99 protein-coding genes, 2 tRNA genes and 1 other RNA gene (1 of these 102 running past the window's edge) are annotated in these 115,343 nt (G+C 32.6%); 85 read left to right on the forward strand and 17 right to left on the reverse strand.

Annotation, left to right across the window (positions count from 1 at the left end; genetic code table 11):
• Positions 1 to 416: 416 nt before the first annotated feature.
• Positions 417 to 500 (reverse strand) — tRNA-Leu (locus OCV48_RS05720).
• A 178-nt stretch (positions 501 to 678) separates the two neighbouring features.
• Here OCV48_RS05720 and OCV48_RS05725 point away from each other — a divergent pair.
• From OCV48_RS05725 to OCV48_RS05775, 11 genes are all read left to right on the forward strand, one after another.
• The gene (locus OCV48_RS05725) at positions 679 to 813 is read left to right on the forward strand and encodes a hypothetical protein (protein WP_262559198.1); all 135 of its coding nucleotides are present in this window, start codon (positions 679 to 681) and stop codon (positions 811 to 813) included.
• Positions 773 to 2,587: a methyl-accepting chemotaxis protein gene (locus OCV48_RS05730; protein ID WP_147591391.1), complete on the forward strand. Its 1,815-nt coding sequence runs from the start codon at positions 773 to 775 to the stop codon at positions 2,585 to 2,587. Before OCV48_RS05725 ends, OCV48_RS05730 begins: the two co-directional genes overlap by 41 nt.
• Before the next feature lie 321 nt (positions 2,588 to 2,908).
• Positions 2,909 to 2,992 (forward strand) — tRNA-Leu (locus tag OCV48_RS05735).
• 92 nt (positions 2,993 to 3,084) lie between these two features.
• Positions 3,085 to 3,798: a purine-nucleoside phosphorylase gene (gene deoD, locus OCV48_RS05740; protein WP_147591392.1), complete on the forward strand. Its 714-nt coding sequence runs from the start codon at positions 3,085 to 3,087 to the stop codon at positions 3,796 to 3,798.
• A gap of 212 nt (positions 3,799 to 4,010) precedes the next feature.
• Positions 4,011 to 5,018: a deoxyguanosinetriphosphate triphosphohydrolase gene (locus OCV48_RS05745; protein WP_021983760.1), complete on the forward strand. Its 1,008-nt coding sequence runs from the start codon at positions 4,011 to 4,013 to the stop codon at positions 5,016 to 5,018.
• Between the two features lie 107 nt (positions 5,019 to 5,125).
• Positions 5,126 to 6,910: a DNA primase gene (gene dnaG, locus OCV48_RS05750; protein WP_021983759.1), complete on the forward strand. Its 1,785-nt coding sequence runs from the start codon at positions 5,126 to 5,128 to the stop codon at positions 6,908 to 6,910.
• 29 nt (positions 6,911 to 6,939) lie between these two features.
• A complete protein-coding gene (rpoD, locus tag OCV48_RS05755; protein ID WP_021983758.1) occupies positions 6,940 to 8,070 on the forward strand; it encodes an RNA polymerase sigma factor RpoD in 1,131 nt (376 codons plus the stop codon).
• 35 nt (positions 8,071 to 8,105) lie between these two features.
• Positions 8,106 to 8,807 (forward strand): tRNA (adenine(22)-N(1))-methyltransferase, encoded by a 702-nt coding sequence (locus OCV48_RS05760; RefSeq protein ID WP_021983757.1) that lies wholly within the window; start codon positions 8,106 to 8,108, stop codon positions 8,805 to 8,807.
• A gap of 3 nt (positions 8,808 to 8,810) precedes the next feature.
• Positions 8,811 to 10,475, forward strand: a complete 1,665-nt coding sequence (locus tag OCV48_RS05765; RefSeq protein ID WP_021983756.1) for a nucleoside kinase — start codon at positions 8,811 to 8,813, stop codon at positions 10,473 to 10,475.
• A gap of 85 nt (positions 10,476 to 10,560) precedes the next feature.
• Positions 10,561 to 10,910, forward strand: an RNA gene (rnpB, locus tag OCV48_RS05770) — RNase P RNA component class A.
• A 53-nt stretch (positions 10,911 to 10,963) separates the two neighbouring features.
• Positions 10,964 to 11,875, forward strand: coding sequence for a polysaccharide deacetylase family protein (locus OCV48_RS05775; protein WP_021983755.1), 912 nt, complete (start codon positions 10,964 to 10,966; stop codon positions 11,873 to 11,875).
• A gap of 142 nt (positions 11,876 to 12,017) precedes the next feature.
• Here the strand turns inward: OCV48_RS05775 and OCV48_RS05780 are convergent, their stop codons facing one another.
• The gene (locus OCV48_RS05780) at positions 12,018 to 12,449 is read right to left on the reverse strand and encodes an aspartate carbamoyltransferase regulatory subunit (protein WP_021983754.1); all 432 of its coding nucleotides are present in this window, start codon (positions 12,447 to 12,449) and stop codon (positions 12,018 to 12,020) included.
• A 97-nt stretch (positions 12,450 to 12,546) separates the two neighbouring features.
• Complete coding sequence (pyrB, locus tag OCV48_RS05785) at positions 12,547 to 13,467, reverse strand: aspartate carbamoyltransferase (protein ID WP_021983753.1); 921 nt, start codon at positions 13,465 to 13,467, stop codon at positions 12,547 to 12,549.
• 244 nt (positions 13,468 to 13,711) lie between these two features.
• On the opposite strand from pyrB, the gene OCV48_RS05790 reads away from it, so the two are divergent.
• From OCV48_RS05790 to OCV48_RS05825, 8 genes are all read left to right on the forward strand, one after another.
• Positions 13,712 to 14,326 carry a hypothetical protein gene (locus OCV48_RS05790; protein WP_021983752.1) on the forward strand — a complete coding sequence of 205 codons (615 nt, stop codon included), beginning with the start codon at positions 13,712 to 13,714 and terminating at the stop codon, positions 14,324 to 14,326.
• Positions 14,304 to 15,107, forward strand: a complete 804-nt coding sequence (locus tag OCV48_RS05795; protein WP_021983751.1) for a hypothetical protein — start codon at positions 14,304 to 14,306, stop codon at positions 15,105 to 15,107. Before OCV48_RS05790 ends, OCV48_RS05795 begins: the two co-directional genes overlap by 23 nt.
• Positions 15,097 to 16,680, forward strand: a complete 1,584-nt coding sequence (locus OCV48_RS05800; protein ID WP_021983750.1) for an ATPase, T2SS/T4P/T4SS family — start codon at positions 15,097 to 15,099, stop codon at positions 16,678 to 16,680. The genes OCV48_RS05795 and OCV48_RS05800 overlap by 11 nt, the downstream gene beginning before the upstream one ends.
• Positions 16,661 to 18,283 carry a hypothetical protein gene (locus OCV48_RS05805; protein ID WP_147591393.1) on the forward strand — a complete coding sequence of 541 codons (1,623 nt, stop codon included), beginning with the start codon at positions 16,661 to 16,663 and terminating at the stop codon, positions 18,281 to 18,283. The genes OCV48_RS05800 and OCV48_RS05805 overlap by 20 nt, the downstream gene beginning before the upstream one ends.
• 261 nt (positions 18,284 to 18,544) lie before the next feature.
• Positions 18,545 to 18,994 (forward strand): hypothetical protein, encoded by a 450-nt coding sequence (locus tag OCV48_RS05810; protein WP_021983748.1) that lies wholly within the window; start codon positions 18,545 to 18,547, stop codon positions 18,992 to 18,994.
• A 2-nt stretch (positions 18,995 to 18,996) separates the two neighbouring features.
• The gene (locus OCV48_RS05815; protein WP_021983747.1) at positions 18,997 to 19,149 is read left to right on the forward strand and encodes a hypothetical protein; all 153 of its coding nucleotides are present in this window, start codon (positions 18,997 to 18,999) and stop codon (positions 19,147 to 19,149) included.
• A 133-nt stretch (positions 19,150 to 19,282) separates the two neighbouring features.
• Entirely contained in the window at positions 19,283 to 19,804 is a 522-nt protein-coding gene (locus OCV48_RS05820; RefSeq protein ID WP_021983746.1) for a hypothetical protein, read from the forward strand.
• Positions 19,791 to 20,378 carry a hypothetical protein gene (locus tag OCV48_RS05825; RefSeq protein ID WP_021983745.1) on the forward strand — a complete coding sequence of 196 codons (588 nt, stop codon included), beginning with the start codon at positions 19,791 to 19,793 and terminating at the stop codon, positions 20,376 to 20,378. Before OCV48_RS05820 ends, OCV48_RS05825 begins: the two co-directional genes overlap by 14 nt.
• Positions 20,379 to 20,531: 153 nt before the next feature.
• On the opposite strand, the gene OCV48_RS05830 is transcribed toward OCV48_RS05825, so the two are convergent.
• Positions 20,532 to 21,809, reverse strand: a complete 1,278-nt coding sequence (locus tag OCV48_RS05830; protein WP_021983744.1) for an HlyC/CorC family transporter — start codon at positions 21,807 to 21,809, stop codon at positions 20,532 to 20,534.
• 243 nt (positions 21,810 to 22,052) lie between these two features.
• Between OCV48_RS05830 and OCV48_RS05835 the strand changes: the two genes are divergently transcribed.
• From OCV48_RS05835 to OCV48_RS05865, 7 genes are all read left to right on the forward strand, one after another.
• Positions 22,053 to 22,412, forward strand: coding sequence for a TIGR04086 family membrane protein (locus OCV48_RS05835; RefSeq protein WP_021983743.1), 360 nt, complete (start codon positions 22,053 to 22,055; stop codon positions 22,410 to 22,412).
• A 69-nt stretch (positions 22,413 to 22,481) separates the two neighbouring features.
• Positions 22,482 to 22,622, forward strand: a complete 141-nt coding sequence (scfA, locus tag OCV48_RS05840; protein WP_021983742.1) for a six-cysteine ranthipeptide SCIFF — start codon at positions 22,482 to 22,484, stop codon at positions 22,620 to 22,622.
• Positions 22,623 to 22,720: 98 nt separating this feature from the next.
• The gene (scfB, locus tag OCV48_RS05845) at positions 22,721 to 24,082 is read left to right on the forward strand and encodes a thioether cross-link-forming SCIFF peptide maturase (RefSeq protein WP_021983741.1); all 1,362 of its coding nucleotides are present in this window, start codon (positions 22,721 to 22,723) and stop codon (positions 24,080 to 24,082) included.
• Positions 24,083 to 24,191: 109 nt separating this feature from the next.
• Positions 24,192 to 26,459: a protein translocase subunit SecDF gene (locus tag OCV48_RS05850; protein ID WP_021983740.1), complete on the forward strand. Its 2,268-nt coding sequence runs from the start codon at positions 24,192 to 24,194 to the stop codon at positions 26,457 to 26,459.
• A gap of 92 nt (positions 26,460 to 26,551) precedes the next feature.
• Positions 26,552 to 28,402 (forward strand): single-stranded-DNA-specific exonuclease RecJ, encoded by a 1,851-nt coding sequence (recJ, locus tag OCV48_RS05855; protein WP_147591394.1) that lies wholly within the window; start codon positions 26,552 to 26,554, stop codon positions 28,400 to 28,402.
• Positions 28,403 to 28,486: 84 nt separating this feature from the next.
• Positions 28,487 to 29,011 carry an adenine phosphoribosyltransferase gene (locus OCV48_RS05860; protein ID WP_021983738.1) on the forward strand — a complete coding sequence of 175 codons (525 nt, stop codon included), beginning with the start codon at positions 28,487 to 28,489 and terminating at the stop codon, positions 29,009 to 29,011.
• Positions 29,012 to 29,028: 17 nt separating this feature from the next.
• The gene (locus OCV48_RS05865) at positions 29,029 to 30,219 is read left to right on the forward strand and encodes a D-alanyl-D-alanine carboxypeptidase family protein (protein WP_021983737.1); all 1,191 of its coding nucleotides are present in this window, start codon (positions 29,029 to 29,031) and stop codon (positions 30,217 to 30,219) included.
• A 98-nt stretch (positions 30,220 to 30,317) separates the two neighbouring features.
• On the opposite strand, the gene OCV48_RS05870 is transcribed toward OCV48_RS05865, so the two are convergent.
• Positions 30,318 to 31,166, reverse strand: coding sequence for a PHP domain-containing protein (locus tag OCV48_RS05870; RefSeq protein ID WP_021983736.1), 849 nt, complete (start codon positions 31,164 to 31,166; stop codon positions 30,318 to 30,320).
• Entirely contained in the window at positions 31,166 to 32,800 is a 1,635-nt protein-coding gene (locus tag OCV48_RS05875) for an ABC-F family ATP-binding cassette domain-containing protein (RefSeq protein ID WP_147591395.1), read from the reverse strand. The genes OCV48_RS05870 and OCV48_RS05875 overlap by 1 nt, the downstream gene beginning before the upstream one ends.
• Positions 32,801 to 33,068: 268 nt before the next feature.
• On the opposite strand from OCV48_RS05875, the gene OCV48_RS05880 reads away from it, so the two are divergent.
• Complete coding sequence (locus OCV48_RS05880) at positions 33,069 to 34,943, forward strand: alpha-amylase family glycosyl hydrolase (protein ID WP_147591396.1); 1,875 nt, start codon at positions 33,069 to 33,071, stop codon at positions 34,941 to 34,943.
• Positions 34,924 to 35,625 (forward strand): TraX family protein, encoded by a 702-nt coding sequence (locus tag OCV48_RS05885; RefSeq protein WP_021983733.1) that lies wholly within the window; start codon positions 34,924 to 34,926, stop codon positions 35,623 to 35,625. Before OCV48_RS05880 ends, OCV48_RS05885 begins: the two co-directional genes overlap by 20 nt.
• A 2-nt stretch (positions 35,626 to 35,627) precedes the next feature.
• Here OCV48_RS05885 and OCV48_RS05890 read toward each other — a convergent pair whose 3' ends face one another.
• Positions 35,628 to 36,863, reverse strand: a complete 1,236-nt coding sequence (locus tag OCV48_RS05890) for a CapA family protein (protein WP_262559212.1) — start codon at positions 36,861 to 36,863, stop codon at positions 35,628 to 35,630.
• 185 nt (positions 36,864 to 37,048) lie between these two features.
• Between OCV48_RS05890 and OCV48_RS05895 the strand changes: the two genes are divergently transcribed.
• From OCV48_RS05895 to OCV48_RS05920, 5 genes are all read left to right on the forward strand, one after another.
• Complete coding sequence (locus tag OCV48_RS05895; protein ID WP_021983731.1) at positions 37,049 to 37,879, forward strand: pyridoxamine kinase; 831 nt, start codon at positions 37,049 to 37,051, stop codon at positions 37,877 to 37,879.
• A gap of 50 nt (positions 37,880 to 37,929) precedes the next feature.
• The gene (locus OCV48_RS14045; RefSeq protein ID WP_147591398.1) at positions 37,930 to 39,204 is read left to right on the forward strand and encodes a Maf family nucleotide pyrophosphatase; all 1,275 of its coding nucleotides are present in this window, start codon (positions 37,930 to 37,932) and stop codon (positions 39,202 to 39,204) included.
• A gap of 149 nt (positions 39,205 to 39,353) precedes the next feature.
• Positions 39,354 to 40,400 carry a peptidylprolyl isomerase gene (locus OCV48_RS05910; RefSeq protein ID WP_021983729.1) on the forward strand — a complete coding sequence of 349 codons (1,047 nt, stop codon included), beginning with the start codon at positions 39,354 to 39,356 and terminating at the stop codon, positions 40,398 to 40,400.
• A 144-nt stretch (positions 40,401 to 40,544) separates the two neighbouring features.
• The gene (locus tag OCV48_RS05915; protein WP_021983728.1) at positions 40,545 to 41,312 is read left to right on the forward strand and encodes a carbon-nitrogen hydrolase family protein; all 768 of its coding nucleotides are present in this window, start codon (positions 40,545 to 40,547) and stop codon (positions 41,310 to 41,312) included.
• 91 nt (positions 41,313 to 41,403) lie between these two features.
• The gene (locus OCV48_RS05920; protein WP_147591399.1) at positions 41,404 to 41,598 is read left to right on the forward strand and encodes a hypothetical protein; all 195 of its coding nucleotides are present in this window, start codon (positions 41,404 to 41,406) and stop codon (positions 41,596 to 41,598) included.
• A 94-nt stretch (positions 41,599 to 41,692) separates the two neighbouring features.
• On the opposite strand, the gene OCV48_RS05925 is transcribed toward OCV48_RS05920, so the two are convergent.
• From OCV48_RS05925 to OCV48_RS05945, 5 genes are all read right to left on the reverse strand, one after another.
• Positions 41,693 to 42,025: a type II toxin-antitoxin system RelE/ParE family toxin gene (locus OCV48_RS05925; protein ID WP_147591400.1), complete on the reverse strand. Its 333-nt coding sequence runs from the start codon at positions 42,023 to 42,025 to the stop codon at positions 41,693 to 41,695.
• The gene (locus tag OCV48_RS05930; RefSeq protein WP_021983725.1) at positions 42,022 to 42,285 is read right to left on the reverse strand and encodes a type II toxin-antitoxin system prevent-host-death family antitoxin; all 264 of its coding nucleotides are present in this window, start codon (positions 42,283 to 42,285) and stop codon (positions 42,022 to 42,024) included. Before OCV48_RS05930 ends, OCV48_RS05925 begins: the two co-directional genes overlap by 4 nt.
• A 244-nt stretch (positions 42,286 to 42,529) precedes the next feature.
• The gene (locus tag OCV48_RS05935; protein ID WP_262559217.1) at positions 42,530 to 45,514 is read right to left on the reverse strand and encodes a GtrA family protein; all 2,985 of its coding nucleotides are present in this window, start codon (positions 45,512 to 45,514) and stop codon (positions 42,530 to 42,532) included.
• The gene (locus tag OCV48_RS05940; RefSeq protein WP_021983723.1) at positions 45,507 to 46,463 is read right to left on the reverse strand and encodes a glycosyltransferase family 2 protein; all 957 of its coding nucleotides are present in this window, start codon (positions 46,461 to 46,463) and stop codon (positions 45,507 to 45,509) included. Before OCV48_RS05940 ends, OCV48_RS05935 begins: the two co-directional genes overlap by 8 nt.
• 222 nt (positions 46,464 to 46,685) lie before the next feature.
• Entirely contained in the window at positions 46,686 to 47,921 is a 1,236-nt protein-coding gene (locus OCV48_RS05945) for an argininosuccinate synthase (RefSeq protein WP_021983722.1), read from the reverse strand.
• 535 nt (positions 47,922 to 48,456) lie between these two features.
• On the opposite strand from OCV48_RS05945, the gene argC reads away from it, so the two are divergent.
• The 12 genes from argC (at position 48,457) to holA (ending at position 62,498) form a co-directional block, all read left to right on the forward strand.
• The gene (gene argC / locus OCV48_RS05950; RefSeq protein WP_147591402.1) at positions 48,457 to 49,497 is read left to right on the forward strand and encodes an N-acetyl-gamma-glutamyl-phosphate reductase; all 1,041 of its coding nucleotides are present in this window, start codon (positions 48,457 to 48,459) and stop codon (positions 49,495 to 49,497) included.
• A gap of 31 nt (positions 49,498 to 49,528) precedes the next feature.
• Entirely contained in the window at positions 49,529 to 50,770 is a 1,242-nt protein-coding gene (gene argJ, locus OCV48_RS05955; protein ID WP_021983720.1) for a bifunctional ornithine acetyltransferase/N-acetylglutamate synthase, read from the forward strand.
• Between the two features lie 80 nt (positions 50,771 to 50,850).
• Entirely contained in the window at positions 50,851 to 51,756 is a 906-nt protein-coding gene (argB, locus tag OCV48_RS05960; protein ID WP_021983719.1) for an acetylglutamate kinase, read from the forward strand.
• Between the two features lie 21 nt (positions 51,757 to 51,777).
• Positions 51,778 to 52,965, forward strand: coding sequence for an aspartate aminotransferase family protein (locus tag OCV48_RS05965; protein ID WP_147591403.1), 1,188 nt, complete (start codon positions 51,778 to 51,780; stop codon positions 52,963 to 52,965).
• A gap of 48 nt (positions 52,966 to 53,013) precedes the next feature.
• Positions 53,014 to 54,282 carry a sugar ABC transporter substrate-binding protein gene (locus OCV48_RS05970; RefSeq protein ID WP_021983717.1) on the forward strand — a complete coding sequence of 423 codons (1,269 nt, stop codon included), beginning with the start codon at positions 53,014 to 53,016 and terminating at the stop codon, positions 54,280 to 54,282.
• Between the two features lie 218 nt (positions 54,283 to 54,500).
• Positions 54,501 to 54,929, forward strand: coding sequence for a DMT family transporter (locus tag OCV48_RS05975; RefSeq protein WP_021983716.1), 429 nt, complete (start codon positions 54,501 to 54,503; stop codon positions 54,927 to 54,929).
• Between the two features lie 164 nt (positions 54,930 to 55,093).
• A complete protein-coding gene (locus OCV48_RS05980; RefSeq protein ID WP_021983715.1) occupies positions 55,094 to 55,795 on the forward strand; it encodes a helix-hairpin-helix domain-containing protein in 702 nt (233 codons plus the stop codon).
• Positions 55,796 to 55,879: 84 nt separating this feature from the next.
• Complete coding sequence (locus OCV48_RS05985) at positions 55,880 to 56,569, forward strand: response regulator transcription factor (RefSeq protein WP_147591404.1); 690 nt, start codon at positions 55,880 to 55,882, stop codon at positions 56,567 to 56,569.
• A 15-nt stretch (positions 56,570 to 56,584) separates the two neighbouring features.
• The gene (locus tag OCV48_RS05990) at positions 56,585 to 58,066 is read left to right on the forward strand and encodes a sensor histidine kinase (protein ID WP_021983713.1); all 1,482 of its coding nucleotides are present in this window, start codon (positions 56,585 to 56,587) and stop codon (positions 58,064 to 58,066) included.
• Positions 58,067 to 58,080: 14 nt separating this feature from the next.
• Complete coding sequence (locus OCV48_RS05995) at positions 58,081 to 59,016, forward strand: GerMN domain-containing protein (protein WP_147591405.1); 936 nt, start codon at positions 58,081 to 58,083, stop codon at positions 59,014 to 59,016.
• 63 nt (positions 59,017 to 59,079) lie between these two features.
• A complete protein-coding gene (locus tag OCV48_RS06000; protein WP_262559226.1) occupies positions 59,080 to 61,470 on the forward strand; it encodes a DNA internalization-related competence protein ComEC/Rec2 in 2,391 nt (796 codons plus the stop codon).
• Between the two features lie 50 nt (positions 61,471 to 61,520).
• Positions 61,521 to 62,498 carry a DNA polymerase III subunit delta gene (holA, locus tag OCV48_RS06005; RefSeq protein ID WP_147591407.1) on the forward strand — a complete coding sequence of 326 codons (978 nt, stop codon included), beginning with the start codon at positions 61,521 to 61,523 and terminating at the stop codon, positions 62,496 to 62,498.
• 182 nt (positions 62,499 to 62,680) lie between these two features.
• Here holA and rpsT read toward each other — a convergent pair whose 3' ends face one another.
• Positions 62,681 to 62,944 (reverse strand): 30S ribosomal protein S20, encoded by a 264-nt coding sequence (gene rpsT / locus OCV48_RS06010; RefSeq protein WP_021983709.1) that lies wholly within the window; start codon positions 62,942 to 62,944, stop codon positions 62,681 to 62,683.
• Between the two features lie 317 nt (positions 62,945 to 63,261).
• On the opposite strand from rpsT, the gene gpr reads away from it, so the two are divergent.
• Together gpr and OCV48_RS06020 are read left to right on the forward strand one after the other, a co-directional pair.
• Positions 63,262 to 64,218: a GPR endopeptidase gene (gene gpr, locus OCV48_RS06015; protein WP_021983708.1), complete on the forward strand. Its 957-nt coding sequence runs from the start codon at positions 63,262 to 63,264 to the stop codon at positions 64,216 to 64,218.
• 121 nt (positions 64,219 to 64,339) lie between these two features.
• Positions 64,340 to 65,719, forward strand: coding sequence for a stage II sporulation protein P (locus tag OCV48_RS06020; protein ID WP_021983707.1), 1,380 nt, complete (start codon positions 64,340 to 64,342; stop codon positions 65,717 to 65,719).
• 138 nt (positions 65,720 to 65,857) lie between these two features.
• Here the strand turns inward: OCV48_RS06020 and OCV48_RS06025 are convergent, their stop codons facing one another.
• Genes OCV48_RS06025 through nrdD form a run of 3 tightly spaced genes read right to left on the reverse strand, consistent with a single transcriptional unit; the run spans position 65,858 to position 69,060 of the window.
• Positions 65,858 to 66,292: a dUTP diphosphatase gene (locus OCV48_RS06025; protein ID WP_021983706.1), complete on the reverse strand. Its 435-nt coding sequence runs from the start codon at positions 66,290 to 66,292 to the stop codon at positions 65,858 to 65,860.
• A 49-nt stretch (positions 66,293 to 66,341) separates the two neighbouring features.
• Complete coding sequence (nrdG, locus tag OCV48_RS06030; protein WP_147591409.1) at positions 66,342 to 66,878, reverse strand: anaerobic ribonucleoside-triphosphate reductase activating protein; 537 nt, start codon at positions 66,876 to 66,878, stop codon at positions 66,342 to 66,344.
• 55 nt (positions 66,879 to 66,933) lie between these two features.
• Positions 66,934 to 69,060 (reverse strand): anaerobic ribonucleoside-triphosphate reductase, encoded by a 2,127-nt coding sequence (nrdD, locus tag OCV48_RS06035; protein ID WP_147591410.1) that lies wholly within the window; start codon positions 69,058 to 69,060, stop codon positions 66,934 to 66,936.
• Between the two features lie 428 nt (positions 69,061 to 69,488).
• On the opposite strand from nrdD, the gene OCV48_RS06040 reads away from it, so the two are divergent.
• The 12 genes from OCV48_RS06040 to thiI all read left to right on the forward strand — a co-directional run bounded on the left by OCV48_RS06040 (position 69,489) and on the right by thiI (position 84,874).
• Positions 69,489 to 70,043: an ECF transporter S component gene (locus OCV48_RS06040; RefSeq protein ID WP_021983703.1), complete on the forward strand. Its 555-nt coding sequence runs from the start codon at positions 69,489 to 69,491 to the stop codon at positions 70,041 to 70,043.
• A gap of 126 nt (positions 70,044 to 70,169) precedes the next feature.
• Complete coding sequence (locus OCV48_RS06045) at positions 70,170 to 71,249, forward strand: pyridoxal-phosphate-dependent aminotransferase family protein (RefSeq protein WP_021983702.1); 1,080 nt, start codon at positions 70,170 to 70,172, stop codon at positions 71,247 to 71,249.
• Positions 71,250 to 71,546: 297 nt separating this feature from the next.
• Positions 71,547 to 72,527, forward strand: a complete 981-nt coding sequence (locus tag OCV48_RS06050) for a DHH family phosphoesterase (protein ID WP_021983701.1) — start codon at positions 71,547 to 71,549, stop codon at positions 72,525 to 72,527.
• Positions 72,528 to 72,695: 168 nt separating this feature from the next.
• Positions 72,696 to 73,754, forward strand: a complete 1,059-nt coding sequence (hrcA, locus tag OCV48_RS06055) for a heat-inducible transcriptional repressor HrcA (protein WP_021983700.1) — start codon at positions 72,696 to 72,698, stop codon at positions 73,752 to 73,754.
• A gap of 19 nt (positions 73,755 to 73,773) precedes the next feature.
• Positions 73,774 to 74,445, forward strand: a complete 672-nt coding sequence (gene grpE, locus OCV48_RS06060) for a nucleotide exchange factor GrpE (protein ID WP_021983699.1) — start codon at positions 73,774 to 73,776, stop codon at positions 74,443 to 74,445.
• Positions 74,446 to 74,593: 148 nt separating this feature from the next.
• Positions 74,594 to 76,456 (forward strand): molecular chaperone DnaK, encoded by a 1,863-nt coding sequence (gene dnaK, locus OCV48_RS06065; protein WP_021983698.1) that lies wholly within the window; start codon positions 74,594 to 74,596, stop codon positions 76,454 to 76,456.
• A gap of 75 nt (positions 76,457 to 76,531) precedes the next feature.
• The gene (gene dnaJ, locus OCV48_RS06070) at positions 76,532 to 77,704 is read left to right on the forward strand and encodes a molecular chaperone DnaJ (protein ID WP_021983697.1); all 1,173 of its coding nucleotides are present in this window, start codon (positions 76,532 to 76,534) and stop codon (positions 77,702 to 77,704) included.
• Positions 77,705 to 78,057: 353 nt separating this feature from the next.
• The gene (gene glgX, locus OCV48_RS06075) at positions 78,058 to 80,136 is read left to right on the forward strand and encodes a glycogen debranching protein GlgX (protein ID WP_394803250.1); all 2,079 of its coding nucleotides are present in this window, start codon (positions 78,058 to 78,060) and stop codon (positions 80,134 to 80,136) included.
• Positions 80,137 to 80,441: 305 nt separating this feature from the next.
• The gene (prmA, locus tag OCV48_RS06080) at positions 80,442 to 81,401 is read left to right on the forward strand and encodes a 50S ribosomal protein L11 methyltransferase (protein ID WP_021983695.1); all 960 of its coding nucleotides are present in this window, start codon (positions 80,442 to 80,444) and stop codon (positions 81,399 to 81,401) included.
• 159 nt (positions 81,402 to 81,560) lie between these two features.
• Positions 81,561 to 82,307 carry a 16S rRNA (uracil(1498)-N(3))-methyltransferase gene (locus tag OCV48_RS06085; protein WP_021983694.1) on the forward strand — a complete coding sequence of 249 codons (747 nt, stop codon included), beginning with the start codon at positions 81,561 to 81,563 and terminating at the stop codon, positions 82,305 to 82,307.
• 143 nt (positions 82,308 to 82,450) lie between these two features.
• Positions 82,451 to 83,605 carry a cysteine desulfurase family protein gene (locus OCV48_RS06090; protein ID WP_147591412.1) on the forward strand — a complete coding sequence of 385 codons (1,155 nt, stop codon included), beginning with the start codon at positions 82,451 to 82,453 and terminating at the stop codon, positions 83,603 to 83,605.
• A gap of 90 nt (positions 83,606 to 83,695) precedes the next feature.
• On the forward strand, positions 83,696 to 84,874 hold the full coding sequence (gene thiI, locus OCV48_RS06095; protein WP_021983692.1) for a tRNA uracil 4-sulfurtransferase ThiI: 1,179 nt from the start codon (positions 83,696 to 83,698) through the stop codon (positions 84,872 to 84,874).
• Between the two features lie 358 nt (positions 84,875 to 85,232).
• Here thiI and OCV48_RS06100 read toward each other — a convergent pair whose 3' ends face one another.
• Entirely contained in the window at positions 85,233 to 85,466 is a 234-nt protein-coding gene (locus OCV48_RS06100) for an HPr family phosphocarrier protein (RefSeq protein WP_021983691.1), read from the reverse strand.
• A 171-nt stretch (positions 85,467 to 85,637) separates the two neighbouring features.
• Here OCV48_RS06100 and mtaB point away from each other — a divergent pair, with 171 nt between their 5' ends.
• The 26 genes from mtaB to OCV48_RS06230 all read left to right on the forward strand — a co-directional run.
• Positions 85,638 to 86,951, forward strand: a complete 1,314-nt coding sequence (gene mtaB, locus OCV48_RS06105; protein WP_021983690.1) for a tRNA (N(6)-L-threonylcarbamoyladenosine(37)-C(2))-methylthiotransferase MtaB — start codon at positions 85,638 to 85,640, stop codon at positions 86,949 to 86,951.
• A gap of 176 nt (positions 86,952 to 87,127) precedes the next feature.
• Positions 87,128 to 87,391: an IreB family regulatory phosphoprotein gene (locus OCV48_RS06110; RefSeq protein ID WP_021983689.1), complete on the forward strand. Its 264-nt coding sequence runs from the start codon at positions 87,128 to 87,130 to the stop codon at positions 87,389 to 87,391.
• Positions 87,392 to 87,408: 17 nt separating this feature from the next.
• Positions 87,409 to 87,834, forward strand: a complete 426-nt coding sequence (ruvX, locus tag OCV48_RS06115; protein WP_147591413.1) for a Holliday junction resolvase RuvX — start codon at positions 87,409 to 87,411, stop codon at positions 87,832 to 87,834.
• Positions 87,835 to 87,918: 84 nt separating this feature from the next.
• The gene (locus tag OCV48_RS06120; RefSeq protein WP_021983687.1) at positions 87,919 to 88,194 is read left to right on the forward strand and encodes a DUF1292 domain-containing protein; all 276 of its coding nucleotides are present in this window, start codon (positions 87,919 to 87,921) and stop codon (positions 88,192 to 88,194) included.
• Between the two features lie 19 nt (positions 88,195 to 88,213).
• Complete coding sequence (locus tag OCV48_RS06125; protein ID WP_021983686.1) at positions 88,214 to 89,881, forward strand: ribonuclease J; 1,668 nt, start codon at positions 88,214 to 88,216, stop codon at positions 89,879 to 89,881.
• 21 nt (positions 89,882 to 89,902) lie between these two features.
• Entirely contained in the window at positions 89,903 to 90,226 is a 324-nt protein-coding gene (locus OCV48_RS06130) for a YlbF family regulator (RefSeq protein ID WP_021983685.1), read from the forward strand.
• Between the two features lie 70 nt (positions 90,227 to 90,296).
• Positions 90,297 to 90,743 carry an MltG/YceG/YrrL family protein gene (locus OCV48_RS06135; RefSeq protein ID WP_021983684.1) on the forward strand — a complete coding sequence of 149 codons (447 nt, stop codon included), beginning with the start codon at positions 90,297 to 90,299 and terminating at the stop codon, positions 90,741 to 90,743.
• A 93-nt stretch (positions 90,744 to 90,836) separates the two neighbouring features.
• Positions 90,837 to 91,481, forward strand: coding sequence for an O-methyltransferase (locus OCV48_RS06140; RefSeq protein WP_021983683.1), 645 nt, complete (start codon positions 90,837 to 90,839; stop codon positions 91,479 to 91,481).
• Between the two features lie 4 nt (positions 91,482 to 91,485).
• Positions 91,486 to 92,772 carry a peptidase U32 family protein gene (locus tag OCV48_RS06145; RefSeq protein ID WP_021983682.1) on the forward strand — a complete coding sequence of 429 codons (1,287 nt, stop codon included), beginning with the start codon at positions 91,486 to 91,488 and terminating at the stop codon, positions 92,770 to 92,772.
• Between the two features lie 70 nt (positions 92,773 to 92,842).
• The gene (gene sigK, locus OCV48_RS06150; RefSeq protein WP_021983681.1) at positions 92,843 to 93,466 is read left to right on the forward strand and encodes an RNA polymerase sporulation sigma factor SigK; all 624 of its coding nucleotides are present in this window, start codon (positions 92,843 to 92,845) and stop codon (positions 93,464 to 93,466) included.
• A gap of 208 nt (positions 93,467 to 93,674) precedes the next feature.
• Positions 93,675 to 94,844: a cation:proton antiporter gene (locus tag OCV48_RS06155; RefSeq protein WP_021983680.1), complete on the forward strand. Its 1,170-nt coding sequence runs from the start codon at positions 93,675 to 93,677 to the stop codon at positions 94,842 to 94,844.
• A gap of 3 nt (positions 94,845 to 94,847) precedes the next feature.
• The gene (locus tag OCV48_RS06160; protein ID WP_021983679.1) at positions 94,848 to 95,285 is read left to right on the forward strand and encodes a hypothetical protein; all 438 of its coding nucleotides are present in this window, start codon (positions 94,848 to 94,850) and stop codon (positions 95,283 to 95,285) included.
• On the forward strand, positions 95,286 to 96,626 hold the full coding sequence (locus OCV48_RS06165) for an O-antigen ligase family protein (protein WP_021983678.1): 1,341 nt from the start codon (positions 95,286 to 95,288) through the stop codon (positions 96,624 to 96,626).
• Positions 96,627 to 96,728: 102 nt separating this feature from the next.
• Positions 96,729 to 98,438, forward strand: coding sequence for a GspE/PulE family protein (locus OCV48_RS06170; protein WP_021983677.1), 1,710 nt, complete (start codon positions 96,729 to 96,731; stop codon positions 98,436 to 98,438).
• Between the two features lie 15 nt (positions 98,439 to 98,453).
• On the forward strand, positions 98,454 to 99,518 hold the full coding sequence (locus OCV48_RS06175) for a type IV pilus twitching motility protein PilT (protein ID WP_262559244.1): 1,065 nt from the start codon (positions 98,454 to 98,456) through the stop codon (positions 99,516 to 99,518).
• Between the two features lie 181 nt (positions 99,519 to 99,699).
• Positions 99,700 to 100,923 carry a type II secretion system F family protein gene (locus OCV48_RS06180; protein WP_147591415.1) on the forward strand — a complete coding sequence of 408 codons (1,224 nt, stop codon included), beginning with the start codon at positions 99,700 to 99,702 and terminating at the stop codon, positions 100,921 to 100,923.
• Between the two features lie 28 nt (positions 100,924 to 100,951).
• Positions 100,952 to 101,371 (forward strand): type II secretion system protein, encoded by a 420-nt coding sequence (locus OCV48_RS06185; protein ID WP_262559247.1) that lies wholly within the window; start codon positions 100,952 to 100,954, stop codon positions 101,369 to 101,371.
• 71 nt (positions 101,372 to 101,442) lie between these two features.
• Positions 101,443 to 101,853 carry a type II secretion system protein gene (locus OCV48_RS06190; protein ID WP_021983673.1) on the forward strand — a complete coding sequence of 137 codons (411 nt, stop codon included), beginning with the start codon at positions 101,443 to 101,445 and terminating at the stop codon, positions 101,851 to 101,853.
• A gap of 43 nt (positions 101,854 to 101,896) precedes the next feature.
• The gene (locus OCV48_RS06195; RefSeq protein WP_147591417.1) at positions 101,897 to 102,649 is read left to right on the forward strand and encodes a prepilin peptidase; all 753 of its coding nucleotides are present in this window, start codon (positions 101,897 to 101,899) and stop codon (positions 102,647 to 102,649) included.
• 26 nt (positions 102,650 to 102,675) lie between these two features.
• Positions 102,676 to 104,262 (forward strand): pilus assembly protein PilM, encoded by a 1,587-nt coding sequence (gene pilM, locus OCV48_RS06200; protein WP_021983671.1) that lies wholly within the window; start codon positions 102,676 to 102,678, stop codon positions 104,260 to 104,262.
• 1 nt (position 104,263) lies between these two features.
• On the forward strand, positions 104,264 to 104,959 hold the full coding sequence (locus OCV48_RS06205) for a hypothetical protein (RefSeq protein WP_021983670.1): 696 nt from the start codon (positions 104,264 to 104,266) through the stop codon (positions 104,957 to 104,959).
• 85 nt (positions 104,960 to 105,044) lie between these two features.
• Entirely contained in the window at positions 105,045 to 106,139 is a 1,095-nt protein-coding gene (locus tag OCV48_RS06210; protein WP_021983669.1) for a type IV pilus modification PilV family protein, read from the forward strand.
• Positions 106,140 to 106,154: 15 nt separating this feature from the next.
• Positions 106,155 to 108,704, forward strand: a complete 2,550-nt coding sequence (locus OCV48_RS06215) for a pilus assembly PilX N-terminal domain-containing protein (RefSeq protein WP_147591418.1) — start codon at positions 106,155 to 106,157, stop codon at positions 108,702 to 108,704.
• Between the two features lie 70 nt (positions 108,705 to 108,774).
• On the forward strand, positions 108,775 to 109,305 hold the full coding sequence (locus OCV48_RS06220) for a pilus assembly FimT family protein (RefSeq protein WP_021983667.1): 531 nt from the start codon (positions 108,775 to 108,777) through the stop codon (positions 109,303 to 109,305).
• A gap of 40 nt (positions 109,306 to 109,345) precedes the next feature.
• On the forward strand, positions 109,346 to 109,909 hold the full coding sequence (locus OCV48_RS06225; protein ID WP_147591420.1) for a PilW family protein: 564 nt from the start codon (positions 109,346 to 109,348) through the stop codon (positions 109,907 to 109,909).
• A gap of 28 nt (positions 109,910 to 109,937) precedes the next feature.
• Positions 109,938 to 115,343: the 5' portion of a DUF5057 domain-containing protein gene (locus OCV48_RS06230; RefSeq protein ID WP_147591421.1), read on the forward strand. 1,098 nt of this gene lie beyond the right edge of the window; 5,406 of the gene's 6,504 nt are visible here — the first part of the coding sequence; the start codon lies at positions 109,938 to 109,940; its stop codon lies beyond the right edge, outside the window.

The following is a 115,343-nucleotide window of genomic DNA, read 5'->3' on the forward strand; positions in this document are numbered from 1 at the left end:
ACTAATACTAATAGGTCGAAAGCTTAACCAAAACGGTTTAGGAAAGAGGACGGAAGTTAAGAATTGGAAGATAAGTTAATGTGTAGTTTTGAAGGTACAGAAGGATATATAAAGAAGAAAAAGAGAACAGATGATGTTCTCTTTTTTGCTTGCCAGGAAAATTCGTTGAAATTGTCCTGGTAAGTAAAAAACGCTCCGCGAGGATCGCACTGAGGTGGAGCAGAAAATGTTGCTATATCAACCAGCCGCAGACGGGGAATGTCGCAAGCGACATTCTTTATTCTTGTGTAGAAATATATTAAGTGAAGACCTAAAGAAAGCTAATTGAGAAAAATAAAAATAGAACAACATATGCATTGTTCTATTTTCTTTTATACTGAATCAATATATTCTTATACTATTATCAAAATTAAAAATGCACTCGATGGGACTTGAACCCACACCCAGAAAACTGGACATGAACCTGAATCATGCGCGTATGCCAATTCCGCCACGAGTGCATAATCTGTTTATAATACAGACATAGCCAATATTATAACAGTAAAAATAGTAAAAATCAATATCTTAAACATAATAAAAAAATATTTATTGTTTTATTAATATGAAATATATGATAAAATTAGATTATAATATTACGTGATGTAAAATTACATAAAAACTATATTCTAGAGATGAAAATTGAGTGTATTATGGGATAATGGTAATCTGTCAGATGTGGTTTATACACATATATATGATAAAGACTCAATAATGATTCGGAAATGGAGATACTATGGAAGAAAAAATAGCGGAAGATATGGCAGGAAAGATTGAAGAGTTGTCAGAAAACATTAAGAAAAAGAAGAAAAAAATTAAAGAAGAGAAAAAGGAATTACATAATCAGTTTCAGAAGAAAGGGTTAATGAAGAAGATATTACTTGTTTCATTAATACCTATTATAATAATGGCAGTGATGTTAACAGTTATAAGTTCATATAAACTGATAGAAGTAATGAGAGAAGATGCCTATTCAGAACTTGAAGCAGTTGCTAATATGGTAGATAAGGTTTATGATGAAATTGATGACAGTAATTATGTATACGAAGATGGCGAATTAAAAAAAGGAAGTTACAGAATAACTAATAACAATACCATGATTGATGCAATTAAGAAGAAAACTGGAGATGACATAACAGTATTTTATAAAAATGAATCTATTTTGACTACTATATTCGATAAAAAAATGAATAGAGTAAATCATTTATTTGTAAAAGAGGATATAGAGAATACAGTTATAAAAAATGGTAAAGTATACAAATGCAGAGAAACAATTGCAGGAACAGAATATTGCTCAGTATACATTCCGTTGAAAGATAATTCGGAAAATGTTATTGGTATGTTATCTGCTTCTAAAGAGATAAAAATAGTAATTGATAAAATGACAGAAGTAGTATTAATTATTGGTTGTTCAATTTTGGCTTTACTTGTAATAACCATTTTTGCAATAACTTATATGGTTAATGGTATTATTAAAAGGATTAAGAACGTATCAGGCTATCTTGGAAATATGAGAGGTGGCGATTTGACAACTTCAATTGATAAGAAAGTAATCGATGATAAGACAGAAATTGGTGACATAGCCGAATCAGCAATAAAGCTTAATTTTTCATTGAGTGAAATGATAGAGAATATAAAAAATATTGTTAATAATCTTTCAGAGTCATCAGTTAAGATAAAAGAAACAGTTGATATTACTAATAGTACAACAGAAGAAGTCGATAAAGCAATAGAGGAGATTGCGACGGGAACAGTATCACAGGCAGAAGAGACACAGAATGCCACAAATGATATTATAGCTATGGGACAGGAGATTGAGAGAATATCAAAGTCTGTCGAGAATCTTACTAATAACTCTAAGATAATGAAGAAAAATGGCGAAGAAGCACATAAAATGGTTGTTGAACTATCAGTAGCAAATGCAAAAACTATGTCAGCAGTAGACAGAATATATAAACATACTGAACTTACTAATGATGCGGTATTAAGAATAAGCAATGCAGCAAATGCTATAACAGCTATTGCTGATGAAACTAATCTGTTAGCCTTGAATGCAAGTATAGAAGCAGCGAGAGCAGGAGAAAATGGTAAAGGCTTTGCAGTGGTAGCAAGTGAGATACAGTCATTAGCTGAACAGACTAATGTTTCAGCAGATGAGATAATGAATGAAATTAATGGTTTAATGTCTGAATCAGAAAAATCAGTAGAAGTTATGAGAGAAGTTAAAATCAATGTTGATATGCAGTCAAGTAAGCTTGCTAATACAAAAGAAAATTTCAATGTAGTAATAGATGGAGTTATGAAATCTGTTGAAAGTGTAAGTGAAATCGAATTACTTATGAATGAATTAAATGAAAACAGAAAACTAATAATTGACATAATACAGTCGTTGTCAGCAATTTCAGAAGAAAATGCGGCAGCTTCAGAAGAAACGTCTGCATCTACAATACAATTAAGTGAAGTAATTAACGACTTAGCTAAAGATGCAGATAGTTTAAATAATTTAGCGCAGACACTTAACAAGGAAATAAGTGTATTTAAAACAGTATAATTATTTATCATATAATATATTAATATCTAAAGTAAATAACTTCTAGCCAATAAAAAAGGTTGGAAGTTATTTTTTTAAATAATATTATATAGATATAAAGTGTCATTCAAAAATAATAAGGTAATATTTGAAGATAATGTTTAAGTGAGAGTATACTTTTAATTTTAGACGGGAATTCTGTAAGTAAAATTTTGACGAATAATGAGATTGAAATATAAAAATAAATAATTTAACAAAATAATAGAAAAATAATTAAAAAGTTGTTGACAAATGTCTATATTAATGTTAATATAATTAACGCATTTGAGTTAACAAATGAATGCGGAAATGCTGGAATTGGCAGACAGGCTAGACTAAGGATCTAGTGTTGGCAACGACGTGAGGGTTCAAGTCCCTTTTTCCGCATTGCAAGCCCTTAGAGATAACTAAGGGCTTTTTACGTTATATAAAATTTATTTAAGTATCTGTTAGAAGAATATGGAATGGAGGTATGCTTTATGTCAACACCACATAATAGTGCAAATAAGGGGGATATAGCAAAAACTGTATTGATGCCCGGAGATCCTTTAAGAGCAAAATTTATAGCTGAAACATTTTTAACTGATGTTAAACAGTTTAATGAAGTCAGAAATATGTTTGGATATACAGGAAAGTATAATGGAAAAGAAGTTTCCGTAATGGGCTCAGGTATGGGTATGCCATCAATTGGTATCTATTCATATGAGTTATATTCAATGTATGGTGTAGAAAATATAATAAGAATTGGTTCAGCAGGTTCATATTGTGAAGAAGCAGGAGTGTTTGATGTAGTACTTGCCAATGCTGCTTATTCAGAATCAAGCTATGCAAAGATACAGAGTGGATATGATAAGGATATTACATATCCATCAGAAGTTTTAAATTATAAAATCAGAAAATCAGCCCAAAATCTTGGTAAAAAGATAATAGAGGGTTGTGTACATTCATCAGATGTATTTTATAGAGAAGATAAAACTCCTTATTATAAGAATTTATATGAAGAAAAAGGCTGTGTATGTGTTGAGATGGAGAGCTTTGCGTTATTCCATAATGCATCAGTCTTAGGTAAAAATGCAGCATGTATTCTTACAATATCTGATTCGTTTGTATCTTCCCAGGTTACAACCGCAAATGAGAGACAGAAATCATTTACAGATATGATGGAAATTGCATTAGATGCAGCAATTATGTAGATATGTAGAATAAAAGTATAAAAATATTTACATAAAAAAAGGAAATAAAAGATTTATGTAGAATAATATATATGGAGGATTGTGATAATCACAGAATTATAAATTATATTAGTTATAATTATCGATTTACAATGCCTGAATCAATTTTGAATTAGTTCCAAAGCAGATTTATAATAATTTTATAGTAGAATATAATAGCAGGGAGGAATTTGATGACTATTAGAGAAGAATTAGAGGAAATTGAATTAAAAACTCTTAGTAAATATGCGTCATTTAGCAGATATTCCAAAGGTCGCGACAGAGAAGAAACTCCATGTGATATACGAACCTGTTATCAGAGAGACAGAGACAGGATAATTCATTGTAAGGCATTTAGACGATTGAAACATAAAACACAGGTATTTTTAGCACCGGCAGGTGACCATTATAGAACCAGACTCACGCATACTCTTGAGGTTTCGCAGATTGCTAGAACAATAGCAAAAGCTCTTAGGATGAATGAGGATTTGACGGAAGCAATTGCTCTTGGACATGATTTGGGACATACTCCATTTGGACATGCCGGAGAATCGGCACTTAATAATATTTGCAAGGATGGTTTCGCACATTTTGAGCAGAGTATAAGGGTAGTCGAGATTCTAGAGAAGAAGGGTCAGGGATTAAATCTTACTAAGGAAGTAAGGGATGGTATAGTCAACCACAGAACTTCAGGCAATCCATCTACTATGGAAGGTAAGATTGTCAGACTTTCGGATAAAATAGCATACATTAATCATGATATAGATGATGCGATTAGAGGAAAAATACTTAGTGAAAGTGATTTGCCTGTCGAATTTACAAATATATTAGGTCATTCTAAAAAAGAAAGACTTAATACGATGATTTATGATATTGTTAATAACAGTCTAGATGAACCAGATATTATAATGTCGGTAAGAATAGAAAGTGCAATGAAGGGGCTGCGTGAGTTTATGTTTAAAAACGTGTACTCTAATCCTGTAGCAAAGGGAGAAGAGATAAAGGCAAAACGTATGCTTACACAATTATATAATTATTATTTATACCATATAGAAGAGATGCCGGAAGAATATATATGGCTTATCAATGTTAGAAAAGAGAGGCCTGAAAGAGTAGTATGTGATTATATTGCTGGAATGACTGATCAGTATTCAGTTAGAAAATTTGAAGAATTATTTGTTCCATCTTTCTGGAAGTCATAATATAGAATGCAGGTAATTAAATAAATACTTAGTTAGTAGTTACATATTATACGAATTATAGGGTAAATTGTAATTACCTGTATAGATAGCATAAAAGTGAGGAAGATATGTATTATTCAGATGATTTGATTGAGGAAATAAGGTCTAGAAATGATATTGTAGATGTAATTTCTTCATATGTGAAATTGAAAAAACAGGGAGCAACATATTTTGGATTATGCCCATTTCATAATGAGAAGTCACCATCATTTTCCGTAACACCGGGTAAACAGATGTATTATTGCTTTGGTTGTGGTGAAGGTGGAAATGTATATTCATTTATTATGAAATATGAGAATTATTCATTTGTAGAAGCTGTTAAGATGTTAGCAGACAGAGCAGGAATAACTCTTCCAGAGGCAGAATATTCAGAAGAAGAAAGAAAAAGAGCAGATTTGCGTGCCAACCTGTTAGAAATTAATAAAAAGGCGGCAATGTATTTTCATCATCAGTTGAAAAGTGAAAAAGGAAAGATAGGTCTTAAGTATTTTAACGAAAGAGGACTTGATAATGAAACTATTGTAAGATTTGGTCTTGGATATTCAACAAAGACAAGTAATGATTTATATCAATATATGAAAACATTTGGATATTCAGATGATATATTAAAGGAATCAGGGCTTTTTTCATTCTCTGAGAAAGGAACTTATGATAAATTCTGGAACAGAGTTATGTTTCCTATTCTTGATATTAACAGTCGTGTAATTGGTTTCGGCGGTCGTGTTATGGGCGAGGGTGAACCGAAATACCTCAATTCACCGGAGACTAAGATATTTGAGAAGAGCCGTAATCTGTATGGTATGAATTTCGCAAGGATAAGCAGGAAACCATATTTACTTATATGCGAAGGATATATGGATGTTATAGCTTTACACAGGGCAGGTTTTACTAATGCAGTGGCGGCACTTGGTACAGCATTTACAGACCAGCATGCGATGCTTATTAAGAGGTATGTAAAGGAAGTCGTACTTACCTTTGATAGTGATGGAGCAGGTCGAAAAGCGGCTCTAAGGGCTATTCCGATATTAAAGCGTGCAGGCATTGCAATGAAAGTGTTAGATATGACACCATATAAGGATCCTGATGAATTTATAAAGAATTTAGGAGCCGACGAATATCAAAAGAGAATAGACAATGCAATGAACAGCTTTATATTTGAAATAAAAATGATGAGAGAGCAGTATGATTTAGATGATCCTCATGCAAAAGCGGAATTCTATAATAATGTTGCTAATAAATTATTAGAATTTCCGGACGAGCTAGAAAGAAACGTGTATATTGAAGCTGTAAGTAAAGAATTTATGATACCATTTGAGAGTCTTGATAAAATGGTTAAAAAGTTAGCTCTATCGTATAGTGGAGAAGGATATACTGATAGATATAATGAAAATGAAGTAAATGAAGAAATAGAAAGAGACTTAAAGAAATCTAAAAAACATTTAGAAGATGGTGTTAAGCAGGCTCAGAAGATTTTATTGACATGGTTGATAGAAGATGAGAATATTTATGGAAAAATTAAAGATATTATTTCAGAAAAGGATTTTGTCGAGCCATTGTATTATATGGTAGCAAAAATGCTATTTGAACAGTTAGAAAGTGGAGCAATTAATCCGGCGAAGATTCTGAATCAATTTACTGAAGAGGACGAACATAGAGAAGCAGCAGAATTGTTTAATACTTCATTACGTGAAGAGATGAGCAGTCAGGAAAAGGAAAAAGCACTTAATGATACAGTGTATAAGGTTAAGAAAAATAGTCTTGATTATGCAAGCAGAAATGCTAAAGAAGTAAGTGAATTACAGGAAATTATCAATGAACAGAAAAAATTGCAGAAAATACGCATAATACTGTAAAACTTAGATGTATTGGAGGACGGCACAATATGAATGAAAATGATTTAAAATTTAATGAGAGAATAGCAAAACTGTTAGAATTGTCTAAAAAGAATAATAATTCGTTAAAATATGAAGATATTATGGCAGAATTTCCAGATACTTCAGAAGACGGAGAATTATTTGACAGGGTTTTTGAGCAACTTGAAAAGGCAAAGGTTGAAATTATTCCAATGTCGGATAAAGAGATGGATTCATCAGCTCTTTTAGATGAAATTGATGGTGATGAAAAGTATGAAGGCATACCTGATGTAGATTTATCGAAGGTAGATTTGTCTGTTCCGGAGGGTGTTGGAATGGATGATCCCGTAAGAATGTATCTTAAGGAAATAGGTAAAGTGCCACTTTTGACAGCAGAAGAGGAAATTGAACTTGCCAAGAAAATAGAATTAGGTGATGAAGAAGCTAAACAGAAGCTTGCTGAGGCTAATTTACGTCTTGTTGTAAGTATTGCAAAAAGATATGTTGGAAGAGGAATGTTATTCTTGGATCTGATTCAGGAGGGTAATTTAGGTCTGATTAAGGCTGTTGATAAGTTCGATTACAGAAAAGGATATAAATTCAGCACATATGCTACATGGTGGATAAGACAGGCAATTACAAGGGCAATTGCGGATCAGGCAAGAACAATCAGAATACCGGTCCATATGGTAGAGACCATTAATAAGATTATGAGAGTGTCAAGACAGTTAGTTCAGGAACTTGGAAGAGAACCAAGTGCTGAGGAGATAGCTAAAAAACTTGATATGCCTGTTGAGAAAGTAAGAGAAATTATTAAGATAGCCCAGGAACCTGTATCATTAGAGACACCTATCGGAGAAGAGGAGGATAGTCATTTAGGTGACTTCATACAGGATGATAATGTTCCTGTTCCTTCTGAAGCAGCAGCCTATACAATGTTAAAAGAGCAGATAGGAGAAGTTCTAACATCGCTTACTCCAAGAGAACAGTTAGTTTTAAGACTTAGATTTGGACTTGATGATGGACGTTCAAGAACGCTTGAAGAGGTTGGAAAAGAATTTAATGTTACAAGAGAGAGAATAAGACAGATAGAGGCAAAATCTTTGAGAAAATTAAGACATCCAAGCAGAAGTAAAAAGTTAAAGGATTATCTTGATTAAAGTTATGGATTAAATGCCCTGAAGTGGAGGACAATGTGAAACTATCAGACAGATTACAGGCAGTTGCATCATTTGTGACACCCGGCTTAAGGGTAGCTGATATAGGAACTGACCATGGATATATACCTATTTATTTAACAGAGCAGGGAATAGTACCCTATGCCATTGCGATGGATATAAATAAAGGTCCTATATTACGTGCACAGGAAAATATAAAAGAAAATGGTTTAGAGAAGCTTATAGAGACAAGATTATCTAATGGTTTTGATAAATTAGAACCGGGAGAAGCTGATTGTGCGGTAATTGCCGGAATGGGTGGAGAGCTGATTACAAAGATTTTAGATAATGGAAGAAATGTGACAGATGAACTTAAAGAGTTAGTATTATCGCCACATTCGGAAGTATGGCTCGTAAGAAAATATCTTCATAATAATGATTTTAAGATTATTGATGAGAAAATGATTATTGATGAGGATAAATTCTATACGATAATGAAAGTCGTAAAGGGCATAGATGACATTTATTCAGAAGAAGATTATATGTATGGTAAAATACTTATAGAAAAGAAAGATGAAGTATTAATGAAATACATTTACAAGGAATATAATAAAGTTGAGAAGATATTTGAAAATATAAGCAAAAACGGCACTGATAATGCAAAATCAAGAATAGCAGAGTTAGAAAAAGAAAAGAAAATGCTTACTAATGTAATGAATAAATTAGAAAATGGAGACTAAGGTATGGCAGAAATATGTAATGTAACGGTGGGTGGAGAATTAAAACAGTACAATGAGGGAATAAGTTATACAGAGATTGCTAAAGATTTTCAGGATCAATATGACAGTCCTATAGTCTTAGTATTGAAGAATGGAAAACTTACAGAGTTATTTAAGAAAGTAACAAGTGATTGCAGAATTGAGTTTTTAACAACTAAGACATCGCCCGGAATTGAAGCATACAGAAGAAGTGCAACATTAATAATGTTAAAAGCCTTCTATGATGTGGTAGGTAATAAGAATATTAATAAAATTTCGGTACAATATTCGTTAAGCAAAGGTTATTATTGTACATTAAATAGCAAAGTCAAACTTAATCAGGAACTGCTTGATAAAGTTAAGATAAGAATGAATGAAATAGTTGCTGAAAATGCTCAGATTAATAAGAGAACTATTGGTACAACAAGTGCTATAGATTTATTTAATCGTCACAGAATGTACGATAAAGAGAAGTTATTTAAGTATAGAAGAGCATCTAAGGTAAACATTTATAGCCTAAAAGGTTTCGAGGATTATTTCTATGGATATATGGTTCCTAATACAGGTTATGTAAAATATTTTGATTTATTTCTGTATGATGAAGGTTTTGTTCTACAATTACCAACTAAGGAGAATCCGAATGTTGTTCCTGAATTCAAGCCACAGAAGAATCTATTTAATGTTCTTAAGGAATCGGAAAAATGGAGTGAAACGTTGAAGATAGATACCGTTGGTGCATTAAATGAGCAGATTTCACAAGGAAATATAAAGGATATTATTCTTGTGGCAGAGGCATTACAAGAGAAGAAGATTGCTGAAATTGCTACCATGATTGCAGAGAGCAAAGATAAGAAATTCATAATGATAGCAGGTCCGTCATCTTCAGGAAAAACAAGTTTTTCACATAGATTAAGTATACAACTTAAAGCTAATGGGCTTAATCCACATCCAATTGGTGTTGATGATTATTTTATTAACCGTGATATTACACCTAGAGATGAAAATGGAAATTATAATTTTGAAGTGTTAGAAGCACTAGATGTAGAGCAATTTAATAAAGACATGTTAGACCTGTTAGATGGTAAGACAATTAAAATGCCGACATATAATTTCATTACAGGAAAACGTGAATATAAGGGGAATACACTTACACTCGGCAAAGATGACATTTTAGTAATTGAGGGAATTCATGGACTTAATGATAAATTATCATATGCATTGCCAAAGAACAGCAAATTTAAGATATATATAAGTGCTTTAACACAATTAAATATTGATGAACATAATAGAATTTCGACAACGGATGGCAGACTTATAAGAAGAATGGTAAGAGATGCAAGAACCAGAGGAATATCTGCAGAAGAGACTATTGCCAGATGGCAGTCAGTAAGAAATGGTGAAGAAAGCTATATTTTCCCATTTCAGGAGGAAGCAGATGTAATGTTTAATTCTGCACTCATATATGAATTATCCGTTTTAAAACAATTTGCAGAACCACTATTATTCGGTATACCATCAACATCTCCAGAATATGTTGAAGCTAAGAGATTATTAAAATTCCTGGATTATTTCTTAGGTGTTAATACAGAGGATATACCTAATAATTCACTTGTAAGGGAGTTTGTAGGTGGAAGTTGCTTTAATGTATAAAATTAAATACTTAAACAAAAGTTAACAGATTAGTAATATAGAGATGTTTACAAAAGATTGTTATAGTGATAAAGTAATAATGTATTGAGTAGGACAGATAATCGTGGCTGCTATTGGCGAAAGTACGCAGGTAAGGAAAGTCCGGGCTTCACAGGGCAGGATGCCAGATAACATCTGGTAGAGGTGACTCTAAGGCCAGTGCAACAGAAATAAACCGCCATATTCTATATGGTAAGGGTGGAAAGGCAGAGTAAGAGACTACCGCTGTAATGGTAACATTACAGGCACATGTAAACCCCATCCGAAGCAAGACCGAACAGAAAACAATTAGTTGCCCGCTAAGTTTTCGGGTAGGTCGCTTGAGCCTATTGGCGACAATAGGACTAGATAGATGATTGTCTAAAACATAACCCGGCTTACAGTTCTGCTCATTACAAATGATGAATATAATAATATAGAATTTCAAAAGATAGGATTAAGGTAAGAATATGAAAAAGCAGATTATAGGATTGGTTATATCGATTGTACTTGCCATTATAGTAATATGTGTTGGTGTGTTTGGCTCAGGTAGGATTAAATCATCAGATAAGAACAACAAAAGTGAAGAAAAAACATCAAAAGTAGTTGAGTCAGGTAATAAAGAAGATACTTCGAATAAAGATGAGATAAACTCTGAAGAAACAACCTCAGAAGAGGCAACAACACAGCCTGAAAGTACTACACTTGAAGAGACAACTTCAGAAGGAGAATCAGTTGATAAAATAGATTATTCGAATCCTAATATAGACCCAGCTAAACCAATGGTCGCATTAACATTTGATGATGGACCTGGTGGAGAAAGTACAATAAGAATATTGGATGCATTAAAGAAATATAATGCTCATGCAACATTTTTCGTTGTAGGTTCTAATATAGATAAATATGCAGATATTATCAAAAGAGAAGCAGCGGAGGGAAGTGAAGTTGGAAATCATACAAATTCACATGCACAGCTTACTAAATTAGATACCAATGGTATACTAAGTGAGGTAAATGGTGTTAAAGAAAAAATTATGCAGCTTACAGGACAGAAAGTAGTTCCAATCAGACCTCCATATGGTGCGGTAGATGATAATGTTATGGCAACAATTACTGACCCGGTTATATTGTGGTCAATTGATACATTAGACTGGAAGACGAGAGATGCGCAGTCAACTATTCAGAATATCCAGTCATCTGTCTATGATGGTGCGATTATTTTGATGCATGACATCTATTCCACAACAGCAGATGCGGCTGTAAATATTATTGACTGGCTACATAGTCAGGGATACCAGATGGTTACAGTGAGTGAATTGGGATATTACAGAAGAGGTGGTTTAAAGACCGGAGTAAGATATGGAGCATTGCAGCCAGAGTAAAGTTTGAAATATATAAGGAGTAATACAACCAAAGTAAAGATAAGATGTAAAAACAGTCATCATTGTATGAAGTCAATATCAGATTATTTCTGATTCTTGGATTAATACAATGATGACTGTTTTGTGTTGTTTTTAAAGTTTATTAAAGAGATGGATTATATTTCTCTTCACAATATTTACAACGGTAAACTTCATTTTCCTTATCGGCAAGGAAGAAAATCTGCTCTAGTTCCTGTTCTATTGAAGTAATACATCTTGGATTCTTGCATCTGATTACATTTCTAATTAATTTTGGAAGCTTTAAGTCCTTCTTTTCGTAAATAACACCATCTTTAATAATATTGACAGTTATATCGTGATCAATGAATCCAAGGATATCTAAGTCAACTAAATCAAGAGAACCCTCAATTTTAATAATATCTTTTCGCCCCATTTTATTACTGCGTGCATTTTTGATTATGGCAACCTGACAGTCTAATTTATCAAGCCCTAAATATTTATATATAGACATTGATTTTCCTGCTTTAATATGGTCTAAAACAATGCCTTCATTAAGAGAACCTACATTTAACATATTAAACCTCATTTCTGCGTTGTGTTATGTTACTAAGGGTTTGCGACAGCAACGCAAGCACAAACCCGTTTGTTATAGTTTTTAATAAGATTTATGATTAATTAACTTTTATATTTAAAAGTGTAAGAATAAGTGCCATTCTTACGTATACACCATATTGAACCTGTTTAAAGTATGCAGCACGTTCATCGTCATCAACTTCAACAGAAATTTCATTTACACGAGGAAGAGGGTGGAGGACAAGCATATCTTTTCTGGCTAATGCCATCTTATCAGCATTAAGTATGTAGCTGTCTTTTAATCTTATATATTCTTCTTCATTAAAGAAACGTTCACGCTGTACACGAGTCATATATAAAATATCAAGTTCAGGCATTATGTCTTCAAGATGTTCAACTTCTTTATATTCAATATTATTTTTTTCTAAAACGTCCTGTTTAATATAATCAGGAATTCTTAATTCTTTTGGTGAAATAAGAACAAATTTAATACCTGTGTATCTGACGAGTGCATTTATAAGAGAATGTACGGTACGCCCGAACTTAAGATCACCACACAGACCGATAACTAAATTATCAAGTCTACCCTTGAGAGATTTGATTGTCATAAGGTCTGTTAAAGTTTGCGTTGGATGCTGATGTCCACCATCGCCAGCATTAATTACAGGAATCGATGATTTGGTGGAGGCAACTAAAGGTGCACCTTCTTTTGGATGACGCATTGCACAGATATCTGCATAGCAGGATATAATTCGGATAGTATCTGAGACACTTTCCCCTTTTGAAGCTGAACTTGAATCAGCTGAAGGAAAGCCGAGTACATTGCCGCCAAGATTAAGCATTGCAGCTTCAAAGCTTAAACGGGTTCTTGTACTAGGCTCATAGAACAAAGTAGCTAATTTTTTACCTTTACAGGCATCTTTGTATTTATCAGGATTATGTTCAATATCTGTAGCTAAAGCAAGTAAATCATCTAGCTCTTCAACTGAAAAATCCAATGGACTTAATAAATGACGCATAATTCCTCCTAACTGTCATACTTATGTATGAACTTTTAAATAATATATTAATATATGTTTTAAGTAATTGCAATTAGAAAATAAAAATATTCTTCAAAATTAAAAAAAAAACTATTTACAAAAAGATAATCATATATTATAATAAGTAACATCTCAAATAACAAATAAAATATCAGGAATATGGAGGGACTATACGAAAAAGAAGAAGATAATATGTTTTGGAAATGAGTATAAGGACTATGTTATGTATTGTGCATTTATACTTAATAATATGGGATATAGGATATTGGTAAATGACTGGAGTAATACAAAGGAATTATCACATGTAATATCGCACAATGATTATTCAAACACGATAAGAACATATAGAAATATAGATTTTAATTTTTCGTATGATGAATTAAAAGGCTATGACTATGTAATAACATATATAACAGAGTATGATACGATTGCAGGCAGACTTGATATATCGGGTTATTGCTATATGATTATAAATTCCTCTGTATATAAGAATAGTATTTTTAAATGTGAGAATATAATAAGGAAATTTAAAGGAGATATTATATTTATAATAAGGGACCGAATAGGTAGTATTGGAAGAAAATATATTGGGAAATTTATGATATCATCAGATAAAATTTTGTGTATGTATGAGGTAAAATTTGATGAATATGATAAGGAATATCAATATGGAATGGATTATGATGGGTTGATTGAATTTAAGTATCTGTCAGATGATTTATGCAAAGCATTAGTTAAAAGTATTTCCATTATAAGTGGAAGAAGTCAGAATATTGTAAAAAAAGCATTAAAATGGGCGAAAGGGGGCAAGGTATTTGATAATAGGTTTTTGGAGTGAGAAACCGGGAAGAGGTTCATCTACATACAATATGATTGCCGCAGGTCTTGGAATTTCTGAAAGATGCAATAAACGTGTTATTCTTATGCAGGGCAAACATGATTATAACAGGATTGAATATGCATTTACACCATATGATGATGAGAGTGTAATGAAAGAGGATTATGGATATTATAATTATGGAGGTATGGATTCTATAATTAGTAAGTTAGAAAATAATATTTTAACTGAGAAGGAATTTAATAAAGAGATAATCGCCATAAGGAATACAAATCTGTGCTATATATTATCAGGTAAAGGCAGGAATAATACCGAATTTCAGAGTAGATTTCTAAAATGCTATGATAAATATATAGAATTTCTAAAGAATTCCAATGATATCTGTATGATAGAATTGGATAATAATCTTCAGTATGTGAATAGCGAGAAGTTTAATAAATTCGATGTTTTTATAGTTAATCTTCCCCAGGACATTAAATCATTACATAAAATTGTAAAGAACAAAGATGTAATGAACAAAGCATTATTTATTGTGGGTAACTACGATGTCAATTCAGAATATAATCTGAATAATATCCGCAGAAAATATGGTATAGACGAGAAAAGAATATGTGCCATACCTTATAGTGTGAAATTCAGGGATGCTGTATGCAGTGGTAGAAGCCAGGAATTCTATGAAAGGCATATGGAGAAGAAAAAAGGAGACAGTGAATACGAATTCATAAGGGCGATAGAATGTATGACGAAACTTATAATGGAGAGGTGCTTAAGTGGAGAATAAACATAAGGAAAAATTAACTATTGAAAAATTAATAGAGACAATAAATGAAGAAATTAATGGAATATTAAGAGCAAATCTATATGAAATAGGATTAAATGATGAGGAGTTAAAAAGGTTAAGAATAAGAAAAAGAGAACTTAGAAGTGCTTTGAAAAACTGTGGAGTAGGTGATATATATTCAAAGGAGTATATAAAGGCAGCAATTAAGAATATTCTGCTGGATAAACTTCATATAAGTGAGGATGATATTTCAGATATAATATGCTTTAATAAACTTTCAAAACTGTCCATAAAAGATAAATTTGATATTGTATTATTTCAATATAAGAAGAAATATAAGTATGATGGTTTTATTAAAATGGCTGATGAATTTGGTTTGCTTGAACCAATACATACTGCCAATGGACTAAAATATGAGATTTCCAAAGAAGATGTAGAAGATATTTTCAATAGTGTTTATGTGCATAAACCCTTTGAAGAAAAACTTGATATTCTAATACAGAGAATTTATGAGAGATATAGAGGACTTGGAGTAATCGATGAATTAAGGGATATGAAGATTGATGGAATATCAGGGGGAGTTTCCGGAAGAGACGGAGATTATCACAGTGTATGGGCATTTATACGAGGTAAAACTGTACATATATCATTCCTGGATTTTGAAAGCGAAGATGAATTAGAAAGAATATGTATGAATATATACAGGTACAATCATCCGGGACAGTTATCGATGACAAGAGGATATATTGTAAATGAGATGAAAGACCATTCAAGAGTTGTAGTCGTACGTCCACCTTTTGCAGAAAGTTTTGCATTCTTCGTTAGAAAGTTCGATACAATTGAACATAAAGATTTAAGAGAACTTATAACAGATGATAATAATGAAATAGTTATAAGTGTGCTCAAATGGATCGTAAAAGGGTGTCAGGTATGTGGAATTACAGGAGCACAAGGAAGTGGAAAGACTACGTTATTAATGGCTTTAATTGCATATATACCACAGACATATACTTTGCGTATACAGGAGTTAGCTTTTGAATTACATCTAAGAGATGTATATACGGACAGAAATATTCTGACATTTCAGGAAACTGATTTTATTTCAGGGCAAGAAGGGTTGGATTTACAGAAGAAAACAGATGGAGTGGTTAATATATTAGGTGAAGTGGCTTCAGCACCGGTTGCATCATGGCTTGTCCAGATGGCAATGGTAGCTTCACTATTTACAATGTTTACTCATCATGCAAAGACGACAGAAAGCTTGATAAAATATCTAAGAAATTGTCTGCTTACAGATGGTTCATTTAGAAATGAAAAAATAGCAGAAGAGCAGGTCGTTGATGTTATAAGATTTGACATACATATGGAGAAAGATATAAATGGACACAGATATATTGAAAGAATATCAGAGATTGTTTCAGAGAATGGCTCATATAAGATAGTTGACATTGTTAAATATGACAATGGTAGATATGTTAAAAAAGCGGATTTTTCGCAGAAAGTAATGAAGAATATGGTATTGCATATGACTAAAGAAGAGGGGAAAGAATTTATTGAAGAATATGGTGTATAAGCTAATAAAAAATAATATATTTACAAAGAGTATGGTTAATGTAATAGAGGAGAGAATGTCGATTATTTATCCGGGAAATAAAGAGAAGGTAGTTGATGTGACTTTGAAAGAAATACTAAAAATAATAATTATTAACATTTTAGTAGTTTCTATAATATTGCTTTATGGAAAAACAAATATATTTTATGTGTTTATGAGTTTTATGATTATGTATATGTTATCTAAAAATAAAGTGTATTCGAAATTCAATATGCTTGATATAAAGTTATTAAAGCAATTTGAAAAATTTCTACAGGATGTAAGATTTAAGTTTAAATATGATGGAATGATTGACGAGGCACTACAGGAAGCATTACAGAACTCAGATTATGAAATGTATCTCCAGGGAAATCTTCTACTTGAAAGTCTGAATGATAAGGAGTCTGATAGTTATACATATGTAGATATTGCACCTAACAGTTTCTTTATGACATTTTATGCTTTATGTGTAACAGTAAAAAGATATGGAGATAAAATAAAAAATGATAAATCATTATTTATTATGAATTTATCATTTTTAAAAGATGATATTAATACGGAGATATTGAAACGGGAAAAAATAAATGCAATGTTTATGGGATTAACAGGTATAATTGTAATTCCTTTGTTTGCAATAAAATCAATATGCATATGGGGAATAAGAAATATTCCGCAACTAACGGATTATTATAATGGAGTAATTGGCAAGCTGACAATTGTTATTATAACAGTTATAACATTAATTATATTTAATATAGTTATGAAATTAAAATATCCAATAGACTTTGATAATAATAAAAGCCTATGGATTAAGGAACTACTTGATATAAAATGGGTTGATGAACTAATTATGCAGCACATTAGTAAAAATTATAAGAAATATTATAGAATGGATATGTTCTTAAAATCTATAGTGTATAAATACAACGTTAAAGAATTTTTAATATGTCGGATTTTCAAAAGTATAGGTACGTTTATTTTAAGTACGGTTTTGATTATAAGTATGGGAATACATAAAATAGGTATATTAGGTGTAGGCATTTCAGTTTTACTTATAGCTTGCGTAACAATATGTACATATAATTATGAATATATGATGTTATTAATCAGAGAAAAGCTTCTTAAGATAAGCAGGGAAGAAGAAATTGTCAGATTTCAGTCAGTCATATTAATACTTATGTATATGGACAGAGTATCTATAGAAGTTATCTTAGAATGGTTAGAAAGATTTGCGATAGTATTTAAAAATAATATTGAAAGAATAGCAGATACACTTGTATACAAAGGAATAAAGGTATTTGATGATGCAAAAGATGACGTTGCATTTTTGCCTTTTGAGAGACTTATGGATTGCTTTATAGCAAGTGACAGGATTGGAATAGAGAAATCCTTTTCGGATATTTTATCAGACAGGGCTTATTATGTGGAAAAGCATAAACAGGAGAATGATCTGATTATTAATAATAAAGCATTAATTGCCAAATTTATATCATTTATTCCGATATGTATTGTAATTTGCTTTGTGTTAGTAATACCTTTTGTATATCAGGGATTAAGGCAGATACAATCATTTACATTAATTTAGATATATATTCAGTTATTTAGAGGTTTTTAAAGTGACAGCAGAATAAGTTATATTTGAATAATAGATATTTAAATATATAAAATAAAAAAAATAGTAAGAAAAATAAAAATAGTAAAATGAAAGGAAGGCTAGTCTTATAAAATGCAGTATATATTGATTGTTTAATAATATGGCAAGTTGCATAAAAGTGTAGATTAGATGATTAATAGTATAAGATAACGGGATAGTATCATTTATATAGGACTATGTAAAGGTGAAAATATGGAGAATAGTTTAAAAGCATTAATTTTAGCAGCAGGAACAGTAATAACTTGTGTTGTAATTACATTAGGATTTTATTTGTCTAAAGAAGCACAATCAACCGCCAGTACGGGGACAAGTAAAATTGGAAAAATTAATTCAGAGTTTGCAGAAAATGATAAGACAATGTATGACAATGTGACTGTGTCAGGAAGTGAAGTAGTAAATGCAATAAAAAAATTAGATGGAGAATTTGTGGGTATAAACGTTATTACAAATAATTCCAATGATTTCTATGGCTATCAGTTTGATATCTCATCGGGAGAAATAATGATGAAAAGTACTAAAAGTTACAACCAGGCAATTTCTTCATCGGCTTCTAATTATATAAATCCATACGCGAGCTTCAAAGGAAAGGTTATCAGAAATGGAAACAATGTAATTACCGGGGTAAAATTCGAACAGGTATAAATATGGAAAATAGCATAAGAATGTTTTATCAGGCATTAGGTGTTATATTGTTCATAATTGCATTAAGTATTCTTTTTAATATTGACAGGCTTATGGAAAAAGAATACAGATATATTCAGTATTCTGATAGATATAGAGAGGTTAGTGTAAAATAATTGTGATATGGATCAATTATTTCACATAGCTATTTGTGCAACAGATATCACAAATAGCATTTATCGCAGAGCCAAATATGACATTTGGTTCGCGATTCCTCGGGCAATTTATGCCTGTAGAATGGAGATTAGTATGGAGGAGATTTATTCAAAAGTTGTGGCTATTATTATAGGTTGTATAGCATTATTTATTGTTCCGGTAAAAATATTGTCGTGGAGACAGGATAATATGCAGCAGACATATATTTTAACTGAGACAATATGTTTTGTTGACAGTGTATGTAATAAGGGAATCTTATATAGTGATTTATATATAGATTATCTGAATAAAATCCAAAAGTCAGATAAGATTTATAAAATAAAGTTACAACATATAAAGAATTCAAAGAATAATATCGAAAATTCGGAGAATAGTTCCCAAAATCCAAATAATAGTGAAAATATAGAAAATAGTTTTGAAAAAATAAATAGTGAGATAGAAGATATAGATAGTCAATCAATTGATATTGATTATACAGAGCAGATATTAGAAGAACTTAAGACTGATGGAAGTCATAAATTTTTAGAAAATGATATATTCAGAATTGAAGTGGTTGATAATAGTGATAATGTAGTGGTGTTTTATGGAGGGTGTATAAAAGATGAAGATTACTGATTATGCAATCCTCTTTCTGGGAATTATATTATCATTTTGCGTTATATATGAGTTTAAGGATCAGATGGCTTTCAAGAAGATTATCTGTGATGAAGAAATTAATAAGGCAGTAGATAATTCGGTAGTTATGGCATTGAAAAGCGGATATACAAAAGATATAGATAATAAGTGTGAAATTGATTTAGAAATAACTAAAAATGTATTAAAAAAAACATTAGCAGAGTTGTTATATGGAGATATTAAAGAATATAATAAAGACAGAATAACTAATAGAATAATTGCATGTATAGTAGTAGATGAGGATGGATATTATACATTAACCAATAATAAATGGAGTGATAAAAATATATTTGGCAGCAGTTCACATAGTGGAAAAGTGCAGGAAATTGAAGAAGTTTTGGAAGAGAGGCTGGATAATTACATATATAGAATACTTTTACCTGAAAATAGTGGAGAAATATTTGCACAGACAATATCAGATTATTCATTATTAGTTGTATATGAGACCCAGAGAATGGTATATGATGATGTAATATATAGTGGTTGTATATTATCAGGTGCAGCAATAAAATAAATAACTCAAACTTCGCGCATACATAATAGAATTAAATCATCTGTATTAAACAAATTTGCATATAAAAAAATATCCGATGAAATAATTAAAAATAGCAATAGTTAATATTAATCTATTTATAAGTAGTGTATTTTCATCGGATAATATATAAAATTATTTGTCGTTATTAGGTGGAGCAGCGGGTGTGAAAATTGTAATTTCTACAGTATTAATTCTCATTTTATCCATTGATATTACTTTAAGAGAGACATTGTCGATAATGATTTTATCTCCCGGTGTAGGAAAACGATCCAATTTCTCAATGATAAGACCACCGATTGAATCATATTCGTCAGAATGTAGCCTGAGTCCAAGACGGTCATTTAAATCTGAAATTTTAATGTGGCCTTCTATAAGATATTTGTTGTTTGAGATTTCTCTTACATCATCTTCATCATCTATATCGTATTCATCATGAATTTCACCAACTATTTCTTCTAAGAGGTCTTCAAGTGTTATAAGACCTGAAGTGACACCATATTCATCAAGTACGATTACAATGTTTACAGAAGTTTTTTTCATTTCCATCATTAATTCAGAAATTTTCTTCCCTTCATATGTGTAGAAAGCAGAACGGAGGTAATTTCGGATATCAAATATATGTTCAGGATTGTATAAAAGTAAATCTTTCATATTTATGATTCCAATTACATTGTCAGTAGTATCCTGATAAATAGGAATTCTTGTATATTTTTCCTTTCTGAAAATCTGTATTAACTCATCATATGTACTATTGATATCTGCCATTGTCATATCAACTTTTGGAACCATTACATCGGATGCAATTGCATCACCAAAATCAAACACATTGTTAATCATCTGTTTTTCTTCTTTTTCAATAACACCTTCTTCGTGGCTGACATCAACAATTGTTCTTAATTCTGTTTCTGTAATTGAAGACGTCTTAGCATCAGGATTAACACCTAATAGTCTCATTAGAGAATTAGCGAGAAAATTTATGACAAATATAAAAGGTGTTAAAATATACATAATCCCGTATATTACTTTGGCATAAGCTAAAGAAAGTTTTAATGCATTAATTGTAGCAAGTGATTTAGGCGTAATTTCGCCAAAGATTAAGACAAGTATTGTAAGTATTCCAGTTGCAAAACTTATCGCATATTCGCCAAACATCTTCTGTGCAAGAAGTGTTGCAAGAGCTGAAGCAGTAATGTTTACGAGGTTATTACCTATTAATATTGCACTTAACATCTTGGATTTGTTTTCTATAATTTTGTTAACTAAGATTGCCTTTTTATTACCCTCTTCAATGAGTGAACGTATCTTTATATTACTTACAGTAATAAATGCCGTTTCTGCTGATGAGAAGAAGGCAGATAATAAAAGTAAAACGATTAGAACTAATAAAAGTGTTATTTCTGAACTACTCAATTTTGATTCTCCTTAATTTTTTGCTTTTTGAATTCAGATATATTTATAATAGATATATATCCAATATATGAATTAAACATATTGAAATGTTCAAGGGAATTTTAACCTAAAATTAAAAAGGTGTAAAGTGTTTTGTACTAATTTATTAAAATATGAAATATAATTATAGTAAATAAAATTAAAAAAATATATATTTTGCCGGAGCTTATAAAAATAAAAGAGTTATTAATCAGGAGGAAGAGAGTGAAAAATAAAATAGTTCCTATAATCAAGACAATAGTTTTTATGATTATATCTACAACAATTATGATTTTATTAATGACATTATTATTTTATAAAACGGAAATTGATGAAAATGGCATAAGAATAGGTGCTATTATTACATATTATATTACAACATTTATAGGTGGTTTTATATTTGGAAAAGTAAATGAGAGTAAGAAGTATCTGTTTGGACTTATGATAGGTGCAGTATATTTTGTATTGTTGATAATATGTTCGGCAATGTCTGGAAGTGGTGGAAATATGTTTTCGGGCAGAATGATTATTGCTATGATTAGTTGTCTGACTGGAGGAATGTTAGGTGGAATGATTAGTAATTAAAAAAAACTTTGAATTATTCGTGATTTATGTTATAATAATCCAAGTTAAAGAATTAAAGGAGGATTTTCCATGAAACACGTAAAGACTTTAAGCACAAGAACTTTAAAAGAGACAATGAAAAAAGGTGGTTGTGGAGAATGTCAGACATCATGCCAGTCAGCATGTAAGACATCTTGTACAGTTGGAAATCAGAGCTGTGAAAACAAATAATTCACCTTATAAAGAATTATAAAAATGATAATTCTAAATAACAGAGCCGGTGCTTGCATTGACTCTGTTATCGTGCGTTAGAAAGGTAAGGTAATATTGTGATTCATCAATATAAAAATAATGGATATAATATTGTATTAGATGTAAATAGCGGTTCTGTACATGTAGTAGATGATGCCTGTTATGATGTAATTTCACTTTATGAAGATAATTCAAAAGATGAGATTATGAATAAATTGAAAGACAACTATTCAGAAGATGTGATTAGTGAAGCTTATGATGAGGTAAAGGAGTTAGCAGACTCTGAGTTATTATTTACGGAAGATGTTTATAAACAATACATAACAGATTTTAAGAAGAGAAAGACAGTCGTAAAAGCATTATGTCTTCATATTGCACATGATTGTAACCTTGCATGCAAATATTGTTTTGCAGAAGAGGGAGAATATCATGGAAGAAGAGCCTTAATGAGCATTGAGGTTGGTAAAAAGGCAATAGATTTTCTGATTGCTAATTCAGGTAACAGAAGAAATCTTGAAGTTGACTTCTTTGGAGGAGAGCCTCTTATGAACTGGGAGGTTGTCAAAGAAATAGTTAGATATGGACGTTCTAAAGAAGAAGAATATAATAAGAATTTCAGATTCACATTGACAACGAATGGCGTATTACTTAATGATGAAGTAATGGAATTTGTCAATAAAGAGATGTCAAATGTTGTGCTTAGCTTAGATGGTCGTAAAGAAGTAAATGATGAGATGAGACCATTCAGAAATGGAAAAGGAAGTTATGATTTAATTGTTCCTAAATTCCAAAAACTTGCAGATAGCAGAAATCAGACAAATTATTATGTAAGAGGTACATTTACACATAATAATCTTGATTTTTCAAATGATGTAATTCATTTCGCAGATTTAGGTTTTAAGCAGATGTCAATAGAGCCGGTTGTAGGTGAAGATGATGAAAAATATGCTATAAAAGAAAAGGATCTTCCAGTGATAATGGAAGAATATGATAAGCTTGCAAAAGAATTTATTAAGAGAAAGAAAGAGGGAAATGGATTCAATTTCTTCCATTTTATGATTGACTTAGAACAGGGACCATGTGTTGCAAAGAGATTGTCAGGTTGTGGTTCAGGAACAGAATATCTTGCAGTAACTCCATGGGGAGATTTATATCCATGCCATCAATTTGTTGGACAAGATGAATTCCTTTTGGGAAATGTGTTCGAGGGAATCAAGAAGCAGGAAATCTGCGACGAATTTAAAATGTGTAATGTATATGCTAAAGAAAAATGTCAGGACTGTTTCGCAAGATATTATTGCAGTGGAGGCTGTGCAGCAAATTCATATAAGTTCCATGGTTCGATTACAGATGCTTATGACATCGGTTGTGAAATGGAGAGAAAAAGAGTTGAATGTGCAATTATGATTAAAGCAGCATTAGCAGATGATTCAGAATAGAGTAATAATTTAGAAATAACATGAAATAACATGAAGTAATAAGAAGTAATAAGAAACAATAGGAAGTAGTAAAAAAATCATAAAGAAAAATAAGAGAAAGGAAAAAGTGATGAAACATAGTAAAGTAAAAAGTACAGTCGCATTTATTGTAACATTGATACTTATTGTTGCAGTAGGACTTGTATCGGGATTCGGTGTAGGCTCACATAACATCGGTGCAGCCAAAAACATAATACTTGGTCTCGACCTTAAAGGAGGCGTAAGTGTTACCTATAAAGTAAAGGATAAGGACTTTACAAAAGAGCAGTTAAACGATACTAAATATAAGTTAGAGAAGCGTGTAGCTCAATTTAGTACAGAATCAGAGGTCTATTCAGAGGGTGATGATAAAATCACAGTTGATATTCCTGGTGCCTATGATGCCCAGGCAGTATTAGAGGAGCTTGGTAAACCTGGTTCATTAATGTTTGTTACAGAAGCTGATGATAGTTTCCAGGGTGATGATACATATCCTTTATATGAGACAAAAGATGGTAAGAGATATAAAGTATGGGTATCAGGTGATGAGATTGCAGATGCACAGGGACAAGCAAGATCATCTGAAACAACTAATGCAACACAGTATGTAGTTACACTTACAATGACAAAGAGTGGTACAACTAAATTTGCAGAAGCAACAAAAGAAAATTATGGTAAAACAATTTCTATTCTGTATGATGATGAAATAATCAGTTCACCAAAAGTTAATGCTCAGATTAGTGATGGTGAAGCAATAATTGAGGGACAGGAATCAATGGAAGCAGCTAATAACCTTGCTTCAACAATAAGAATTGGTTCTCTTAGTCTTGAACTTGAAGAGATAAGTTCAAAAGTAGTTAGTGCAAAACTTGGTAATGATGCTATTGAGACAAGCTTAATTGCTGGTTTAATTGGTTTAATAATCGTAATGGCATTTATGATTATTGTATACAGAATTCCTGGTGTAGTTTCAAGTATTGCTTTAGCATTATACACAATTATGGAATTACTTGTATTAAATGGCTTTGATTTAACACTTACATTGCCTGGTATAGCAGGTATTATCTTATCAATTGGTATGGCGGTAGATGCTAACGTTATTATTTACGCAAGAATTAAGGAAGAACTTGCTACAGGTAAGACAACAGATTCAGCTATAAAGATTGGTTTCAAGAAAGCAACTTCAGCAATCGTAGATGGTAACATTACTACATTTATAGCATCATTAGTGCTTATGTGGAAGGGTTCAGGTCCTGTTCAGGGATTTGCTAACACACTTGCAATTGGTATTGTTTTATCAATGTTTACAGCAATGGTAGTTTCAAGATTTATCTTATATCTTATGTATAATATGGGATTTAAAGATAAGAAATTCTATGGTGTTCAGAAAGAAAGAAAAACAATTGATTTCCTTAAGAACAGAGTTATCTGGTTTGCTATTGCTATTGTGGTTATTATAGGTGGCTTAGGTTATATGGCAATAAGCTCAAATAATGGCAACGGAGCATTCAACTATAGTATCGAATTTAAGGGCGGTACAGCTACAACAGTTGAATTTACAGATGATTATACAGTTGATGATTTTAATAACAAGATTAAACCTGAGATTGCAAAGGTTATTGATAGCGAAGATATTCAGGGTCAGAAAGAAACTAATTCTAATAAATTTGTTATTAAGACAACATTCTTAGATGATAATACAAGAGAAGAGATGAAGAATCTTCTTATTGAGAAATTTGGTGCTGTATTACAGGACGGTGAAAATGACTTTGAAGAAACTAACATAAGCTCAAGTGTCAGCGACCAGATGCAGAAAGATGCCATAATAGCAGTAGTGCTTGCAACAATATGTATGTTAATATATATATGGTTAAGATTTAAGAATCTTAAATTCGCAGGCAGTGCAGTAATAGCATTACTTCACGATGTTTTAGTTGTACTTGGTTTTTATGCAGTATCAAGAACAACGGTTGGTACAACATTTATCGCTTGTATGCTTACAATCGTAGGTTATTCAATTAATGCAACAATCGTTATCTTCGACAGAATCAGAGAGAACCTTGCAGAGAAAGCAAATGCAAGAGATGTTGATTTAAAACAGGTTGTTAATGACAGTATTACACAGACACTTACAAGAAGTATCTATACATCATTTACAACATTTGTAATGGTAGCTGTATTATACGTTTTAGGTGTTGCATCAATAAGGGAATTTGCATTACCAATTATGGTTGGTATCATCGCAGGTGGTTATTCTTCAGTATTTATCACAGGTTCATTATGGTATATGTTATCTAAGAATAAATATGGCAAGAAAACAGATGATAATAAGAATGCAGCAAAAAAGAAAACAAAATAGTATAATTTAAATATTACATGAATTTAAAGCCATTCAACTTAATCTTGAATGGCTTTAATATTTAACATAAGAAGATGATAAAGGAGTTCTCCATGGAAAAATGGTTAATTCAGACCAAGAAAGCAGATTTTAATGGATTAGGTAATAAATTTAATATAAGTCCTGTAATAGCAAGAATTATTAGAAACAGAGATATTATAAGTGAAGAAGAATTTAAGGAATATCTTGATGCAGATATAGAAGAATTATATTCGCCTTTTCTGTTAAAGGGAATGGAAGAAACAGTAAGAATTATCGTAGCCGCCATTAATGATAGAAAGAAAATCAGAGTTATCGGAGATTATGATATTGATGGAATATGTTCAGGTTATATATTAACATCAGGAATTGAAAGATTGGGCGGAATAGTTGATTTTGATGTGCCAGAGCGTATTGTAGATGGATATGGTCTAAATGAAAGACTGATTAGAAAGGCATATGATGATGGGATAGAGCTTATAATAACCTGTGATAACGGAATTGCAGCATCATCACAGGTTAAATTAGCTAAACAACTAGGAATAAATATAGTGATTACAGACCACCATGAGGTTCCATTTGAGATTACTGAGGGAGGTAAGATATATATACTTCCTGAAGCTGATGCTGTAATAGACCAGAAACAGCCTGATTGCACATATCCATTCAAAGAATTATGTGGTGCCGGAATTACCTATAAGGTAATTGATGCAATATATGAATCGGTTTATTTGAATGGAACATATACAATAGATGTTGCGAATGATGTAAAATCAGAGGATATAATATCTAAAGAAGAATTTATGCGTGAATTTCTTGTATTTGCGGCAATTGCAACTGTGGGGGATATTGTTGACCTGGTAAGTGAGAACCGTACAATTGTTAAAAATGGGTTAAAACATATAAATGATATTGATAATAAAGGTCTTAAGGCATTAATTGAAGCTAATGAATTAACAGGCAAGGTTATTAGCAGTTATCATATATCATTTATAATTGGCCCATGTATAAATGCAGGTGGTCGCTTAGATACAGCGAGGAAAGCATTTGAACTATTTAGATGTACATCGGAAAATGAAGCAGTGATAAAGGCTATTGAATTGAAGGATATTAATGATGAACGTAAGGAGATGACAGCATTTTATACAGAAAAGGCATTAGATATTTTAAAAAATGATGATAGATATAAAAATCAGAATGTGATAGTTGTATATCTTCACGATTGTCACGAAAGTCTTGCAGGAATTATAGCGGGAAGAATTAAGGAAATATATTATAAACCTGTATTTGTGCTTACGGACTGTGAGGAAGGTGTTAAAGGTTCAGGACGTTCCATAGAGGGATATTCAATGTATGAAGAAATGGTTAAGGCAGATACCAGATTCAGACAGGAAAATACAACAGATGAGCATTTATTTATAAAATATGGTGGACATAAGATGGCAGCAGGCTTATCCATTGATAAAGACAGAATAGACATTTTCAGGGAATATCTTAATTCTAGTGATGGAATTACTGAGGATATGTTAGTTGAGAAAGTATGGATAGATGTGGCATTGCCATTTGAATATTTATCTTTTGATTTTATAGAACAGCTTGATATATTAGAACCGTTTGGAAGAGCTAATGAAAGACCTGTATTTGCAGAAAAATGCAGAATAAACAGAATAAGGGTATTTGGTAAAAACAGAAATGTCATATCATTAAGTGTCAGAAATGAGGCAGGAACAACGATAGATGCAACCTGCTTCGAAGAAGAAGTAGTATTTATGGACTATTTAAAGAATAAATTCTCTGAAACTGATGTGGATAATGCATTAAATGGAAGAGAAAATAATATCAGATTAAGTATAATTTATTATCCGGAGATAAATGAATATCGTGGATTTAAGAATATTAGAGTTGTTATTAAGCGTTATTCGTGATAAAATTATATATAATGTGCTAAAAAATAGAAATTAAAGATAAATGCAAAATGCATAAATATAAGTTGAAAGGAAGTAAATGTCATGAAAAAAATTGAAGAATACGTAAGGAGTATTAATGATTTTCCGAAAGAAGGAATTATTTTCAGAGATGTAACAAGTGTATTACAGGATGCAGACGGATTACATTTAGCAATAGACAGCATGCAGGATCTTGTTAAGGACATTGATTTTGATGTAGTAGTAGGACCTGAATCAAGAGGCTTTATATTCGGTGTGCCTATCGCATATAATTTAAATAAGGCATTTGTACCTGTCCGTAAAAAGGGTAAACTTCCATGTGAGACAATTTCAATGGATTATGATTTAGAGTACGGAAAGGCTACCATTGAGATGCATAAAGATTCTATTAAGCCTGGACAGAAAGTTGTAATTATCGATGATTTAATTGCAACAGGTGGAACAATCGAAGCTATTATTAAGTTAGTAGAGCAGCTTGGCGGTGAAGTAGCAGGAATATGCTTCCTTATGGAATTACAGGGGCTTAACGGAAGAGACAAGCTTGATGGATACAGAGTAGAATCTGTAATTAAATACGAGGGCAAATAAGAGGGGCATTAAATAAAATGGCATCATACAGACGAGTATCAAGGAGACAGGCATCAGGCTACAGAGCATCAAAGAGGATGTCATCAAGACAATACCGACGATTAAAACGCAGAATACAATGTGTAATAAGGTGTACAATTTTACTATTCATATTGATAGGAATAATTTTTGGAATAGTATCTGGGATAAAAAGCTGTACATCAAAACACAAGAGTAATAGGTTAAAAGATGTAAAAGCTGCGACAAGTGGTGAAGTTGCTGATAATTCAGAAGATAATAATACTGTTAATACTGGTAATACTGGTAATCAAGAAGATAATAATAAATTGGCAAATGCGGTTAAATATCCTGAGAAAGCTGAGAACTATACGGAATTAACTTCTGCAGAACTTTTAAGTCCATATATAGCTGTAATTGATGTGACTAACAATAAGCTTGTAGCGGGAAGAAACGCAGAAGCAAGAATATATCCTGCTTCCATGACAAAGGTAATGACATTAATTGTAGCAGTGGAAAATGTTAAAAGTATGGACGATAAATTCACAATGACAAGTGAAATTATAGATCCATTATATAGAGACAGTGCTTCTAGAGCAGGCTTTGAGCCTGGCGAAGAGGTAACGGCAAGAGACTTAATGTATGGATTAATTCTTCCATCAGGTGCAGACGGTGCAGTAGGGTTAGCACAGATGATAGCAGGAAGTGAAGAAGCATTTGTTGAACTTATGAATAAGAAGTGTGAGGAACTTGGACTTAAGAATACACATTTTACGAATACCTCAGGATTACATAATGAGAATCACTATACAACCCCTGTAGAAATGGCGATGATACTTGAATATGCAATGAACAATGAGACTTGCGCAAAGATATTATCAACATATCAGTATACAACTGAAGTTACAGAGAAACACCCAGAAGGAATACTTCTTACAAGCACTATGTTCAGCAGAATGTATGGTAATGAGGTTCCGGGAGTTGAGATAAAAGCAGGTAAAACAGGATATACACAGGAAGCAAGACATTGCCTTGTAAGTTATGCTGAAAGTGACGGCAGTAAATACGTAGCAGTTACAGCAGGAGCTGAGGGTAAATGGAATGTAGTATATGATGATTTCAAACTTTATGGAGATTTCTGTAAAGGTGCAGGTAAAGAGACAGAAACGACCGGAGAAACAGAATCGCAGTCACAGACGGCACAATCATAGCATATGAATTTATAATAATAAATTCAGAAAAATAAAAAGGTCGGTACAATACCACATTTAAATAAAATGCATATTGTACCGGCCTTTGTAATATGAATTTAAGCATTTAAAATATTAGAAAGTAGTTTCTCAGGGACTTTGAGGTCACCATATCCAATACCTAAATCTAATGTAGGTTTTGCAAGCCCATGGAAATCAGAACCGCCTGTTATAAATAAACCATATTTTTTGGCAAGTTGTTTCATTCTGCTCTCATCATTCCATTTATTAGAGGAATAAATAGCTTCTATACCCTGTAAGCCATTCTCTTTTAATAAGGCAACAAGAGAATCTAATTCTGCCTCACTAAAATGATAGAGAAGTGGGTGTGCAAGCACCGCTTTACCATTTGCTAAATGTATTAGTGAAATGGCATCTATAACATTTATTCGCGTTCGTGGAACATAACATGGACAACCGGGATTTAGGTATTTCTTGAAAGCGATATCCTTATCTTTAACATAACCACATTCAACAAGCATAATTGCAAAATGCGCTCTTGTTATTACCGCGTCTTTAAAACGTTCATTTAACTGTTCTTCTGTAATCTTAAAGCCGTGTTTATTAAGAAGTTCAATCATTTTGACATTTCTTTCGGCTCGGATATTTCTAAAATATCCAATTTTCTCCTGAAATTCCTTATTACGGTAGTCGATATTAAGTCCAAGAATATGTATATCCTTACCTTTATATTCAGCGGATAATTCAATTCCGGGAATAACCTTTATAGGAGAAAAATCATTTATTAATTCAGCCTCGTTAAGGGCCTCGTCAATTCCTGCAGTAGTATCGTGGTCTGTAAGTGCGAAAGCGATAAGACCTTTTTCAATTGCATAATGTACAAGCTCTGATGGTGTATAAGAACCATCAGAGGCTGTTGAGTGTACATGTAAATCAATATAATTCATTAATTATCACTATCCTGTTCGTCTGTAGAATAAACCTGACGTTTTCTTGCCATTTCATCACTTTCAAGATATTCGTCATAAGTTGTGATCTTGTCAATTAATTTACCATTTACAATTTCCATAATTCTGTTAGCAGTAGTCTGTACTATCTGGTGGTCTCTTGAAGAGAAGAGAATAACACCTGAGAATTTAGTAAGACCATTATTAAGTGCTGTAATTGATTCCATATCTAAGTGGTCAGTTGGCTCATCAAGGATAAGGACGTTAGCACCGCTAATCATCATCTTAGATAATAAGCAACGAACTTTTTCACCACCGGATAATACCTTAACACGTTTCATACCGTCATCTCCGGCAAATAACATTCTTCCTAAGAAACCACGTACATATGTGGCATCTTTAATCTCTGAATATCCTGTAAGCCAGTCAACAATTGTATCATCAGTATCAAATTCCTTAGTGCTGTCTTTCGGAAAATATGCCTGAGTTGTTGTAATTCCCCATTTATAGTTACCTTCATCAGGTTTCATTTCACCTGTGAGAATCTTGAATAAAGTAGTTTTAGCGGCTTCATTTGCACCGACGAAAGCAACTTTATCTTCACGGCCGATAATAAATGAGATATCATCAAGGACTTTTACACCATCAATAGTCTTAGATAAATGTTCAACAGTAAGAACTTCATTACCGATTTCACGATTAGGACGGAAATCAATATAAGGATATTTTCTGCTTGATGGTTTAATATCATCTAATTCGATTTTCTCAAGGGCTCTCTTTCTCGAAGTAGCCTGCTTAGATTTAGAAGCATTAGCACTGAAACGCTGGATGAAGTCCTGTAATTCCTTAATTTTCTCTTCTTTCTTCTTATTAGCTTCTTTCATCTGTTTGATAAGTAACTGGCTTGATTCATACCAGAAGTCATAGTTACCTGCGTATAACTGAATCTTACCATAATCTATATCTGCAATCTGTGTGCAGACTTTATTTAAGAAATATCTGTCATGAGATACAACAATTACTGTATTCTCAAAATTAATTAAGAACTCTTCTAACCATGCAATTGCATCTAAGTCAAGGTGGTTAGTAGGCTCATCGAGAAGAAGAATATCAGGATTACCAAATAATGCCTGTGCAAGTAATACTTTGACTTTCTCACTACCTTTTAATTCTTTAAGATATTTGTAATGGAGGTCTGTTTCAATTCCAAGACCATTAAGTAAAGTAGCTGCATCAGATTCAGCTTCCCAACCATTTAAAGTTGCAAATTCCTCTTCTAATTTACCAGCTTTGATACCATCTTCCTCTGTAAAATCTTCTTTAGCATAGATAGCATCTTTTTCTTTCATTATCTCATAAAGACGGGCATTACCCATAATAACCGTATCTAAAACAGGGTATTCATCATATTTGAAGTGGTCCTGCTGTAAAAATGAAAGACGCTGACCCGGTGTAATGACGATTTCACCATTAGTAGATTCTAACTGTCCTGATAAAATCTTAAGGAAAGTAGACTTTCCGGCACCATTTGCACCAATAAGCCCATAGCAATTGCCTTCTGTAAATTTAATGTTTACATCTTCGAAAAGAGCTTTTTTACCAATTCGAAGGGTAATGTTATTTGCACTAATCATTGTAACCTCATTTCTGAATTATATACGAATTCCTATTTAATAATCTTATATGACAAAAAGCCATTCAGTACCTATTTTACAGTAAATCAGTTAATTTGCAAGCCAAATTTAAAAAATATACGCGTAAACAGTACAAATTAATAGATTATTCTAAAAATTATGGTATAATGTACATAATTAATGACAATATTAGAGAAATACTGGAAGAAAAATTCCTGGTTATGGATTAGTCAGGACAAATATAGGTTAGTTAAGTTGGAGGCTAGAAATGACAAAATCATATGAAATAGACTACAAAGTTAAAGTAGGAATTCCAATGCCATTAGGTGCAATGAAAACAAATGATGGAATTAACTTTGCGGTTATGGTACCAGGAAAAGAAGATACAAGGTGTTCAATAATATTATATAGAAAAGGGACGTTAGAAATCGTAACAGAGATCGTATTTACAGAGGAGATGAAGTTTGGTAAGGTATATGCAATGTGTATACAGGGAATTGCAATTTCAGAATTTGATTACAATTATCGGATTGGTAATAAAGTAATTACTGATCCATATGCGAAAATGATTAATGGAACTAAGATATTTGGTGAAAATGATAATAAAGTTAAGACTTCAGCAGTATATAATGATAAATTTAACTGGGATGGTGATGTAAAACCTACAATAGAATTCTCAGATAGTATTATATATAAGCTGCACGTAAGAGGTTTTACGAAACATAGATATTCAAAAGTTAGGAAAAAGGGTACATTTGCTGGAATTGTTGAACGAATTGACTATCTCAAGAGCCTTGGAGTAACAATGGTAGAGCTTATGCCCGCATATGAATTTAACGAGAATTCACATATGAAGAACGGTAAAGTCAATTACTGGGGATATACAGATGCAGATTATCTTATGCCAAAGGTTGCTTATTCTTCTAGAAAGGATGGAAAGAGTGCAATCTATGAATTTAAGTCAATGGTTAAGGAATTGCATAAGAATAATATAGAGGTATGTATGGAATTCTCGTTTGATAAGGAAATAACACCGAATTATATGATTGATTGCTTCAGACATTGGGTTATAAATTATCATATTGACGGAATACATTGTAATATGAGCGATGATATAAGAGGTGCAATAAGTTCAGATCCATATTTGGCGGATACAAAAATCATAAGTTATGGTTTTGAAAATGATGATTTCTCAACACATAAGCATTTAGGAGAATCTAACAGGGTATTTATGAATATAGCGAGAAAGTTCTTAAAGGGCGATGAGGGACAGGTAAATGATATGGCATTCAGAATACGTTATAATAAAGACTTTGCTGCACCGGTTAATTATTTCGCAAGCAACGATACATTTACAATGATGGATATGGTATCGTATGCAGTTAAACATAATGAAGAAAATGGTGAATATAATAAAGACGGTATCGAGGAGAATTATAGCTGGAATTGTGGATATGAGGGTGAAACTAAGAGAAAATCTGTGGTTAATTTAAGATGGAGACAGCTTAAAAATGCGATATGTCTGTTAATGCTTAGTCAGGGAACACCTATGATTTATGCAGGAGATGAGTTTGGCAATTCGTGTGGAGGCAATAATAATCCATATTGTCAGGATAATGATACATCATATATTGACTGGAGATTAGCAAAGAAGAATGAGAAATTCTTGGAATTCGTAAAAAAAGTCATAGAATTCAGAAAGGCGCATAATATTTTACATATGGAGAAACCTATGCAGTTAAAGGATTACCGCTCACTTGGTATGCCTGATATGTCATTTCATTCAGATAAGACATGGAGTTTAGAATATGATGTATTAAGACGACAGTTCGGAGTAATGCTATATGGAAAATATTGTAAAATAGCAGGAAAAGAACCAGAAGAAAATATATATATGGCATTCAATATGCATTGGGAGACAAAACATTTAGGACTTCCAACAGCAGGTAAGAATAAGGAGTGGAAACAGGCATTTTGTACTGATGAGGAATATAGTGCCGAGATAGAAGATGGTAAAACGAAGCTTGCAAGAACTATAAAAGTTCCTCCAAGATGTGTACTTGTACTTGTAAGTGAGGACGCTCCTGAAACCGAGAAAACGGAAATAAAAGGTTATAAAAATCATGGAAGAAAGAAAGCATAGACTAAAAATATTTAATTCATTTCATTTAAAATTAATAGCCGTAATTACAATGACGATAGACCATATTGGGGTAGTTTTGATGCCACAGTATGGTTTTTTGAGGATTATAGGCAGAATTGCATTTCCAATATACTGCTTTATGTTAGTAAATGGTTTCTTTTATACGAAGAATATAAGAAAATACATTGGAAGAATGTTAATATTTGCAGTAATATCAGAACCGTTTTTTGACTGGGCAATTTTCGGGAAAATATATGTAAAATCATATCAGAATATCTATTTTACTCTATTAACAGGTTTAATAATGTTAGAATGTATTGAGTTCATAAGGAAGCACCAGTTTAATGAACTCAAACTTATTTCATATGTATTAGAGGGAATAATTGTAATATTAGCCTGTGGGGTTGCAATATTCATAAGAAGTGACTATGAATTCTATGGAATATTGATGATATATTGGTTCTATGCATTGAGATTTAATAAGGTATTAATGGGATTATTTGAAGCATATACAAATATGGAATTAATCGGAGGAGTACAGGGCTTTGCTGTACTCGCACTAATTCCAATATATATGTATAACGGGAAAAAGGGCTATAATAAAAGTAAGTGGCTGTTCTATGCTTATTATCCGTTACATTTACTGATTATTGGATTAATAAGGCAGATATTATTCTTCTGACACTAAGAATGAGTAATATTGCCTTCATAATCAAACGTTACATTAAAGGATACTCTGTTAAGAAAATCATAGAATTCTTTAACACCGGTATCGTCAGTTTCTGAGGTGTAGTAACTTTTACTTCCACAGGGAAGAAATGAAATCTCGCAGGTATTATCCTCTTTAATCTTACAGGTAAGAACGGTAGTGCGTGAATAATAATTGCTGAATAAAAAGTTACCCATACTGTAGACGATAGGAATGTTGTTATAGAATTCCACACCCTGCATAACGTGAGGGTGGCTTCCTATTACTAAATCTGCACCTGAATTAATGTAGTCGTATGCCATATTTCTCTGGTAATCAGCAGCGACCTCCTGGCGTTCAATTCCCCAATGAGCATATACAATTACGAAATCACATATTTCTTTGGCTTTTCTTATCTCTTCACAAAGTGCAGTATCATCATAAGTTGTGAATACTCCCGGCCTTGCAGCATGGTCAGAAGTTTCATTAAGGGCATACCAGCTTCCATTTGGTACAACCCGGGAAGCAGCGAGAAAACCAATGGTTTTACCATTAATTTTATAAGTAATCAGCTTTTTGGCACGTTCTAAGTCTTTACCGGCACCAATATAATCAATTCCATATTCATCAAGTGTAGAAAATGTGTCAACCAGTGCATCTTGTCCATAATCTAAGATATGATTATTAGATATTGAAACTATATCAACTCCCATATCATTGAAAATCTTTGCACGTTCAGGAGGAACACAGTAAGTATATTCTTTGCCTGCTTCAGGAGTTCCACGATTACTAAATGGAAATTCTTCATTTATAAATGTTATATCTGCATTTTTAAGAATATCCGCTATCTTAGGCGAGATAAAGCCTGTAACACCCGATTGTAAATAAGCATTATAGAGATTGTCGGCTAAAAGAATATCTCCTGTAAATGCGAGATTTATATCTGTATATGGTTTATCTGGCTCAGAATTATTAACTGACTGATTAGGAATATCAGTTGAAATGGTACTATTGTCAGAAGTATTAGTATCAGAATTGATGATATCGGAATTATTTCCATTGATAACAATTTCGTTATCAGTTGAATTAGTATTGTCGGAATTAATGGAAGATGCTTCATCAGTATCTTTAACTGTTGAATTACGATTAACCTTTACATCTTTAAGAAATACCATAACTAATATGATAATCAGGATAGTTATAACGGCAATAATATTTTGTCTTTTACTCATTCGGTTTTCTCCTTTGGAAATATTAAGTGTCAGGTTAGAAAATTCTTGTATCTGTAAGTATAATAACATATGGCAGGTGAATTTAAAAGCGGATAATTATGTTTACTAATTATCGTATTTGTTGTAAAATAAAGCTGATTTATGATAAAAATTTTGAATTATATTATATTAGGAATGGAGCATATATGTCGCATAACAATCAGAAGAAAATTGCAGTAATTAATGATTTCACTGGATTTGGTAAATGCTCAATAGCTGTATCATTGCCAGTTATTTCGGCACTTAAGGTACAATGTTGTCTTGTACCTACATCTATTTTCTCTAATCATACTGCTTATCCCGAGTATTTTTTTGATGATTATACGGATAAGATGGAAGAATATATTGATAATTGGAAGAAATTAGGTTTGGAGTTCGAAGGGATTTCAACAGGTTTCTTAGGCGATGCCAAACAGATTGAAATAGTTAAAAGTTTTATCAGATATTTTAAGAAAGATAATACTGTAGTGATAGTTGATCCGGTTATGGGCGATTATGGCGTTAAATATGCAACATATACTGAGGATTTGTGCAGACGTATGAAAGAATTAGTTGAGCAGGCAGATATTGTAACACCGAATATTACGGAGGCATGCATTTTAACTGGAAATGATTACGATAAAGTTATAAATGATGATGTAGAAATTGCAAAGATGGCAGAAAAAATATCTGCATCAGGACCTAAGAAAGTTGTAATTACGGGAATTAACAGAGAAAATTATATTTGCGATTATGTATATGAGAAAAATGTAACGAACGAATTTCTTAAGAGTGTAAAAGTCGGTGGAGAGCGTTCGGGAACAGGCGATATATTTTCAGCAATTATATCGGCAGATGCCGTAAATAACGTAGAATTTAAGACTTCGGTGGAAAAGGCTTCTAAATTCATAAGAGAATGTCTGGTTATATCGGAGGAAAGAGATATTCCTAAAGAGGATGGAGTATGTTTCGAGGACATACTAACCACATTGAGATAGTGATAAATTAACAGGAAATGTAAGAAAAGTAGAAAGAAAGGATAAATTTTATGATAGATATTATACTTGCTTCAAAGTCACCAAGACGTAAGGAATTACTAGAACAGATTGGTATACAGTTCAGATGTATGCCAAGTTCGAAAGAAGAGATAATAACAAAGGTGGTACCGGAAGAGGTAGTCAAGGAATTATCAGAACAGAAAGCAAGAGATATAGAAAGCCAGCTTGAGATAAAAGGTGATACAGTTATTATAGGTGCAGATACAATAGTTGCTTTTGATGATAAAATTCTTGGTAAGCCATCCGATAAGGAAGATGCCGTTAATATGCTTAGTTCCATATCAGGTCATAAGCATCAGGTATATACAGGCGTTACTATGATATATTTGTCAGGAAATGTCAGAAAAGAGATTACATTTAAGGAAAAGACAGATGTATTTGTAAGAAATTTATCTAAAGAAGATATTTTTGAATATGTGGCTACAGATGAACCTATGGATAAGGCAGGAAGTTACGGTATTCAGGGAAAATTCGCTAAATATGTTGAGAAAATAAATGGTGATTATAACAACGTGGTTGGTTTACCAGTTTCAAGATTATTTAATGAAGCAAGAGAACATTTTGGAATTGATTTAGTAACAGGTAGAAGAAAACCTATGGATAAGGTGCGTGGTGCAATATTTGATTTGGACGGAACTACACTTGATACAGTCGAATCTATTGGTGTCACATTGAATAAAGTCCTAAAAGAGTTAGGATTAAAGGAACATCCTATAGAAGCATTTAAGACATTTGCAGGTGACGGACAGATTGAATTAGTAAAAAGAGCATTGATTGCATCGGGTGATACAGAACTTAAATATTTTGAAAAAGCAATGCAAAGATATATTGAATTATTCAAAGAAGGCTGTACATATAATGTCAAGCCATATGATGGTATAAGAGAGTTATTCGATTATTTCAAGCAAAATGGAATAAAGATTGCTATCTTTTCAAATAAAGAACATATAAATGTCATAAGTATATTAGATTTATTATTTGGCGAAAATTACTTCGATGCAGTGTTAGGACAGAGACCTGACCATCAGAAGAAACCATCAGGTGAGGGAATAGATATAATTCTTGGTAAGTGGTCAGTTTTACCAGAGAATTGTATCTATGTAGGCGATACTAATACAGATATGTTGACAGGTAAGAATTATGGTCTGTATACAATTGGTGTTACGTGGGGCTTTAGAACAAGACAGGAGCTTATAGATGCAAATGCTGACTGTATAGCCGAACATCCATTAGACATTAAAGATATAGCAAATGACAGATATTAATATTATTAGAATGATATTAAATAATATTAGTGAACTACAACATAGTATAGAAATTTAAGATAATACGAAATAATTGTGAAAAATATTGATAGTATAGTGTGAAGAAATATGCTTGTGCAATTGAAAATTATGCATAGTATGGAGGAAAAATGAGAAAAAAATTAGTTAAAGTTATAGCAGTTACATTAAGTGCTTCAATGCTTTTATGTGGCTGCAGTATAGGTGGTAAGAAAATATTTTTATCAACGGGCTTGTCAGATAAAGAATTATTTAAAATAGATGGAAGTGTATTTAGTGTATCCGAAGCAATGTTATATCTTACAACAGAGAAGAACAGATATGAGCAGTCATATGGTACAGATATATGGAGCAAAGATATCTGCGGTGTAACATTAGAAGATTATGTTAAAGATAATGTCAAAAACCAGTTAGCTGAAATTAAAGCTCTTGATTTATTAGCTAAGAAAAATAAGATAAAATTATCAGAAAATGAAAAAGAAAAGATAAAAGAAGATGCTGAAAAATACTTCAATGCACTTACAGATACCGAGAAAAAATATATGAATGTAACATTAGATGATGTTAAAAAAGCATATTCAGATTATAAACTTGCTAATAAAGTCTATACAGAGCTTACTAAGGATATCAATCCTGAAATAAGTGATGCTGATGCGAAAGTAATAAAAGTAGCAAGTATCTATTCTAAGACATATACATTAGATTCTAAGGGAAACAGAGTAGAATATACAGATGAAGAAAAAGAAAAATCTAAAAAAGAAATGCAAAAACTCTTAGATTCCATAAATAATGGAGAAGATTTTATGGAGTTAGCAGCTAATAATACCGATGCTGATAAAGTAGAATATGAATTTGGCAAAGGTGAAATGATACAGGAATTTGAAGATGCGGCATATTCATTAAAGACAGATGAGGTAAGTGGTATCGTAGAAACACCTGACGGATATTATATAATAAAATGTATAAGCGACTATCTTCAGGATAAAACCCAGACTCATAAAGAAGAGATGATAAAAGAAGAAAAGGATAAGCATTTTAAAGAAATCTATGATCCTTTTATAGAGGCGGTATCATCTGAATTCAATGATGATGTGTGGAAAAATATAAAGTTTGAAGATATGAAAGATATAAATGTATCGAATTTCTATACGTGTATGACTGAAGATGCGACGGAATAGATGAATATAGGGAGGTAATAAATTGGAATTTATGGATACTTATCTTAATTTGACAAGTGCAAATAGTAAGTATAAATAAGGTTTATTCGGTCGGCACAGAGCAGAAGTCTATGTTCTTATACTGGAAAAGGAGATGATTGATAAATGAGAATTGAAGCATATCAATTTGCAGTATCCGGAAATATATATGATAATTATAATGAAATAGAAAGAGCGATATATTTAGCAAAACATAAAGGTGTTCAATTATTAATCTTTCCGGAATGTTCATTAATAGGCTATCCTCCCAGAGATATATTAAATTCATTAAGTGTCGATTTTAATATTGTGAGGTCAATGTGTGATAAACTTCAGGCAATAGCTGACAAAAACGATATTTCTTTTATTGTAGGAACCATATTCAAAGAAAAAGAAATATACAATAGAGCATTGTTATTTCAGCCTAATAAACAAATTAAGTTTTATGATAAGCGTGCTTTATGGGGATGGGATAATGATAATTTCACAAAGGGAGATAAAGATGGAATATTTGAAATAGATGGGGTTGTATTTGGAATTAGAATTTGTTTTGAAATTAGATTTCCTGAATTTTTCAGAGAATTGTATAAAAGGAATACAGATGTAAATGTAATTTTATTTTATGATGTAGCGGATATGGATGATAAGGAACGATACAGTATGATTAGAGGTCATCTACAAACTCGTGCAGTCGAAAATGTTACTACGACTATTTCAGTAAACGCTACTTCGCCTTTTCAGACAGCACCGACAATGGTTTTTGGAAAATCTGGACAGTGTATTAAGGAATGTGTTAGAAATAAAACTGAAATATTGATTTATGATTTTGAAAAAACAATTAATGATTTCGGAGAAAATGGAAGAATATCAATATCCGATTCATTAATTAAGTAGGATATAATTAGTATTGTATATAAGCAAAAAGATTCATTTAATGAAATTTGTTTGACTGTTAAGAATACTTCAATATAGTTAGGAGAAAAAGATGTTTAACAGATATGATGATATAAATGAATTTATTACAGATATTGATAAACCAAACATAATTACATTTGAGTATTGGGGTGAAAAAGAAAATACACAATATCTTGTTGAGTTTGAAGAAATTGATGACAAATTTATTTTAAAGAGTTTTGGCTCGGTTGAGGATATTCCTGCTGACTGGGATGAGATAAATTAGGGAGAGCAGACAGACGTGTCTGTGCTAGCTATAGCGGGTGTAGTTGCTTATAAGGTGATGCACTAAAAAAGGAACCTGTATAAAAACAGATTCCTTAAATGAGGGAAAGTCCCTGTCGAAGAATGGAAGTCCAGTTACTTTTCTGATAGAGAAAACGGACGATGATTACAGTCTGTTTTTCTTCATTAATCGTATAAAAGGCAAGGTAATTATTGATTATCACAAAACGAATGCCCCAGCCTGCAAGTACCGGATCATCTACCAGACGAAATTTCTGTGGCAGGTCGGCTAATGAGCCTATCTGCTCGGTTACAGCATCTAGCAGATTAACTGCGGCATCAGAATTTTTGAGGGTAAATTCAATGTAATCCGCAGCACACATAATATCGTGTTCTGCGGTGGAAGTGATATGAACTTGATAACTCATCGACTGCGACGACTCCTGATATCCGCCATAGCTTCGGAAAATGGTCTTGTGTTGCCAGTGGTAATATCGTCCATTCCTTCCTTAATCTGGCTGTAAAGTTCAAAGCGGCTGGTCAGTTCCTCATAGGTTTCAATGCTCATAACAGCAAGATCACCTTTTCCATTCTTCGTAATAAAAACCGGTTCAGGATAATTATGACAAAATGTAGAAATTTCATTGTAATTATTCCTTAAATCAGCACTAGATTTGATTGTTGGCATAAAAACACCTCCCTATTCGATAACAAAATTATACATAAATTTTACTATGAAGTCAAGAAAAACGAAACCGCAAGGGAGAAACTGTTTGCGAGATGAAGCACCGGCACAAAGACCAAGAAAAGATTTCTCAGAAGTTATGGAATTTCAATAATATACGGTCCTGTAAATCAACGTTTAACTAAAGTATGTTGATTTACAGGACCGTTCTTTTTCTTATGCGGTATTTTGTTTAATTAAATCTTATCTATTCTGCTGTATCTAAAGCCTTACGACGTTTATTTTTCGCATTATTCATCATTACTATAATTATGAAGATTATCGTTGATAATGAAGTTAATATAATTCCCTGCTTAAAGCCTACAGGTGAATATTTGAATTCAATATTGTGGCTTCCATCTGTTAAGTATATTGAGAGAAGTGCATCTTTAAATGCGTGAGTCTTTACTTCTTTACCATCTACATATACGCTCCAGCCTTTGTCATAAGGAATAGATGTATATAATAATCCGTCTTTTGAAGCTTCTACAGTACCTTTAAGCTTATTATCAGAGAAATAAGTAAGCTCCATTGGATTACTGTTTAATGTATTAAATGAATCATAGAATACATCAGAGTCAAAGCTATAAGCATATAACTGGATAAGGCTTACTTCGGAATCTGTAGATGATACGGAAACTGTTGAACCTGAAGTAACATTTCCAATATCTAATATATGGCGGTGTGTCATTGAATTATAATTCTTAGATGATACTTCCCCATTGCTGTTTGTAATTGATACGTTAATTGAATCTAATGAAGTTGTTACATATATAAATAAATGCATATCAGAATCAATATCAATGTCGTTTTGTTCACCCATCGTAGTTACATTAAGTCTGGTATACATAGGTGTTTCGCTGCCTGTTATTGCAGTACAAAGATTATTCTGTACTGTAAAAGGATTAGCATCTTTATTATCCCATTTCTCTTCAATATCATTTGGCATCATAAATGCAAGAGGTAAAACGTAATTATTCTTGTACATATAATATGAACGTTCACCGGTTAATTTGTCATCAATGTAGTTTGTTACCTTGTAAGCAGTATTTGCAAATGCTGATAAGAATTCAGTTTCTTTTAATTCGCTGTTACTAAGGACATATTTGATTGAAAGCATAGCCTCAGTAAGAGGTGTATGACCATAGTAAGCATATGCATTTGTAGATTCTTCAAAACCTAATGAGCCATAATATTTACTAAGACCTGAATTAGCAGTCGAAGAGAAAGTAGAAGCACCGCGGTAATTATTCCATGCGGCATCATTCTTAGTACGTCTGTCAGCTTTTTCAATTCTGAAGAAGTTATCGCCCTCAGCTTCATTTGCCTGCTCGACCAAAGTATCAATTGCGGTATTATCATTAAGATAATAAGAACGTGTGCAGGTGCTTAAGGAAGTAGCTTCTGCGTTAATAAATGCTTCAGCACTAACAATAATTAATAAAAGATAAGTTACAAAGTTCTGTTTATAATTATTATTTCTAAGCAATGATATAACTATCAGGTAGAATATTAAAAATACTATACTTATATATATTGTAAGTGAACTGTAGGTATCAGATACGTATAATTTCTCAATCAGTAAGATTAATGCAATCGCACCGGCAAAACAACAGGCAAGCTGTTTTAGTGAAACTTCCTTAACCTTCATTAATGCCTCATAACTTATAGCTAAGATAAGGAAGATATATATAAATGATTCTCTTGCCGGCAGGCTGTTTGGATAATGGAAGCCATGCCATATATAGTTAAGTACATTTGTATTGAAGCTTACTAACATAAATGCAAGAAGTGAAATCTTAGCAATCTTTTCTTTTAATTTAATCTTAGGATTAATTGCATATAGCGGAACTAATAGAAATACAGCAACCGTACAATAAAGGTTAGGATCGTGTGCTGAGAACACAGCGACATCTACATTAATCAATGATCTTGATAACATATCAAGAACTGAGAAATAAGTAATTATTGTCTTAGGAAATTCAAAATCTCCAGAAGCAGTAGAACTAAGTGCATAATATGCAGGAAGTACGGTAATTGCCGCAAAACCACCGGCTAAAAGCGAGTAAATCGCAAAGTTCTTACATTTTGTAATATAGTATTTAAGGTTCTTCTTAGCTGAATCACTATATATAAGTGCAATGTAGTAAAGTACACAGAATATACAAATCATAATTGCTATATAGTAATTAGATAGAATTGCAAAACCTAATGAAATTGCATATAAGTAACATTTATCCTCTTTAACGAGTTTTTCGAGACCAAGAATAATAAGTGGAAGAAGCACTAAACAGTCTAACCACATAAGATTCCAGCTAAATGCACATATATAAGATGAAAGTGCATAGAATACGGAAAGAGATGCAATAGACATCTTCTTAGTATGGAAATGTTTACTTAGATAATATGCAAATGTCAAGCTGCATAAAGCAGTTTTAACAACAATAAATAAATTCATTGCTTCAGGAATATGGTTAGGTGTAACTAAGCCGATAAACCAGTTGACAGGGCTTGCAAGGTAATATGCATAGAGTGAACTGAAGTTAACTCCAAGACCGATATTCCATGAATAAGTCAGGCTGCCACCATTAGTAAGCTTGTTATATAACTCTTTCAAAAATGGTGTGTACTGGTGGTAGCAGTCACTTCTAAGATAAGTATTATCGCCAAACGGATAAATCTTTCTCATATAATAGATAATTACAAGTATTACTAAAGGTATAATAAATGAAAGTATAAGTGAAAGATTATTATAGATAAAATCCATAAAAGAAATCTTATTATTCTTCGAATTATCTTTAAAAATATAGAATTTACTAAGTACATAATTAATTATAACCACGAATACTGATGAAAGAATCTTGGCAATTAAATCATTAGTACCTAACAGGGTTACCATACCATAGATAAATACAAGACTGAATATCAGTGAAAACAGTCTGGCACTTACGAAACTAAGTATCTCGTCAATTAAGACCTCTTTCTTGGTTGATTTACTGTTAAATACAAAGATTTTATTCGTAACATAGGCAAATATTACGGCAAATATCCATGAGATAACATTTGCAAACATATAATTCACTGACAGATGTGTAAGTATAATGTATGTCAGAAAGTCAACAACTGTTGTAAGTACGCCAAATACGAGATATGAAAATGTCTCCTTATTAATTAGCTTTTTTAGTTTATTCATTTTTATCATTATTTCCTTTCATATAAAGATTAGTATCTTTAGTAATAAATATAGGGCGGTTTTTGCTTTCTATATATATATGCCCGATATATTCCCCGAGGACACCGATGGAAAATTCTATTATTCCGCCTAAGAACAGAACGGCAGAAAGTGTTGTTACATAGCCCGGAACATCAATTCCAAAAGCAAGTGTCTGAATAATTGTAATTATAATGTATATAAAAGCACCAAGAGATATCGTAAAACCACAACAGGTAACAATTCTTAACGGAGTAACGGAAAAAGCAGTAATACCATCAATGGCATATTTGAATAATCCCCAGAAACTCCATTTCGTTGTTCCGACAGTACGCTCTACATTTTCATAAGGAAGCCATTTAGTCTTAAAGCCAACCCATTCAAAAATTCCTTTAGAGAATCTCTGAACCTCCGATAGCTTAAGAATAGCATCAACCATCTGTCTTGACATAATTCTATAATCTACAGCACCTTGTACAAGATTAATATCTGTCATCTTGTTACTTAATTTATAAAAGCTGCGTGAAAACAGACTTCTTACAGGTGCTTCGCCTTTACGATTGGTTCGTCTGGCAGCAACACAGTCATATCCTTCTTCAATCCCTTTAATCATATGTGGTATTAAAGCAGGTGGGTGTTGCAGGTCAGCATCCATAATTATTACATAATCGGCAGTTGAGTAGGTAAGACCTGCATACATACCGGCTTCTTTGCCGAAATTCCTTGAGAAAGAGACATATTTAACATCATTATGTGCTTTCGCAAGTTCTAATATCTTCTTATAAGTATTATCTTTACTTCCATCATCTATAAATATATATCTAAATGAATAATTTGGAATTGTATTTATGACTTTTGAAGTTTCATCATAAAACATACTAAGTCCCTCTTCCTCGTTATAGCAAGGAACTATTATATCCACAGTATGCATATTGCCTCCATTCTTAAGCATATATCTGCTTGTATGCTGACAAAAATGCAGCATAATATTTGATAAATTTATTTAGAGTTATAGAAAAAACCTAACATATATAATACTAAATCATAGGGGGATTTGCAAGTTAAAGAAATGTAAGAATGGAGTAAAAAAAATACGGTGACAACCCACTCATATATATGTGGATTGACACCGTATCTGTGTATCGTTTAATTATTATTTCATATATTTGTTTTCGATTCCTGCTTCATTCCATTTCATTGCTCTAACCTTGAGTGGAAGACCAAATAATGTGATGAATCCGCTTGCATCATGGTGGTCATATAAGTCACCTGTTGTAAAGCTTGCTAAGGATTCACTGTATAATGAATATGGAGAAGTTGTTCCGGCTTTAATGATATTACCTTTGTAAAGTTTGAATTTAACTTCACCAGTTACATATTCCTGAGTAGACTCAACGAATGCCTGGATAGCTTCACGAAGTGGAGTAAACCATTTTCCTTCGTATACGATCTGGGCGAATTTGTTACCCATATCTTTCTTAACTTCCATTGTAGCACGATCAAGAACGAGTTCCTCAAGCTGTGCATGAGCTTCCATAAGGATTGTTCCACCTGGAGTTTCATATACGCCACGAGATTTCATACCAACAACACGGTTCTCAACGATATCAACGATACCGATACCATGTTTTCCACCTAATTCATTTAACTTTCTGATAATGTCAGAAACTTTCATCTTTTCGCCATTAACACTTGTAGGAACACCTTTTTCAAATGTCATTGTAACATATTCGCCTTCATCAGGAGCTTTTTCAGGAGAAACGCCAAGAACTAATAAGTGATCATAATTTGGTTCGTTAGCAGGATCTTCAAGTTCAAGTCCCTCATGGCTGATGTGCCATAAGTTACGGTCACGGCTGTAGCTTGAATCTGCTGAGAATGGAAGATCGATACCATGCTGTTTGCAATATTCGATTTCTTCTTCACGCGACTGCATTGTCCATACATCTGTCATTCTCCAAGGAGCAATAATCTTAATGTCTGGAGCAAGAGCTTTGATACCGAGTTCGAAACGGATCTGGTCATTTCCTTTACCTGTAGCACCATGGCAGATAGCAGTAGCACCTTCTTTACGTGCTATTTCAACTAATCTCTTTGCGATACCAGGACGAGCCATTGATGTTCCTAATAAATATTTGTTTTCATATACGGCACCTGCCTGTACACATGGGACGATATAGTCATCACAGAACTCATCTGTAATATCTTCGATATATAATTTTGCAGCACCTGAAAGTTTTGCTCTTTCTTCAAGACCATCTAATTCGTTGCCCTGTCCACAATCTATACAGCAACAGATAACTTCATAATCAAAGTTCTCCTTTAACCAAGGGATAATAGCAGTTGTGTCCAAACCGCCTGAGTATGCTAAGATAACTTTTTCTTTCATTTGAAAATCCTCCTATTTAATATGTGATTATTATGTATAAAACGATTCATATGTGTATTTATGTCAGATTGTGCATAATAAGCATCGAGCAAATGAATATTTATGCAAATGAATAAAACACAAATACATATCTCTGAATTCATTGATAACAATATACATCATTATGCATAAAAAATCAATCGAAAATTGAAAAAATATAAAGTATTTTTTGAAATACATAACGAAATAAGCGAAATTATCCTATTTATTTAATAATGAAATAAATAAAAAAACAACTTGCATATTATGCAACAAAAATGTATAATTATAAAAAGTTTTAATTTTTTGTTGCAAATATGAGAAATTGATTATATTATATGAATAAAGTGTCAAAAGTTAATTCATTATGTATGACGTTATCGTAGCAGAAAGATTATTTTTTACACAGCTATTTGTTCCAGAGCGAAAGCAAATAGCTTTTATGGCAGATGAGAAATTGCCTACGCGAATTTCTCATCACATCTTTGCAACAAGTCGCTCAGAAAAGAGGATTAATATGATAAAAGCAGGAATAATTGGTTCAACAGGATATGCAGGAGCTGAGATAGTAAGATTATTATTACAGCATAAAGATGTGGAAATAGCGTGGTATGGTTCAAGAAGTTATATAGATAAGAAGTACTACGAAGTATTTCAGAATATGTTCCAGTTAGTTGATGCAAAATGTATGGACGATAATATGGAAGAATTAGCTAATGGCGTAGATGTAATATTCACAGCTACTCCACAGGGTTTATGTGCATCACTTGTAAATGAAGATATATTAAATAAGGTAAAGATAATTGACCTGAGTGCAGATTTCCGTATTAAAGATGTTAAAATATATGAAGAATGGTATGGAATAGAACATAAGAGTCCACAGTTTATAGATGAAGCTGTATATGGTTTATGTGAGATAAACAGAGATAAAGTAAAAGGAGCAAGACTTATTGCTAATCCGGGCTGTTATCCAACATGTACAACACTTAGTATTTATCCTTTATTAAAAGAGGGGCTTATAGAGCCATCAAGTATAATCGTAGATGCTAAATCAGGAACTTCAGGAGCAGGAAGAGGTGCTAAGGTTAATAACTTATTCTGTGAAGTAAATGAGAATATTAAGGCATATGGTGTTGCAACACACAGACATACTCCTGAGATAGAGGAACAGTTAGGATATGCAGCAGGTGAAAAGGTACTTATTAACTTTACACCACATCTTGTACCGATGAACAGAGGTATCTTAGTAACTGCATATGCAACTCTTAAGAAAGACGTATCTTATGAAGAAGTAAAGGCTGTATATGATAAATATTATGATAAAGAGCAGTTTGTAAGAGTATTAGATAAAGATGTTCCACCTGAGACAAGATGGGTAGAGGGAAGCAACTATGTAGATGTTAACTTCAAGATTGATAAACGTACAAACAGAATTATAATGATGGGTGCGATGGATAACCTTATTAAAGGTGCTGCAGGACAGGCAGTACAGAATATGAATATTATGTTTGGTTTCCCTGAAAATGAGGGATTAGTACAGGTACCTATGTTCCCATAGAGAAAATAATATAACGGAAATGAGGATTATTATGAATAAAGAACTTATACAGACAGAGGGCGGTGTATGTGCCGCTAAAGGTTTTAAGGCAACAGGTCTTGTTGTTGGTATTAAGAAATTAGATTCAACTAAGAAAGATATGGCAATGATTTATAGTGATGTCGTATGTAAGGCAGCTGGTACATTTACAAGTAATCTTGTTAAGGCAGCTCCTGTTAAATGGGATAAAAAAGTCATCACAGAATCAGAAGGAATAAGAGCAGTTGTAGTCAACAGCGGAATAGCAAATGCCTGCACAGGGACTAAAGGACTTGAATATTGTAGTGAAATTGCTAAAGAAGTAGCCAGGGTAGCAGGTGTTAAAGAAGATGAAGTCCTTACAGCTTCTACAGGTGTTATTGGTAAACAGCTTCCTATAGATAAGATAAAAGAAGGCATTGATAAATTATATCCTGCTCTTGGAAATGGCACAGAAGATGCCACATTAGCAGCAGAAGCCATTATGACAACAGATACCGTATCTAAACAGGTCGCAGTTAAGACTGCAATCGGTGGTAAGGAAGTTACAATCGGTGGAATGTGTAAAGGTTCCGGAATGATACATATAAATATGTGTACAATGCTTGGATTTATAACAAGTGATGTGAATATCTCTAAGGAAATGCTACAGCTGGCATTAAGTGAAACTATACCTGATACATTTAATATGGTATCGGTTGATGGTGATACATCTACAAATGATACAGTTATAGCACTTGCTAACGGACTTGCAGAAAATGAGTGTATTACAGAGAAGAATAACGATTATTATACATTTAAGCTTGCTTTGGAAGAAGTGTGCAGGACACTTGCTAAGAAGATTGCAGCAGATGGCGAGGGTGCGACAGCATTATTTGAGGTTAAAACAGTAAATGCAGCATCAAAAGCAGATGCGGTTACACTTAGTAAATCAGTTGTTACATCAACACTTACTAAGGCAGCAATATTTGGTCATGATGCAAACTGGGGAAGAATCTTATGTGCAATGGGATATTCAGGTGTACAGTTTGATCCTGAGAAAGTTGATATCTATTTTGAAAGCAAAGCAGGAAAGATTAAGATAGTAGAAGACGGAACTGCTACAGATTACAGCGAAGAAGAAGCTACAAAGATTCTTTCAGAGAAAGAGGTAACAGCTTTATTAGACGTTAAGATGGGTGATAAGACTGCAACAGCATGGGGCTGTGACCTTACATATGATTATGTTAAAATTAATGCAGATTACCGTTCATAGATAATTGCGATTATAAATATCTGATTTATAATGAATAAGTTAAAAAGAACAGGTGATTTAAAGAAAGGATTTACTTAACTATGGAAAAAGAAATGGAAAAATATTTAGAAAAAGCTAATGTTCTTATAGAGGCGTTACCATATATACAGAGATTTAACAGGAAAATTATCGTTGTTAAATATGGTGGAAGTGCAATGGTAGATGACGAATTAAAGAAGAATGTAATTAAAGATGTTACACTTCTTAAATTAGTTGGTTTTAAACCGATAATCGTACATGGTGGTGGTAAGGAAATCAGCAAATGGGTAGAAAAATCAGGAATGGAAGCAAAGTTTGTCAATGGGCTCAGGGTAACTGATGCAAATACCATGGAAATTGCGGAAATGGTACTTGGAAGAGTTGGTAAATCACTTGTAACAATGGTTGAGGAATTAGGCGTTAAAGCTGTAAGTATAAGTGGCAAAGATGGACAATTACTCAAATGTAAGAAAAAATTATCTAATGGTGAAGACATAGGCTTTGTTGGAGATGTAACAGAGGTTAATCCCGGCGTATTATTTGACTTATTAGAAAATGATTATCTTCCAATTGTATGCCCTATTGGTCTTGATGATGAATTTAATTCATATAACATTAATGCAGATGATGCAGCATGTGCAATTGCAAGAGCTGTTAATGCTGAAAAACTTGCGTTTTTAACAGATATTGAGGGTGTATATAAAAATCCTGATGATAAAAATACATTAATATCAGAACTTCACGTTTCAGAAGCACGTAAATTAATTGAGGATGGTTATATAGGAGGTGGTATGTTACCAAAACTTAATAACTGCATCGATGCAATCGATAATGGTGTTTCAAGAGTGCATATCTTAGATGGAAGAATTCCACATTGCCTTTTACTTGAAATCTTTACTAATAAAGGTATTGGTACAGCGATTTTAGGAGATAACGAAGTTAGATTCTATAACGAAAAAAATGATTAGTATTAAAGAAATGAGGATATTATGACAACAAAGGAATATATAGAAGAAGCAGAAGGTTCATTACTTCATACATATAACAGATACCAGATTGTATTAGAAAAAGGAGATGGAGCATATCTCTATGATACAGATGGTAAGAAATATCTTGATTTTGCTGCAGGAATTGCAGTATTTGCATTTGGTTACAATAATAAAGAATATAATGATGCATTAAAAGCACAGATTGATAAGATAATACATACATCTAACTTATATTACAATGTTCCGGCATCAATTGCAGCTAAGAGACTTACAAATTTAGCAGGAATGGACAGAGTATTCTTTACAAATAGTGGAACAGAAGCTATCGAAGGTGCCATTAAGACAGCCAGAAAATATGCATATAATAAAGATGGTAAGAATGACCATGAGATAATTGCAATGAATCATTCATTCCATGGAAGAAGTATGGGAGCATTATCAGTTACAGGTAATGTCAAATATCAGGAGGCATTCAAGCCATTAATCGGTGGAGTTAAATTTGCAGATTATAATGATTTAGAAAGTGTAAAAGCATTAGTTACAGATAAGACCTGTGCGATTATTCTTGAGCCTGTACAGGGCGAGGGAGGAATTTATCCTGCAACAGAAGAATTTATTAAAGGTGTAAGAGAAATCTGTGATAAAAATGATATTTTACTTATATTTGATGAGATTCAGTGTGGTATGGGAAGAACAGGAAAGATGTTTGCACATGAATATTATGGAGTAAAACCTGATATACTTACACTTGCTAAGGCATTAGGTTGTGGAATACCTGTAGGTGCATTCCTTACTAATGAAAAAGCGGCTGTTTTAGTTCCGGGAGACCATGGAACAACATATGGCGGTAATCCACTTGCTACTGCAGCAATCAATAAAGTATTAGATTTATTTGAAGAAACAGATGTTTTAGAAAATGTCTGCGAAGTAGGTAAATATTTAGAAAGTAAATTAGATGAAGTCTGTGATAAATTTGCTTGTGCCAAGGAACATCGTGGCAAAGGACTTATGCAGGGACTCGTTCTTGATGTACCAGTAGGCGAAGTAATTAATAAAGCTATGGATAGGGGACTTTTAGTTATAAGTGCAGGAGGTAATGTTCTTAGAATGGTACCACCACTTATTATTACAAAAGAAAATGTTGATGAAATGATAAATATTTTAACAGAGGTATTAAGCACATTTTAAGTATATTTTAAGTACATTTTAAGCACATATTAAGGCAGATGATTTGTAATGTTTAACAGATTTAAAGAAAATAAAAAAGTAATACTTGAGAGACTTACAGAGATAATCGCAATGGTTATCTCTGTAAGTATTATTATTTTAGTGGCAGATAACAGTGAGACATTTAATCGCGGTGAGAAAGAGACAGAAGATGATGGACTTACATTATGGTATAATGACCAGAGATATGATGATTATTTCACTAGTCTTGCTACAGATTATGAAAAAGTTAAAGGCATTAAGGTAAATGTGAAATATATGTCGGATATTGATTATTTAGAAAATATAAATAAGGCAAATAAACAGACAGATGATACACTCGGAAGAGCACCTGACATATATCTTTTAGATTCTGATGAATTAGAAGCAGCTTACGGATATGGACTAGCTAAAGAGAATGATAATTCTTCTTATAATTTAGAGAATTATTCGCCTGCAGCCATTAATGCAATAACTTATAAAGGAAAGAAAGTTGCTTATCCGCTTACATTTGATACAGAATTTATGATATATAATGATGCATATTTTAAGTCTGTACCAGTTAATTTTCAGGCCATAATTAATTATTCTAAGAATTTTAAATTCAGTGAAAATAAAGATGTAAAATACATTATGTACTGGAATGTTGAAGATATCTACCATAATTATGGCTTCGTTGGGAAATATATGAATATAGGTGGCGAATCAGGAGATGATAAAACTAAGATAAATGTTAATACAGATGAAGTTAAGAATGCATTTAACTTCTACACAGAGTTATCGAAAGATTTTGGTATAAATATAAGTGATGATTTTAGTGGATTAGCTAAAGCATTTATGAATGGCGAAATAATAGCTTCAATTGTTACTATGGATGAATATAATGAATTAAAGGAATTAGATAATCCTAAGAAAATATCCTATAATATATGTGGTCTGCCTGACTTAAATGACGAATCAGGAACAAAACCACTGTCGCGTACAGAGACTTTAGTCGTTAATTATATGTCAGATAAAGATAAGGAAGCTGAAGAATTAGCTAAATATGCAACCTATGACAGAACCGACTTAATCTATTCGCAGACAGGCCTGTTTTCAACAAAACATACAGACTATGCAAATGCTGATTATGCAGTTATACAGGAACAATACGATAATTCCTGTATATTACCTAAGATGCTTGTTACGGGAGATTACTTCGCACAGGTACAATCAGTATTAAATAAAGCATGGAATGGCGCAAAAGTTGAAGATAATCTAAACACAATGTATGAAACCTATAAAACCCGTTTACAATAATACCATATAGACAATGTCTGGGTATTTGCGGAAACTTTAGTTACAGGGTATATATTTTAGCGCCTTGCGACTTTAGGCGAACAATTTATGATTATTTGTACGATGAAGGCGAACAAATAATCATAAATTGTCCGACTAATGGAGTGAAAGCAAAATATATACCCTGTAACTTTTATTTTGCAAATGTGCAGATAATTGAGCATATGGAGGTTGTAAAGATGGGATATATAATTGCGTTGATATCGGGTGCATTAATGAGCGTTCAGGGTGTATTTAATACTGGAGTTACAAAGAATACCAGTATGTGGGTCTGTAACTGTTTTGTGCAGTTTACGGCTCTTTTAGCAGGTCTTGTTGTGTGGTTTTTTGCCGACCGAAGCAGTTTTATGGGAATAACAAAAGTTAGTCCCAAATATATGCTGTTAGGTGGAATAATAGGAACAGCAATTACTTATACGGTTGTAAAAAGTATGGCTTCCTTAGGTCCTGCTAAATCTGTTATGGTTATCGTAGTATCACAGGTGGTTGTTGCGTATGTTATAGAATTACTTGGAATGTTCGGGGTTGAGAAAGCAGATTTCGAGATGAAAAAGGTAATTGGTGTGTTGCTTGCAATAGCTGGTATCATCTTATTTAAGTGGGAATGAAAAAATATATTAAAAACAGGTTGTAAAACTTAAAAATTTTATGTAGAATAAATATGACATTCTATAATCTCTCTGAAATATTAAAATGAATTGGTATTTAGATTAGTATTTAGTTATTTAATATAATATTAAACCTAATATTTAATAGAAGAGGAGAGATTTTTATGAACAGATTTTTAGATAAAAAAGTAAATAAGTTAATGTTAATGATTATATGTCTGGTAATGTTATCAGGCTGTAATGGCAGGAATAATGTAAAAGTCTATAGTGATAAGGCAGATACAATTTCAGAAGACGATACATTTTCGGAGAGTGATTCAAAGAAATCTTCAGAGAAACAGGAAAGTGAATCATTAGCTGAGTCAGTACAGAATAAAGAAGTATATGTCCAGCTTTGTGGTGCAGTAAAAGCACCGGGTGTATATAAGATTTCAAGTGTATGCAGAGTATTTGAGGCAATAGAGTTAGCCGGAGGAGCTACCGAAGAAGCAGATATTGATTCGGTTAATCTTGCGAGACCTGTTGTGGATGAGATGAAGATTTATGTTCCGACAAAGGAAGAAGTTGAAAATAGTAATGGCGATTATTTCTGGGAATATAATGATAAAACATTTGAAAATGAAGCTTTTTATAATGAAAATTTTTCTGATGGAGATACTTATATAAAAGATGATGGACTTATTAACATTAATGAAGCAACAAAAGAAAAGCTTATGGAATTGCCTGGAATAGGTGAGGCAAAAGCAGAGGCTATAATTAATTACAGAGAAGAAAATGGTGGATTTAATGATATTTCAGACATAATGAATATAAGTGGAATTAAAGAAGCCGCATTTGATAAGATAAAAGATTTAATTAAGATATAAAAGATATAGACAGTCAAAATATTATTGAAAGGTAGCCAGGGATTGACTGTGAAGAAAGGGCATATATACATAGGTGATGTGAAAATGGGAAACAGAATATTAGTTGTAGATGATGAAAAGCTAATTGTTAAAGGAATTAAATTCAGTTTAGAACAGGATGGAATGGAAGTTGACTGTGCATATGATGGAGAAGAGGCAGTTAACTTAGCTAAACAGGTAGAATATGATATCGTTTTGTTAGATGTTATGCTTCCGGTATATGACGGTTTTGAAGTTCTTAGCAGAATAAGGGAATTTAGTTCTATGCCTGTAATTATGCTCACAGCCAAAGGTGATGATATGGATAAAATTCTTGGACTTGAATATGGTGCAGATGATTATATTACCAAACCATTTAATATATTAGAAGTCAAGGCAAGAATTAAAGCCATAATGAGAAGAAGTAAGAAAGAGGAAACTAACAGCAGACCTAATAAGTTGGTTGTTAAAGGTGATCTTAAGTTAGATGTTGAGGGCAGAAATGTTAAAATAGGTGATAAAGAGATAAATCTTACAGCTAAAGAATTTGATTTATTAGAATTATTACTTACTAACCCTAATAAAGTATATAGCCGTGAGAAACTTTTAAGTATCGTGTGGGGATATGAGTATCCAGGCGATGTCCGTACAGTTGATGTTCATATCAGACGTCTTAGGGAAAAGATTGAGAGTAATCCTAGTGAACCTAAATATGTATTTACAAAATGGGGTGTCGGTTATTTCTTTAAAGAATAACATTAAGGAGCCTGTATGCTAAATAAGATTAAAGACCACAGATTTCACCGAAACTTAAAAAGATATATCGGCTTAACCAGAAAAGTGTTTAGAAGTATGAAGTTTCGAATCTTTATCATACTTTTGCTGATAGGAATTGTTCCTATAATAATTTTTCAGGGCGTTGTAAGAATACCTATTGAAAATGCAATGGTTGATATGAAGATGGACAGACTTTTGAGCCAGTGCAATATATTGAAGAATCATATAATAAGCGAAAATTATATGGAGATTAAAGAATCGCCTGCAATTGATGCGGAATTGTCGCAGCTATCGGCTATGTATGATGGTCGTATTATGCTGATAGACAATAACTTTATGATTATAAAAGATACATATGTGATGGATGAAGATAAAACAACTGTATCTGAAGAGATTATTAAATGTTATAAAGGCAAGAATGTTTCGTATTATGATTCTAAGAAACAGTATATTAAGTTTATTTCATCTATTTCAAAGGATAATAATAATATATCAGGAATAATGTATGTAACATTTTCAACGAAAGATGTTGAGTATGCTATAGATAAAATAGCCGAGAAAATGTATATTATTCAGACGATTTTAGCACTTGTAGTGGTTATATTTGCATTTTTCTGGCCAAAAAAATTAGTAAAACCATTCGATGAAATTGGTAATTCTTTCGAGAAAGTGTCATTTGGATATTTTGATAATGAATTATCATTAAGTGGATATACCGAAACAGAGAAACTTGCACAAGCATTTAATAGTATGCTTGGACGAATGAAGAAAATTGATGATTCGAGACAGGAATTCGTGTCAAATGTGTCGCATGAATTAAAGACACCTATTACATCTATAAAGGTTTTAGCTGATTCATTGATGATGCAGGACGATGTACCAAATGAAATATATAAGGAATTCTTTGGCGACATAGTCAATGAAATTGACAGAGAGAATGAAATTATAACAGATTTACTTACACTTGTAAGGCTAGATAAGAAGAATGCTAGCTTAAATATTTCACAAGTAAATATAAATGAGTTAGTTGAAATGATTCTTAAAAGATTAAAACCTATCGCTGCTAAGAATAATATTGAACTCGTATTAGAGAGCTTCAGACCGATTCTTGCAGAAGTCGATGAAGTTAAGATGACAAGTGCAATATCTAATCTTGTGGAAAATGCAATCAAATACAATGTAATGGATGGCTGGGTAAGGGTTACCCTTAATGCCGATCATAAATATTTCTTTATTAAAGTGGCTGATTCGGGAATAGGTATTCCAGATGAATCACAGGAAATGGTATTTGAGCGTTTCTACAGGGTAGACAAGACAAGGGCAAGAAAGACGGGAGGCACAGGTTTAGGACTTGCAATTACTAAGAATATTATTATGCTTCATAATGGAGCAATCAAGGTATACAGTAAAGAGGGTGAAGGAACAACCTTTACTGTAAGAATACCTCTTAATTATGTGAATGAGGAAAACAGATAGGAATGATTTAGAATATGAAACACAGATTAAAATTAAAAAGAGTAGTTCTCTTAGAATTGATACTAATTATGATTATCTGTATGTTTTCGGGCTGTTCAAAGAGCAGTAAACTCAAAAAAAACGGAGAAATATATCTGTATTATACTAATAAAGACAGAACAAAGTTGATTTCTAAGACCTATAATCCAGAAGGTGATGATACAATAGCACAGATAGAGGAAGTCTTAAATCAGATGAATACGTCGGCGAAAAAGAAGAACTGCATTACAGCGAAGCCTGAAAGCGTAGAGATATCAGGATATACATTATATGATAAGACAGTTAATATTGATTTTAGTTCATCATATTACGAGATGAGCAAGGTTACAGAATTATTATGTCGTTCAGCCATTGTACTTAGTATTACACAGATAAAAGGTGTTGATTATGTAATATTTACGGTAAATAGCCAGCCACTTGTACTAGATGGCAATAATGAAATAGGAAGTATGAAAGCTGAGGATTTTGTGGCAGGAGAAGAATCAAATATTAATTCGTTTCAGAATCTTAATATTGTAGTATATTATGCAGATAAAGATGGAAAAAATCTTGTGCCTGAGGAATATTCAGGTGTATATGATGCAAATACTTCAGTTGAGAAGCTGATACTTGATAAGCTTATTAGCGGACCAGAATTAAGCCAATATCAGAGAACGATACCATCTAATGTTAAGTTACTTAGTGTTATGACAAAAGATGGAATATGTTATGTGAATTTTGATGATTCATTTATGACGGAGAGTACAGATGTGTCACCGGAATTAGAGATTTATTCAATAGTCAATTCTCTATGTGAATTAAGCTATATTAATAAAGTTCAGATAAGTATTAATGGTGAAACAAATGTTAAATTTAAAGATTCAATATCGTTAGAATATACATTTACAAGGAATTTAGATATTGTAAAATAGAGGTGAGATAAGATAAAACGGCCACTTGTTATAATGGCCGCAGCCTTGATAATTGGAGAATCAGTGGGAAGATTAACAGAAGCTAAAATGGGGTTAATAATTATTGCAGAAATATGTATTATAGCCACCGGTTTACTGGTGGCTTTTGTAATTAACAGAATTAACAGACATTTCCTTAGGAGAAAAGTACGTTTAATCGTATTATACATGGGTATAGTATGCCTTATAGTTAATATGGGTTTTGCTAAATATAGGAATTATAATGATAAGCTGCATAGCCTGGAAAATGGATTAAGAGCACATGAAAGAGTGAGAGTATGTGGAAAGATTACTAAGTCAGAGGAAAAGAGTACTGGAATCTATTATTATCTTGAAAATGCATATGTGTCAGGGAAGAATAATCAAATTAGTAATGTTAATATAATATTATATGTTAAAGATGAGAAAATAGAAGGCATTACAGGAGAGATGATAGATACATATGCTAAGTATGACAGTTACAAATTAGCAAGGAATAAAGGAGGTTTTAATGAAAGAAAATATTATTATGAATTAGGTATTGCAGGGAGATTTATTAAGGAAAATGATGATGAAACATTTATAATTTCTAAAAGAGATATAGTAAGCACAGGATTATACAGATTAAAATGTCATTGCATAGATATACTTGATAAGATTACTTCTGCAAAATATTCGGGTATATATAAGGGAATATTGTTAGGTGATAAGTCAGATATAGAAAGCGATACGAGGTCACTATATAAGATGGCAGGAATATCACATCTGTTAGCAATTTCAGGCTTACATATATCGCTTATAGGTTATTTTGTATACAGGACTTTAAGAAAGATAATGGGTTTATATCCGTCAGGAATATTCACATTTACTATAATATTGTGTTATGGAAATATGATAGGTGAAAATATATCTGCTAAAAGAGCAATAATAATGTTTGGAGTAAGTCTGCTTGCCAAATTGATTGGAAGAACCTATGATATATTATCTGCTCTTACGCTGGCATTTATAATAATAATATATACTAATCCGTTAGCGATATTTAATTCAGGTATGTTATTGTCATTTGGTGCAATTCTAGGAATTATATTACTTCACACACCTTTAATGAGATTTATTAAAATAAATAATAAGCTTATATCATCATTTCTGGCAAGTGAGATGATTAATACTATTATAAGACCGATATCAGCATATTTTTATTATGAGATATCAATGTATTCATCAGTTATTAATATAATTATAATTCCATTTATGGGTATAATCGTAGTATGTGGAATATTGGGAATAATAATCGGTAGTGTAAGTGTACATCTTGGAAGTTTCGTCATATGGATTGGATGCAGAGTTCTTCAATTCTATGATTTTGTATGCAGGTTATTCTTGAAAATGCCATATGCAACGAGAATAGTCGGAATACCGGGGAATCTAAGGCTTGTGATATATTTTGGACTATTAATTATAGCTGTAATAATATTACATATTTATTTAAATAGAAATGATGAAATTTATAATAATGATAATGAATGTAATATTGTAAATTGTGGCGAAATTGACACATTTAAGGTCAGAAATATAAAGAGAATATCAGTATGTATGGTGCTTATACTTCTTAATGTTATCCTGTTATCTAACAATGTTAAAGGTGTCAGAATTAATATGCTTGATGTAGGTCAGGGAGACAGCATTTGTATTAATAATGCCGGAAATACTTTGTTAGTTGATGCAGGCAGCAGCAGTGAGAAAGATATTACTAAATATACAATTCTTCCGTTTCTTAAGGCGAGCGGAATTGAGTGTGTGGATTATCTTATTATGACACATTCAGATATGGACCATATAAATGGAATGAATGATTTAATGGAATACAAATATAATGGCAGAAATTATGTGAAAAACATTATTGTTCCAAAGATTAACGAAACGGTAGTTGATAAAAATTATAGAAATATTATTTCCAAGGCTGAGAAAGAGAAAATAAATGTAATATATCTTGGTAAAGGAGATATTATTCAAATGAAAGGTTTACAGATAAGATGTCTGTGGCCTGAAGATGATAGAAAGCTTGATAAAAATGATTTATCTTTAACATTTTATCTTTCGGTATCTGAATCAGATTTTCGGATGTTATTTACCGGAGATTTAGGCATGGAGGGTGAGAAGATGCTTATTAAATCAGGAATATCAGATAAGGTAAACGTTTTAAAAACCGGGCATCATGGCTCTAATAATTCATCATCAGCAGAGTTTCTAAAGGTATTGTTACCAGAGGTAAGTATCATTTCCTGTGGTGTTAATAACAGATATGGACACCCGGGACAAGACGCATTAAAGAGGCTTAAAAATATAGCTTCTGATATATACGTGACTAAAGATACAGGTGAGATAGATATTCACGTAAATGAAAGAGGTTTTAAGGTTGAAACTTTTCTGCATTAACATTATAATCTTAAATATGGATAAATCTTAAATCGGAGGAAGATTCTTAAATGAAGAATATAATCAAAGATATAGAAAAGGGTGAGATTAAAAGGGCATATCTTATATATGGCGAAGAGAAGTATTTAGTCAGAAATATCAAGGATAAACTTATAAAGGCCATCGTAAATGACGGAGATAATATGAATTTCTCGAAGTTCTCAGGAAAAGATTGTAATGAAAAGCAGATAATTGATCTGGCAGAGACACTTCCATTCTTAGCACAGTATAGAGTCATACTTATGGAAGATACAGGGTGGTTTAAGTCTGCAAATGAAGATATGGCTAATTATATTGCTGAAATTCCTGAAGATACGGTATTAGTATTTATAGAAAATGAGGTTGATAAGCGTAATCGTCTATATAAACAGGTTAAAAGTAATGGATATGTATGTGAATGTGGCAGAATGAATAAATCTGACCTTAGTAAATGGATACTGGTAAGATTAAAGAAAGAAAATAAGAATATTGCCAGAGACAATATGGATTATCTGTTAGATAAGCTTGGAGACGATATGGATAATATCACAAGTGAATTAGATAAACTACTTAGTTATACACTTAATAAAGATGTAATTACAAGAGAAGATATTGATAAGGTATGCATAAGTGAAATCAGTGGTAAAATATTCGAGATGGTCGATGCGATTGGTAATAAGAAGCAGAAAAAGGCACTTGATTTATACTATGATTTGATAGCTGTTAGAGAAGCTCCGATGAAGATTCTGTATATGTTGGCCAGACAGTTTAATATAATGTTACAGGTTAAGGAAATGCTAAATAACAGAGAAGCGGCAGCAGTGATAGCTAAAAATATGGGTATGCAGAATTTTGTGGTTAATAAGGCGATAGGACAGTGCAGGAATTTCACTTTACCTGTTATTAAAGATGCAGTTAATTATTGTCTTGAATTAGAAGAAGCAGTAAAACTTGGAAATATGAATGATAAAATGGCAGTTGAATTAATTATTGTTAAATATAGTGCTTAATTATGTTTAAAAACTAAAGACCGGTACGATAAATTTTGACTTTGATTTATCATACCGGTCTTTTAACATTAGAGTTATAGGAAAAAACGTGTTAGTGTCTAATCTCTATAAATATAGAACAAAAACTGCCATACCGCAAATAGCAGTATAGCAGTTCTGAATTCATATATTATAAGTACTAATTAAGAAAGTTTGTTAACAGCTGTTGCTAAACGAGAAACTTTTCTTGAAGCATTGTTCTTATGGTAAACACCTTTTGTACAAGCTTTATCGATTTCAACTGTAGCAGCGTTTAATGCAGCTAAAGCAGCTTCTTTATCATTAGCATCGATAGCAGAGTAAACTTTCTTTACAGAAGTTTTAACCTTTGATCTGATAGCCTTGTTTCTTGCTGTTTTTGTTTCAGTAACTAAAATTCTTTTTTTTGCAGATTTAATATTAGCCAATCTGTCCACCTCCAAAATATATTCTGTTATTAGTATTTTGACTCTTTGAGAGAGAGTTAGGAGTCAATATCTATGCTTTACATCTTATAAGACGCGGACGTGTCAAATGTAAACATACTAATATAGTGTAAAGTATAACTATATTTTTGTCAATAAGTATTTTGGTATATTTTAACGTATTTTTACAAAGAATAATTAAAAGTAAGTTAAATGCGTAGCAGGCGTTAAAATGTAGTTTTTATCACATGGCGGAATATGGATTTTGCCTGTAAAATTTAGCATTTTTAACGTGATAAGCCTGCAGAATGGAGAGTAAATTGGCAGAATTCAAGATTAGAACAGACCTTGCCGTAGAATTAAAAGACGGAGTAAAGTGTAATAGGGATATTGAGGGAATAAGCATAGATGAAGAATATTTAGAAAATGGAAGTGTTAAAGTTACAAAGGTAGTAGTGGAAGATGAAAATGGAGCAAGATATATAGGAAAGCCAATGGGTAATTATATAACACTTGAAGCAAGGGAATTAGGAGAGGCGGACGATTCTTATCACAGAAATATTTCTAAATTACTTGCTAAATATTTAAAAGAAATACTACCCTGCAGGAATGGAGGAAAGGTATTAGTGGTTGGATTAGGCAACAGGGAGGCTACACCTGATTCATTAGGACCAAGGGTAGTAGACAATATTTTCATTACAAGAAAGATGAATGAACTATATGCACCAAGAGAAAAAATAGAAAAATGTGCAAGATTTGAAGTGAGTGGAATTGCACCGGGTGTTATGGCACAGACTGGTATGGAATCGGCTGAAATAATCAAGGGTATTGTTAAAGAGATTAAGCCTGATGTGATAATAGCCATAGATTCGCTTGCGGCACGAAGTACAAGCAGATTAAATACTACGATACAGATTTCTGATGCAGGAATAAATCCCGGTTCAGGCGTAGGCAATCACAGGAGGGGACTTACAAGAGAAACGGTGGGCGTTCCGGTAATCGCTATAGGCATACCAACTGTAGTTGATGCTGCCACGATTGTTAACGATACAATGGAAAATCTTATGGAAATATTTGAAATGTCTGATAAACTCGTAAGCCTTGCAAAGACACTTAAGAATTTCTCTAATGAAGAAAAATACCAGCTTATCAAAGAAGTATTAGAGCCGGCTACCAGAGTAATGTATGTTACACCTAAGGATGTAGATGAAACAATCAAATATATTAGTTATACAATATCGGAGGGATTGAATATTATATGGAGTGAGAACATATAATGATTAGAGGACAAAGGTGTATTTCTAAATAATGAAAGCCATAGGGATATGTGCAGTTATCAGCATAATATGGTTATTATTGTATTTCAAAATAATAAAAGTGGTAAGAGGCAAGAGGGGAATGAAGGGTAGGAAAAGTTATGTACTAACCATAATTATATATGGGTTAATTATATATATTATATTTAATTTCATTAATATGGGGACGAAGAATATATTTTCTGATAGTATGCTTGAAAATATCGTGAAGAAATTTGCGAAAGAAAGCATATTGTCAGTGGGTTACATAACAAAAACGGATAAGGATATACTGAATGAGAGCAATAAGGAGTTGACATTTTTATCTAAAATCATAAATGTATCAGCATATGATTATGCAAATGAGAAAATAGCAGTAAATACAGCGGAAAGCTTAGATATACGATGCTTCAGTTTAGAAAATACCAGAGAAGAAAGCAGTATTGATAATGAAAATGATATAAATAATGATACTATTGACGTTAATAATGGCAGAAATAACAGCAATAATAATGGAAATAATAGTGGTAATGATAGTAATAATAAAAATAATGGTAAAAGTAATAACGGAAATGATAACAATGAAAATATAAATGGAAATGGTGATAGAAAGGAGGAGGGCACAGGCAAAATAACGGATTCAAATGGAACAGATGCTAATAAATCTGATAATAGTGTTGAAACAGCAGGACAGGAATTTAAGAAGTTACAGGATATTAAGACAGAGGACTTGACTTACGATTATCTTATGAGTAAATTTTATACCGTTGTTTCAAGTACGACATTATATCCAGAGGATATAGATGCTAATAAATTAATGGCGATGGATATGAAGATGCAGACAGCTAGTAATATGCCTCAGATATTGATTTATCATACACATGGACAGGAGGCATTTGCAGACAGTGTAAGTGGAGATGTAAACACTACGATAATAGGTGTTGGGGATTATCTTACGAAATTACTGACGGAAACATATGGTTATAATGTTATACATCTTAAAGATTCCTTTGATTATGTAAATGGTGTGCTTGACAGACATAAAGCATATGATTATGCATATGAAAGAGTTGCACAGGTACTAGCAGAGAATCCTAGTATAGAAGTTGTAATAGATTTACATAGGGATGGTGTGAATGATAATCTGCATCTGGTTACGGAGGTCAATGGTAAGCAGACCGCTAAAATTATGTTCTTCAATGGAATAAGCAGACTCAACAGTATTGGTGAAATAGGATATCTGTATAATCCGTATCGTGAACAGAATCTTGCTTTTAGTTTACAGATGAAAGTTTTAGCTGAAGAGTATTTCTCAGGGTTTACTAGGAAAAATTATATACAGGCATACCAGTATAATCTGCATTTAAGACCTAAATCAATGCTTATAGAGGCAGGGGCACAGACTAATACGGTCCAGGAGGAGTTAAATGCAATGGAACCCTTAGCGAAGTTATTGGATTTGGAATTAAAAGGTGAGAGATAAAAACAGTTCATATACAATCTTATGAATAAGAAAATCATTGTATATGAACTGTAATATTTTGGCTTTTTAAATTACAATTTTGGATCAATTGATTATATTTTAAGGCTTTGATTAGGTGTTTTATTTTGAACTATTATTCTAATTTTTACCAGTGCTTCCGATACCACCACGGTCAACATTTTCTAATCTTTCAACTTCTTCAAATACTATCTGTGGCTGGTGTTTCTCAATTCTGAACTGACATATTCTGTCGTTTGGCTCAATTACTGTATCTCTGAGTGCGATAGCAGGAAAATAGAACCAATCATTAGGACCACAATAAGATTCATCTACGATACCCATTGAATTAGCCTGAATAATTCCAAAATTCTTAAATGTACTGCTGCGTGGAAGAATATGAGCTTCGTATCCGTCAGGCAGCTGCATTGCAACTCCGAGATGGATAAGCTTAAATTCACCTGCTTTTAATTCAACACGTTCTGCACAACGTAAATCTATCCAGTCAGATTTACCGTCTATATATTCAAGCTTCTTGATATCATTGTTTAAGTATTGTATTTTTATCTTTTCCATAAGGGACCTCGTTTCCTATATAATTTCAAATTAATATTATAGCATTTTATTAATATTTGTTTTCAGGTGGTGTCCAGAGGACGATTTCGCCTTTTTGTAAAGATTCCTGTACCATAATGGTTCTCTGGTTAGATGAACCTTTGAATACAAGACTTACACTTTTAAGTTCTTCTATAAATTTACCGTCTACCATAACATCAAATCTGGCAAGTAATTCCTTAGTTTCTGGAACCTTGTCATACATTTTGCCTAGAATATCATCATCAAATCTAAAACCTGTGAAACACCAGATGGATTTGTCAGGATAAGTATCCTTAACACGTTTAACCAATGGAAGAAGTGCTTTCTGGTTAACTGGCTCCATTGGTTCGCCGCCAAGGAGTGTTAAGCCTGCGATATGAGGACTGTTAAGATATTCTATAATTGTATCAATTGTTTCATCAGTAAATGGTTTGCCGTAATTAAAATCCCATGCTTCTTCATTAAAGCAGCCTTTACAATGATGATTACAGCCACTTACGAATAAAGAGATTCGTATTCCTGGACCATTTGCAACATCATATTGTTTTATATCTGCATAATTCATAATATATTTAACCTTTCTAAAGCTTAAGAATCAGATATCTTATATTTTAGATATATCAGATATGAAGAACTCTTGCATTAATTTCCTTAGTCTTACCGACATTCCAGAAATTTTCACCAAGATATCCACATGTACGTCTTGTAACATTCATTTTAGAATGGTCTTTGTTGTGACATTGTGGACATTCCCATTCTAAATCATCATTAATTATAATTTCGCCATCAAAACCGCATACGTGACAGTAGTCAGATTTGGTATTAAATTCAGCATATTGTATATTATCGTAGATAAATTTAACGATTTCTTCTAATGCCTGCAGGTTGTTGCGCATATTTGGTATCTCAACGTAAGAAATAGCACCGCCTGAAGAAATCTTCTGGAACTGGCTTTCAAATTTGAATTTAGAGAATGCATCGATTTTCTCGCGGACATCAACGTGATAAGAGTTAGTATAGTAACCTTTATCAGTAACATCTGGAATGTCACCGAATTTCTGTTTATCAATTCTTGCAAATCTATAGCAGAGACTTTCAGCAGGAGTTCCGTATAGACCAAAGCCAATACCTGTATTTTCTTTCCAGGTGTCTGTAGCTGCACGAAGCCTGTTCATTACTTTAAGTGCGAATTCAAGTCCTTTTGGATCAGTATGTGACACACCTGTCATTAACTTAGTTACCTCATATAAACCGATGTAGCCAAGAGAAATAGTAGAATATCCATCATGTAATAATTTATCGATAGGTTCGTCTTTATTAAGTCTTGCAATAGCACCATATTGCCAGTGAATTGGGCTTACATTAGATAGAGTACCCTCTAATGCATGGTGTCTGCACATCAATGCTTCAAAGCACAGAGATAATCTTTCTTCCATTAATTGCCAGAAAACTTCTTCGTCACCATTTGCAATTATACCTATCTGAGGAAGATTAAGACTTACAACACCCTGATTAAATCTTCCATCCCATTTATAATTGCCATTTTCATCTTTCCATGGACTTAAGAAGCTTCGGCAGCCCATACAACTGAATACATTGCCTTCATAATTTTCACGCATTTTCTTAGCTGAAATGTAGTCAGGATAGAGTCGCCTAGAAGAACATTTTACAGCTAATTTGGTTATATAATCATATTTACCGCCTTTAAGACAGTTATGTTCGTCTAGTACATAGATTAGTTTAGGAAATGCAGGAGTAACATATACTCCTTTTTCATTTTTTATTCCCTCAAGGCGCTGCTTTAAAATCTCTTCTATAATCATTGCATTTTCCTCGATATATTCATCATCTTTATCAAGGTTAAGGAACAGAGTAACGAATGGTGACTGGCCGTTAGTAGTCATCAATGTGTTAATCTGGTACTGTATAGTCTGCACACCTGAACGTAATTCATCATATAATCTGTCGTTAATGAACTGCTCCATAAGTTCAGGAGATATCTTACCGGCATATTTAGATTCATAATGTTTCTTATATTTTTCACGACTTTTGCGCAAATATTTACCTAAATGTCTTATATCAACGGATTGTCCACCATACTGGCTTGAAGCAACAGCAGAGATAATCTGTGTCATAACAGTACAGGCAACCTGAAAGCTCTTTGGACTCTCGATTAATTTAGCATTCATAACTGTACCATTATCAAGCATATCTCCTATATTAATAAGGCAGCAGTTAAAGATTGATTGAAGAAAATAATCAGCATCATGGAAATGTAACACACCATCTTCATGAGCCTTTACAATCTTCTCAGGAAGAAGTACACGTTTAGTCAGGTCTTTAGAAACTTCACCGGCAATCAAATCTCTTTGTGTAGAGGCAATGATTGCATTTTTGTTAGAATTTTCTTCCATAACATCTTTATTACTATTCTTAATAAGGCTTAGAATTGATTCATCGGTTGTATTAGCCTTACGAACCATTTCTCTTGTATAACGGTAAATAATATATGTTTTAGCAAGAACGAATTTCTTCTCCTGCATAAGTTTCTGTTCAATGATATCCTGGATATCTTCGACCTGCATCTCTGCCAAACCACGATTTTCGATAGAAGCAACTATGTTATAAATCTTCTCTTCTGAAATCTGCTCATATGGTTCAACTTCGTCATTTGCTTTCTGAATAGCAATAACAATTTTGTTGCGGTCATAATCGACATGTCTGCCGTCGCGCTTAATTACCTTCATTTTTTTCCTCCTTGCAATATGTCTGTAAAATTTTCTTTTCATTGTATGAAAATATATGTTTTATATAGTTATATTTTCGGAATTATTAATAAATATATACGAAAATATAATGTGGTAATTATTAAAAAATATTGAATTTTCGCCCGATGCGATGAAACGTATTAATTATAGCATTACTAAAATAATTTGTCTATAACAAAACACTAAATATAGATTAACATAAAAATGTAGATACAAGATATTGTATATAAAATGTAAACCATAAGAATAACGTAATATAGGGAAAAATGCGTATAATAGTTATAAGTGGTATGGTTAAAAAGATAAAAACTGGCTATTTAAAAAAAGACATTTTATGATATTCTTTAAAAAATAATACATATAACTAAGTTACGGAATAACTAAGTTAAGGATTGGAGAGAAAATATATGGAAAATATTGCTAAAAATGAAAAAAGTGCTGCAACAACATCAGAGAAGATAAGAGAACTGGCTATTGATGCGGTATTTATCGCACTTACTTATGTATTTACTGCATTTATTAATATTAAGCTTCCAATAGCAGCTAATGGTGGGCTTATTCACCTTGGAAATATTCCACTCTTTATCGCAGCTATTGTATTTGGATGGAAAACAGGTATGATTGCAGGTGGAATTGGTATGGGACTCTTTGATATGATATCAGGCTTCTGGGCTACATGGGCTCCATTTACACTTGTTATCGTAGGCTTAATGGGATTTGCAGTTGGTAAGATTACTGAGAAACGTAATTCATACGTCGTAAATCTTATTGCAATTATTGTGGCAGCAGTTATCAAGGTTGCTGGATATTACATCGCAGAGGGTGTTATATATGGAAACTGGGTTGCACCTGTAAGTTCAATTCCTGGAAACCTTGTTCAGGTGGGTGTGGCAGCAATTATTGTACTTCCTATATCTGTAAGACTTAAAAAAGCAGCAGCTAAAATATTTGCTACAAAATAGGAAAAATAATAAACTGACAAAGCATAAATTATGATAGTAGCGAAAATGATAGTAGAAAAAATATTATCTATAGTGCATCAACAATGATAAAAATAACGAGCGGCAGGCTTAGAAAAGAGGAATTCTATGTATAAGATTATGACTCCCGGACCAACACAGGTTGCCGGAAATGTAAGAATGGCAAGAATGAAAGAATGTACCAACCCTGATTTGGATACATCATTTTGTGAATTTTATAAAGAAACATGTGAACTTATAAGTGAACTTCTTGGAACTAAGAATGAAACATTAATCCTCGGTGGAGAGGGAATCTTAGGATTAGAGGCAGCATGTGCAAGCCTTACAGAACCGGGCGATAAGGTATTAGTTATCGACAATGGTCTGTATGGAAATGGTTTTAAAGATTTTGTTACAATGTATGGCGGAGTACCTACAATGTACACAGTTGATTATAAAAACACAATTAATATAGAAGATTTAGAAAAATTCTTAGAGAAAAATCATGATTTCAAATATGCCACAGTAGTACATTGTGATACACCAAGTGGTATGTTAAATGACATTTCAAGAATTTGTCCTCTATTAAAGAAATACGGAATAATGACAGTAGTAGATTCGGTATCAGCAATGTTTGGTGAATATGTAAATGTTGATGAATTCCAGATTGATTTACTGTGTGGAGGCTCCCAGAAAGCAGTATCAGCACCTCCGGGACTTACATTTGTGGTAATAAGTGATGATGCTAAAAAGGCAATGCATAACAGAAAGACACCGATTGCAGCATTTTATGCTAATCTTACAATATTTGACGGATATTATGAAAAGAAATGGTTTCCTTATACAATGCCAATAAGTGATATATATGGATTAAGAGTAGCATTTGATAATATCAAGAATGATAGAGATATTTTAAAGAGACACGCACAGGTAGCTGATAAGGTAAGAACAACACTTAAGGAAGCTGGCTTTACATTTTATCAGAATTCAGGCTTCTCTAATACTGTAACAGTATTTAATGTGCCTGAGGGAATGACAGCAGATTATATATTAGAAGAAATGAAGAAAAGATATGGTATTATGCTTGCAGGTTCGTTTGGCGAATTCGAGGGAAAAGTAATAAGAATCGGACATATGGGTGAAAATGCTTATATGGATAAAGTAGATGAAGTACTTAAGGGAATTATGGAGATTTGTGGAAAACAGTAAGTAAATAGATGATTTAAAGCCGAGTTATTCAATAATTCGGCTTTTATTTACTTATCAGGAAATTTCGTTGAAATTGTCCTGTTAAGTAAATAACGCTCCGCGAGGATCGCATTGCGGCGGAGCGGAAAATGTTGCTATCGTAATCCGCCGCAGGCGGAGAATGTCGCAAGCGACATTCTTTATTATTGAAAATGTTCTGAAAGCTGGTAGACTTATTGAAAGATAAGTAATAATATAGGGTTTGGATAAGTAATTAATGTGAAAAAGAAAAAAATGACATAGAAATGAGGAAGAAATATGGCTTGGAATGATTTAGTAGAGTTATTAAAGGGGCATAAGACTTATTTACAGACACATAATTTCCCGGATCCTGATGCGATAGCGAGTGCATTTGGTATGCAGCAGTTCCTAAAGAAACATGATATTGAGACAACCTTATGCTATTGTGGAGCAATTGACAAGATATCGACAAAGAAGATGCTTACGGAATTCGGAATTGATATTAAGGAATATAATCAGATTACTGATATGCAGGAAGAGGATTATATAGTAACAATTGATGGACAGAAATATAATTCGAATTTCAATGATTTACCGGGTGATGAGGTAGCATGTATAGACCATCATCCAACCTTTATAGAATGTACTTATAGATATAAAGATATAAGAATAGCTGGTTCATGTGCAACATTAGTAACTGAATATTATGTAGAAAGTGGAACCCCAATGGACAGAAATGTTGCATCAGCGTTAATGTATGGGCTTAGAATGGATACAGCTTCACTTACAAGAGGTGTAACAGAATTAGATATAGAAATGTTTGGATATTTATATAAATATGCTGATAATGACAAGATAACCAAATTCTACATTAATAATATGGAAATGTCTGATTTAAAAGCATATGGTGCTGCAATTGAGAATATAAGTGTTATTAACGGAATTGGTTTTGCTTATATTCCATTTGATTGTAATGATGGGCTTATAGCCATGATTTCAGATTTCATCTTATCTCTAAATGAGGTGAATGTCTGTATAGTATATGCCGATAGAAATGGCGGATATAAGTTATCAGTACGAAGCGTTGATGAAAAGATACATTCGGGAAAGCTTACTGCAGAAGCATTGAAAGGAATCGGCGACGGCGGCGGACATTCATTTATGGCTGGCGGAGTTATATATAGTGACATAGATGAATATATGAAAGATAATATAGAAGCAGAAGTTCAAAAGAGATTTTTAAATGCAGTAAATAAAGGTTGTGAGAACGTAAGGTAAACGAAAAATAGTAAAAAATAATAAATATAAAAATTTTTTAAAATTAGTGTTGACAAATGAAAACTCAAGTGATATCTTATGGATATGAAGTAATTAGCACTCTAATCAAGTGAGTGCTAACAACAAACATCATAACACATGAAACGCATCATGAAAGGAACGGTGTACATGGAACTTGATGAAAGAAAACTAAAGATACTTAATGCAGTTATCAAAAGTTATCTTAATACCGGAGAGCCGGTTGGTTCAAGAACAATATCTAAAGAGACAGATTTGAATCTGAGTTCAGCAACTATTAGAAATGAAATGGCAGACTTAGAGGAGATGGGTTACATTGTCCAGCCACATACATCTTCGGGAAGAATTCCAACTGATGCAGGATATCGACTATATGTTGATAAACTTATGGAAGATAAGACAAATGAATTAGACATTAAAGAAAAAAATCTTAACGATATGAAAGATTTTCTTGATGAAAAAGTCGAAAAGGTTGAAGAATTACTACAGAATACGGCAAAACTTTTAGCTATGAATACTAATTATGCAACGATGATTACTACACCGGTTGCAAGAAATTCAAGAAAGTTAAAGTTTGTACAGTTGTCTTTAATTGAAGAAGATAAATTGTTGTGTGTAGTTGTAACTGAAGGTAACATAATTAAGAATAGGATTATTACTCTCAAGGAAAGCTTAGATAGTGAAACAATATTAAAACTTAATATTTTGTTTAACAGTAGTCTTAACGGATTGGCACTTGAAGAGATGAATATTGGTTTGATTTCTAAGATGACGGGAAGTGCACCGGAACATATGGAATTAGTAAGAGATATAATAGAGGCAATCGGTTTGGCTCTTGCTAATGAAGATGATCTCAAGATATATACAAGTGGTGCAACGAACATTTTTAAATATCCTGAACTTAGCGAAAGCAGTACAGCAAGTGAGATAATAAGTACATTTGAAGAAAAACAACTGCTCACAAGTCTTATAGATAAAGATGATAAGACAGATGATAAGAAAGAAATTCAGGTATACATTGGAAATGAGACTCCGGTACAGACTATGAAAGATTGTAGTGTAGTAACCGCAACTTACGAAATAGAAGATGGAGTCAGAGGAACAATCGGTATTATCGGTCCGAAGAGAATGGATTATGAAAAAGTAGTCGAAACTCTTAAGACTGTTAAAACACAATTAGATGAGAAATTTAAAAAGCAAAATGAATAGGAAAGGTGGTATATAATAAGTGACAGATAATAAAATAGATAAAGACAATACAGATAAAGGCAATACAGATAAAGCAGAGGAAGTGGTTGAAGAAACAACAGAAGATGTAACAGAAGAAGTTACAGATGATGTGACAAATGAAACTGAGAATTCTGGAGCAGAAGCTACAGAAAATGAATCAGCAGATGAAGATAACAACCAGAATTCAAAAGAGGGTGAAAAGAAAGGGCTCTTCAAGAAAGATAAGAAGAAAGATAAAAAAGATGAATTGATTGAAGAACTTACTGATAAATATAAGAGAACATTTGCAGAGTTTGATAACTTCCGTAAACGTTCAGAAAAAGAAAAATCAGCTATGTATGAAGTCGGAGCAAAAGATGTGATTGAAAAGATTTTACCAGTAGTTGATAACTTTGAAAGAGGTTTCAAAGCAGTTTCTGAAGAAGAATTAGCAACACCTTTTGCAGAGGGAATGGATAAGATTTACAAACAATTATTAAAGACATTAGAAGACCTTGGTGTTAAAGAAATTGAAGCCGAGGGCAATGAATTTGATCCTAGTCTTCACAACGCAGTAATGCATGTAGAAGATGAAACATTAGGTGAGAATATTGTAGCGGAGGTATTACAGAAAGGCTATATGTATAGAGATTCGGTAGTACGTCATAGTATGGTTAAGGTTGCAAACTAAACAGACAATTGCAAAATATAATGGTTTAGAGCTGCTTTAATAATAGCATAGCAGATACATTATCTGACAGGTATTTTGCAAATAATATATAGATTATTAAAGACATTAACACTATTTTAGAAAATTTATTATTTAGGAGGAATTAATTATGAGTAAAATTATAGGTATTGACTTAGGAACAACAAACTCATGTGTAGCAGTTATGGAAGGTGGTAAACCTACAGTTATTGCTAACCAGGAAGGACTTAGAACTACACCATCAGTTGTAGCATTTACAAAGACAGGAGAAAGACTTGTAGGTGATCCGGCAAAACGTCAGGCTGTTACAAACGCAGAAAAGACTATTTCTTCTATTAAAAGACATATGGGTACAGATTATAAGGTAACTATTGATGATAAGAAATATTCGCCACAGGAAATTTCAGCAATGATTCTTCAAAAATTAAAAGCTGATGCTGAAGGATATCTTGGAGAAAAGGTAAGCGAAGCAGTTATCACAGTTCCAGCATATTTCAATGATGCACAGAGACAGGCAACAAAAGATGCTGGTAAGATTGCAGGACTTGAAGTTAAGAGAATTATCAACGAGCCAACAGCAGCAGCTTTAGCATATGGTCTTGATAATGAAAGTGAACAGAAGATTATGGTATACGATTTAGGTGGTGGTACATTTGATGTATCTATTATCGAAATCGGTGATGGTGTTATCGAAGTTCTTGCTACAAACGGTGATACAAGACTTGGTGGCGATGACTTTGATGAACATTTAACAACATATATGATTAATGAATTTAAGGCTCAGGAGGGTGTTGACCTAAGCACAGATAAGATGGCACTTCAGAGATTAAAGGAAGCAGCAGAAAAAGCAAAGAAAGAATTATCTTCAGCAGCCAGCACAAACATCAATCTTCCATTCATTACAGCAGTTAATGGCGAGCCAAAGCATTTTGATATGACATTAACAAGAGCTAAATTTGATGAATTAACACATGACTTAGTTGAAAGAACAGTTATTCCTGTTCAGAACGCATTAAAAGATGCCGGACTTAATATGTCGGATATTTCAAAAGTATTATTAGTTGGTGGTTCAACACGTATTCCGGCAGTACAGGATAAAGTTAAACAGTTAACAGGTAAAGAGCCTAACAAGAGCCTTAACCCAGATGAATGTGTAGCACTTGGTGCATCAATCCAGGGTGGTAAATTAGCTGGAGATTCGGGCGCAGGTGACATCTTACTTCTTGATGTAACTCCACTTTCACTTAGTATTGAGACTATGGGTGGTGTAGCTACAAGATTAATCGAGAGAAATACTACAATTCCTACAAAGAAGAGCCAGATATTCTCTACAGCAGCAGATAACCAGAGTGCAGTTGATATCAATGTACTTCAGGGTGAAAGACAGTTTGCTAAAGATAATAAGAGTCTTGGTCAGTTCAGACTTGATGGTATCCCACCAGCAAGAAGAGGTGTTCCACAGATTGAAGTTACATTCGATATTGATGCAAATGGTATAGTAAATGTATCAGCTAAAGATTTAGGAACAGGTAAAGAACAGCATATTACAATTACAGCAGGTTCTAATATGTCTGATGCAGAAATAGATAAAGCTGTTAAAGAAGCAGCAGAATTTGAAGCACAGGATAAGAAACGTAAGGAAGCAATTGATACAAGAAATGAAGCAGATTCAATGGTATTCCAGACACAGAAAGCTCTTGAGGAAGCAGGAGACAAGATTGATCCTAATGAAAAAGCATCAGTTGAAGCAGATTTGAATGCACTTAAAGAATTAGTTGAGAAATCTAATCCTGAAAATATGACAGATGCAGAAGTTGCAGATATCAAAGCAGCACAGGAAAAATTAATGACAGGTGCTCAGAGCTTATTCGCTAAAATGTACGAACAGGCACAGGGAACAGCAGGTGCAGGTCCTGATATGGGTGGTGCAGCTAGTCAGGCAGATACAGGAGCTAATGACGATGTGGTTGATGGAGATTACAAAGAAGTTTAATTAGAATAAGCAGGTCTGGCAGGGTATTTAATACCATGCCAGATTTCTTGGTTTTGCTTTGGAATGGAGAGAATTATGGCAGATAAAAGAGATTACTATGAAGTGCTTGGCGTTGATAAGAATGCTGATGATGCAGAGATAAAGAAAGCGTATCGAGTACTTGCTAAAAAGTATCACCCAGATATTAATCCTGGTGATAAAGAAGCTGAAGCAAAGTTCAAAGAGGCAAGTGAGGCATATGCAGTTCTTAGTGACCATGAAAAGAGACAGAAGTATGACCAGTTTGGTCATGCAGCATTTGATGGCTCAGGTGGTGCAGGAGCAGGTGGATTTGACTTCAATTTCGAAGATATGGGAGATATTTTCGGTGATATATTTGGAGGAATGTTTGGTGGCGGAAGAAGCCAGCGAAATAGCAATGGCCCACAGAAAGGTGCTAACTTAAGAACAAGTGTAAGAGTTACTTTTGAAGAAGCAGCATTTGGATGCGAAAAAGAGATAGAACTCACATTGAAAGATGAATGTACAACTTGCCATGGAACAGGAGCGAAAGCAGGAACAACACCTGTAACATGTACAAAATGTGGTGGTAAAGGTCAGATTGTATTTACCCAGCAGTCATTATTCGGAATGGTGAGAAATGTACAGACTTGTCCTGAATGTAAAGGAAAAGGTAAAATAATTAAAGAAAAATGTCCTGATTGTTATGGTACAGGATACAAGAGCAGCAGAAAGAAGATTCAGGTGTCTGTCCCTGCTGGTATTGATAATGGTCAGAGTATCAGAATCAGAGGGAAAGGTGAACCTGGAATTAATGGTGGTGAAAGAGGTGATTTATTAGTAGAAGTTGTTGTATCACGTCACCCTATATTTGAAAGACAGGATTATACAATTTATTCAACTTCTCCGATTACTTTTGCACAGGCTGCAATGGGTGGAGATGTAAGAATTAAGACAATTGATGGTGATGTATTATTTAACATTAAACCTGGTACACAGACTAATACAAAGATTAGATTAAAAGGCAAGGGTATACCTACTCTTAGAAATAAACAGGTACGTGGTGACCAGATTGTTACACTTATAGTTCAGGTACCTGAGAGAATGACAGCAGAACAGAAAGAAGCTCTTAGAGCGTTTGATGATGCAATGGGCGGAAGTCTTAATGTTGGCAAAGAAGAAAAGGATAAGACTAAAGAAGAGAAGAAGAAAAAGGGTATATTCGATAAAATAAAAGATTCACTGTAATAAATATAATATATCAATGAGAGTCCATATATGTTGCATATATGGGCTTTCTTAATTTAAAAATTTGTTTTTATATGTGTTTGAAAATAAATGGTTTGCAATGGCTTTTTCTTTGTGTTAAAGTATAATAATGGCGATGGAATTATTAAATTTATGAATGAATTACAAAATGTGATAAGATATATATGATTTCAGATTAAAAGTATATGATAAATCTAAATAATAATTCCAAAATATAAGTTTTGTGATTATGAATAGAGGAAAAGAAAATACGAAAGGAATAGTCTGTTACAGACAGATAATCAGTTATGGAAAAAGTAGAAAACAGATACGTGGTTGGCGGAAAGGTTGATATGAATAAAGTTCATATGAGACCAATTGATGAGGTTAATGGATACCAGATTAGGCCGGGCTTATATGAAATGTATGGGGCGACGGCAATTCCTGGTGGTGTTAATTTTACTGTACAGTCAACTAATGCGACTTCTTGTGAGTTGTTGCTTTTTGAACCTAGGGAAAGTGTACCGTTTGCAACGATTAAATTCCCGGAGAAATATAAAATTGGGAATGTATATTCAATGATAGTATTTAAGCTAAATATTGAGGATTTCGAATATGCATACAGGTTAGATGGACCATATGAACCTAATAAGGGAATTGTTTTCGATAAGAGTAAATTCTTATTAGACCCTTATGCAAAGGCTGTAACAGGACAGAGTGTATGGGGAAGTCCTGTCGGAGATAATTGCTATAAAGCAAGAGTAGTTAAAGATGACTTCGATTGGGGAGATTTTGCTAATCCATTGATTCCTATGGAAGATTTAATTATATATGAGTTGCATGTGCGTGGATTTAGTAAAGATGCTTCATCGGGAATTGATGAGAAAGAGAGAGGAACTTTTGAAGCATTAAGAAAGAAGATTCCATATCTGAAAGAATTAGGTATAAATGCGGTTGAGCTTATGCCGATATTCGAATTTGATGAGACAAGAGATAGAAGAGAAGTTAATGGAGAAGTATTATTAGACTACTGGGGATATAATCCTATAAGTTTTTTTGCACCTAATACAAGCTATTCTTCAAAATTAGAATTTAACAGAGAAGGCAATGAATTAAAGAATCTTATCAAAGAAATGAATGAAAATGGTATAGAAGTATTCTTAGATGTTGTATTTAACCATACAGCAGAGGGAAATGAAAAAGGACCATATATTTCATTTAAAGGTTTTGATAATAATATATATTATATGTTAACACCTGACGGATATTATTATAACTTTAGTGGTTGTGGTAATACACTTAATTGTAATAATCCTATTGTACAGCAGATGATACTTGAATGTCTTAGATATTGGGTTATCAATTACAGAATTGATGGCTTCAGATTCGACCTTGCGACAATTCTTGGTAGAAATGAAGATGGTTCACCTATGAGTAAGCCACCGCTTTTACAGAGTCTTGCATTTGACCCGGTTTTAGCGGATGTTAAGTTAATTGCAGAGGCATGGGATGCAGGTGGATTATATCAGGTAGGAACATTCCCATCATGGAATCGATGGTCAGAATGGAACGGAAGATACAGAGATGATATAAGAGGCTTTCTTAAGGGCGACAGTGGACTTGCTTACGTAGCATCTAACCGTATCACAGGTTCTACAGACTTATATGATGAGCATCTAAGAGGAAGTAATGCATCGGTTAACTTTATAACCTGCCATGATGGTTTTACATTATATGATTTATATTCATATAATCATAAGCATAATGAAGCGAATGGCTGGAATAATACTGATGGAACAAATGATAATTTAAGCTGGAACTGTGGAGCTGAGGGTGAAACAGATGATAAAGAAGTAATGAAGCTCCGTAAAAGAATGATTAAAAATGCATGTGCAGTGCTTATGTTAAGCCGGGGAATACCGATGTTTTTTGCAGGTGATGAATTCTGTAATACGTCATATGGTAATAATAATGCATATTGTCAGGATAATAAAATATCGTGGCTTGACTGGACACTCTTAGAGAAGAATAAAGATGTATTTAATTTCTTCAAATCAACAATAGCATTTAGAAAGAATAACAGTGCATTGAGAAGAAATGGACAGTTTTGTTCACTTGGTTTTCCACCGGTAAGTACACATGGTGTAAAAGCATTTGAAAATAGATATGATTCTAATACAAAATATATAGGTGTAATGTTTGCTGGAAGAAGCGAAGATGATGACAGCAAAGATGAGATTATCTATATAGGCATTAATACATTTTGGCAGCCTATGAATATAGAACTTCCATCACTTGCGGGCAAATATAAATGGCAGATTATTATTAATACAATGGATGAAGCAGGTTATATAGAAGAAAAGGCGATATTCTTAATAGGTAACCAGTTTGAGATTCCAGAGAGAACAGTTGTAGTATTTAAAGCAGTTTAATATAAAATTGGATAATAGTGTGAAAAATAATGCTGATGCGATTATTTTTCGCACAGTTATTTGTTTTGGAGTGAAAGCAAATAGCCATTATGGCAGATGAGAAATCGCCTGTGCGAATTTCTCATCGCCTCTTCGCGATGACTCGCCCAGAAAAGAAGATAGTGTGAAATAATTGTGCTGATGCACCAATTATTTCACACAGCTAAATGTGTCGCAGACGTCACATTTAGCCTTTATCGCAGAGCAAAATCTGAAATTTTGCTCGCGGTTCTTTCGACGTAAACGTCTGCGGAATGGAGATTAATATGCAGTGGAAGAAATTTACGCTTGAGACAACAACGGATGCTGTTGACTTAGTTAGTGGAGCATTAATGGAAGCTGGAATCGACAGTTTTGAAATAGAAGATAAGAAGCAGATTAGTGAAGCTGAGAAAGAAGCTATGTATATAGATATACTTCCAGAGTTAGTGGATGATGGAGTAGCAAGAATAATATTCTATATGGATATTGATACAAGTGATAAGAAAGAACAGGAAATTCTTGATAACATTAATACACAGCTTGAGGAGTTAAGAACATTTGTAGATATTGGCTCAGGCAAGATAACAGAGGGAACAACAGAGGACAAGGATTGGATAAATAAATGGAAAGAATTCTTTAAACCATTTGCAATTGACGATATTTTAGTAAAGCCAACCTGGGAAAATGTAGAAGATATCGATAAATATAAGATGGTAATTGAAATTGATCCGGGGACCGCATTTGGAACAGGACTTCACGAAACAACGCAGCTTTGCATAAGACAGCTTAGAAAATATATAACAAATGATACAAATCTCTTAGATGTAGGCTGTGGAAGTGGAATCTTATCAATTATCGGAAGAAAATTAGGTGCTAAAAATGCATTTGGAATTGATATAGACGAAGCAGCGGTAACAGCATCAATTGAGAATGCTAAGGTTAATGGTGTAGACAATAATATTGAATTCATTAAGGGAAATATTATTGATGATAAAGAAATTAAAGATAAGGCAGGATATGGATGTTACGATATAGTAGTTGCTAATATTTTAGCAGACATAATAATTCCTTTATCTAAAGTAATTGCACCACATCTTAAGAGGGGTGGATTATTTATTACATCAGGAATTATTTATAATAAAGAGGCTGATGTGGTAAAGGCAATAGAAGAAAATGAGCAGTTAGAAGTTAAAGAGATAACCAGACAGAAAGACTGGGTAAGTGTGACTGCTATTAGAAAATAAATGGATATAGTGTGGAAGAATTGCATCAATATGACAATTATTTCACATAGCTATTTGTTTCGGAGCGAAAGCAAATAGCCGTTATGGCAGATGAGAAATCGCCTGCGCGAATTTCTCATCGCCTCCTCGCGAATAATTCGCTCGGAAATGAGGATTAAGGTGCATCATTTTTTTGTAACAGAGAATCAGGTTAATAAAGAAAATAAAGAGATAATAATTACTGGAAGTGACGTGAATCATATTATTAATGTGCTTAGAATGAAAGCCGGAGAGGAAGTATTAATAAGTGATGGCAACGGAAATGATTATCTTGGCAGGATTAAAGACGGTTCAGACAGAGACAAGGTGTTAGTGGATATCACTGATGAGAAATACGAGGGCTCAGAATTGCCATCTAAAATATATCTTTTTCAGGGATTACCAAAGAGTGATAAGATGGAAATGATTATACAAAAAGCTGTTGAGTTAGGTGTATATGAAATTATTCCTGTAGCTACAAAGAGAGCAGTAGTGAAGTTAGATGCTAAAAAAGAAAGTGCAAAGCTTAAGAGATGGAATGGTATATCTGAAAGTGCGGCAAAACAGTCCAGAAGAAGTATAATTCCTAAGGTAAATAATGTTATGAGCTTCAAAGAAGCAATAAATTATGCAAAAACACTTGACATAAATTTAATTCCGTATGAAAATTACAAGGATATGTCTGAAACTAAGGAAGTCATTGCAAATGTGAAAAAGGGAATGTCGGTCGGAATATTTATCGGACCTGAAGGTGGCTTCGATGAAGCAGAAATAGATACAGCAGTAGAATCAGGCATTAACAGAATTTCATTGGGAAAGAGAATATTAAGAACGGAGACAGCAGGATTAATGATAGTCTCTGTATTAATGTTTAAATTAGAAGATTAATTATAAAATTAGTCATTAGTCTATTAAGTTATTCATTAAATTATTAATCCATTCTTTAATTACGTTATTCATTTATCAAATTATTAATTAATTTGTTTATCAGATGGATAATTATGCAAAATATTATATAGAAAGGTACGAAAATGGAAGCATATTTAGATAATTCCGCAACAACTAAAGTATTTGATGAAGTCAAAGATATAATGGTAGAGACGATGTTAAAAGATTATGGTAATCCGTCCTCTATGCACCTTCGAGGAGTTGAAGCGGAGAAGTATGTTAAAGAAGCAAGAGAAAATATAGCTAAGACACTTAAAGTTGATGAGAAAGAGATAGTATTTACATCAGGTGGAACAGAGTCTAATAATATGGCTATCATAGGAACTGCATTAGCTAATAAAAGAGCTGGTAATCATATAATTACCACAGCGGTTGAGCATGCATCGGTTCATAATACAATGGAATTTTTAGCTGAACAAGGCTTTAGGATAACATATCTTAATGTAAATGAATCAGGCGTTATTAATATAAAAGATTTAGAAGATGCGATATGTGATGACACAATTCTTATATCAGTTATGTATGTTAATAATGAAATAGGTTCAGTGATGCCAATTAGTGAGATAGCCGAAGTGATAAAGGCTAAGAAGCCGGATGTAGTCTTTCATGTAGATGCAATACAGGCATATGGTAAATATCATATTTATCCTAGAAGAATGGGTATAGACCTGTTATCAGTAAGTGGACATAAGATTCATGGACCTAAGGGTTCGGGTTTTCTTTATGTTAGAGATAAATTAAAAATCAAGCCTATAATCTATGGTGGCGGTCAACAGAAAGGAATGCGTTCTGGAACTGAAAATGTACCGGGAATTGCAGGAATCGGTGTAGCTGCTAAGAAAATTTATGAAAACTTTGATGAAAATATAGACAGACTCTATGAATTAAAAGATTATCTTATTGATGAGTTGTCTAAGATAGAAAATGTAAGGATTCACAGTAAGAAAGGCAGAGACTTTGCACCACAGATAGTCAATGCAAGTTTTGTTGGTGTACGTAGCGAGGTGCTCCTGCATTCATTAGAAGACAGGAAAATATATGTATCAGCAGGTTCTGCATGTAGTACAAATAAACATACTGTCAGTGCTACCCTTAAAGGTATAGGTCTTGATTTTGATGAAATAGAGTCAGCTATAAGATTCAGTTTTTGTATATTTACTACTAAAGAAGAGATAGATTATACAGTAAGTGTGATTAATGAGCTGTTACCAAGATTAAGATTATTTAGACGAAAATAATATATATAAATTTATTTGCAAGGGATATATTTTAGTACCCTGCAAATTTAGATGAGATAGTTAACAGTTAATAGAAAATGGAGGAAAAAGATGTTTAAAGCATTTTTATTAAAATACGCTGAAATCGGTGTTAAGGGCAAAAACAGATATATATTTGAAGATGCGTTAGTTAAACAGATTCAGCTTGCACTTGAGAAAGTTGATGGTGAATTCGAAATTGTAAAAGTATCAGGAAGAATATATGCTATTGCAAAAGATGAATTCGATTACGATGAGACAGTTTCAGCACTTACCAAAGTATTTGGCATAGTAGGAATTTGTCCATTAGTGCAGATAGAAGATGATGGTTTTGATGATTTAAGTGAGAAAGTTATAGAATATCTTAAGAAGATGTATCCGGGAAAGGATTACACATTTAAGGTTAATGCAAGAAGAGCAAGAAAGAACTATCCGTTATCATCACCAGAGATTAATATGGAGTTAGGAGGAAGAATACTTGATGCAATTCCTAATGTAAAAGTAGATGTTCATAATCCTGATATAATGGTAAATGTGGAAATCAGAGAGAAGATTAATATATATACAGAAACAATCAAGGGAGCGGGTGGTATGCCGATAGGTACTGCAGGTAAAGCTATGCTACTTTTATCAGGCGGAATAGATAGCCCGGTTGCAGGCTATATGATTGCAAAACGAGGAGTTACTCTAGAGGCAACTTATTTCCATGCACCACCTTATACAAGCGAGAGAGCAAAACAGAAAGTTATAGATTTAGCCAAAATAGTTGCAAAATACTCAGGACCAATTAAGTTAAATATTGTGAATTTTACAGACCCACAGTTATATATCTATGAAGTGTGTCCACATGAAGAATTAACAATTATTATGAGAAGATATATGATGAGAATAGCTGAACATTTTGCTAAGGAATCAGGCTGTCTCGGACTTATCACAGGTGAAAGTATCGGTCAGGTGGCAAGCCAGACAATGCAGTCATTAAATGCTACAAATGAAGTCTGTGAATTACCTGTATACAGACCTGTTATAGCTTTTGATAAACAGGATATAATTGATATATCGAATAATATAGGGACATATGAGACATCAATACTTCCATTTGAAGATTGCTGTACAATATTCGTAGCAAAACACCCTGTTACAAAGCCAAATGTAAATATTATCAGAAATTCAGAAGCAAAACTCGGTGAAAAAATGGACGAATTAGTTAAAAAAGCGATTGAAACAGTAGAAGTTGTGATGTGTGAATAAAATGGAATAAATAATGTAGGTGTTATAAATCAGCTAGTATTTATGTCTAACGAAAACAAGCGCATTTTCTCGTTTTGTTGCGTCGTTTATTGAAAGCTGTTACGCGAACTCGCCTCAGGCTCAAACAGTGCTTCACAACTTTCATTATACTCGCAAAACTTCGAAATTAAGCTATGTTTTCTTATATACATAAATACTAACTGATTATAAACTACATTAATGGATAAGAAATATAAGATAAGTAATGAAACGTAGAGCAGAATAGAATACTGATTAGATGATACTAACGGAGCAGTATCAGGAATTTCAGACAAGAAAAAACTGCTACACAATGTGTAACAGTTTCAATATGTACTGATTATTCAACGATGTATGGTTTTAATACAGATAAAATCTCATCGATATTATCTTCAGCGTGAATATTTAAATCAATATTTTTAGATAAATCCAAACTGAAAATTCCCATAATAGATTTTGCATCGATAACATATCTACCTGATACTAAATCAAAATCAGAATCGAATTTTGTAATATCATTTACGAATGCCTTTACCTTGTCGATTGAATTTAAACATATTTTAACTGTTTTCATTTAAAATACCTCCTATCACAATAATATAGTAATCTTTTTGAACTAGTGATATATGTGATTATGTGATTAATCACCATATTTATATACTACATTTTATATGGATAAAAGTCAACTAAAAAATAATTATAGTACAAAATATAAACAACAAATATAAGAAATGAGGAAGCAAAATTGAAGAAAAAAGTCGCATTACACAATTTAGGATGTAAGGTTAATGCATATGAAACAGAGGCAATGGGGGAAGAATTAGCTAATAGTGGATATGAGATAGTACCTTTTGAAGAGGGTGCAGACATTTATATTATAAATACATGTACGGTTACTAATATTGCAGACAGAAAATCAAGACAGATGCTTCATAAAGCAAAGAAGATGAATAAAGATGCAATAGTAGTAGCAGTAGGCTGTTATGCACAGGCAGCTTCAGAGAAGTTAAAGAAAGATGAATCTATTGATATAATTGTTGGAAATGATATGAAAAAGGACATTGTTAATATAATCAATAATTGTGTTGATAAAAAAGTATCTGTTGTTGATATAAATGATACAAAGGTGAAAAGACAATATGAAGAGTTGAATATTGAAAGTATGGAAGAACATACAAGGGCATACATTAAGATTCAGGACGGCTGTAACCAGTTTTGTACATATTGTATAATTCCTTATGCAAGGGGCAGGGTGAGAAGCAGAAAGTTAGAGAATATAATAAATGAGGTAAAGAGATTAGCTGATAATGGATATAAAGAGATAGTTTTAACAGGCATTCACCTTAGTTCATACGGGATTGATATTCAGGATGAAAATGTTTCGCTTATGGATGTAATAGAAGAAATAGGTAAAAATGATGGAATAAAGAGAATAAGATTAGGTTCATTAGAGCCTAGAATAATAACTGAGGAATTCTTAGAAAGACTAACTAAAGTAGATGCATTTTGTCCACATTTTCATTTGTCATTACAAAGTGGCTGTGATGAAACATTAAAGCGAATGAACAGAAGATATACTTCTGAGGAATATTTAGAGGGTTGTAAATTAATCAGAAAATATTATCCTAAAGCAGCGATTACCACAGATGTTATTGTCGGTTTTCCAGGAGAAACTGAAGAAGAATTTAATAAATGTAAGAACTTTCTGGAAAAAGTGAATTTTGCCCAGATGCATATATTCAAGTATTCAAGAAGAGAGGGTACTAAGGCAGCTATAATGCCTGAGCAGATAGAAGATGAAGTTAAGGCGTTAAGAAGCGATGCGCTTATTGAGTTAAATGAAAGACTTCATAAGGACTATCTAAACAGTTTCATAGGTGATACTAAAGAGGTGTTATTTGAAGAAAAAGTTAAGATATATGATAAAGAATATTTCATTGGACATACTATGGAATATGTTAAGGTTGCGATAGATACAGATGAGAATTTAGAGAATAGAATAGTAGCAGTAAAACTTAAAGAATTATTAAATAATGAAATAGTACTTGCTATGTTTTAAATTTTATATTAGAATAATGAAAGATATTTTTGAGCGTGATATTTTTGAGTGAAAGATATTTATAAATTTAAATTAGTATAAAGCGAAAGAAAAATATTAGTAAAGGAAAAAAACTGCCGAAAGCTTTCTTTCGTTATAAATGGCAGTATCGCATATGCGGTAAATGGTATGAATAGATGAATAACAATATTAATAATACACAGTATTTTAGAGCACCGGCAGAGGCAAAACTTGAAGTGGGACAGATTTTAGAGTGCGTGTACAAAGCACTTGTTGAAAAGGGATATAATCCTGTTAATCAGATAGTGGGATATATCATGTCCGGAGATCCAACTTATATAACAAGCCATAATAACGCCAGAAGTCTCATAATGCGTGTTGAAAGAGATGAACTTATCGAAGAAGCTTTAACATATTACATAAATAATAAGCTTAAATAATAGAAATGAGGTATATTATGCGAATAATGGGCTTGGACTTTGGCTCTAAGACCGTTGGGGTAGCGGTTTCTGATCCACTTTATATTACAGCACAGGGTGTTGAGATTATCCGCAGAGAGCAGGAGAATAAACTTAGAAAGACACTTGCAAGAATAGAAGAATTAGTTAAAGAATATGAAGTAGAGGAAATCGTACTTGGACTTCCGAAGAATATGAATAATTCAATTGGTGAACGTGCAGAAAAGACCTTAGAATTCAAAGCAATGTTAGAGAGAAGAATAGGACTTAATGTTGTTATGTGGGACGAAAGACTAACAACTGTAGCTGCTGATAAGACTATGATGGAAGCCGGTGTCAGAAGAGAGAACAGAAAGAAATATGTAGATCAGATAGCTGCAACATTTATATTGCAAGGCTATTTAGATTCGCGTGCTGGACAATAGATATACGTGTATATACGTGGTGTAGTCTGCTTATGGCGAAGGCAGGTTATGCGTAATTATAGTCGCCAGGAAAAGAGGTTAATTATGTCACAGACAATCAAATTTACAGATGTTGAAACCAACGAAGAAATAGAATTTGAAGTTGTAGAAGAAACAAGAGTTAATAATGTTAATTATTTATTAGTTACAGAAAGTAATGTGACTGTAGATGCATCAGATGATGAAGTTGCATATATTTTAAAAGATTTATCATCACCTGAAGATACAGAGGCTAAATATGAAATTGTTGAGGACGATAACGAGTTGGAATATATTTCTAAAATTTTTGAAGAACTTTTAGAAGATGTAGATATAAATTAATTTGAATGGAGGAAATACTGTGAAACAGGATAGCACAGAGAAAATAAAAATAATACCACTTGGTGGCTTAGAGCAGATTGGTATGAATATTACCGCTTTTGAATATGAGGACAGTATAATTGTAGTGGATTGTGGGCTTGCATTCCCTGATGATGAGATGTTAGGTATCGACCTTGTAATACCTGATATCACATATTTGAAAGATAATATTGAGAAAGTTAAAGGTTTCGTAATAACACATGGTCATGAAGATCATATAGGTGCATTGCCATATGTATTATCAGAGATTAATGTACCAGTATATGCGACAAAACTTACACTTGGCATAATCGAAGGCAAGTTAAAAGAACACAATCTTACGAAATCGGTTAAGAGAAAGGTTGTAAAATACGGTCAGTCAATTAATCTTGGCTGCTTCAGAGTGGAATTCATAAGAACAAACCACAGTATTGTAGATGCAGCTGCACTTGCCATATTCACACCAGCAGGAACAATCGTCCATACAGGAGACTTTAAGATTGACTATACACCTGTATTTGGTGATGCGATTGATCTTACAAGATTCGGTGAACTGGGTAAGAAAGGTGTACTTGCACTTATGTGCGATAGTACAAATGTCTTAAAACCTGGATTTACAATGTCAGAGAGAACGGTAGGAAAGACATTTGACCATATATTTGCAGAGAATACTAATAGAAGAATTATTATTGCAACGTTTGCATCTAATGTGGACAGAGTTCAACAGATTATCAATACTTCTTATAAATTTGGGCGAAAAGTTATTATCGAGGGAAGAAGTATGGTAAATGTAATCAATACTGCAAGTGAGTTAGGTTACATTAACATTCCTGATAACACACTTATAGATATAGAACAGATGAAGAACTACCTTGATGAACAGATTGTACTTATTACAACAGGAAGTCAGGGAGAGGCAATGGCTGCACTTTCAAGAATGGCAGCATCTATCCATAGAAAAGTTACTATTAATAAAGATGATACTGTAATTTTAAGCTCTACACCTATTCCAGGTAATGAAAAAGCTGTATCAAGAGTAATTAACGAGCTTACAAGAAAGGGTGCCAATGTTATTTTCCAGGATACACATGTATCAGGACATGCGTGCCAGGAGGAAATAAAACTTATATATTCACTTGTTAAACCTAAATATTCAATTCCTGTACATGGTGAGTACAGACATTTAATTGCACAGGGGGAACTTGCTAAGACAATGGGAGTTGAAGAGGATAACGTAATTATCTTATCTTCAGGAAATGTGTTAGAGATAGGTTACGAGAATGCGAAAGTTGTAGATCAGGTTCCGGCTGGTGGAATCCTGGTAGATGGACTTGGTGTAGGTGACGTAGGTAACATCGTATTAAGAGACCGACAGAACCTTGCAGAAAATGGAATCATCATTGTCGTAATGACATTAGAGAAATATAGTAACCAGTTACTTGCAGGACCAGACATTGTTACAAGAGGTTTTGTATATGTTAGAGAATCAGAAAATCTTATAGATGAAGCTAAACAGGTTGTTACTGATGCAGTGGATGAGTGCCTTGATAAGCATGTAACAGACTGGGGCAAGATTAAGATGGTTGTTAAAGACAGTCTTAGTGATTATCTCTGGAAGAAGATGAAACGTAATCCTATGATATTACCTATCATTATGGAAGTGGAATAGAATAATGAGGAGTAATTGAAAATGTATGAAAAAGCTTATGAATTATCAAATGCCATTTTAGGAAGTGATGTATATAAAAGATTTATAAATGCAAGGGAAAGCTTAAAAAAGCATGAAGATTTATGTGCAAAAGCTAATGAATACAGGCATAAAAATTTTATTATACAGAATAGCACTTCGAACAACAGAGTAGATGAATTAAGAGAACTTGAAAATGAGTATAGAGATATATTAAGAAATACAATAGTTCGCGAATATCTCAATGCTGAATTGTTATTGTGTCGTACAATTCAAAAGATAAATGAGATAATAGTTGATGGATTAGATATGGATATTGATTTTTAATATTAAAGTATTCTTAAGAAATTTGATAACTATTTGATAATTTTATCAAATATAAGAAATGAGGTTTGAGATGAGTTCAAAACAGACATCAAGAAGTATATCACAGATAACTTCAAGTAAAACAATATCAAATAAATCGAAGAAAGCATCAAATAAAAAAGTACAGAATATGGCAAATATTTCTGTTAAAATATGCATATATACAGTGTTTATAGCCTTACTTATTATATTGTCAGTTAAAGGTTATAGATTCGGCAAAAATGTATTTTCAGAAAAAGGCTATGATGAAAAGCCGGGTTCAGATGTAACTATAACTGTAGATTCAGAAGAAAGTATTATGTCTGTTGGCAGTAAACTTGTAGATAATGGTATCATAGAGGATAGATTAGTATTTTATGTGCAGACGATATTATATGAAGGCAAGTTTAAAGCAGGAACATATACGGTTAATACTTCTGATTCGCCTGAAGAGATTATTAATATTTTATCAGCTGAGAAGTCGAAAAAAGAAGAGTAATATGATAATGAGCATTAATAAAGATAATTTAGCAGTTACGAAATCGTTAGAACAGTAAAAAATAATTTATAAATTCATAAAAGGAATAGAAAGATGATAGTAAATGAAAGAATTGTATCATATATACATTCATTGGAGAGAAGTAATGGAGAAGTATGTGATGAAATTGAAGAATTTGCTCATCAGACAAATGTGCCGATTATCCGCAAAGAAATGGAAAGCTTCCTAAGAGTTCTGATAGAGATAAAGAAACCGAAAAGGATATTAGAACTTGGAACAGCTATAGGATATTCGGCAATTTTAATGGCAAATACAATGTCTGAAGATTGCAGGATTACAACAATTGAGAATTATGATAAGAGGATGCCGATAGCCAGGGATAATTTTAAACGTGCCGGTGTAGAGGAAAAGGTAGAACTTCTAGAGGGCGATGCACTTGAAATATTGCAAAAAATAAATGAGCCTTATGATTTTGTATTTATGGATGCTGCCAAGGCACAATATCTCGTATATTTAAAAGAAATAATGAGACTACTTCCTGTTGGTGGAATACTTATTGCTGATAATGTGTTACAGGATGGAGAATTAGTCGAGAGCAGGTATGCAGTTGAAAGACGTAATAGAACCATTCATAGCAGAATGAGAGAATATCTGTATGAAGTAAAGAACATGAAGGAGTTAGAGACAACGATTATACCGATAGGTGACGGAATAACATTAAGTGTCAGAAAGGATTAAGTTTATGGAAAATTTTGTTAGTGATAATAAACAGAGAAGACATCCGGAACTTCTTATTCCGGCAAGTAGTCTGGAAGTTCTGAAAGTAGCAGTTATATTTGGAGCAGATGCGGTATACATTGGTGGAGAGGTTTTTGGACTTAGAGCGAAAGCTAAGAATTTTACACTTGAAGAAATGAAAGAAGGAGTGGAATTTGCACATGAACATAATGTAAAAGTATATGTTACAGCAAATATCTTAGCTCACAACAGAGATTTAGAGGGTGCATATGAATACTTTGAAGAGCTTAAAGATGTTAAGCCAGATGCATTAATAATCTCAGACCCTGCTATATTTACAATAGCGAAAGAAGTATTGCCTGATATGGAGATTCATATAAGCACACAGGCTAATAATACTAACTATGGAACATTTAATTTTTGGTATAAACAGGGAGCAAAGAGAGTTGTAACAGCAAGAGAACTTTCACTTGAGGAAATCAAAGAGATTAGAAGAAATATACCTGATGACTTAGAAATTGAAACCTTTGTGCATGGTGCAATGTGCATCTCATATTCTGGAAGATGTCTGCTTAGTAGCTTTATGGCGGGAAGAGATGCTAATCAGGGGGCTTGTACACATCCTTGCAGATGGAAATATTCAGTTGTAGAGGAATCAAGACCGGGACAATATATGCCGGTATATGAAAATGAAAGGGGAACATATATCTTTAATTCAAAAGATTTATGCATGATTGAACATATTAAGGAACTAGTTGAATCAGGAATTGACAGCCTTAAGATAGAGGGAAGAATGAAAACTGCTCTTTATGTAGCTACAGTTGCAAGAACCTATAGAATGGCTCTTGATGATTATAAAGAGAGCGAAGAATTGTACAAGTCAAGACTGCCATTTTATAAAGAAGAGATTGCTAAATGTACTTATAGGCAATATACAACAGGCTTCTTTTTTGGTAAACCTGATGAGAATACACAGATATATGATTCGAATACATATATTAAAGAATATACTTATCTTGGAATTATTGGAGATGAAGTGGATAGAAGTAATATTGTTAAAGATGACAACGCAGGAGTGTTATATGAAATTGAACAGCGTAATAAGTTCACTATTAGAGAGCAGATAGAATTAATGAAGCCTGATGGAACAAATGTGGAAGTGACAGTTATGGAAATATTTGATGAAAACGGCAATAAGATGGAATCAGCACCACATCCAAAACAAAAATTATTAATTAATTTAGGAACTAAATTAGATAAATATGACATATTAAGAAGAAAAGAAAAATAAAATCATTAGGAAAGGCACTAATAAGCGTTTTGCATCATAAATTATAGTAAAATGCTTAGAGGTGCTTTCTTTGAAAACATTTATGGAGCCACTTAGCAAAGAAGAGGAAGAATATTATTTAAAGCGCTTTAAAGATGGTGACAAGAAAGCTAAAGAAGTGCTTATAGAGAGAAATTTGCGCCTTGTAGCACATGTGGTAAAGAAATATGTAAGTACAGATATGGATAGAGGTTTAGAAGATATGATATCTGTGGGAACTATCGGACTTATTAAGGCAATAACCAGTTTTAATATGGAAAAAGGTAAGTTATCGACTTATGCTGCCAAATGCATTGATAACGAATTATTAATGATGTTGAGATATGATAAAAAGAAGTCAAAGGAAGTATCGTTATACGAACCGATAGGAACTGACCATGAGGGTAATGAAATAAGCCTGTTCGATATTATTGAAAGTGATGAGAAATCTATAGAAAGCCAATGCGAATTACAGGAAGATTTAATCAGACTGTCTGATGTAATTAACAAAGAACTGACACCAAGAGAATACGAAATTATTAAAATGCGTTACGGTCTAATGGGTGAGGAAGAAGTGACGCAGCGTGAAGTGGCTAGGATAATGGGGATATCAAGAAGCTATGTGAGCAGAATCGAGAAAAGAGCATTGGAAAAATTAAAAAAAGCAATTGAGTAAGAAAGTAAATCAAAAAAATTAAGAGCGAATTTTAACGTATAAAATGCTAAAACATATGATTTGAGTTCAAAAAGATTTTGCATGGACTAACATTTGTATATATGAAGGGATAAAAACATATCAATTACAAGTTGACATTGTGCTTTATTGTGTTAAAATTACGTTTGGAAATAAAAGAAAAATACTCAGGCTAAGGAGCGACTTTAAAATGGAGACATATGAAATATTTAAAGATTTGGCAATTATAATTATTGCGGCAAAATGTTGTGGATTACTGGCAAGAAAACTCCACGCACCTATGGTGGCAGGTGAGATTGTAGCAGGTTTGCTTATCGGGCCAAGTGTGTTAGGGGTTGTGGCACAGACAGACTTCTTATCACAAATGGCTGAAATCGGGGTATTACTGCTTATGTTTTGTGCAGGACTTGAAACGGATTTAAAAGATCTTATTAAGACAGGACCTAAGGCTATTCTGATTGCAAGTTCAGGTGTTGCTGTACCATTAGTTGGCGGTTATCTGTTATATAGTTGTTATTATGGATTTGCACCTAATGGTTCTGATAAATTTTATGAGGCATTATTTATCGGTGTTATCTTAACAGCTACATCTGTAAGTATTACTGTAGAAACTTTAAGAGAATTAGGTAAATTAAAAGGTGAAGTAGGAACTACTATTCTAAGTGCTGCAATAGTAGATGATATTATTGGAATTATTGTTCTTACATTTGTAATCGGTTTTAAGAGTTCAAGTGTATCGCCATCTAAAGTTGTAATTAACACTGTATTATTCTTCATATTTGCAATATGCGTAGGAATGATTATATATTATTTATTTAAGTTATTAGACAACAAACGACCACATAGCAGAAGAATACCAATATTTGGTCTGGCACTTTGCTTCATTATGGCATATGTTGCTGAAAAATATTTCGGAATAGCAGATATAACAGGTGCATTCGTAGCAGGAATAATACTCTGCAGTATTAAGGATTCAGAATATATCGCAAAGAAAATGGATATAAGTTCGTATATGTTATTTGGACCTGTATTCTTTGCAAGTATTGGTCTTAAGACAAATATTGATGGAATTTCAACTAAATTATTGATATTTTCAATATTATTTGTTATTGTAGGATTGATAGCAAAGATAATTGGTTGCGGATTAATGGCGAAACTTTGCAGATTTAAGAATAAAGATGCGTTAAGAATTGGTGTCGGAATGATGACGAGAGGTGAGGTTGCTCTTATTGTGGCACAGAAAGGTCTTGCAGTAAAGATGATAGATTCGGTATTTTTTACAACTGTTATTCTATTAATTATTGTATCATCTCTTATAACACCAATTGCTATGAAGCTTCTATATAAAAGTGGAGATTAATGAATGGAATTAAGCAGGAAAGAACTTGCGAAAATGAAAGAGGAGCAGTTAAAGCTTCAGAGAGAACTACATAGAAGAGAAAGAAAACTAAAATTTTTACAGGAAGATTTAGAAAAAAGAGAGCAAATGTTCAAAACACAGTGGGCGTTATTAGAACATGAGCTTTCTTTGTTTGCTAAAGAAAGAGAAGAATTTGAAAGAGAGATAAAAAAGCAGCAATATAGGTCAAGGCTTGAAAATGAAAAAACAATCTATAAAGCAAATGGCCGTATAAATGCTGGAATGTACTTCTTAGGCGTACATGACGAACTGTCACTTAAGAAAAGATATAGAGACCTGTTAAAATTATTTCATCCTGACAGTATGAATGGTGATGTTGATGCTATGCAGGCAATTAATAGCGAGTATACAAAGCTTAAGAAGAAATATGAGGAGATGTAGATGAAAATGTACCAGAAGTTGAAAAAATGTAAGTCAATAAAAGAGATATATGAGGTTATACCAGAGAAATTTTATGAAAAATGTGCAGTGGTACTTATATTTCTGATGAATATGGTTGTTGTGGTGGAAAGCCTGACAAAGATTATATATAATAAAGGCTCATATTGGAAAGTTATGCAAAATTATAATTTGTTTGGGAAGATATGTCTGATATATGTTATTATATATATAGGAAGTAGAATTTGTAAATTAAAATCAGATGAAATAAATAAGTATTTTAAAAATAATATATGGGATTTTTGCTTTTTAATGTTATTTTTATTATCTGTTGTATCAATTACGGTAGCACATAACAAGACGGAAGCAATTAATGGAGATTGGTATAGGCAGAATGGCATAAGAGCATACGTTGTGTATCTATCGCTTTATATTATAGGAAAAAGTATAGACACAGAAAAATATAAAAGATTTATATTTTGGACTATCACTATAGCATCAACACTACAGTGTATACTAATATATAAAGGATATGTTAATGATACAGGAAGATACGCAGGAATATTTGGAAACTCAAATCATTGTGGATATTTTATGACAATGGCAATATTTGCAATGATAGGATTGCTTGTTACGGAGAAAAGCCTTATTGTAAAATGTATTATGACAGTTATATATGGATTTAATATTATGTGTCTGATTCTTAATAATACATTTGGATGTTATCTTGCAGTTATAGCCGGAATAGTATTTTATGTTGTAGTATCCGCTGTTAAGAATAGAAAAAATCAGAGTTTGATTTATTATATATTGATGTACATACACATAATATTTGTATTTGTGATGATAAGCATCATAACAGATATGCATACAGGAATTGTATCAAATAATTTTAATATAACAGGAAACGACATAGTGAAAGTTACTGATAGAAGTGAAGAGGCCGGAAATGCGGGAACAGGGCGTTGGAAATTATGGATACATACTATGAAAATAATAAAGCGAAAACCAATATTAGGGTGCGGACCCGAAAATATTCAATTTGAACCCGGATACAAAAATGAACCACATAATGAATTTATACAAATAGCGGCTGAGCATGGGGTACCTGCGTGCTTGTTTTATATATTGGGTTTAATTACATTAATGATTCATAAAATAAAAAATCTTAAAAATGAAAGTGAATACACAATTATATGTGGCGCTATAGTATTTGCATATCTGATATCTTCGATGTTTGGCGTAATGATGTTCTACACAGCAGTTTTCTACTATACATTTCTTGGAATGGTATCGAAAAACAGAAATTTAACACAACATTATGATATTGGGGAAAATACATAAAAAATAAAAGTATAAAGTAGTTTTTTTGGTAAAAACTACTTTATTTTTTGTATTTTTTATGGTACACTATACCAAGAAAATCGAAAATGAGGGTAAGAAGTTATGGCTAGATACAATAAGATACGACTAGGTGACTGCCTGGTACAAAAAGGCATGATTACAGAAGAACAGTTGTCAGAAGCCTTAGTTAAGCAGAAAGAGAATGGCACTAAGCTTGGCGAGACAATTGTTGAATTGGGTTATGTCTCAGAAAATGATATGATTGATGTGTTAGTCGAGCAGCTTGGAATTGAGTATGTTGATGTTAGAAAGATAAAAGTTGATGAGAATGCAGCAAGGCTATTGAAAGAAGACTTTATGCGTAAGAATAGTCTTATACCAATTGCATTTGATGAACTTTTGCCAAATGTCATCAGAGTTGCAATGGCTGATCCGATGGACATCATAGCGATAGATGATATTTCTATTATAACCAATATGCAGGTAGACCCTGTATTGTCTACTAAGGGCCAGATAAATATGGCTATAGATAAGATATTTGGTGCGACGCAAGCTATGCAGGCTGCTGAACAGTACAGAAAAGAACGTGAAAGAGATAGAGAAAAAGCTGGACTCAATATGGATGAGGAAGAGGAAGATTCAGAACTTGATAATTCTCCGATCGTTCAGCTTGTTCGAAGCATATTAGAGCAGGGCGTAAGAAGGAGAGCCAGTGATATACATATTGAGGCACTTGAGTTTCAAGTAAGAGTCAGATTCAGAATTGATGGTGCTTTAGTTCAGGTAATGACATATGATATAGATTTATTACCAGCAATTGTTGCCAGAATTAAGATTATAGGCGGTATGGATATATCGGAGAAGAGAAAACCGCAGGATGGTCGTATTGCTATGACAGTCGACAGACGAGACTACGATGTCCGTGTATCTATATTACCGACTATTAACGGCGAGAAAGTCGTTATGCGTTTGACTTCTAAAGAGAATCTTACGAGAGATAAGAAAAACTTAGGCTTTTCAGAGGAGGAATTAGAGAAGTTTGATAGAATATTAAAGAACCCACATGGAATCATACTTGTAACAGGACCTACTGGTTCAGGTAAATCTACAACATTATATACGGCATTGAGTGAACTTAATACAGAGGACGTTAACATTATAACAGTTGAGGACCCTGTAGAAGCAAACATGGAAGGAATTAATCAGGTGCATGTTAATGAAAAAGCGGGACTTACATTTGCAAGCGCATTAAGATCTATTCTCCGTCAGGATCCGGATATAATTATGATAGGTGAAATTCGAGACGGTGAGACTGCTGGTATAGCTGTAAAAGCGGCTATCACAGGACATTTAGTTGTTAGTACATTGCATACAAATGGTACAGCGAGTACAGTAACCCGTCTTGTAGATATGGGTATGGAATCTTACTTAATAGGTGATGCTTTGGTAGGCGTTATAGCACAGCGACTTGTAAGAAGACTATGCCCTGAGTGTAAACGGCTTGTTTACGCGACTGAAGATGAGAAGAGATTATTAGGTGTTACGACACCTGGTGATTTACCGATATATGAACCGGTTGGCTGTGAGGCTTGTGGTAACACAGGATACCATGGACGAATCGGTGTATATGAGATAATGCCTGTTACAAATGACTTAAGAATAAAGATTGCTGCAGGAGCAAGAGCTGACGAGATTAAAGAACAGGCGGTCAGTGAGGGTATGAGCACATTAAGTGTAAGTGCAGCAAAATTATGTGTGCAAGGTGTAACTTCATTTAAAGAAGCACTTAAGATAGCATATGAATCAGAATAAGGAGGCAGTTAGAAAATGATATCTATTGAAGAATTACTAAATGTTGCGGCCGAACATAACGCGTCCGATGTACATATTACAGTTGGAGTTCCGCCTAAGATGAGAGTGAATGGCGATTTACTTGATATGGATTATCCAAGATTGATGCCTGATGATGCAGAGAACATTATTATGAGCATACTTGATAAGAGGCATAAAGCTATATTTGATGAGAAAGGTGAAGTGGATTTCTCAATATCTATACCTATGGTAGGAAGATACCGTGTTAATATATTTAGACAGAGAGGGTCAATGGCAGCAGCACTTCGTGTGGTTGGTACAGAGATTCCTAATCCGGATAAGTTAGGTGTTCCTAAGGCAGTACAGGACTTACATAAGAGAAAGAGAGGACTTGTGTTAGTAACAGGACCTACAGGTTCAGGTAAATCTACAACACTTGCTTCTATTATAGATTTGGTTAATACAAATACATCTTCACATATTATTACATTGGAAGATCCTATCGAGTATATGCACAAGCATAAGAAAGCTATGGTTAACCAGAGGGAGATTGGATTGGACTCTATGTCATATAATAATGCATTAAGAGCTGCACTCCGTGAAGACCCTGATGTAATCCTTGTTGGTGAGATGCGTGACTTTGAGACAATTTCGATTGCGGTAACAGCAGCAGAAACAGGACATCTTGTATTCTCTACATTGCATACAATTGGTGCAGCAGCAACAATTGACCGTATTATTGACGTATTCCCTACACATCAGCAGCAACAGATAAGAGTTCAGTTATCAATGGTATTAGAGGCTGTTATATCTCAGCAACTTATTCCTACAGCTGACCATAAACGAAGAGTTGCAGCATTTGAGGTAATGATAACGAATCCTGCGATTAAAAACCTTATTCGTGAAGGTAAAACATATCAGATTCAGTCTATGATCCAGACAAATAAGAAATTAGGAATGCAGACTATGGATGATGCGCTTTATGATTTATACAGACGTGGAGAGATAACGGGAGAGAGATGTGCTGCATATGCACAGGATATCGTGTCTATGGACAAACGTTTACGAGGAATTATCTAGATAATATGATAGAATATTTGGACAATGTTACTAAATATGTAGCCAGACATTGTGCAAAATGATAAAAATATTAACAAAATATTAATAAAGTTAAAACAAGTGGTAAATAAAAAGAAAATATGATATAATTTGTACATAATTTAGTACAAGATTAAAAAAACTCTTAGAGAGGAGTGAAAAGATGCCAAATTATAAATATACCGCATATGGTAAAGATGGCAAGGAAATAAAAGGCTCTGTCGAAGCAGAAGACAAAGAAGCTGCTTTGCAACAGATAAAGAATGCCGGAAACATTCCGGTAAATGTTTCGGAAGAAGGTATTTTTGATAAAGATATTAATATCTCGTTTGGTGGTAATAAAGTATCAGCAAGAGATTTAAGTATCTTCTGCAGACAGTTTGTTAGTATATCTGGTGCTGGTGTATCGATAGTAGATGCATTGGAAATGTTAGCTGACCAGACAGAAAGCAAAGAGTTAAAAGCAGCTATAATCGACATAAAAGTATCTGTTCAGAAAGGTGAGACGCTTGCTAACAGTATGAGAAAGCAAGGTAAAATATTTCCACCTATTATGATAAATATGATTGAGGCAGGTGAGGCTTCTGGTAACCTGGAGGTTTCATTTGATCGAATGGCTACACAGTTTGAGAAACAAACAAAACTACAGGCACTGGTTAAGAAATCTATGATATATCCTATAGCATTAATGGTTGTAGTAATCGGTGTAGTTGTTGCAATGATGATTTTAGTTATTCCGTCGTTCTCAGAGATGTATGCAGATATGGATCAACAGTTACCGGCTCTTACAAGAGCATTGGTTGCGTGCAGTGATTTTATAGTTGATAAATGGTATATATTAATAGCTGTTATTGCTATTATAGTTATAGCATTCAAGGTATTTGCAGCAAGTGAGAAAGGTACATATATATTAGCAAATATGTCGATGAAAGCACCAATATTTGGCAAGCTTACAGTGAAGTCAGCTTCAGCACAGTTTGCAAGAACTCTTTCGACACTTACAGCGTCTGGTATCTCTATGATAGACGCACTAGAAATTGCAGGTAAGACTATGAAGAATGTAATATTTAGAGACGCTGTTATGGAGGCAAGGGAAAAAGTTGCACAAGGTAGACCGTTATCTGAACCACTTAAGAATGGAAAAGTATTTCCTAATATGATAGTTCATATGATAGGTATCGGTGAAGAAACAGGTAATATGGAAGATATGCTTATTACGGCAGCATCATATTATGAAGAAGAAGTAGAAGTGGCTACTCAATCGACAGCAGCAGTTATTGAGCCACTTATAATAGTAGTTATGGCAGCTATTGTCGGAACAATTATTATGGCGATACTTATACCTATGTTTGGTATGTATGACTTGGCTGGTGGCGATGAAGCTTAGAATGAATGATATAAGAAAGGTGAGGTGCATGAAAAAGGATAATAAAGGTTTTTCACTTATAGAATTAATTATAGTTATTGCCATTATGGCTGTGCTCGTAGCGGTAATTGCACCAAACCTTAGCAAATATCTATCGTCGTCCAAGCAGAAAACTGATATATCTAATATTGATACAATCAAAGGCGTGATTGAACAAAGTTGTGCACTTACAAATACTGAAGTGTCTGAACCACAGAGCCTCGGGACTTGGGTGGAACTGAAAGAAAATAGTGTATACTATGATTCCGATGCAGCTGACGTCGATGGTTATACGGCTTTTTCAAGAAGTGTTGCAGAAGCATTAGGAGAGGTCCCAAAGTCTAAAGTTACAGGAAAGGATTTCTGGGTAAAGATAGAACAGGATTCAACAACTGGAATATATACTGTAACAGTGAAGTCAAAATCATAATTTATGTTCATAACATCAGAAGATGTTAATGATAAATAAAATAATATTATAAGAAAAGGAGTGTTAGTTTTATGAAAAAAACAAACAACAAAGGTTTCTCATTAATCGAGCTTATTATCGTTATTGCTATTATGGCTGTCTTAGTAGCAATCATAGCTCCAAACTTAACAAAATATCTTGGTAAATCCAAGAAAAACACAGACAAAAAAAATCTGGATGAGATTGAATCAACTTTAAAGACATGTATTACTGATTATGATATGGAATATGATGAGTTATTAGCAGATGGTGGTACTTTGACAGTTACTTTTGGCGCAAGTGGTGCGACACTTTCAACAGCTAATGCTAATTTTAAGTCTATTGTTGATACAGCAATTGATGCAAGCAAGACAAAGAGCAAAGATAAAAATAATAAATATGCTATTGCTACAATAACAAAGTCAAGTGGTACATATGGCATTAAAGTTGAGTTTCAGTCATAGTTAGAAACTAATTTAAAATCAAAAGCAAAGGTAGATAGACACAATGAATACATTCTTAATAATAATTACTATAATATATGGAATAATAATAGGCAGCTTTTTAAATGTATGTATATATAGGATACCTAAGAATGAAAGCATTGTGACGGACAGGTCACATTGTATGACTTGTGGGCATAAGCTCAAGTGGTACGATTTGGTACCACTTGTAAGCTACCTTACATTAGGTGGTAAATGCAGATATTGTAAGACGAAGATTTCTAAACAGTATCCGGTAATTGAATTTACTAATGGTGTATTATATGGAATACTTGTAGTAGTTAATGGATTCAATATATCAACCATACTATTTTGTTTGTGTTCATCTGCATTATTAGCACTTAGTGTTATTGACTGGAGAACATTTGAGATTCCAATAGCCTTTAATATTTTCATCGGTATTTTGGGCATTATAAGATTACTTACAGATTTAGAACATTGGTATGTATATATCATTGGATTCTTTGCAGTAAGTGGTTTTTTATATTTATTATTTTTAATTACTAAAGGAAGAGGTATTGGCGGTGGTGACATTAAATTAATGGCTGCTGCAGGCTTACTCATAGGCTGGAAGAATATTATTCTTGCTTTGGGAATAGGATGCGTATTAGGTTCGATCATTCATATTATTCTGATGAAAGTCCAGAATAAGGAAAGAGTGCTTGCATTCGGACCATACCTGTCATTAGGTATATATATAGCTATGTTATATGGTAACCAGATTATTGAATGGTATATAAATACGTTTATTTATTAATAAAAACTATTGAGGGAGGCTAAGAGATGGCATCTAAAACATTAACCATTGAAATTGGTAATGAATTCATTAAAGTCTGTGAAGCACAGGTTAATAAGAATAATGTAATGGTTCATCATGCAATTTCAGTACAGACACCACAGGATACCGTAGAGGATGGATTTGTTAAGGATATTACTCAGGTATCAGAAGCTATAGGAAGAGCATTAACACAGGAACAGATTACAGCTAAGGAAGTTACATTCGTACTTAACTCATCAAGAGTAGCTACAAAAGAGGTAATTATTCCTTATGTTAAGATGGACAAAGTTCAGGAATTAATTAATGCAAATGCTTCAGAATATTTCCCTGTTAATATTGATGATTATGTATTATCTTATACAATTCTTGAGGCTAAGAAAACTAAGGAAGAACAGAAGATGAGAGTTCTTGTCTATGCCGCACCTGAGAGAATGGTAGAGAGCTATTTCAATCTTGCTAATCTTCTTGGAATGAGAGTTAAGGCAGTGGATTATGCTGGTAACAGTACATTGCAGTTAATTAAGATTCAGATTGATGAAAGACCAACTTTAGTAGTTCAGTTAGGTATGGATACAACTATTGTATCTGTTATGAATAATAATGTATTACAATTACAGAGAACAATTCCGTATGGTGAATCACTTTTGCTTAATTCCGTAATGGAGAGCAGAAATGTTAAGGCGAATGTAGCTCTGGAATTATTAGCATCAGCACAGATTGTTAAGAATTCTCTTGAAGAAGATGAGACTACTAATTCATTAAAATATCTTATAAGTAATGTAAACAGAGTTATTGAATATTATTCAAGCAGAAATACAGAAGCACCACTTCAGAAGATTGTAATTATCGGTGAGGGTGCAGATGTGCTTGGAATGGATGTCTTGTTCTCTAATGAAACAAGCCTTCCAGCAGAACGTTTAACATTATTAAAGAATGTTGAATCATATAACAGAATTAAATTGTCTACATCATTATTGAAACAGTATATGGCAAATGTAGGTGCAGCACTTAATCCTATACATTTACAACCTAAGAAGTCAATAAGTAGTAAAGCTGAAAAGGGTGCAAATGTTAATATAGTACCATATGTAGCGACTATGGTAGTGATGCTTGCAGCTTCGGTTGTACTTGCAGTAATTCCACTTACTAGATATACTGTTAAGAATAACGAGAAGAAAGATATGGAAAAAGAAATTAAGAATTTATCCAGTGTAAATGAAATATATAGTGAATATTATAATGCTGAGGATAAATTAGCTGATTTAAAGGCATTCTATTTGTCAACATGTAATAATACTGAATGGGTATATAACCTATTTGAATTTTTAGAAAAGGATATGCCAAAGAACATGTTATTTAATACTTTGGCAGTTGATTCTGGAAATGTAACTATATCAGGTGCTACTATCTATGAATATGAACTTGCTGGTGTACTTAATTCATTAGAGCAGGAGAATCATATTAGTAACATTGTAACAAGTGGATATACTCATAATAAGGATAAAGGAACAGTTACTTTTGATTTAAGTTTCAGTATAGTTAGTGATGATTTAGCGGAAGTTGAGACTACAAATGGAGAGGAGGCTAACTAATATGAGTGAAAATAGAAATAATATGAATAATTTAAGATATGTATTTATATTAATAGGTGTGTTAGCATTATTAGCATCATATTTCTTAGTATTCACTAAATATAATACTAAGATAAGTGATATTTCAGATGAGATAAAGACTCTTAAAACAGAAAGAGACAGGCTCAAGGAGCTATATGCTAATAAAGATAATATAAAGTCTCAGACAGCATCACTTGAGAGTGACATAGACAAAGAATTAAGCAAATATGATGGTGGATTATCATATAAAGCAGAGATTATGGACACATATAATATGACACAGGACTTGAAGGTTGATGTTAATTCTCTTACTTTAAATGCTAAGGAAGTACCATATACATTTGGACAGCTTGCTTCTGTAAATCCTAATGGTGGTTCTAGTGATGTGGGAAAATATACAAGTGAATCAATGAGTTATGATATATCGACAAATGGTACATATGACCAGCTGAAACAGATTATTAAATATATAATTGATACAAATGGAAAGAGAAAAGCATTAAAAACAATATCTATATCTGGTGGTGGACAAGAGGAATTGAATATGACTGTATCATTAACAGAATATGCAATTGCCGGCGAAGGAAGAGAAATCCAGAAGGTAGAGATACCAGATTATGAAAAATCTACAAACAATTTATTCTTCAATCAGGTTATTGTAAGAGTAGCAGAATAAAAACATCTTAGCCAGTGAAATTCACTGGCTAAGTGTTAAATATGAGAATAATTAAACGACCTTTTAAGAAGGGAGAATTTAGTGAATGAATTATGAAAAAAAATTGAATAAGAATAACAAAGGTTTTACGTTATTAGAGTTAATATTGACAGTTGTTATATTAGCTCTGGTTACGGCTCCCTTTTTAAGTAGTTTCGTTTCGGCATCAAGGGCGAATCAAAAATCTAAACGCATACAGGAAGCTAATGAATTGGGAGAATATATTATTGAACAGTTCAAGGCAACTTCAGTAGATCAATTAGTAACAACATATAAATTAACGGCAGACGGTTCATATATAATTGATTCAGCAACTGGTTCGGCATATAGTAAAAATTCTACAAAATATACAGGTAAAGTATCAAAGAACTCTGCCGATGCAGCATTGCCTACTGGTATGAGGAAAGGATATACGGCGGAACTTACTCTTACACCTGCGAAGAATGTAGTAAATGCGGATTATGCAATACCAGTAATAGACAATTTGGATAAAAAAGTATGTGCAGTTTTCAATAAAAATATTACTAAATATGATAATTTGTACACAGGAGCATCATCAAGAAAAGTTACTATTGAAGTTGAAAAAAGTGCTACAAAGTATAAAGTTAAGCTAATAGTAGATATTAAGAATGTTTCGGGCAGTATATTAGGTACTAACTCGATAACATGGGAATATGATACTGTACCATCAGTTTATGTGTTGTATAAACCATTAAGCGTAAATGATGAAATTGAAATTAAAAATAATATATATAATGCTGCTGATTTTGAAGTGGCAGGTGAAAAGAAGAATGTTGGAGTATATATTATTAATCAAAAAGATTCAACCGGGCTGTATTACAATAGTATGCCGGCTTCAAGGATTAAAGTATATGAGGCATCTTCAGCTATATCAGGTAATACATACACATTAAATAATCTTATCAGTCCAACTAGTACATCATCTATGTTAACTAACACAACGTTATATACTAATATAGGAGATGTTAAGAATAATCTTTCAGCAAGTAAAGACAATGGAAATGTAAATGATACAGTTAAGATGATTAAAATTGATACAGTTTATAACTTAGATGTAACAGTTAAATATGAAGGAAAGAAAGTTTCTGATTATAATTCAACGAAAGTTGTCGGAGAATAGGAGGTGGCAGAATCAATGTTTAAAATTAAAAAGTTAAATAATAAAGGTGATACTTTAGTAATTGTGCTTATAGGTATATTTGTATTATCAATTCTAGGTACACTCATTTTAGGTGTAACTGCCACTAACTTATCTATGAAAGCAAATGAGAATAAAAATGAGAAAACATTTTATTATGCAGAGAAAGCTGTGGACGAATTATATGCTGGTATTGGCGAAGAAGTAATGGATGCCGTACAGGAATCATATAACGAAGTACTTGTTAATTATGTAAGCTATGGTTCAGGTGTTAATGCAAATGATAAAATGGTAGAATTGCTGAATAATAGACTTGTCAAACTTTATGATAATAAGAAAATAGATAAAACAGCATCAGGATTAGATGTTAAAAAAGTAATAGAAAGATGTGTAAGTAATGGATACATTAATAGCGTAACCGGATATACATTTGATTGTAAAGCACCTGATGGTTCTGCTGATGTTGTATTTTATGAGAAAGCAGTTGGAAGTACAGGCTATACTGAATTAACAGGAAGTACTATTGATGTAAAAGATATAGATAGAATATCTATAAAAAATATCGAAGTAAAGTGCATATCAAATCAGGGATATTCTTCAAAGATTAAGACAGATATAGATATCAATATTCCAGAGTTTAATATTGATTTTACAGATTCAGATACTACTATGGATTTACAGGATTTATTAAAATATAGTCTTATATGTCAAGGTGGAAATTTATCAAATGATGTGGCTAAGGATGGTGCTGTAAATAGAATACATCCGGCTATTGAGATAGCAAATGGTGCAAATGTAACTATTTCAGGTAATTTGTATGCTGATGGAACAGCATATGATGCAAATAAAGTTACTAATGCGGCAGGAACTGAATACTGGGTTAATAAATCGCCAATGGTAGTTGTAAATAAGAATCAATCTATAAGAATTAATGAATCAGCTACATTAAGATTGAACTCTAAAATTGTTAACTGTAATAATGATATTGAAGTTGGTGATAACTCTGGTCTTATCATAAGAAACAGAAATGGTGAAGAAAAAACGGATACCACAGATACAATGCAGTTATTCGCTGATAATATTATTACTAAAGCAGGAACATCTAATGCAACAATAGATATTGTTGGTAATACTATGTTAAAGGATGACTTGCAGCTTGATGGAAACAAATCTAATGTTAAGATAAAGGGAAATTACTTTGGATACGGATATCGAGATGATGATAATGATGGTAATGAAGATAATACCGGAGCGATAACAGGTTTTGTTGATGTTGGATTAACCACAACTGAGCATGAAAGAAGCAGTGCAATCGTAATAAATGGAACAGGTGCCAATGTAGATATGTTAGGTGTTAATAAGTTAATATTAGCCGGCAGAGCTTATATTGATTTAGATGCGAGTGGAAAAAACACATCGTATATGACAGGTGAATCTGTATCATTTAAAGGAAATCAGAAAATGTATCTTGCTGATACAGAGTTATCAGGAAGTAAAGTGGCAGGAACTAATCCAATATCATATTCTGAGTTATTATCAAAAGCAGGTATAGCAGACGGTGCCGAGATAACATATTCGGATTTGAATCTTCAAGATGAAAATAGTGTAGTTGCAAAGAAAATTAAGTTTGACAATATGGTATATTTCTATGTAAAAAATAATAATCCTGTAACACAGACTCAGTATTTTATTAATGCATATCATAATAATATTGATAAAAGAAAGGATTTAAAAACACAGGTTGAAAAATTAGATGTTCATCAGTTATCATTTTCAAATTCTGTTAAAGCCTATACTGCAGGTGCATTAATGCAGGTTGGTAGGACAACATCTAATAATATAGAGGTAACAAATCCGGTATCAGGTGCATTAGGTATTGCTAAAAATGAAGCACTTAGTTTAATGGAAGTTATTAAAAACAGACTTAATAATTTAACACCTTCACTTAAGGACGTTAGTGAGAATTATATATTAGGTCAGGATAATACATTAGTAGCAGGTTCTACAAGTGATGAATTACCATTTGATTATCTTATCAATAGAGAAAAATTATATGATAAATGTGGTACTGGAAGATTAACAAAAGAGATAGATTTACAGAATTTAACATCAGGTGCTCTTACAACTGAGGGCTTAACATCAGATGAGCAGAAACAATTCATAATGAAAGCCAGAGACATACTTGATAACTATGCTGGTGGATGGGTTGGTAAAAAATTTGGATTTATACTCAGTTGTGAAGGTGGTATAGGAAATTCTCCTATAGAATTAGATGCTGGTGTTATAATTACAGACACACCTTATCAGATTAATAAGAATTTTACCGGTTTAATCATATGTAATGGAAAAATGACGGTAAGTGGAAATGTTAGCATCCAGGCATGTGAAGAACTTAGTGGATTATTATTTACATATATTCCATCATTACAAGATGTTTTAGGTCCATCATTTAATAAAATAGGTGTGGCAGAAGATGGTACAGTAGTTGATGTAAGTGCACTTAAATATACAGATATTGTAGATAAATCAAATTGGAAGAAAGATTAATACATCATTATCAATTATATTATTATAAGACAATTATAGAATTATAAACGTAAAGGAGAGGAATTTTATCGTGAATAAAAAGAAAAAGAATAGAGGATTTTCATTGATTGAAATAATCGTGACTATTGCAATTATGGCGGTTATTACAGCCGGAGCGGTCTCAATATATTCATTGATAAATTCCTCAAAATTAAAATCAATGGCGGGTAAGGTTAATGATGCTATTAGTAATGTAAGGTCAGATACATTAACTAAAGAAGGTGTATATGGTTATTTGATGAAATATGATAATACAGAAAAATGTTGTACCATATGTCTATATAAAGATGGAAACACAGCCAATCCGTATAAGAAGATTTCTTTAGGTAAATCAGGCCGTTATTATGTGAAAGATAAACTCGGAAATCCATATTACCTTGATAAAGTTGATACAAATAGTCTTAAATTTGAATTTGAAAAGTCAGACGGGTCGTTTAAATTTATTAAGGCAACATCATCTGGTACAGCAATAGATATGGATAATTGCATATATGTTGAATATTCAGGAAAAGTTAAGAAGATTAAGTTAGTAAAATTAACAGGCAAACATTATATAGAATAGTAGTTGATTTACAATACATATTAAATGAAAGGGATAGTTTATGAGAAGTAAAAATTTCAAAGACAATAATAGCGGTTTAACCTTATTGGAATTAATCATTGGTCTTGCAATTTCTCTTATAGTAATTGTAGCTGCATTTTCATTTGTTAATGTTGGAATCAGCTCATATGATAATACTAATAAGACTACAACTTTACAACAGGAAGTGTCATTTATAAATAATATACTTGGTAATGGTATAAGAAGTGGTTCAAAAGATCAAGTGACCATAGTGAAATATGACACAGGAGATAAGGCACTTTATACAGGTACAAAAGTATTCTATTACAATGCGGGTAAAGAGTCTTTGTACATATATGAAGGTAGTGAATGGAAAACCGCAGCAATTACATCGGATAATAATGATAATCTGGTATCTAAATATGTAAAATCATTTGATGTGAATTATGAGAAAACGGATACTACAACTACAACACCAACTACATATAATAATGGAGATGAATATACTGGATGTTCAAATCTGTTAAATGTTCATATGAAAGTACAGGTGAAAAATAAAAAGGATGAATCACAAATTATTTATAATATTAGAAATAATAGTTAATATTTAGAGATAAGGAGGAAGAGAGAATATGGCTATTAAGAATTTCATAGTTAAGAATAAAAAGAAAAGTATTTGTTTTCTTACAGCTTTGATAATATGTATCGTGTCGGTTTTTTCAGTTATTATTGTCAAGCAGATTAATGCCGGCGTATTCAGAAAAGATGAAAACGGAAATAATGTTTCGGTTAATGAAATCAAAATTCTTGAAATTGTTGCAAGAGAAGGTGAGCAGGTTCTTGGTTATACTGTAGAAGGCCAGGAGCCTATTAGTGTTTCTAATATTGAAAGTTACAAGGGCAACATGGATTTAGATGTTACTGACTTTAAGAATGTAACAGGATATGATGTGACAAAGAAAGCTAATAATGATGGCACATTTAGTTATAAAGTAAATGGTTCAAAGCTTAATAGAACATTTAATAATAATGTGCTTGGTGAATCAATGTCAAAAGGTGAGATACAGGTTAAAGCTATTCAGGCCGCAGATGTTAAGGTAAGTGATGTTGAATGGGCTGATTTAATCTATATTAACTCAAATGATTATAACAGTAATCTTATGTATTATTATGACCAGTTTGTATGCAATGGTTCTATGGGGATTGAGCCTGGACAACTTGGTCAGAATTACAATGATGTATATTTAGTAAATCAGGATAAATTATATAGTTCAATTGATAAGATTATCCGTTCAGTAGGCAATAAGAAAGTTGCGGATACACTTACAAACGAAGATTTTGAATATGTTCAGATTAAACTTGCTAATCAGGAAGAAATTAATGCTAATCTTTCTAATTATAAAGAATATAATTTAAGTTATTATAGAGAAAAGTTTGGAAGTCTGGACGAAGAGATATCAGATAATATTGAAGAGGGGATTACAAGAATTAATAAATTATTAAGCGATATTAACAGTGAAGCAGAAGAAACAGCATTAGGTAAGTTATATGATTTACAAGGCAGAACCCTGACAGATGAAGAAAAGGAAGAAAATAAAGTATATTTCTTACCAGCAGGATTTAGTAATTATTTAGAATTTAATGCAGATAAGTATTTTAATGAAATTTCTACATATACACTTGGAATTACAGCAACTAATATTAAAGCGATAATTAATAATGTGAATGCAGATGTTTCTGTAGAATCATTAAAGACATTACTACAGTATAAGAATAAGGCTGTTCAGGCATTGAATAATCCACCTGTCGATCCGGAAGCAGATAAATACGGATTCACACAGGATGATTATGATACAATTTCAGAATGCTTTAAAAAGGTTAACCTTGGAAATATAAATGAAGGAATATTATTTAATTATACAGAGGCATTTTTAAATGAATCATTTAAATTCACAACTGCTGATGCAGAAGCTATAAGAGGACTTATTGATAGTGTTAATAAAGCTAAACAGGATGAGGTATTAGATGAATTAGCAAATGCAGTTGCAGATGAAGAAAAAATGAACAATTTCTGTGATAATGCAGAGACTAATTTTGAATATGCAGATATTAACGGATATGACAAATATTATATTAATAATTATATAGATGCATTAAAGCAGCTTACAGATGCAAATACATTTAAAACAGATGCAAAATGTGACTTGACTAAAATTGAAAAATTCATTGAAGATGTAAATAAGAATACAGAAGTATTTGAAGATGTTGAAGTATCATGTGATTTAGTATGGAAAGTTGCGACATCTATTTACAATAAGGCAATGAGCGAAGATGTTGCATTAATGTATAATACAGAGTTACTTACTAATAAGACACTTGGTGATTATACACAGGATTTAACAGAAGTGGCTAAAGCTAATGAAAGTGTTATGAATTTAGCTAACAGAGAAAAAGTAGATAATACTAATAACGTTTATAAATTACTTTTATTATCAAGACAGATTAGAGATTCTTATTACGCTGACAATCTATCAGCTAAGATAGATGTTAGTGGAGTATATTATCCAGCAGGATTAGATGGTGAAGCAGAGGGTATTAATAGCTGGAATATGAATACCTTTGATGGCGATGACGGAAATGTAGGTGATACATCTATTAATTACGCAAAATATCGTGAGCCTGAAGTTGTTGGACAGACATATGGCTCAGATGGTACAAATGGTTCATCAACCAATTACGTATATAAGAGAATATATAGCTTTACAGGTGACCAGTTCTTTGGTGGAGCCAAATTCACATCAGATGCTGTTTCAGATGATAAAAGTTATATAATTACTGCTAATAGTGGATATTCAGATTCGACAACAGATTTAATTGTTACTTCAGATTTGGAAGATGATAATTATATATTGATAAGTGCAGAGAATAATGCATCATATCAGACAAATAATTGTATATATGCACATTTCTGGGATGATAATAATATTTCATATAAGGAAGAATTTGTAAAGGTATCAGGTGAAGCTAAAGGCTCAAATGGTAAATATACATTATATAAAGTTTGTGTTCCAAAAGGATACAGACATGTGTTACTAACTAATATAGCATCATGGAATGGAAATATTAAAACTGCGGATTATACATTACCTTCTGATTATAAAGGAAAACTTTTCTACATTAGTGGAAATACTATTAAACAGGATACAAGCGGAAGAAATAATTATGTATTAGCAGGTATTAATAATTCTAAATTGAATGATACAGTTGTATTTAATGGTTCAATGGATATGAAGTTCTGGGCATATAATAATGAAGTTGCAAGTAATAATTTTACAGCATCATATAGATTGTATGTAGATAATACTGTTATCTTTAGCAGTAATGATGCAGGTTACCATTATCTTGAAGGTGTATCTAATGCTGGAAACCAGCCGTTTACGATGAGTGATACAATTAAGATAAAAGATGCACAAACAGTAATCGTAGGTGATGATGAGATTAAGTTATATGCTAATGATGGACAGAATTTCCGTGGACAGCTTCTAAGTCTTTCATCAAGTAATAAGCTTAGGATAGAACTTAATTATAATGATGCTTCAGGTGTGACACATACGAGCAACTATTATTACCAGATGGCAAAACCAGCATATGATTTTAAGGTTACTAACTTTATTAAGGATGGTCAGATTGAATATGTTAATTTTGCAAATTTACAATTCACATATACAAATATGGATTATGTAAGATATTCCGTAGATAATGGCGCATTCGCTGAAATAACAGCAGATAATAACTTAATAAGCATTGGTTCTGATAAGAATATTGGTGATACAACTCAACTTATTGTTAAGTATAAACCAGTTGGTGGTGATGAAATTGTTATTACAACAACATTAAAGAAGTCAGAGTTAGCAAGTGTTGAGCATAATTATTTATCAGAAAATACAGCAACTAATAGTTCAGGACTTACAAATGATCCATTATTAACGACTACTGAGAATAGTGCTATAGTTGGTAAGACTAAAGGTGACGTATTAGTATACTTATTAAGAGTATCACTTATGAATGTTAATTATCCAATTAATGTATTAGAGGTACAGCCTCAGGCTCATGCAACTGATTTAGATAATGCTAATATGGCTAAGAAAATTCTTCAGGCACTTAAGGTTGATATACCGAGTGATATAAACAAGAATTATAAGAAGTATGTAAATGTTACAAGTATGAGCGTTAAAGAGTTTAATACTAGAAATGATGAGTTAACAGCAACTTATGATTTAATATATTTTGGTATTAACCCTGGATATCAATATGTATCAACAAGTGGCAAGACAAGTGGACGAACAAAGTATAATGATAGTTCAATGGATGGACTTATTTATACAGGTATTGGTGATAAATATACTATTCATTCTGCATTTGGTGGTATGGCTGCATCAGATTATGAATATATTAATAATTCAAAAGGAAATAATGTTAAAAGTGGAATGTCAGATGATTTGTATAACACTTGGAAGAAATATTATACAACAGGTATGACAGGAAATAGTAATTCTTCTTGGAATCTTAATATGTTAGATAGCATTTCAGGACGTTATTATATGAAAAATGGAATGAAGACAACAAGAATTGGTGGTAATGATATAACTGTCAGAAAAATGAACGAATTGTTAGAATATCTTAAGAGTGGATATCCAATTTTATTAGCTGATGAGATTATGAATTGTGATAATTCAGACATTTATGATGATAATAATGGATATGAAAAAAATAAGAATACATATACTAACAATGTAAGCAGATGGCCTTATGTAGATCATAATTCTAAAATGTATAATTTCATTTTACAGGCTAAAGCATTAGGTAAAGATGAAAATGGCAATTATACTGGACTTGATAGTGATGGCAATAAGGTATTTATGGATAATAAGTCATATGCAAGTTTGGTATCTATATCTAAAATGAGTGACGGTTCAAATCCTGAGTATTTGTCATCAGACAATAAATTTGAAGGTGGATTAAGATTTGCTTTCAAGAGAGTTGAAATTCTTGACTTTGAGTTTAAGAGTGGACCAAAACAGTATGATGAAGGCGTAAGTTCAGGTAATACAGGTAAATATATTGAAGCTAATGAGCAGGAACATAGTTTGTATAATATCAATTTAGGATTTAAAGATGGAATTAAAATTAATGAAAATCAAATTGATGGAAAATATATTTATAAAGTATACATAGATAAATCTGGCGTTGGTAAATTTGAAGATGTTGATACGGTAGAATTATCACCTGAATATGAATTAATTAAAGATAATGATGGATATGTCACAGGTGTACATATATATGGAAACTGGCCAGAGAATATAGAAGGATTTATTCCTTGGAAAGTTGAAGCTGTTGATGTGAATAATGCTGGTCTTAAATATACATATATTGGAAATTCAGCATTTAGACGTAAAGAAGCTAAGGATGTCTATGTTTTATGGATTAAGGCACAGGAAGATAAGTGTACATTAGATTTCTGCAATACTGTTAAAAATTACTCAGGTGATTTTAGTAATGATTATAGAATACATCTTATAACTATGTATTTAGCAGATTTTAATGCATATTACAGTAAAGACGTAAATTGTGATGAATTCCGTGATAATAAAGATTTGCTTTTTACGTCTGAGACTTCTAAATTAAAAGTTAAATCTGTATGGGATTATGCAAAGACAAAATCAGCTTATGCAAAGAACAATTATAATATGGGCTCTAATGGAAATAGCAAAGAAGATAAACTTGATACGAAAAAATTAAATGAATTAAGTGATAATACAGAATTAGATATGATTGTATGTGGTTTCTGTGATTCATATTCTCAGCTTGACATTAATGATATAGCAGCTTTAAAGAATATTGAATATTTTGTTAATTCAGGTCATTCACTATTATATTCACATGATAATTCATCATTTAATAGTACAATACATAGATATTCAAAAAATGGATATATTTCCCAGGGTGGAACAGATTGGGCAAGATATGAGACATATTTC

This window comes from Bovifimicola ammoniilytica, assembly GCF_025567085.1.
In the GTDB taxonomy this organism is placed as follows: Bacteria; Bacillota; Clostridia; order Lachnospirales; family Lachnospiraceae; genus Bovifimicola; species Bovifimicola ammoniilytica.

Excerpts from the sequence above, each read along its gene's own strand:
- OCV48_RS06225 (WP_147591420.1), top strand. The coding sequence starts at position 109,346 with ATGAGAAGTAAAAATTTCAAAGACAATAATAGCGGTTTAACCTTATTG.
- OCV48_RS05945 (WP_021983722.1), bottom strand. The coding sequence starts at position 47,921 with ATGAAAGAAAAAGTTATCTTAGCATACTCAGGCGGTTTGGACACAACT.
- OCV48_RS05775 (WP_021983755.1), top strand. The coding sequence starts at position 10,964 with ATGAAAAAGCAGATTATAGGATTGGTTATATCGATTGTACTTGCCATT.
- holA (WP_147591407.1), top strand. The coding sequence starts at position 61,521 with ATGAAGAATATAATCAAAGATATAGAAAAGGGTGAGATTAAAAGGGCA.
- scfA (WP_021983742.1), top strand. The coding sequence starts at position 22,482 with ATGAAACACGTAAAGACTTTAAGCACAAGAACTTTAAAAGAGACAATG.
- deoD (WP_147591392.1), top strand. The coding sequence starts at position 3,085 with ATGTCAACACCACATAATAGTGCAAATAAGGGGGATATAGCAAAAACT.
- OCV48_RS06140 (WP_021983683.1), top strand. The coding sequence starts at position 90,837 with ATGATAGTAAATGAAAGAATTGTATCATATATACATTCATTGGAGAGA.
- OCV48_RS06180 (WP_147591415.1), top strand. The coding sequence starts at position 99,700 with ATGCCAAATTATAAATATACCGCATATGGTAAAGATGGCAAGGAAATA.
- OCV48_RS06155 (WP_021983680.1), top strand. The coding sequence starts at position 93,675 with ATGGAGACATATGAAATATTTAAAGATTTGGCAATTATAATTATTGCG.
- OCV48_RS05865 (WP_021983737.1), top strand. The coding sequence starts at position 29,029 with ATGGCATCATACAGACGAGTATCAAGGAGACAGGCATCAGGCTACAGA.
- OCV48_RS06090 (WP_147591412.1), top strand. The coding sequence starts at position 82,451 with ATGGAAGCATATTTAGATAATTCCGCAACAACTAAAGTATTTGATGAA.
- OCV48_RS05875 (WP_147591395.1), bottom strand. The coding sequence starts at position 32,800 with ATGATTAGTGCAAATAACATTACCCTTCGAATTGGTAAAAAAGCTCTT.
- OCV48_RS05995 (WP_147591405.1), top strand. The coding sequence starts at position 58,081 with ATGAAACACAGATTAAAATTAAAAAGAGTAGTTCTCTTAGAATTGATA.
- argB (WP_021983719.1), top strand. The coding sequence starts at position 50,851 with ATGGAAAAAGAAATGGAAAAATATTTAGAAAAAGCTAATGTTCTTATA.
- OCV48_RS06025 (WP_021983706.1), bottom strand. The coding sequence starts at position 66,292 with ATGGAAAAGATAAAAATACAATACTTAAACAATGATATCAAGAAGCTT.
- OCV48_RS05885 (WP_021983733.1), top strand. The coding sequence starts at position 34,924 with ATGGAAGAAAGAAAGCATAGACTAAAAATATTTAATTCATTTCATTTA.
- pilM (WP_021983671.1), top strand. The coding sequence starts at position 102,676 with ATGGCATCTAAAACATTAACCATTGAAATTGGTAATGAATTCATTAAA.
- OCV48_RS06165 (WP_021983678.1), top strand. The coding sequence starts at position 95,286 with ATGAAAATGTACCAGAAGTTGAAAAAATGTAAGTCAATAAAAGAGATA.
- prmA (WP_021983695.1), top strand. The coding sequence starts at position 80,442 with ATGCAGTGGAAGAAATTTACGCTTGAGACAACAACGGATGCTGTTGAC.
- OCV48_RS05790 (WP_021983752.1), top strand. The coding sequence starts at position 13,712 with ATGTATTGTGCATTTATACTTAATAATATGGGATATAGGATATTGGTA.
- OCV48_RS06210 (WP_021983669.1), top strand. The coding sequence starts at position 105,045 with ATGAATTATGAAAAAAAATTGAATAAGAATAACAAAGGTTTTACGTTA.
- OCV48_RS05985 (WP_147591404.1), top strand. The coding sequence starts at position 55,880 with ATGGGAAACAGAATATTAGTTGTAGATGATGAAAAGCTAATTGTTAAA.
- OCV48_RS06185 (WP_262559247.1), top strand. The coding sequence starts at position 100,952 with ATGAAAAAGGATAATAAAGGTTTTTCACTTATAGAATTAATTATAGTT.
- OCV48_RS05990 (WP_021983713.1), top strand. The coding sequence starts at position 56,585 with ATGCTAAATAAGATTAAAGACCACAGATTTCACCGAAACTTAAAAAGA.
- hrcA (WP_021983700.1), top strand. The coding sequence starts at position 72,696 with ATGGAACTTGATGAAAGAAAACTAAAGATACTTAATGCAGTTATCAAA.
- OCV48_RS05815 (WP_021983747.1), top strand. The coding sequence starts at position 18,997 with ATGGAAAATAGCATAAGAATGTTTTATCAGGCATTAGGTGTTATATTG.
- OCV48_RS06215 (WP_147591418.1), top strand. The coding sequence starts at position 106,155 with ATGTTTAAAATTAAAAAGTTAAATAATAAAGGTGATACTTTAGTAATT.
- OCV48_RS05870 (WP_021983736.1), bottom strand. The coding sequence starts at position 31,166 with ATGAATTATATTGATTTACATGTACACTCAACAGCCTCTGATGGTTCT.
- OCV48_RS05915 (WP_021983728.1), top strand. The coding sequence starts at position 40,545 with ATGAGAATTGAAGCATATCAATTTGCAGTATCCGGAAATATATATGAT.
- OCV48_RS06045 (WP_021983702.1), top strand. The coding sequence starts at position 70,170 with ATGTATAAGATTATGACTCCCGGACCAACACAGGTTGCCGGAAATGTA.
- OCV48_RS06130 (WP_021983685.1), top strand. The coding sequence starts at position 89,903 with ATGTATGAAAAAGCTTATGAATTATCAAATGCCATTTTAGGAAGTGAT.
- OCV48_RS06190 (WP_021983673.1), top strand. The coding sequence starts at position 101,443 with ATGAAAAAAACAAACAACAAAGGTTTCTCATTAATCGAGCTTATTATC.
- OCV48_RS05890 (WP_262559212.1), bottom strand. The coding sequence starts at position 36,863 with ATGAGTAAAAGACAAAATATTATTGCCGTTATAACTATCCTGATTATC.
- OCV48_RS05910 (WP_021983729.1), top strand. The coding sequence starts at position 39,354 with ATGAGAAAAAAATTAGTTAAAGTTATAGCAGTTACATTAAGTGCTTCA.
- ruvX (WP_147591413.1), top strand. The coding sequence starts at position 87,409 with ATGCGAATAATGGGCTTGGACTTTGGCTCTAAGACCGTTGGGGTAGCG.
- OCV48_RS05920 (WP_147591399.1), top strand. The coding sequence starts at position 41,404 with ATGTTTAACAGATATGATGATATAAATGAATTTATTACAGATATTGAT.
- OCV48_RS05935 (WP_262559217.1), bottom strand. The coding sequence starts at position 45,514 with ATGAATAAACTAAAAAAGCTAATTAATAAGGAGACATTTTCATATCTC.
- OCV48_RS06020 (WP_021983707.1), top strand. The coding sequence starts at position 64,340 with ATGAAGGGTAGGAAAAGTTATGTACTAACCATAATTATATATGGGTTA.
- OCV48_RS06110 (WP_021983689.1), top strand. The coding sequence starts at position 87,128 with ATGAATAACAATATTAATAATACACAGTATTTTAGAGCACCGGCAGAG.
- OCV48_RS06135 (WP_021983684.1), top strand. The coding sequence starts at position 90,297 with ATGAGTTCAAAACAGACATCAAGAAGTATATCACAGATAACTTCAAGT.
- OCV48_RS14045 (WP_147591398.1), top strand. The coding sequence starts at position 37,930 with ATGATAGATATTATACTTGCTTCAAAGTCACCAAGACGTAAGGAATTA.
- dnaJ (WP_021983697.1), top strand. The coding sequence starts at position 76,532 with ATGGCAGATAAAAGAGATTACTATGAAGTGCTTGGCGTTGATAAGAAT.
- dnaK (WP_021983698.1), top strand. The coding sequence starts at position 74,594 with ATGAGTAAAATTATAGGTATTGACTTAGGAACAACAAACTCATGTGTA.
- OCV48_RS05860 (WP_021983738.1), top strand. The coding sequence starts at position 28,487 with ATGAAAAAAATTGAAGAATACGTAAGGAGTATTAATGATTTTCCGAAA.
- OCV48_RS05745 (WP_021983760.1), top strand. The coding sequence starts at position 4,011 with ATGACTATTAGAGAAGAATTAGAGGAAATTGAATTAAAAACTCTTAGT.
- OCV48_RS06040 (WP_021983703.1), top strand. The coding sequence starts at position 69,489 with ATGGAAAATATTGCTAAAAATGAAAAAAGTGCTGCAACAACATCAGAG.
- OCV48_RS05850 (WP_021983740.1), top strand. The coding sequence starts at position 24,192 with ATGAAACATAGTAAAGTAAAAAGTACAGTCGCATTTATTGTAACATTG.
- thiI (WP_021983692.1), top strand. The coding sequence starts at position 83,696 with ATGTTTAAAGCATTTTTATTAAAATACGCTGAAATCGGTGTTAAGGGC.
- dnaG (WP_021983759.1), top strand. The coding sequence starts at position 5,126 with ATGTATTATTCAGATGATTTGATTGAGGAAATAAGGTCTAGAAATGAT.
- OCV48_RS05765 (WP_021983756.1), top strand. The coding sequence starts at position 8,811 with ATGGCAGAAATATGTAATGTAACGGTGGGTGGAGAATTAAAACAGTAC.
- OCV48_RS05940 (WP_021983723.1), bottom strand. The coding sequence starts at position 46,463 with ATGCATACTGTGGATATAATAGTTCCTTGCTATAACGAGGAAGAGGGA.
- OCV48_RS06120 (WP_021983687.1), top strand. The coding sequence starts at position 87,919 with ATGTCACAGACAATCAAATTTACAGATGTTGAAACCAACGAAGAAATA.
- OCV48_RS06205 (WP_021983670.1), top strand. The coding sequence starts at position 104,264 with ATGAGTGAAAATAGAAATAATATGAATAATTTAAGATATGTATTTATA.
- OCV48_RS06170 (WP_021983677.1), top strand. The coding sequence starts at position 96,729 with ATGGCTAGATACAATAAGATACGACTAGGTGACTGCCTGGTACAAAAA.
- pyrB (WP_021983753.1), bottom strand. The coding sequence starts at position 13,467 with ATGCGTCATTTATTAAGTCCATTGGATTTTTCAGTTGAAGAGCTAGAT.
- nrdD (WP_147591410.1), bottom strand. The coding sequence starts at position 69,060 with ATGAAGGTAATTAAGCGCGACGGCAGACATGTCGATTATGACCGCAAC.
- OCV48_RS05965 (WP_147591403.1), top strand. The coding sequence starts at position 51,778 with ATGACAACAAAGGAATATATAGAAGAAGCAGAAGGTTCATTACTTCAT.
- OCV48_RS05970 (WP_021983717.1), top strand. The coding sequence starts at position 53,014 with ATGTTTAACAGATTTAAAGAAAATAAAAAAGTAATACTTGAGAGACTT.
- OCV48_RS05930 (WP_021983725.1), bottom strand. The coding sequence starts at position 42,285 with ATGCCAACAATCAAATCTAGTGCTGATTTAAGGAATAATTACAATGAA.
- OCV48_RS05895 (WP_021983731.1), top strand. The coding sequence starts at position 37,049 with ATGTCGCATAACAATCAGAAGAAAATTGCAGTAATTAATGATTTCACT.
- OCV48_RS05820 (WP_021983746.1), top strand. The coding sequence starts at position 19,283 with ATGGAGGAGATTTATTCAAAAGTTGTGGCTATTATTATAGGTTGTATA.
- OCV48_RS05825 (WP_021983745.1), top strand. The coding sequence starts at position 19,791 with ATGAAGATTACTGATTATGCAATCCTCTTTCTGGGAATTATATTATCA.
- argC (WP_147591402.1), top strand. The coding sequence starts at position 48,457 with ATGATAAAAGCAGGAATAATTGGTTCAACAGGATATGCAGGAGCTGAG.
- nrdG (WP_147591409.1), bottom strand. The coding sequence starts at position 66,878 with ATGAATTATGCAGATATAAAACAATATGATGTTGCAAATGGTCCAGGA.
- OCV48_RS05810 (WP_021983748.1), top strand. The coding sequence starts at position 18,545 with ATGGAGAATAGTTTAAAAGCATTAATTTTAGCAGCAGGAACAGTAATA.
- OCV48_RS06160 (WP_021983679.1), top strand. The coding sequence starts at position 94,848 with ATGGAATTAAGCAGGAAAGAACTTGCGAAAATGAAAGAGGAGCAGTTA.
- OCV48_RS05730 (WP_147591391.1), top strand. The coding sequence starts at position 773 with ATGGAAGAAAAAATAGCGGAAGATATGGCAGGAAAGATTGAAGAGTTG.
- OCV48_RS06175 (WP_262559244.1), top strand. The coding sequence starts at position 98,454 with ATGATATCTATTGAAGAATTACTAAATGTTGCGGCCGAACATAACGCG.
- OCV48_RS05925 (WP_147591400.1), bottom strand. The coding sequence starts at position 42,025 with ATGAGTTATCAAGTTCATATCACTTCCACCGCAGAACACGATATTATG.
- OCV48_RS05980 (WP_021983715.1), top strand. The coding sequence starts at position 55,094 with ATGAACAGATTTTTAGATAAAAAAGTAAATAAGTTAATGTTAATGATT.
- argJ (WP_021983720.1), top strand. The coding sequence starts at position 49,529 with ATGAATAAAGAACTTATACAGACAGAGGGCGGTGTATGTGCCGCTAAA.
- OCV48_RS06050 (WP_021983701.1), top strand. The coding sequence starts at position 71,547 with ATGGCTTGGAATGATTTAGTAGAGTTATTAAAGGGGCATAAGACTTAT.
- recJ (WP_147591394.1), top strand. The coding sequence starts at position 26,552 with ATGGAAAAATGGTTAATTCAGACCAAGAAAGCAGATTTTAATGGATTA.
- OCV48_RS05780 (WP_021983754.1), bottom strand. The coding sequence starts at position 12,449 with ATGTTAAATGTAGGTTCTCTTAATGAAGGCATTGTTTTAGACCATATT.
- OCV48_RS06195 (WP_147591417.1), top strand. The coding sequence starts at position 101,897 with ATGAATACATTCTTAATAATAATTACTATAATATATGGAATAATAATA.
- OCV48_RS05975 (WP_021983716.1), top strand. The coding sequence starts at position 54,501 with ATGGGATATATAATTGCGTTGATATCGGGTGCATTAATGAGCGTTCAG.
- rpoD (WP_021983758.1), top strand. The coding sequence starts at position 6,940 with ATGAATGAAAATGATTTAAAATTTAATGAGAGAATAGCAAAACTGTTA.
- OCV48_RS06100 (WP_021983691.1), bottom strand. The coding sequence starts at position 85,466 with ATGAAAACAGTTAAAATATGTTTAAATTCAATCGACAAGGTAAAGGCA.
- OCV48_RS06145 (WP_021983682.1), top strand. The coding sequence starts at position 91,486 with ATGGAAAATTTTGTTAGTGATAATAAACAGAGAAGACATCCGGAACTT.
- OCV48_RS05880 (WP_147591396.1), top strand. The coding sequence starts at position 33,069 with ATGACAAAATCATATGAAATAGACTACAAAGTTAAAGTAGGAATTCCA.
- glgX (WP_394803250.1), top strand. The coding sequence starts at position 78,058 with ATGAATAAAGTTCATATGAGACCAATTGATGAGGTTAATGGATACCAG.